General features: G+C 65.2%; 109 protein-coding genes and 2 tRNA genes (1 of these 111 running past the window's edge). 57 read left to right on the top strand and 54 right to left on the bottom strand.

The genetic code is table 11. The annotated features are described in order from the left end of the window. Positions 1–26 precede the first annotated feature (26 nt). Entirely contained in the window at positions 27–965 is a 939-nt protein-coding gene (locus tag C404_RS54770) for a helix-turn-helix domain-containing protein (protein ID WP_021197320.1), read from the top strand. A gap of 90 nt (positions 966–1,055) precedes the next feature. Beyond that, positions 1,056–1,859 carry a PepSY-associated TM helix domain-containing protein gene (locus C404_RS54765; protein WP_031330118.1) on the top strand — a complete coding sequence of 268 codons (804 nt, stop codon included), beginning with the start codon at positions 1,056–1,058 and terminating at the stop codon, positions 1,857–1,859. Between the two features lie 12 nt (positions 1,860–1,871). On the opposite strand, the gene C404_RS54760 is transcribed toward C404_RS54765, so the two are convergent. Next, positions 1,872–2,735: a MurR/RpiR family transcriptional regulator gene (locus tag C404_RS54760; protein ID WP_021197318.1), complete on the bottom strand. Its 864-nt coding sequence runs from the start codon at positions 2,733–2,735 to the stop codon at positions 1,872–1,874. A gap of 285 nt (positions 2,736–3,020) precedes the next feature. Between C404_RS54760 and C404_RS54755 the strand changes: the two genes are divergently transcribed. Beyond that, the gene (locus tag C404_RS54755) at positions 3,021–4,076 is read left to right on the top strand and encodes a porin (RefSeq protein WP_021197317.1); all 1,056 of its coding nucleotides are present in this window, start codon (positions 3,021–3,023) and stop codon (positions 4,074–4,076) included. Between the two features lie 282 nt (positions 4,077–4,358). Here the strand turns inward: C404_RS54755 and C404_RS54750 are convergent, their stop codons facing one another. Then, entirely contained in the window at positions 4,359–6,629 is a 2,271-nt protein-coding gene (locus tag C404_RS54750; RefSeq protein WP_031330117.1) for a mechanosensitive ion channel family protein, read from the bottom strand. Between the two features lie 87 nt (positions 6,630–6,716). Beyond that, positions 6,717–7,982, bottom strand: a complete 1,266-nt coding sequence (locus tag C404_RS54745; RefSeq protein ID WP_021197315.1) for an MFS transporter — start codon at positions 7,980–7,982, stop codon at positions 6,717–6,719. A 108-nt stretch (positions 7,983–8,090) separates the two neighbouring features. Here C404_RS54745 and C404_RS54740 point away from each other — a divergent pair, with 108 nt between their 5' ends. Next, positions 8,091–8,807 carry a glutathione S-transferase gene (locus C404_RS54740; RefSeq protein ID WP_021197314.1) on the top strand — a complete coding sequence of 239 codons (717 nt, stop codon included), beginning with the start codon at positions 8,091–8,093 and terminating at the stop codon, positions 8,805–8,807. 64 nt (positions 8,808–8,871) lie between these two features. Here C404_RS54740 and C404_RS54735 read toward each other — a convergent pair whose 3' ends face one another. From C404_RS54735 to C404_RS54730, 3 genes are all read right to left on the bottom strand, one after another. Further along, positions 8,872–9,099, bottom strand: a complete 228-nt coding sequence (locus C404_RS54735) for a hypothetical protein (RefSeq protein WP_021197313.1) — start codon at positions 9,097–9,099, stop codon at positions 8,872–8,874. A 59-nt stretch (positions 9,100–9,158) separates the two neighbouring features. Beyond that, positions 9,159–9,380 carry a hypothetical protein gene (locus tag C404_RS0130440; protein WP_031330115.1) on the bottom strand — a complete coding sequence of 74 codons (222 nt, stop codon included), beginning with the start codon at positions 9,378–9,380 and terminating at the stop codon, positions 9,159–9,161. Between the two features lie 303 nt (positions 9,381–9,683). Then, positions 9,684–10,829 carry a cation diffusion facilitator family transporter gene (locus C404_RS54730; RefSeq protein WP_021197311.1) on the bottom strand — a complete coding sequence of 382 codons (1,146 nt, stop codon included), beginning with the start codon at positions 10,827–10,829 and terminating at the stop codon, positions 9,684–9,686. A 228-nt stretch (positions 10,830–11,057) separates the two neighbouring features. Between C404_RS54730 and C404_RS54725 the strand changes: the two genes are divergently transcribed. The 6 genes from C404_RS54725 to C404_RS54700 all read left to right on the top strand — a co-directional run bounded on the left by C404_RS54725 (position 11,058) and on the right by C404_RS54700 (position 20,998). Continuing rightward, positions 11,058–11,726, top strand: coding sequence for a response regulator transcription factor (locus C404_RS54725; protein ID WP_021197310.1), 669 nt, complete (start codon positions 11,058–11,060; stop codon positions 11,724–11,726). A 15-nt stretch (positions 11,727–11,741) separates the two neighbouring features. Beyond that, positions 11,742–16,097 (top strand): ATP-binding protein, encoded by a 4,356-nt coding sequence (locus C404_RS54720; protein WP_232317424.1) that lies wholly within the window; start codon positions 11,742–11,744, stop codon positions 16,095–16,097. A gap of 153 nt (positions 16,098–16,250) precedes the next feature. Next, a complete protein-coding gene (locus C404_RS54715; protein ID WP_021197308.1) occupies positions 16,251–17,876 on the top strand; it encodes a flavin-containing monooxygenase in 1,626 nt (541 codons plus the stop codon). 299 nt (positions 17,877–18,175) lie between these two features. After that, a complete protein-coding gene (locus C404_RS54710) occupies positions 18,176–19,066 on the top strand; it encodes an SDR family NAD(P)-dependent oxidoreductase (protein WP_021197307.1) in 891 nt (296 codons plus the stop codon). A 10-nt stretch (positions 19,067–19,076) separates the two neighbouring features. Beyond that, positions 19,077–20,105, top strand: coding sequence for an alpha/beta fold hydrolase (locus C404_RS54705; protein WP_021197306.1), 1,029 nt, complete (start codon positions 19,077–19,079; stop codon positions 20,103–20,105). Then, positions 20,102–20,998, top strand: coding sequence for a metal-dependent hydrolase (locus C404_RS54700; RefSeq protein WP_021197305.1), 897 nt, complete (start codon positions 20,102–20,104; stop codon positions 20,996–20,998). Before C404_RS54705 ends, C404_RS54700 begins: the two co-directional genes overlap by 4 nt. Positions 20,999–21,089: 91 nt before the next feature. Here the strand turns inward: C404_RS54700 and C404_RS54695 are convergent, their stop codons facing one another. Continuing rightward, entirely contained in the window at positions 21,090–21,911 is an 822-nt protein-coding gene (locus C404_RS54695) for a MerR family transcriptional regulator (RefSeq protein WP_021197304.1), read from the bottom strand. Between the two features lie 423 nt (positions 21,912–22,334). On the opposite strand from C404_RS54695, the gene C404_RS54690 reads away from it, so the two are divergent. Next, the gene (locus tag C404_RS54690; RefSeq protein ID WP_021197303.1) at positions 22,335–23,453 is read left to right on the top strand and encodes a hypothetical protein; all 1,119 of its coding nucleotides are present in this window, start codon (positions 22,335–22,337) and stop codon (positions 23,451–23,453) included. Next, positions 23,450–24,523 (top strand): hypothetical protein, encoded by a 1,074-nt coding sequence (locus C404_RS54685; RefSeq protein ID WP_021197302.1) that lies wholly within the window; start codon positions 23,450–23,452, stop codon positions 24,521–24,523. Before C404_RS54690 ends, C404_RS54685 begins: the two co-directional genes overlap by 4 nt. Positions 24,524–24,533: 10 nt before the next feature. Here the strand turns inward: C404_RS54685 and C404_RS54680 are convergent, their stop codons facing one another. Continuing rightward, the gene (locus C404_RS54680; RefSeq protein WP_031330112.1) at positions 24,534–24,956 is read right to left on the bottom strand and encodes a surface-adhesin E family protein; all 423 of its coding nucleotides are present in this window, start codon (positions 24,954–24,956) and stop codon (positions 24,534–24,536) included. 172 nt (positions 24,957–25,128) lie between these two features. After that, a complete protein-coding gene (locus C404_RS54675) occupies positions 25,129–26,019 on the bottom strand; it encodes a c-type cytochrome (RefSeq protein WP_021197300.1) in 891 nt (296 codons plus the stop codon). A 365-nt stretch (positions 26,020–26,384) separates the two neighbouring features. Between C404_RS54675 and C404_RS54670 the strand changes: the two genes are divergently transcribed. The 4 genes from C404_RS54670 to kdpE all read left to right on the top strand — a co-directional run bounded on the left by C404_RS54670 (position 26,385) and on the right by kdpE (position 29,158). Further along, positions 26,385–26,460: transfer RNA gene (locus tag C404_RS54670), tRNA-Arg, on the top strand. A 192-nt stretch (positions 26,461–26,652) separates the two neighbouring features. Next, positions 26,653–27,720, top strand: coding sequence for a histidinol-phosphate transaminase (gene hisC / locus C404_RS54665; protein ID WP_021197299.1), 1,068 nt, complete (start codon positions 26,653–26,655; stop codon positions 27,718–27,720). A 346-nt stretch (positions 27,721–28,066) separates the two neighbouring features. Continuing rightward, positions 28,067–28,378 carry a high-potential iron-sulfur protein gene (locus tag C404_RS54660; RefSeq protein ID WP_021197298.1) on the top strand — a complete coding sequence of 104 codons (312 nt, stop codon included), beginning with the start codon at positions 28,067–28,069 and terminating at the stop codon, positions 28,376–28,378. 75 nt (positions 28,379–28,453) lie between these two features. Further along, positions 28,454–29,158, top strand: coding sequence for a two-component system response regulator KdpE (kdpE, locus tag C404_RS54655; RefSeq protein WP_021197297.1), 705 nt, complete (start codon positions 28,454–28,456; stop codon positions 29,156–29,158). A 3-nt stretch (positions 29,159–29,161) separates the two neighbouring features. On the opposite strand, the gene C404_RS54650 is transcribed toward kdpE, so the two are convergent. Together C404_RS54650 and C404_RS54645 are read right to left on the bottom strand one after the other, a co-directional pair. Beyond that, entirely contained in the window at positions 29,162–30,160 is a 999-nt protein-coding gene (locus C404_RS54650) for a Bug family tripartite tricarboxylate transporter substrate binding protein (protein WP_021197296.1), read from the bottom strand. Positions 30,161–30,298: 138 nt separating this feature from the next. Then, on the bottom strand, positions 30,299–31,429 hold the full coding sequence (locus C404_RS54645) for a porin (RefSeq protein ID WP_021197295.1): 1,131 nt from the start codon (positions 31,427–31,429) through the stop codon (positions 30,299–30,301). Between the two features lie 499 nt (positions 31,430–31,928). On the opposite strand from C404_RS54645, the gene C404_RS54640 reads away from it, so the two are divergent. Then, entirely contained in the window at positions 31,929–32,213 is a 285-nt protein-coding gene (locus C404_RS54640) for a hypothetical protein (RefSeq protein ID WP_031330111.1), read from the top strand. Between the two features lie 198 nt (positions 32,214–32,411). On the opposite strand, the gene C404_RS54635 is transcribed toward C404_RS54640, so the two are convergent. After that, positions 32,412–33,722, bottom strand: a complete 1,311-nt coding sequence (locus tag C404_RS54635; RefSeq protein WP_031330110.1) for a M20/M25/M40 family metallo-hydrolase — start codon at positions 33,720–33,722, stop codon at positions 32,412–32,414. A gap of 198 nt (positions 33,723–33,920) precedes the next feature. Between C404_RS54635 and C404_RS54630 the strand changes: the two genes are divergently transcribed. Next, positions 33,921–34,715, top strand: coding sequence for a DUF1835 domain-containing protein (locus tag C404_RS54630; RefSeq protein WP_021197292.1), 795 nt, complete (start codon positions 33,921–33,923; stop codon positions 34,713–34,715). A 155-nt stretch (positions 34,716–34,870) separates the two neighbouring features. Then, a complete protein-coding gene (locus C404_RS54625; protein ID WP_021197291.1) occupies positions 34,871–35,617 on the top strand; it encodes a hypothetical protein in 747 nt (248 codons plus the stop codon). 26 nt (positions 35,618–35,643) lie between these two features. Here C404_RS54625 and kefC read toward each other — a convergent pair whose 3' ends face one another. Both kefC and kefF read right to left on the bottom strand, forming a co-directional pair. Beyond that, a complete protein-coding gene (gene kefC, locus C404_RS54620) occupies positions 35,644–37,584 on the bottom strand; it encodes a glutathione-regulated potassium-efflux system protein KefC (RefSeq protein WP_021197290.1) in 1,941 nt (646 codons plus the stop codon). Between the two features lie 30 nt (positions 37,585–37,614). Next, positions 37,615–38,181: a glutathione-regulated potassium-efflux system oxidoreductase KefF gene (kefF, locus tag C404_RS54615; RefSeq protein ID WP_021197289.1), complete on the bottom strand. Its 567-nt coding sequence runs from the start codon at positions 38,179–38,181 to the stop codon at positions 37,615–37,617. A gap of 24 nt (positions 38,182–38,205) precedes the next feature. Here kefF and C404_RS60145 point away from each other — a divergent pair, with 24 nt between their 5' ends. The 6 genes from C404_RS60145 to C404_RS59635 all read left to right on the top strand — a co-directional run bounded on the left by C404_RS60145 (position 38,206) and on the right by C404_RS59635 (position 41,269). Continuing rightward, on the top strand, positions 38,206–38,421 hold the full coding sequence (locus C404_RS60145; RefSeq protein ID WP_152524492.1) for a hypothetical protein: 216 nt from the start codon (positions 38,206–38,208) through the stop codon (positions 38,419–38,421). A gap of 162 nt (positions 38,422–38,583) precedes the next feature. Next, positions 38,584–39,279 carry a GNAT family N-acetyltransferase gene (locus C404_RS54610; protein ID WP_021197288.1) on the top strand — a complete coding sequence of 232 codons (696 nt, stop codon included), beginning with the start codon at positions 38,584–38,586 and terminating at the stop codon, positions 39,277–39,279. Positions 39,280–39,480: 201 nt separating this feature from the next. Next, positions 39,481–39,972: a cupin domain-containing protein gene (locus C404_RS54605; protein WP_021197287.1), complete on the top strand. Its 492-nt coding sequence runs from the start codon at positions 39,481–39,483 to the stop codon at positions 39,970–39,972. Between the two features lie 168 nt (positions 39,973–40,140). Further along, complete coding sequence (locus C404_RS54600; RefSeq protein ID WP_021197286.1) at positions 40,141–40,578, top strand: hypothetical protein; 438 nt, start codon at positions 40,141–40,143, stop codon at positions 40,576–40,578. Positions 40,579–40,612: 34 nt separating this feature from the next. Further along, a complete protein-coding gene (locus C404_RS54595) occupies positions 40,613–41,002 on the top strand; it encodes an SgcJ/EcaC family oxidoreductase (protein WP_031330106.1) in 390 nt (129 codons plus the stop codon). A 6-nt stretch (positions 41,003–41,008) separates the two neighbouring features. Beyond that, positions 41,009–41,269, top strand: a complete 261-nt coding sequence (locus C404_RS59635; protein ID WP_080981256.1) for a hypothetical protein — start codon at positions 41,009–41,011, stop codon at positions 41,267–41,269. A 38-nt stretch (positions 41,270–41,307) separates the two neighbouring features. Here the strand turns inward: C404_RS59635 and C404_RS54585 are convergent, their stop codons facing one another. After that, positions 41,308–42,246: a 5'-nucleotidase gene (locus C404_RS54585; protein WP_031330105.1), complete on the bottom strand. Its 939-nt coding sequence runs from the start codon at positions 42,244–42,246 to the stop codon at positions 41,308–41,310. 23 nt (positions 42,247–42,269) lie between these two features. Further along, positions 42,270–42,758: an Lrp/AsnC family transcriptional regulator gene (locus C404_RS54580; RefSeq protein WP_021197282.1), complete on the bottom strand. Its 489-nt coding sequence runs from the start codon at positions 42,756–42,758 to the stop codon at positions 42,270–42,272. 171 nt (positions 42,759–42,929) lie between these two features. On the opposite strand from C404_RS54580, the gene hppD reads away from it, so the two are divergent. Continuing rightward, positions 42,930–44,036, top strand: a complete 1,107-nt coding sequence (gene hppD / locus C404_RS54575) for a 4-hydroxyphenylpyruvate dioxygenase (RefSeq protein ID WP_021197281.1) — start codon at positions 42,930–42,932, stop codon at positions 44,034–44,036. 216 nt (positions 44,037–44,252) lie between these two features. Here the strand turns inward: hppD and C404_RS54570 are convergent, their stop codons facing one another. Further along, positions 44,253–44,840 (bottom strand): EF-hand domain-containing protein, encoded by a 588-nt coding sequence (locus tag C404_RS54570; protein WP_021197280.1) that lies wholly within the window; start codon positions 44,838–44,840, stop codon positions 44,253–44,255. 138 nt (positions 44,841–44,978) lie between these two features. Further along, positions 44,979–45,677, bottom strand: a complete 699-nt coding sequence (locus tag C404_RS54565) for a type II secretion system protein N (protein ID WP_021197279.1) — start codon at positions 45,675–45,677, stop codon at positions 44,979–44,981. A 175-nt stretch (positions 45,678–45,852) separates the two neighbouring features. On the opposite strand from C404_RS54565, the gene gspG reads away from it, so the two are divergent. The 11 genes from gspG (at position 45,853) to gspF (ending at position 57,335) form a co-directional block, all read left to right on the top strand. Next, positions 45,853–46,332 (top strand): type II secretion system major pseudopilin GspG, encoded by a 480-nt coding sequence (gspG, locus tag C404_RS54560; protein ID WP_021197278.1) that lies wholly within the window; start codon positions 45,853–45,855, stop codon positions 46,330–46,332. A gap of 24 nt (positions 46,333–46,356) precedes the next feature. Further along, the gene (locus C404_RS54555) at positions 46,357–46,845 is read left to right on the top strand and encodes a GspH/FimT family pseudopilin (RefSeq protein WP_021197277.1); all 489 of its coding nucleotides are present in this window, start codon (positions 46,357–46,359) and stop codon (positions 46,843–46,845) included. Next, entirely contained in the window at positions 46,842–47,261 is a 420-nt protein-coding gene (gene gspI, locus C404_RS54550) for a type II secretion system minor pseudopilin GspI (protein WP_021197276.1), read from the top strand. Before C404_RS54555 ends, gspI begins: the two co-directional genes overlap by 4 nt. After that, entirely contained in the window at positions 47,242–47,970 is a 729-nt protein-coding gene (locus tag C404_RS54545; RefSeq protein WP_031330104.1) for a PulJ/GspJ family protein, read from the top strand. Before gspI ends, C404_RS54545 begins: the two co-directional genes overlap by 20 nt. Before the next feature lies 1 nt (position 47,971). Beyond that, entirely contained in the window at positions 47,972–49,045 is a 1,074-nt protein-coding gene (gene gspK / locus C404_RS54540) for a type II secretion system minor pseudopilin GspK (protein ID WP_021197274.1), read from the top strand. Between the two features lie 164 nt (positions 49,046–49,209). Continuing rightward, complete coding sequence (gene gspL / locus C404_RS54535) at positions 49,210–50,637, top strand: type II secretion system protein GspL (RefSeq protein ID WP_021197273.1); 1,428 nt, start codon at positions 49,210–49,212, stop codon at positions 50,635–50,637. A gap of 10 nt (positions 50,638–50,647) precedes the next feature. Next, entirely contained in the window at positions 50,648–51,217 is a 570-nt protein-coding gene (gene gspM, locus C404_RS54530) for a type II secretion system protein GspM (protein WP_031330103.1), read from the top strand. A gap of 10 nt (positions 51,218–51,227) precedes the next feature. Further along, positions 51,228–52,079: a type II secretion system protein N gene (locus tag C404_RS54525; protein WP_021197271.1), complete on the top strand. Its 852-nt coding sequence runs from the start codon at positions 51,228–51,230 to the stop codon at positions 52,077–52,079. A gap of 37 nt (positions 52,080–52,116) precedes the next feature. Continuing rightward, positions 52,117–54,531 carry a type II secretion system secretin GspD gene (gene gspD, locus C404_RS54520; RefSeq protein WP_021197270.1) on the top strand — a complete coding sequence of 805 codons (2,415 nt, stop codon included), beginning with the start codon at positions 52,117–52,119 and terminating at the stop codon, positions 54,529–54,531. 21 nt (positions 54,532–54,552) lie between these two features. Further along, entirely contained in the window at positions 54,553–56,112 is a 1,560-nt protein-coding gene (gene gspE, locus C404_RS54515; protein WP_021197269.1) for a type II secretion system ATPase GspE, read from the top strand. An 11-nt stretch (positions 56,113–56,123) separates the two neighbouring features. Then, on the top strand, positions 56,124–57,335 hold the full coding sequence (gene gspF / locus C404_RS54510) for a type II secretion system inner membrane protein GspF (protein WP_021197268.1): 1,212 nt from the start codon (positions 56,124–56,126) through the stop codon (positions 57,333–57,335). Between the two features lie 150 nt (positions 57,336–57,485). Here the strand turns inward: gspF and C404_RS54505 are convergent, their stop codons facing one another. Both C404_RS54505 and C404_RS54500 read right to left on the bottom strand, forming a co-directional pair. Beyond that, positions 57,486–58,397 (bottom strand): DMT family transporter, encoded by a 912-nt coding sequence (locus C404_RS54505; protein ID WP_031330102.1) that lies wholly within the window; start codon positions 58,395–58,397, stop codon positions 57,486–57,488. Then, positions 58,394–59,074: a pyridoxamine 5'-phosphate oxidase family protein gene (locus C404_RS54500; RefSeq protein ID WP_021197266.1), complete on the bottom strand. Its 681-nt coding sequence runs from the start codon at positions 59,072–59,074 to the stop codon at positions 58,394–58,396. Before C404_RS54500 ends, C404_RS54505 begins: the two co-directional genes overlap by 4 nt. Before the next feature lie 93 nt (positions 59,075–59,167). On the opposite strand from C404_RS54500, the gene pdxR reads away from it, so the two are divergent. Then, positions 59,168–60,643, top strand: a complete 1,476-nt coding sequence (pdxR, locus tag C404_RS54495) for a MocR-like pyridoxine biosynthesis transcription factor PdxR (RefSeq protein ID WP_021197265.1) — start codon at positions 59,168–59,170, stop codon at positions 60,641–60,643. A 25-nt stretch (positions 60,644–60,668) separates the two neighbouring features. Here the strand turns inward: pdxR and C404_RS54490 are convergent, their stop codons facing one another. Both C404_RS54490 and C404_RS54485 read right to left on the bottom strand, forming a co-directional pair. Next, the gene (locus C404_RS54490) at positions 60,669–61,337 is read right to left on the bottom strand and encodes a hypothetical protein (RefSeq protein ID WP_021197264.1); all 669 of its coding nucleotides are present in this window, start codon (positions 61,335–61,337) and stop codon (positions 60,669–60,671) included. Continuing rightward, positions 61,334–62,200, bottom strand: a complete 867-nt coding sequence (locus tag C404_RS54485) for a hypothetical protein (RefSeq protein WP_021197263.1) — start codon at positions 62,198–62,200, stop codon at positions 61,334–61,336. Before C404_RS54485 ends, C404_RS54490 begins: the two co-directional genes overlap by 4 nt. 679 nt (positions 62,201–62,879) lie before the next feature. On the opposite strand from C404_RS54485, the gene C404_RS54480 reads away from it, so the two are divergent. Next, positions 62,880–66,440, top strand: a complete 3,561-nt coding sequence (locus tag C404_RS54480; RefSeq protein WP_021197262.1) for an indolepyruvate ferredoxin oxidoreductase family protein — start codon at positions 62,880–62,882, stop codon at positions 66,438–66,440. A 330-nt stretch (positions 66,441–66,770) separates the two neighbouring features. Here the strand turns inward: C404_RS54480 and sbcB are convergent, their stop codons facing one another. Beyond that, the gene (sbcB, locus tag C404_RS54475; protein WP_021197261.1) at positions 66,771–68,210 is read right to left on the bottom strand and encodes an exodeoxyribonuclease I; all 1,440 of its coding nucleotides are present in this window, start codon (positions 68,208–68,210) and stop codon (positions 66,771–66,773) included. A 132-nt stretch (positions 68,211–68,342) separates the two neighbouring features. On the opposite strand from sbcB, the gene C404_RS54470 reads away from it, so the two are divergent. Beyond that, positions 68,343–69,338, top strand: coding sequence for a 2-hydroxyacid dehydrogenase (locus tag C404_RS54470; protein WP_021197260.1), 996 nt, complete (start codon positions 68,343–68,345; stop codon positions 69,336–69,338). On the opposite strand, the gene C404_RS54465 is transcribed toward C404_RS54470, so the two are convergent. After that, on the bottom strand, positions 69,339–69,962 hold the full coding sequence (locus C404_RS54465) for an HD domain-containing protein (protein WP_021197259.1): 624 nt from the start codon (positions 69,960–69,962) through the stop codon (positions 69,339–69,341). A 196-nt stretch (positions 69,963–70,158) separates the two neighbouring features. On the opposite strand from C404_RS54465, the gene C404_RS54460 reads away from it, so the two are divergent. The 3 genes from C404_RS54460 (at position 70,159) to C404_RS54450 (ending at position 73,197) form a co-directional block, all read left to right on the top strand. After that, positions 70,159–70,851, top strand: a complete 693-nt coding sequence (locus tag C404_RS54460; RefSeq protein ID WP_021197258.1) for a Crp/Fnr family transcriptional regulator — start codon at positions 70,159–70,161, stop codon at positions 70,849–70,851. A 110-nt stretch (positions 70,852–70,961) separates the two neighbouring features. Continuing rightward, positions 70,962–72,188: an MFS transporter gene (locus C404_RS54455; RefSeq protein ID WP_021197257.1), complete on the top strand. Its 1,227-nt coding sequence runs from the start codon at positions 70,962–70,964 to the stop codon at positions 72,186–72,188. Between the two features lie 106 nt (positions 72,189–72,294). Further along, positions 72,295–73,197 carry a ferritin-like domain-containing protein gene (locus C404_RS54450; protein ID WP_232317423.1) on the top strand — a complete coding sequence of 301 codons (903 nt, stop codon included), beginning with the start codon at positions 72,295–72,297 and terminating at the stop codon, positions 73,195–73,197. Positions 73,198–73,276: 79 nt separating this feature from the next. Here C404_RS54450 and C404_RS54445 read toward each other — a convergent pair whose 3' ends face one another. The 3 genes from C404_RS54445 to C404_RS54435 form a co-directional block, all read right to left on the bottom strand. After that, complete coding sequence (locus C404_RS54445; protein WP_021197255.1) at positions 73,277–74,371, bottom strand: porin; 1,095 nt, start codon at positions 74,369–74,371, stop codon at positions 73,277–73,279. Between the two features lie 500 nt (positions 74,372–74,871). Continuing rightward, positions 74,872–75,456 (bottom strand): response regulator transcription factor, encoded by a 585-nt coding sequence (locus C404_RS54440; protein WP_021197254.1) that lies wholly within the window; start codon positions 75,454–75,456, stop codon positions 74,872–74,874. Between the two features lie 181 nt (positions 75,457–75,637). Beyond that, positions 75,638–77,623 (bottom strand): methyl-accepting chemotaxis protein, encoded by a 1,986-nt coding sequence (locus C404_RS54435; protein ID WP_021197253.1) that lies wholly within the window; start codon positions 77,621–77,623, stop codon positions 75,638–75,640. 186 nt (positions 77,624–77,809) lie between these two features. Here C404_RS54435 and C404_RS54430 point away from each other — a divergent pair, with 186 nt between their 5' ends. Next, positions 77,810–78,769, top strand: a complete 960-nt coding sequence (locus C404_RS54430; protein WP_021197252.1) for an alginate lyase family protein — start codon at positions 77,810–77,812, stop codon at positions 78,767–78,769. A gap of 7 nt (positions 78,770–78,776) precedes the next feature. Here the strand turns inward: C404_RS54430 and C404_RS54425 are convergent, their stop codons facing one another. Both C404_RS54425 and C404_RS54420 read right to left on the bottom strand, forming a co-directional pair. After that, positions 78,777–81,521, bottom strand: coding sequence for a bifunctional glycoside hydrolase 114/ polysaccharide deacetylase family protein (locus C404_RS54425; RefSeq protein WP_021197251.1), 2,745 nt, complete (start codon positions 81,519–81,521; stop codon positions 78,777–78,779). 119 nt (positions 81,522–81,640) lie between these two features. Continuing rightward, entirely contained in the window at positions 81,641–82,429 is a 789-nt protein-coding gene (locus C404_RS54420) for an SDR family NAD(P)-dependent oxidoreductase (RefSeq protein ID WP_021197250.1), read from the bottom strand. Between the two features lie 284 nt (positions 82,430–82,713). On the opposite strand from C404_RS54420, the gene C404_RS54415 reads away from it, so the two are divergent. Continuing rightward, positions 82,714–83,211: a MarR family winged helix-turn-helix transcriptional regulator gene (locus C404_RS54415; protein ID WP_031330097.1), complete on the top strand. Its 498-nt coding sequence runs from the start codon at positions 82,714–82,716 to the stop codon at positions 83,209–83,211. Between the two features lie 31 nt (positions 83,212–83,242). Here the strand turns inward: C404_RS54415 and C404_RS54410 are convergent, their stop codons facing one another. The 5 genes from C404_RS54410 to C404_RS54390 all read right to left on the bottom strand — a co-directional run bounded on the left by C404_RS54410 (position 83,243) and on the right by C404_RS54390 (position 88,968). Further along, entirely contained in the window at positions 83,243–85,741 is a 2,499-nt protein-coding gene (locus C404_RS54410) for an ATP-binding protein (RefSeq protein ID WP_021197248.1), read from the bottom strand. After that, a complete protein-coding gene (locus C404_RS54405) occupies positions 85,738–86,442 on the bottom strand; it encodes a response regulator transcription factor (RefSeq protein WP_021197247.1) in 705 nt (234 codons plus the stop codon). Before C404_RS54405 ends, C404_RS54410 begins: the two co-directional genes overlap by 4 nt. A 220-nt stretch (positions 86,443–86,662) precedes the next feature. Next, positions 86,663–87,610, bottom strand: a complete 948-nt coding sequence (locus C404_RS54400) for a S1C family serine protease (RefSeq protein ID WP_021197246.1) — start codon at positions 87,608–87,610, stop codon at positions 86,663–86,665. Continuing rightward, positions 87,607–88,188 (bottom strand): hypothetical protein, encoded by a 582-nt coding sequence (locus C404_RS54395; RefSeq protein WP_031330094.1) that lies wholly within the window; start codon positions 88,186–88,188, stop codon positions 87,607–87,609. The genes C404_RS54400 and C404_RS54395 overlap by 4 nt, the downstream gene beginning before the upstream one ends. Before the next feature lie 171 nt (positions 88,189–88,359). Continuing rightward, positions 88,360–88,968 (bottom strand): TetR/AcrR family transcriptional regulator, encoded by a 609-nt coding sequence (locus tag C404_RS54390; RefSeq protein ID WP_021197244.1) that lies wholly within the window; start codon positions 88,966–88,968, stop codon positions 88,360–88,362. A 122-nt stretch (positions 88,969–89,090) separates the two neighbouring features. Here C404_RS54390 and C404_RS54385 point away from each other — a divergent pair, with 122 nt between their 5' ends. Further along, positions 89,091–90,545, top strand: a complete 1,455-nt coding sequence (locus C404_RS54385) for an MFS transporter (RefSeq protein ID WP_021197243.1) — start codon at positions 89,091–89,093, stop codon at positions 90,543–90,545. Positions 90,546–90,558: 13 nt separating this feature from the next. Here C404_RS54385 and C404_RS54380 read toward each other — a convergent pair whose 3' ends face one another. Next, positions 90,559–91,158 (bottom strand): undecaprenyl-diphosphatase, encoded by a 600-nt coding sequence (locus tag C404_RS54380; protein ID WP_021197242.1) that lies wholly within the window; start codon positions 91,156–91,158, stop codon positions 90,559–90,561. A gap of 294 nt (positions 91,159–91,452) precedes the next feature. Here C404_RS54380 and C404_RS54375 point away from each other — a divergent pair, with 294 nt between their 5' ends. From C404_RS54375 to C404_RS54360, 4 genes are all read left to right on the top strand, one after another. Next, complete coding sequence (locus C404_RS54375; RefSeq protein WP_021197241.1) at positions 91,453–92,832, top strand: sensor domain-containing diguanylate cyclase; 1,380 nt, start codon at positions 91,453–91,455, stop codon at positions 92,830–92,832. Positions 92,833–93,430: 598 nt separating this feature from the next. Further along, positions 93,431–94,102: a HEAT repeat domain-containing protein gene (locus C404_RS54370; protein ID WP_021197240.1), complete on the top strand. Its 672-nt coding sequence runs from the start codon at positions 93,431–93,433 to the stop codon at positions 94,100–94,102. Between the two features lie 84 nt (positions 94,103–94,186). Further along, positions 94,187–95,194 (top strand): MerR family transcriptional regulator, encoded by a 1,008-nt coding sequence (locus C404_RS54365; RefSeq protein ID WP_021197239.1) that lies wholly within the window; start codon positions 94,187–94,189, stop codon positions 95,192–95,194. 196 nt (positions 95,195–95,390) lie between these two features. Continuing rightward, positions 95,391–96,155 carry an SDR family oxidoreductase gene (locus tag C404_RS54360; protein WP_021197238.1) on the top strand — a complete coding sequence of 255 codons (765 nt, stop codon included), beginning with the start codon at positions 95,391–95,393 and terminating at the stop codon, positions 96,153–96,155. 510 nt (positions 96,156–96,665) lie between these two features. Here C404_RS54360 and C404_RS0130435 read toward each other — a convergent pair. Continuing rightward, positions 96,666–96,920 carry a hypothetical protein gene (locus C404_RS0130435; RefSeq protein WP_031330092.1) on the bottom strand — a complete coding sequence of 85 codons (255 nt, stop codon included), beginning with the start codon at positions 96,918–96,920 and terminating at the stop codon, positions 96,666–96,668. A gap of 81 nt (positions 96,921–97,001) precedes the next feature. After that, a complete protein-coding gene (locus C404_RS59625; protein ID WP_080981257.1) occupies positions 97,002–97,232 on the bottom strand; it encodes an isochorismatase in 231 nt (76 codons plus the stop codon). A 651-nt stretch (positions 97,233–97,883) separates the two neighbouring features. Here C404_RS59625 and C404_RS54355 point away from each other — a divergent pair. The 4 genes from C404_RS54355 to C404_RS0130430 all read left to right on the top strand — a co-directional run bounded on the left by C404_RS54355 (position 97,884) and on the right by C404_RS0130430 (position 100,022). Next, on the top strand, positions 97,884–98,087 hold the full coding sequence (locus tag C404_RS54355) for a cold-shock protein (RefSeq protein WP_021197235.1): 204 nt from the start codon (positions 97,884–97,886) through the stop codon (positions 98,085–98,087). 415 nt (positions 98,088–98,502) lie between these two features. Then, complete coding sequence (locus C404_RS54350) at positions 98,503–98,829, top strand: hypothetical protein (protein ID WP_021197234.1); 327 nt, start codon at positions 98,503–98,505, stop codon at positions 98,827–98,829. A 92-nt stretch (positions 98,830–98,921) separates the two neighbouring features. After that, complete coding sequence (locus tag C404_RS54345) at positions 98,922–99,206, top strand: hypothetical protein (RefSeq protein WP_021197233.1); 285 nt, start codon at positions 98,922–98,924, stop codon at positions 99,204–99,206. Between the two features lie 531 nt (positions 99,207–99,737). Further along, positions 99,738–100,022, top strand: coding sequence for a hypothetical protein (locus C404_RS0130430; RefSeq protein ID WP_031330091.1), 285 nt, complete (start codon positions 99,738–99,740; stop codon positions 100,020–100,022). Positions 100,023–100,108: 86 nt separating this feature from the next. Here the strand turns inward: C404_RS0130430 and C404_RS54340 are convergent, their stop codons facing one another. The 16 genes from C404_RS54340 to C404_RS54265 form a co-directional block, all read right to left on the bottom strand. Continuing rightward, positions 100,109–100,432, bottom strand: coding sequence for a hypothetical protein (locus tag C404_RS54340; RefSeq protein ID WP_232317422.1), 324 nt, complete (start codon positions 100,430–100,432; stop codon positions 100,109–100,111). Between the two features lie 264 nt (positions 100,433–100,696). Beyond that, entirely contained in the window at positions 100,697–101,911 is a 1,215-nt protein-coding gene (locus tag C404_RS54335) for a tyrosine-type recombinase/integrase (RefSeq protein WP_021197230.1), read from the bottom strand. 174 nt (positions 101,912–102,085) lie between these two features. Further along, positions 102,086–102,161: transfer RNA gene (locus C404_RS54330), tRNA-Ala, on the bottom strand. A 47-nt stretch (positions 102,162–102,208) separates the two neighbouring features. After that, complete coding sequence (gene soxB / locus C404_RS54325; protein ID WP_021197229.1) at positions 102,209–103,924, bottom strand: thiosulfohydrolase SoxB; 1,716 nt, start codon at positions 103,922–103,924, stop codon at positions 102,209–102,211. After that, positions 103,921–104,433, bottom strand: coding sequence for a TlpA disulfide reductase family protein (locus C404_RS54320; RefSeq protein ID WP_021197228.1), 513 nt, complete (start codon positions 104,431–104,433; stop codon positions 103,921–103,923). The genes soxB and C404_RS54320 overlap by 4 nt, the downstream gene beginning before the upstream one ends. A gap of 4 nt (positions 104,434–104,437) precedes the next feature. Beyond that, on the bottom strand, positions 104,438–105,082 hold the full coding sequence (gene soxX / locus C404_RS54315; protein ID WP_021197227.1) for a sulfur oxidation c-type cytochrome SoxX: 645 nt from the start codon (positions 105,080–105,082) through the stop codon (positions 104,438–104,440). Positions 105,083–105,090: 8 nt separating this feature from the next. Further along, positions 105,091–105,930: a sulfur oxidation c-type cytochrome SoxA gene (gene soxA / locus C404_RS54310; protein ID WP_021197226.1), complete on the bottom strand. Its 840-nt coding sequence runs from the start codon at positions 105,928–105,930 to the stop codon at positions 105,091–105,093. A gap of 37 nt (positions 105,931–105,967) precedes the next feature. Then, entirely contained in the window at positions 105,968–106,423 is a 456-nt protein-coding gene (locus C404_RS54305; protein WP_021197225.1) for a DsrE family protein, read from the bottom strand. 19 nt (positions 106,424–106,442) lie between these two features. Further along, the gene (gene soxZ / locus C404_RS54300) at positions 106,443–106,754 is read right to left on the bottom strand and encodes a thiosulfate oxidation carrier complex protein SoxZ (RefSeq protein ID WP_021197224.1); all 312 of its coding nucleotides are present in this window, start codon (positions 106,752–106,754) and stop codon (positions 106,443–106,445) included. A gap of 22 nt (positions 106,755–106,776) precedes the next feature. Further along, complete coding sequence (gene soxY, locus C404_RS54295) at positions 106,777–107,247, bottom strand: thiosulfate oxidation carrier protein SoxY (protein ID WP_021197223.1); 471 nt, start codon at positions 107,245–107,247, stop codon at positions 106,777–106,779. 14 nt (positions 107,248–107,261) lie between these two features. Next, positions 107,262–107,609 (bottom strand): c-type cytochrome, encoded by a 348-nt coding sequence (locus C404_RS54290; RefSeq protein ID WP_021197222.1) that lies wholly within the window; start codon positions 107,607–107,609, stop codon positions 107,262–107,264. Between the two features lie 168 nt (positions 107,610–107,777). Continuing rightward, a complete protein-coding gene (locus tag C404_RS54285; RefSeq protein ID WP_021197221.1) occupies positions 107,778–108,665 on the bottom strand; it encodes an EamA family transporter in 888 nt (295 codons plus the stop codon). Positions 108,666–108,771: 106 nt separating this feature from the next. Beyond that, positions 108,772–110,064 (bottom strand): NAD(P)/FAD-dependent oxidoreductase, encoded by a 1,293-nt coding sequence (locus C404_RS54280; RefSeq protein WP_021197220.1) that lies wholly within the window; start codon positions 110,062–110,064, stop codon positions 108,772–108,774. Continuing rightward, the gene (locus C404_RS54275; RefSeq protein ID WP_031330088.1) at positions 110,061–110,408 is read right to left on the bottom strand and encodes a c-type cytochrome; all 348 of its coding nucleotides are present in this window, start codon (positions 110,406–110,408) and stop codon (positions 110,061–110,063) included. Before C404_RS54275 ends, C404_RS54280 begins: the two co-directional genes overlap by 4 nt. Before the next feature lie 122 nt (positions 110,409–110,530). Further along, positions 110,531–111,328, bottom strand: coding sequence for a BON domain-containing protein (locus C404_RS54270; protein ID WP_021197218.1), 798 nt, complete (start codon positions 111,326–111,328; stop codon positions 110,531–110,533). A 40-nt stretch (positions 111,329–111,368) separates the two neighbouring features. Continuing rightward, a complete protein-coding gene (locus C404_RS54265; protein WP_021197217.1) occupies positions 111,369–111,746 on the bottom strand; it encodes a YraN family protein in 378 nt (125 codons plus the stop codon). Between the two features lie 19 nt (positions 111,747–111,765). On the opposite strand from C404_RS54265, the gene rsmI reads away from it, so the two are divergent. Then, positions 111,766–112,668, top strand: a complete 903-nt coding sequence (rsmI, locus tag C404_RS54260; protein WP_021197216.1) for a 16S rRNA (cytidine(1402)-2'-O)-methyltransferase — start codon at positions 111,766–111,768, stop codon at positions 112,666–112,668. Here the strand turns inward: rsmI and C404_RS54255 are convergent. Continuing rightward, a complete protein-coding gene (locus tag C404_RS54255) occupies positions 112,665–113,399 on the bottom strand; it encodes a septal ring lytic transglycosylase RlpA family protein (protein ID WP_021197215.1) in 735 nt (244 codons plus the stop codon). The genes rsmI and C404_RS54255 overlap by 4 nt on opposite strands. 201 nt (positions 113,400–113,600) lie before the next feature. Here C404_RS54255 and C404_RS54250 point away from each other — a divergent pair, with 201 nt between their 5' ends. Continuing rightward, a complete protein-coding gene (locus tag C404_RS54250; RefSeq protein WP_021197214.1) occupies positions 113,601–114,257 on the top strand; it encodes an MBL fold metallo-hydrolase in 657 nt (218 codons plus the stop codon). Beyond that, positions 114,254–114,391: the 5' end (the start) of an exonuclease gene (locus C404_RS54245; protein ID WP_021197213.1), read on the top strand. Its footprint extends 570 nt past the window's final position; the window shows 138 of its 708 coding nt (coding positions 1–138); its start codon is at positions 114,254–114,256; the stop codon falls past the right edge of the window. Before C404_RS54250 ends, C404_RS54245 begins: the two co-directional genes overlap by 4 nt.

The following is a 114,391-nucleotide window of genomic DNA, read 5'->3' as shown; positions in this document are numbered from 1 at the left end:
TACCCGACTCTGCTTCAATAGGTGACATGAAACCCGCCCAGACCGCCCCCGCCGACAGTACCGCCGTGCTGGATGACGCCGACGCTGCCCAGACCGGCGCCGAGCCGCCCGAAGCCGCGCTGACCCGCTTCCCGCAGCTGCTGCGCTTCTGGCGCACCCGGCGCGGCTACAGCCAGCTGGCCCTGGCGCTGGCAGCAGGGGTGTCGCAACGGCACGTGAGTTTTCTGGAATCGGCGCGTGCGGCGCCCAGCCGCAACATGATCCTGCAACTGGCCGAAGAGCTGAATGTGCCGCTGCGCCATCGCAACCAGATGCTGCTGGCCGCCGGCTTTGCGCCCGCGTATCCGGAGCAAGGGCTGACGACGCCGCCTGACGAAAGCTCGCCGATGATGCAGGCGGTGCGCCACGCGGTGAAGCTGATCCTCGACAAGCAGGCGCCCTACCCGGCCATCGTGCTCGACCGTTTCTGGCACCTGCTCGACGCCAACGCCGCGCACCGGCGCCTGATGCGCTGGGCCATCGGCGACGACCGCTCGGAGGGCGGGACCGAACGCAACTCGGGCGCCGTCAACATGATGAAGCTGGTATTCGACCCGACCGGGCTGTGGCCGGCGATCGTGAACCGCGAAGAGGTCGGCCGCTACCTCGCCCGGCGCGTAAGGCAGGAACTGGCCCTGCACGCCATCGACCCGGCCACGCAGCGCCTGCTGCACGACATTCGTGCGCTGCAGCCCGCCCTGTTTGATGCAGCGGAAACACCGCCATCGCCCACGGCAACTGGCACCGGCGATCCGCTGCCCTTCCTGCCCGTGACCCTGCAGCGCGACGGCGTGACGCTCTCGCTGTTCACCACGCTCACCACGCTGGGCACACCGCGCGATGCGGGGCTGCAGGAAATGCGCATCGAGTGTTTCTATCCGGCGGATGAGGCATCACGCCGGGCGTTGGAGCGTATTACGTTGTAAACGCATACGCGTTGCAACGAGAATCATTCTCATTTATATTGACCGGTCGATTTGTCCCCCACCGGCAGCCACTGCGCTGCCATGTGCCTCATGACCGACCTGTCGCATCCCCCCCTTTCGGCCGAACCCGGCGTCAAGCCGGCGGCAAACGCCCGGCCGGCCAAAGCCCGCGCCGAACACCCCGCCAACCACCGCGCCACCCTGGTGCGCTGGCTGCGCAAGACACACGGCTGGTTCGGGCTGTGGGGGGCGGTGATCGGGCTGATCTTCGGCGTCTCCGGCATCTGGCTGAACCACCGCGCGGTGCTGAAACTGCCGGTGGCGCAACAGCGCACCAACACGCAGATCGCCTTGCCCGACCCGATGCCCGCCACGCCCGAGGCGATGGGAGCGTGGCTGCAACAAACACTGAACATTCAGGAACCCGCCAACCGCATCCGCGTGGAGAAGGCCAAGCCCGTGGCCTGGGCCGAGCGCCCGGCCAAGGGGGAGGGCCGCAAGGAAGGCAAGGAAGGTTCAGGGGACAGCGCTGCCAAGACCGAAGGCGACGCCTCGCGCGACACCGCCAAGCCGTTGATGCAGCCGGAGCAGTGGACCTTCAGCTTCGGCAATGCCACCACGCAAGTTCAGGCCGAGTACTGGGCCGGCAACCGCTCGGTATCGATCCGCCAGACCGACAACGGCTTCCTTGCCACGCTCAACAATCTGCACAAGGGCGTCGGCATGACGGTGCCGTGGATTCTGCTGGTCGATACGCTGGCCGGCTGCCTGATCTTCCTGTCGATCTCGGGCCTGTGGCTGTGGGTGCTGACCACCAAGCGGCGCACTGTCGGCTGGACGATCTTTGGGCTGGGCAGCCTGCTGACGCTTGGACTGGTGATCGCCCGGCTGTAACCCTCGCCCGCCTTACGGGCGGTCCACGCTCCGTTCTGTGAGCAACCGCTGGATCGCCCGCATGCGCGCCCGCACCATCTCGTCGCGGCGCTGCGCCACACAGGTCATCAGGATCTCGATGACCGTCAGATGCACGAGGTACGCCTCGGTGCCCACCCGCATCACCGCATCTTCCGGCACATCCACCGTCAGCGCGATCTGCGCGCACTCGGCCAGCGGCGTACCCGCCTGGGTAATGGCGATCACACAGGCGCCCTGCTCCGCCGCGTAGGCAATCGACTCCAGCAGGTACGGCATGCGCCCCACGTGCGAGAACGCCACCACCACATCCGACGCCCCTAGCGTTGCCGCCGACACCAACTGCAAGTGCGCATCAAAGTAAGCGTTGGACGCCAGCCCCAGCCGCATCAACCGTGACTGCATGTCGTTGGCCATGAATGACGAGGCTGCACCGGCGGCATAGCAATCGACGCGGCGCGCACGGGCGATGCGTTCTGCAGCAGCGTCGATGTGGGTGGCGGAGAGCGTGTCGCGCAGCCTTGCCAACGCCCGCGTGGCACCGTCGATGACCTTGCTGGCCACCAGCGCCGGCGGATCCGCCCGGCCGACGTGGCCCGGCAGCGTCGGCTGCGCGTGCGCCAGCTCGGCAGCCAGCGTGGCCTTGAACTCGCGCAGGCCCTCGAAGCCAAGCGCCTGGCACATCCGCACGATGGTCGGCATCGACACGCCCGCGCGCACGGCCAGTGTCTCCACCGATTGCTCCAGCGACAGCTCCGGCGCCTCCAGAATCAGCCGCGCCACCCCCTGCTGCGCCGGCGAGAGCGCGGGCAACTGGTCACGCAAAGCGTTGAGTACGGGCACGGAGAGCGAAGGCATGGCGGCGAGCGGTCACAGTCGGACAAGAGCGTCGCCAGTGTAGCGGCAGCCCCGTGCCGCACCGCTTGCCCGAGGGAAAACCCCCAAGAATCTGTAAATGCGCGGTTTACGCACGCTGCACAAAGACCGTGCGGGGCCCCAACCAGCGCGGCGTGCGCGGCGCTTTGCCGGTGCGCGCGTAACTTCAACCCTTACAGACACGACTTGCCCGAGAGTCGGCCCCCGAGCCAATCCGGAAACCCATTCCGGCCAACACAACAGTCGTTACGACAATAAGGGAGCCACATGACCACTTCGATCCGTTCCATTCCGCTGTCCGCGATCAGACTGACGGCACTGGCGGGCCTGCTTGCCTGCAGTACTGCGCACGCGCAATCCAACGTCACGCTATACGGCGTGATGGAAACCGGCCTGCGCTACAGCACCAACAACGACGCCGCCGGCCACGGCAAGGCAGAAGAGGTGGGCGGCTACTACAGCGGCAGCCGCTTCGGCATTCGCGGCTCGGAAGACCTGGGCAACGGTCTGAAGGCGGTGTTCCACCTGGTCAGCGGTTTCGCACCGGACACGGGCGTGGGCTCGACCAACGACATGGGCCTGGGCGGCTACAAACCCGTCACGCCGGCCACATCGCGCCTGTTCGGGCGTCAGGCCTACGTGGGCTTGGAGGGCGGTTTCGGCTCCCTCACGTTCGGTCGTCAGGAAAACCTGGTCTTCAACACGGCCGGCCAGTACGACGCGCTCTCCATCGGCAACCTGGGCGCGACCGCATGGCACGTCACCGCTACCGGCGTGCGCATCGACAACGCGGTCAAGTACGTGGGCGATTTCAACGGCTTGCGCCCGGGCGTGATGGTCGGCATGGGCGAACAGGCGGGTGCGTTCTCCGCCGGCAACTACAGCGCGCTGTCGCTCAACTACGCCAGCGGCCCGGTCACCGTGGGCGGCGCTTGGGAACAGCAGAAGGACCTGCTGTCCGTCGCCACCCGCACGTGGACGACGGGCGGCAGCGTGCAAGTCGGCCCCGCCAAGCTCATGCTCGGCTACATCAACTACCGCGACGGCACACCCACCAAGAACGACCTGATCCTGGGCGGCGTGAAGTACGACTTCAGCGGGCAATACAACCTGGTAGTGGGCGGCATGGCCACGCGCCAGCGTGACCCCGACGGCCTGCGCTACACCGCCTACGCGATCATGAATTACGTGGCCAGCAAGCGAACCTGGCTGTACGTCGGCCTGGACTACACCCACCAGAAAGATGCCGGCACCGTACTGGCCGCAGCGCTGCCGAAAGCGTCGCAGACCGGCGTCATGGTCGGCATGCGCCACGGGTTCTAAAACCAGGCAACGGCCACGCAAACCACCTCGGCGCCAACACCCGCGCCCAGACGGTGTGGCCGTACCCTGCCCTAGATGGCGCCTTGAATTTCTGTAAGCGGGCGGAAAAAAGACGGGGAACTGTCTGAGCGAAGCGAGTTTTCCCCGTCTCCGCCCGGTTACAGAAATTCAAGGGGAAGTCGCCATCTCGGGCGCGCCTCTCTTTGCTTACTTTCTCTGGCAAGACAGAGAAAGTAAGTCGGCCCCAGCAGGGGACGAAACAGCAGCAAACCACCAACGCCGTTAAGCAGGCGCCTCCGCAGGCGGCTCATTGGAAGCAGGCGCCACCTTCTCCCCACCCACCTGCGTCATCCACTGCTCAAACGCCGGCGACGTCCGCAACACCGTAGCCGGCGTCGCCAACGGCATCTTCGCCGCATCAAACGCATCCTTGAGCACAACGTTGAACGCGCGCAGCACCTCGGCCTGCTTCTGCGGCAGCGTCTTGAAGCGCCCCTTGACGACCATCGCACCGCCATTGCTGCTGTCAAAGCGGTCCAGCCCAAACACCTCGGCCCCACCCAGCAGCGTGTAGGCAAAGCGCGGCTCGCCGGCAATCTGGTCGGCGGCCGTGCGCACGAGGTCGATAGCCTTCTGCGGGTCGGCATCCATGGCAACACGCACCTCAAAGTCTGCAAACGAATAGTCACGCGAGAGGTTGCGCACGGTCTTGATCTGGCTGAACGGAATCGAATGGATCGCCCCCGTGCCATCGCGCAGTCGCACCGTGCGGATGGTCAGGCTGATGACCGTGCCGGTGGCCACACCCACATCCACCGTATCGCCCACGCTGATGGTGTCTTCCATCAGGATGAAGATGCCGGTAATCAGGTCCTGCGCCAGTGACTGCGCACCAAAGCCCACCGCCAGACCGATTACCCCGGCACCCGCCACCAGCGGCGTCACGTTCACGCCCAGGTTGGCCAGCACACCAATGGCGGCCGTCACGATCAGCGCGACTTTCAGGCCGTTGCGCAGCAGCGGCAGAATGGTGCGCGCACGTGTGCTGGGCTGCGCGCGCGACGTGGCCGGCGACAGCGCCCGCAGGATCGCCGTATCGAGCAGGATCCACGCAAGCCATGTGGCGAACACGGTGCTGATCAGCCCCGCCATCGCGTCAGCAATGCGCCGTCCGTTGACCGAGCTGTGCGTCACCTCCACCAGCGTGTGGCCCCACACACGCAGCACCAGTTCTGCAAAGACGATCCAGATGCCGAGCTGCACCAGCGCCGCGAAGAAATGCTTGAGCCGCTCCACATACGGCGACGTGCGCGTGAGCCGCAGGTGCGAGCGCCAACTCGCGCGCGGGCGCACCACCGCCGTCAGGAAGAACGCCGCCACCAGCAACAGCGAGGTCATCACCGCACGGCGCGAGATGGCATCCACGTTGTCGGGCATGGTGAGCGTGGCCGCCACCGTCACGCCCGCCAGCACCACCACCGGCACCGGCCACAGCGCGGCAATCAACCGACGGAGCTCATTGCCGGTGTGCTCGCCCTGACGCTGTTCCAGCGGCCGGTTGGTGATCAACTGACCGATCGGGCGCCGCACCCAAAGCGCGCCCACCGCCAGCATGATCGACGACACCGCATTGCAGACGGTCGACAGCAGCAGGCTGAGCGCACCGCCCAGCATCAGCGCCACGCGCGGGTCCAGCAGCGCATCGCCGCAGGCGCCCAGGCTGGCCGTCAGGAAGATCGGCCACATGCCGTGCTTGAGCAGGTACTCCACGGCCACACGCCGGTGCGCACTGCCGGCAAACAGCGAGAACAACATCGCCACGCCCGCCATGATGATCGCGCCCCACACGATGGCGTACGCCAGCACCACCGCCAGCACAAAGCCCGGCGTGGCCTCGTGCTCCCATCGCATCAGCACGGCAAACGACACGGCCCACGGGCCGATCTTGCGTAGCGCATCGACGAACAGTGCACGCGTGGTGGGGTGAGCGCCAAGCCCGGCCTTGATGCCGAGCAGGCGACGCAGCAACCAGCCCAAGCCGAGCAGTCCACCGGCAATGCCTGCCCACACTGCAACCGTGCCGGCAAAGTCAGTCACCACGCTCATGCGCCGCTCCGGTGCGGCGAGCAGGCTGGCGTTGCCGCTGGCGGCCTCGATACGGCGTAGCCAGTAGCGCGGCGCACCGGCTTCCACGTCGGCCTCAACCGAGCCGTTTTCGATAAGCGAGGCCACCGCGCCGAGCAGCCCCGGCGCCTGCTCGGCCTGCGCCTTCTGTTGCGCGGTCACACCGTCACGCAACTGCTTGAGTTCCCCCACCAGCGCGGCGCGCTGCTGATCGTTGTCGAGCAGCGTGATGACGGCATCGAGCGATTCGCGCGTCTGTGCAGGGGTGGCCGCCGGCGCGGAGGCGCTGCTCTCAGCAGCAGATAGCTTGGTCAGCTTGGAGAACGACACCGGCGCGGCATGCACCACATTTGGCGCAGCGCCCAGCGTCAGGAGAAACAGCCCGAGCAGCGGCAGCCGCCGCATCAACAACAGGAATTGGGTGCGCATGATGAGGAAAGCGATCGTGCAGACACAGAACACTGCACCATACCCGAATTCCCTCGCGCCTCACCCGTTGGCGCGGCGCGCGCCACCTCAGCGCTTGGCGCCGGGCGGCAGGGGCGCACGCCGCCACAGCCAGGTGGCCGTACCCAGCGCGCAGAGCATCAGCGCCGTCACCAGCGCCACCACACCGGGCCAACCCCACGGCGCATACAGCTTGCCGCCCTCCGTGCCGATCAAGCTGGACCCAAGGTAGTACGCCAGCAGATACAGCGCCGCCGCCTGCCCCTTGGCCCGCTGCGCACGGCGCCCCACCCAGCCGCTGGCCACCGCGTGCGCACCAAAGAAGCCGAAGGTCAGCAGCGCAATCCCGCCAATCACCAGCACCAGCGGTGCAGCCAGCGTCAGCAGAACGCCCGTTGACATCAACGCCGTGCCTGTCAGCAGCATGCGGCCGCGGCCGTGCCGATCGGCCATGCGCCCGAACCATGCAGACGCCACGATGCCCAGCAGGTACACCATGAAGATGCCCCCAAGCGCCGTCTGGCTCAGGGAATACGGCGCGTCGAGCAGGTGGAAGCTCGCGTAGTTGTAGATCGTGACGAAGCCGCCCATCAGCAGAAAGCCCATGGCGAACAGCGCGCGCAGGCCAGGTTCGCGCAAATGCGCGGCGAGCGTATCGAACAAGTCGCCAAGCGCCACGCCCTTGCGCGGCACAAAACGGCGCGACGGCGGCAGCAGCCAGATGAAGACCAGCGCCGCCACCAGGCACAGCGCGCCGGTCACACCCATGGCGATGCGCCAGCCCGTGTGGTCCGCCACCACGCCGGTCAACACGCGCCCGGCCATCCCGCCGAAAGCCGTGCCGCCCACATACAGGCCCATCGCCATGCCCAGGCCTTGCGGGTGCACCTCTTCGGCCAGGTACGCCATCGCCACGGCCGGCACACCGCCCAGCACGATACCCAGCAACGCACGCGTGACCAGCAGGTCATGCCAGCCTGGCAGCACCGCCGCCAACAAGGTGAGCCCGGAAGACAGCACCAGCGACCCGCCCATCAGCGTCTTGCGGTGGATCGACTCCGACAGCAGCCCCGCAAACAGAATCGCAAACGCCAGCAACAGCGTCGACACCGACAGCACGAGACTCGTCTGCGCGGGTGTGAGGCCAAAATCATGGGCCAGCAACGGCATCAGCGGCTGCACGCAATACAGCAGCGAGAAGGTCGAGAAGCCCGCGGCAAACAGCGCGAGATTGGCGCGCAGATAGCCGGGATGCCCCCGGACCAGCCAGCGGGATGGATCGGCGGGTTCGATGGCGGGCACCGCGGCGGGCGCGCTGGAAGACGGGGCGGTCACAGCAGGGGAATGGGGAACACGCGCAAAAGCAACCACCTATTATCGTTTGCAGCGACCTTTTCTGCTGCGATGCGTCACGCAGCGCCGCCTGCTCTCTTCTGCCCAACCATGGAAACCACGCTCTACTACTGGCCCGAGATCCAGGGCCGCGGTGAATTCATACGCCTCGCGCTCGAACAGGCGGCCGTGCCCTACACCGACCTCGGCCGCGAAGACGAAGCCGCTATCGAAACCTTCCTCGACGATGCCGGGATTACCACGCCACCGTTCGCGCCACCGTTTCTGGTGGTCGGCCCGCTGGTGATTCCGCAGACGGCCAACATCCTGCTCTACCTTGGCCAGCACTACGGCCTGGCCCCGCAGGACGAGGCCGGCGGCCTATGGACGCACAGCCTGCAACTCACCCTTGCCGACTTCGTGGTGGAGATTCACGACACGCACCACCCGATTGCCTCCTGCGAGTACTACGAAGACCAGCAGACCGAAGCGCTGCGCCGCGCACAGGATTTCCTGACCCACCGCGCGCCCAAGTTCCTGCATTACTTCGAGCGCGTGCTCGCTCGCAACCCCGCCGGCCCGACGTGGGCGGTGCGTGATGCGCTCACCTATGTGGATTTGTCGCTGTTCCAGATCGTGGCAGGGCTGCGCTATGCGTTTCCGCGTCACATGCAGCGCTATGAACGCACGCTACCGCATCTCGTGGCGCTGCATGATCGCGTGGCCGCGCAGCCGAACATCGCGGCCTATCTGCAATCGCCGCGGCGCATTCCCTTCAACACGATGGGCATCTTCCGCCACTACCCGGAACTCGATGCGCTGAAATGACAAACCCGGCGCCAGGCCGGGTTCTATCCAACACATGGTGCGCATCTGCGCACTCGCGCAGCACTTACACCCCGATGGGCTGATCCACGTGGCCGAGGCAGAAGCCGCGATGGTCGTGATGCGTACACATCGGCATGACCTCGTAGCCGGCGGCGCGCAGCAGCACCGCGCGAGCAGCCACCTCGACCGGGGGCAGGGGCTGCCCGGTTTCGGTGTCGCGCACCAGCCGGCCGAGTTGGGCAAACGGCTGGCGCAGCAGATGGTCCAGATCCAGCGAACCGCAGTACCGCATCACATCACCTACTAGAAAACGCCTGCGCAGGCCGGCACGACAAGGCCGGTGCGCACAGGTCACATCGATTCGTCCGCCAACTCGGTTTGCACGACCAGCGTCTCGCGCATGCGCGCATAGGCAGCGCGTTGCGCCCAGATGGCATCCGTCAACGCGGCGATCAATGCCTCGCGCGGCAAACTCTCGGGCGACACACCAAACTCCTGCCGTACGGTAGATAGCGCCTCCGTCACTTCACTGCGCCATCGGCGGCTCGACTCACTGCTGACTTGCTGGGTCATGTTGTTCTCGTTGGTCGGTTGTAGCGCGGAGGGCGGCGGGCTTAAGCCCACTCTGACCGTGCTGGAGAAGGGATTGGCGGAATGGGTTCCGCTCTTGCCCATGAGAACGGCAGGTGGGACTGAAACTTGATTGCCACGGCGAGGGGTTAGCACTCACCCTCCCCCGAGCGGGCTCCCCTATTCACGCAGCAACTTCGCCACCTTTGACCCCGTGAGCGGACGCGTGATCACAGAGAAAGGGCTGGCGCAGTTGCGCTTCGATCCAACCAAGGCGCAGCCGGCCAACGCGACCGACCCGTGCCTTTAGTCAGCGCTCAGCACACGCAGGCGTACGAGGCCATCCCAGCGGGCCTGCAGCGCCGCGGCGATGCGAGCGTGCTCTGCGGCCAGCGCGGGCGGCAGGATCAGGTCCATCTCGACCGCGCCATCCACGTAATGCAGCACGCAGTGGCGTGCATCGAGCAGCGTGCCGGCCGGCAGCAGTTGTGCCAGCGCGGCTTGCAGCGCGTCGCGGTCAGGCAACGGCAGTGGATCGGTGGAAACACGCTCACGCGGGTCAACGTGGATCTGCACGTCGAGCACAGCCATGGCGGTGTGTGCGGCCAGCACGCTGGCGCGGGCACGCACGGCGATGGCATGGCCTTCGCTGACCGACACACGCGGGTCCACTTCGATGTGCGCATCCACCAGAGCCTGGTCCCCCGTCACGCGCGTGCGCAGGTCGTGCACGCTGAGCACACCCGGCGTAGCTGCCAGGCTTGCGCGGATGTCCTGTACTTCTGAGGGCGGCAGCGCGCGGTCCATCAGATCGTTGAGCGCCTCCCACGCGAAGCGCAGGCCGACGCGGCCGATCATCAGCCCCACCACGACGGCGGCCAACGGATCCAACCAGTGGTAACCCATCAGGTTGCCCGCCACGCCCACCGCCGCCACCAGTGACGACACCGCATCGGAGCGCGCATGCCACGCATTGGCAATCAGCATGCGCGAGCCAATGCGCTTGGCCACGGCCAGCATGTAGCGAAACAGCCCTTCCTTGGCGGCCAGCGCAATCAGCGCCACCACCAGCGCCAAGCCGTGCACCGGCGCCGGCCCCTGCGGCGAGCGCAGGCTGTCCACGGCCGCCCAGATCATGCCCGCGCCGGCCGCCACCAAGAGCAGGCCCAACCCGAGCGACGCCGCGTTTTCGTAGCGCGCGTGACCGTACTGGTGGTCTTCGTCCGGCCCCTTGTGGCTGTTGCGGTTGGCGATGAAGACGATGCCGTCGGCAATCAGGTCGGACAGCGTGTGCAGACCGTCCGCCACCAGCCCCTGCGAGTGCGACCACAGCCCAGCCGCAATCTGCCCCGCCGAGAGCAGGCAATTGACCCCCGCGCTCACGAGTGTGGAACGTTCAGCGCTCTGCTGGCGCGTGGCAGCCGATGGAGTGGTGGGCAGGTTGGGCGTCATGGCAATCGACAGATTTGGAGCGCGTGCATTGTGCCATGTACAGCGGTACGTCTTCGAGTCAGACGCGCAACCACGTTTGTGACATGTCTTAACGAATTTGCACCAGAAGTGAGCAGATAGCGGCGCATTAATAAGACTTTTCCGATTTTCCCTCGTAGCTGCTTCAGCGATTCTCAGCAATGCGGCAAACAGGTTGCCGCACGTTACGCGCCCTGGAGACTTGTTGATATGCAGCCCCCCATCCAACTCGTGATTGCAGATGACCACCCTGGCGTGGTGGCTGCGGTGCGGCACCTCGTTTCGCGGGTCGACGGCTTCGAGGTGGTGGGAGAAGCCGGCAGCGCGGACGAACTGCTCGCGGTGCTCGGTCGCGTGCGCTGCGACATCGCCATCACCGACTACGCCATGCCTGGCAGCCGCTACGGCGACGGCATCGTCCTGCTCGAATTCCTCGCGCGCCGGCATCCGGACCTGCGCATCATGGTGCTGACCATGCTGGAGACGCGCGCCCTGATGAGCAACATCCTGCGCGCCGGCATCAAGGTCATCGTCAGCAAGGCTGACGAGCCGCGCCACATTCTCGAAGGCGTGCGCGCCGCACTGAGCGACCGCATCTATCTCTCGCCGCAACTCGACGCCCAGCTCATCCGCCGCACGGTCGCACCGGAGCCGGCCGAGAACGACCCAATCAACCTGCTCGGCAAGCGTGAGCTGGAAGTGCTGCGCATGTACGTGACCGGCATGACGGTCAGCGAGATTGCTGTGCGGCTGAACCGCAGCGTCAAGACCATCAGCGCGCAGAAGCAGGCCGGCATGCGCAAGCTCGCGCTGACCACCGAAGCCGCGCTGTTCGACTTTGCCGTGCGGCACGGCTTGCTTGGCACCGCCGAGGGTTAAGTCATGAGCTGGCGCGTGAGGTTCTCCCCCTTGTCGCCCCTGGCGCGGCTGCGCTTGGGCATCGGTGCAGGCCTGCTGGCCTGTGCGGTAGCGCTTGCCTGGCTGAGCAGCGCGGACGAAGCCCATGCGGAGGATGCAGCCCAGGCTGTCCAGCTCTTCCATCAGATGCCGTCCAAGCTCACCGTGGGTGTCATCGGTGAATCGATGATGCCGCTTGAAGGCGTGGCGGGTGACAAGCTCACCGGCTTTTCGGGCGACCTGCTGAGGCAACTGCTGCCGCACGACCGCGTGCGGATCGTGCCACGCGTGTTCAGCCGTCGCGACGAGCTGCTCAACGCCGCGTGCCGAGGCGAGGTCGACATCATCATGAGCGTGGTACCACGCTCGCAGTACGACCGCTGCCTGGAATATTCCGCCCCCTATCTGGAGCGCGCGACCGCCGTGGTTGCCCGCAACGACAGCACTCGGGTTGCACAGGACCCCTTCTTCACAGATGCACGGATCGCGGTCGAACAGGGGTCGCCTCTTGTGGAAGAACTGCCGCGTCAGTACCCGAAAATCCGCGTGCAGACCACGCCCACGGCCACCGATGCGCTCGACGCCGTGCTGCGTGGTGCGGCGGATGCTTACGTCGGCATCACCTACCCAACGCGTGAGTTGATGCTGCAACCGCGCTACCGGCCGTTGTCGATCGTGCAACTCGTCAATCAGCAAGTTGATGCGCTGCACTTTGCGGCACCTCGCGAGCGTGCTGTGCTCGTCCGCTACCTCGACCGCCACCTCGCGCAGTTGCCGGACGCGGCCATGAGTGACCTGCGCGCACGCTGGATCACGCAGGGCGGCGTTTCAACGACGACCCTGCCGCAGTCGGCCAAAGAACGCGCCATGCTGGCATCACTGCCACCGCTGCGCTACGCCGCCGATCCCGACTACATGCCCTACAGCTTCAACGATGCGCGCGGCGAGTTGCAGGGCATCCTGCCCGAGTACCTGAGCTTTCTGTCGCGTACGCTTGGCCTGCGCTTCGAGCGTGTACCGGTGCAGGATTGGTCCGACGCGCTCGCCAAGGCGCGCGCTGGCGAGGTCGATATTCTGCTCGGCCTGTCCGACCAGGATAGCCGCCCACCCGGCTTCATCCTCAGCCAGGCCATTGATGCAACACCCATGGTCGTCGTCGGGCGCAGCGACGCGCTGACGGTGGCCGCGTTGCCCGAGCTCGCAGGCAAGACGGTCGCCCTGCCGCGCAGCGATACGCTGGCCGAAGTGCTGCGCCAGAACATACCGAGAATCCGCGTCGTCACCGCCGCCTCGCCCAGCGACGCGCTCTCTCAGGTCGCCACGGGTCAGGCCGACTTCACCATCGCCAATCTGCCGGTGGTGGACGCGCTGATCCGTCACCACTTTCCGGGCGAGCTGAAGGTCACCGGCTCGGCCAACCTGACGGAGAGCATCGGCGTGGGTGTGTCGGCGCGCTATGCGGCACTCGCACCCCTCTTCAACCGTGCGCTGTTTGCCATGCCCGAGGGGGAGCAGGTCAGCATTCGCAACAAGTGGCTGTCCGTCAGCTATCAGCTGGGTCCATCAGCTTCCGCTGTGTTGTCCAAGTTCGGGCCGGCGGCGACGCTTGTGCTGCTCGCTGTGGTGGCGCTGGTCATCAAGCAATGGCAGTTGCGCCGGGAGAACCGGCAACGTCGATTGGCCGAAGAAACACTCGCCCGCCAGTTGAATTTCCAGCGGGCGCTGATGGAGTCCGTGCCCTTTCCACTGGCTGCCAAGGACGCTCAACATCACTACGTGGCCGTCAATGCCGCCTTCTGCAGCATGTTCGGCCACCCGCGCGAAGCGCTACTGGGGCGCACGCCCGGCGAACTCGGCATGTATTCGGCCAAGAATATGGCCCACCTGTCCGACATCAACCGGCGCGCCCTGGAGACAGACGAAAGCACGCGCGAAGAGATCATCATCACCACGCCCGACGGGCAATCGCGCAACGTGCTGTACTGGGTCGAGCCCTTCCATCTGCGCGAAGGCCAACCCGGCGGCATCATCACCTCGGTGGTCGACATCAGCGAGATTCGCGAGGCTCAGGCGCGCGCCGAGCGCCTGGAACGGCGCCTGCGCGAGGTAACGGAATCGCTGCCGGCGCTGGTCTATCAATTCGAACTGCAACCTGGGGAATCCCAGGGCCGCGGCACCTATGTGGCCGGCAAAGCGTACGAAACCCTGGGTGTGCGCACGGACAACGTGTTGGAGTACCTGTCCACGCCCGAACTTCTGATCCACGAGGATGACCGGGAACGCATGCTGGAGGCGGTACGCATTTCCGCGCAGCAGTTGACGCCGTTCGATCAGCAGTTCCGCCATGTCTGCGACGACGGCTCGATCCGTTGGCTGCATGCGCGCTCGAACCCGCGCCAGGAAGCGGACGGCCGCACAGTCTGGAATGGCTACATGAGCGATGTCACCGTCGAGCGCGAACAGGCCGATGCACTGCAAGCCGCCAAGAACGCGGCCGAATCTGCGTTGCTGGCCAAGGACCGTTTCCTGGCGATGATGAGCCACGAGATCCGCACGCCCATGAACGGCGTGCTGGGGCTGGTCGAGCTGTTGCAGCAGACCAAGCTGGAGGGCGAACAGAAGCAGATGGTGTCGCTGGTGCAGGATTCCGGCCGCGCGCTGCTGCATATCCTGGACGACATCCTCGATTACGCCAAGATCGAGGCCGGGCGCCTGGACATCCTGCCTGTGGACACGGATCTGCGCGAGCTGTTCGACGGTACGGTCGGCTTGCTGGCCAGCCGCGCGCATGAGAAATCGCTGGCGGTGCACGTGGACGTGGCGACCAACGTGCCGGCCACGGTGTCGGTCGACAGCGTGCGCGTGCGGCAGGTGCTGTTCAACCTGCTCTCCAACGCCATCAAGTTCACGGATCGGGGCAGCATCAGCCTCAGGGCCGAATGCACCCGCGTTGACGACGGTGCCGCGCAGATCGCCATCCACGTCACCGACACGGGCATCGGCATCACGCCCGAGGTGCAGGCCACGCTGTTCGCACCGTTCGTACAGGCCGAGCGCTCGACCACGCGCAACTACGGCGGCACCGGCCTGGGCCTGGCGATCTCGCGCCAGCTTGCCGGGCTGATGGGTGGCACGCTCGACATGAGCAGCGCCCCTGGGCGCGGCACGACCATCACGCTGCGGTTGCCGGTGCCGGTCGTGGCGGCCCGCTATGCGCTGCCGCAACTGGCAGGCCGCAGCGTCGCCATTGACGTGGACTCGACCATCGATCAACGCTGCCTCGCGCAATTTGCCGAGGCGGCTGGACTGCGCATCACGTCGGGTGCCCGTGCGGACATTGTCTTCACCACATCGCAGCAGGCACAGCCGGGGGCCATCCGCGTGACGCGCGAGGTGCGCTACGCCAAGCGCGGTGCCGTCCTGAGCGTCAATCCGTTGAGCTGGCTCGCGTTCCTGCACGCCTGCGAACGTGCCCTGCCCCAACCGGAGGCAGCCAAACCGGCCAGTACGCCAGCGGTACCCGCACCGCTCGCGATGCCCAACCAAGCGCTGGGCGCACACATCCTGGTGGCCGAAGACCACCCGATCAACCGCGAGCTGATCGCCAAGCAATTGCGGCTGCTGGGATACCGCGTCACGCTGGCTGAAGACGGCATCGCTGCACTCGAACGCCTGCGCGAAGGCCATTTCGACGCGCTGGTGACCGACTGCCACATGCCGCGCATGGACGGATTCGACTTGGCCGCGCACATCCGCAAGGCGGAACAGGAACGCGCGGATGGATCGCGCCTGCCCATCATCGCCATCACCGCCACCACACTGGCCGAAGAACATGCACGCTGCCGCGTCGTTGGCATGGATGGCAGCCTGCTCAAACCGACCACACTGGCCACCTTGCAGGAAGCGCTATCGGCACTCTGGCCGGCCGCGCCAGGCCCCGAGGACGCGCCCGACGCGGGCGCTGCAGCAGACGACGACGCCTTCGCCGTGTCGCTCGACGATTTGCAGCGCTCGCTGGGCGCAGGGCCGGCCACAGACGGGTTGGTCGAGATCTTCCTGACGTCGCTGGATGACGATGCGCAGCAGTTGCGTCCATTGCTGAAAACCGCCAACCGTAACGCCCTACGCCAATGGGTACACCGCACAGGAGGCGCCCTGGCCTTGCTGCGCAGCCCCTTCGTCGATGCCGAAATGCAGGCCTTTCGCCATGCCATCCACAGCGCAGCCGACGCCGACTTGCGCACGGCAGGCGAGCGTGTGAGGCGATTGCTTGCGCACCTTCAGCGGTTGATGGCAACACTCGAAACCGCCAACCAAGGCGTTGTGCACCGCACGCAAGTGACGGATTCATAAGGAAAATCCGTTTCAAGCGCCTGATGATCCACTTCTAGACGTTCCTTTCCAATCGGTCGATTGACTCGACCGGGGCCGCCTCCTACGATGACATCGATCAATGTCACATTAAGAGGCGCCCATGATGTCATGTGGTGCCCACGGAGACACCACGTGAACGCACGGTCCGATTTTCCTCGCGCCGATTCCTCTGCTACGGCCGCGCACCGCAGCGATGCCCCCGCGCTGGTCGACGTTGCCATCATCGGCACCGGCTTTGCCGGGCTGGGCATGGCGATCCAGCTCAAGCAGCATGGCATCGACAATTTCCTGGTCTTCGAGAAGGCCGGTTCGGTGGGGGGCACGTGGCGCGACAACCACTACCCGGGGTGCGCGTGCGATGTGCAATCGCACCTGTACTCGTTTTCGTTCGCGCCCAATCCGGACTGGTCGCGCATGTATTCGCCGCAGCCAGAAATCCGCGCCTACCTGGAGCGCTGCACCGACGAGTTTGGGGTGCGCCCGCATGTGCGCTTCCACCATGAACTGGCCCGCGCGGCCTTCAACGAAGCGGCCGGCGCGTGGGATCTGGACATGGCCGACGGCCGCCGCTACCGCGCCCGCGTGCTCATCTCGGGCATGGGTGGCCTGAGCCGCCCGTCGTGGCCGAATATTCCCGGCATCGAAACCTTCCAGGGCAAGGCCTTCCACTCGCAGTTGTGGGAACACGACTACGACCTGCGCGGCAAACGCGTCGCCGTGATCGGCACCGGCGCATCCGCCATCCAGTTCGTCCCGCAGATCGCCCCCAAGGCCGGCCGCGTCGATCTGTACCAGCGCACCCCGCCGTGGATCCTGCCCAAGCCCGATCGCAAGGTCTCGCGCGCCGAGCACTGGCTGTTCCGCCACCTGCCCTTCACGCAAAAGCTCATGCGCACCAGCATCTACTGGATGCTCGAATCGCGCGTACTCGGCTTTGTGGTGCACCCCAAGCTGATGAAGGCGGTCGAGCGCATGGCACGCGGCCACATCAAGCGCCGCATTGCGGACCCGGTGCTGCGCAAGAAGGTCACGCCCGACTACACCATCGGCTGCAAGCGCATCCTGATCTCGAACGACTACTACCCGGCACTCACGCGCAAGAACGTCGACGTGATCACCACCGGCATCGCGCGTGTCGAACCCAACGCCATCGTCACCACCGACGGCACGCGGCGCGAAGTCGATTGCCTGATCTTCGGCACGGGTTTCCACGCGACGGACCCGTTCCCGCGCGGCGTGCTGCTCGGCGCCCAAGGCGCGGACATCGTCGACGTGTGGGACAAGCAAGGTGCCGAGGCCTACCTGGGCACGGCGGTGGCGGGCTTCCCGAATTTCTTCATGGTGGTGGGCCCGAACACGGGGCTCGGCCACTCGTCGATGGTGTTCATGATCGAGTCGCAGGTGGCGTACATCGTCGACGCGCTCAAGTCGATGCGCGCACATAACGTCGCCACCATCGACGTGCGCCTCGACGTGCAGCGCCGCTTCAACGACAGCATCCAGAAGCGGCTGTCGAATGCGATCTGGTCGGCCGGCGGCTGCGTGAGCTGGTACCTCGATCCGAAAACCGGCAAGAACACCACGCTATGGCCGGGATTCACATGGCAGTTCCGCCGTGCGACCGCACATTTCCGCCTGGCCGATTACCGCACGCGCCCGATGGCGGTGCCCAAGGGCGTGCCGCTGCGCGTGCCTGCTCGCACGGTGCCCACGGCCGCCGAGAACACCGCCAATGAAGAAGCGCTCGACCGTGTTTAAGACTCCACGCCAACGCAGGCGCCCAGACGGTTTGGCCTTTGACGTTCCTGCCCTATGCGGCGCCTTGAATTTTTGTGAGCGGGCGGAAAAAGGAAGGAGGCTTGTCTGAGCGAAGCGAGTTTGCCTCCTTCCCCGCACGGTCACACAAATTCAAGGAGTGTTTCGCCGCATCGGGCGCGCCTTTCTTTGCTTACTTTCTTTGGCAAGACAAAGAAAGTGAGTCAGCCCCGGCAGGGGATGAAACAAGGGATGCACCACCAGCACGTCCAAGACAAGCAGAAAAAACAGGAGACCCCGTCATGAAGTCATTCAACAACAAGGTTGCCGCCATCACCGGCGCCGCATCGGGCATGGGCCGCACGCTGGCACTGCAGTTGGCACGCGAAGGCTGCCACCTCGCCCTGGCCGATCGCAACGAAGCCGCCCTCGCGCAGACGCTGCAACTGGTGCGCGCACATGAAGGCGACCGCATCCGCGTCACCACCCACGCCGTCGACGTGGCCGACCGCGCCGCCGTCTACCGCTGGGCCGAAGAAGCGGCCGCTGCGCACGGCAAGGTCAACCTGATCTTCAACAACGCGGGCGTGGCGCTGTCCAGCACGATCGAAGGCATGGACGACGACGAGCTGGCCTGGATCATGAACATCAACTTCTGGGGCGTCGTGCACGGTACCAAGGCGTTCCTGCCGCTGATCAAGGCGACGGGCGATGGGCACATCATCAATACGTCGAGCATCTTCGGCATCTTCGCGCAGCCGGGCATGGGCGCGTACAACGCCAGCAAGTACGCCGTGCGCGGCTACACCGAGGCGCTGCGCCAGGAACTGGACCTGATGAACTGCGGCGTCTCTGCCACGTGCGTGCACCCCGGTGGCATCAAGACCAACATCGCCAAGTCGAGCCGCGTGTCACCGAGCATGAACGGCTTCCTCGTCCGCGATGAGCAGCAAGGCAAGGAAGAGTTCGAGAAGTTCTTCATCACCAGCGCCGAAAAGGCTGCCGAAGTGATCCTCGATGGCGTGCGCAAGAACAAGCGCCGTGTGCTGATTGGCCCCGACGCCCACGCTGCTGATGTGATGGCCCGCGTACTGCCCGCCGCGTATCAGGCGCTGGTCGTTCGCGAAGCGCGCCGCACGCGCAAGAAAGCATTGAGCGAAGGCACCGCGCCTGCCACCGCACGCGCCAAGTAGGAGGCTGCCCATGAACACAGCCACCACCGTTGAACGTGAACAATTCGCCAGCCCGCCGCGCGCGAATCTGCTCAACGTTGCACGCGCGATGCTGCGCCCGGGCCGCATCGGCCTGCGCAGCATCGGGCGCGACGTGCTGATCGCTCGCTACGCCAAGCCGCAATCGCGCTACCTGCCGCTGATGGGCACGCGCGTGCATTACACCGATGAAGGCGCCGCCAACGCGGAAGGCACGCTGCTGCTGATCCACGGTTTCGGTGCATCGCTGCATACGTGGGATGGCGTACTGCCGCAACTCACGCGGCGCTATCGCGTGATCCGGCTGGACCTGCCGCCATTCGGCATCACCGGCCCGCTGCGCGACGCGCAAGGCCGCCCGCGTGCGATGGAGCTGCCGCTGTACCGCGACTTCATCGATGCGTTTGTCGACACGCTGGGCCTGTCGAAACTCACACTGATCGGCAACTCGCTCGGCGGCATGGTGTCGTGGGACTTTGCCGTGCGGCATCCAGGCCGCGTGGAGAAACTCGTGCTGATCGACTCAGCCGGCTTCCCGATGAAGCTGCCGATCTACATCGACCTGTTCAACCACCTCGGCGTGCGGCTGACGTCTCCGTGGATGCTGCCCGAGGGCATCATCCGCGCCGCCACGCGCGATGTGTATGGCGACCCGTCGCGCGTGTCCGAACCCACGCTGCGCCGCTATGCCGATTTCTTCTACGCCGAAGGCGCCCGCCAGGCCATCGGCAAGATGGTGCCGAAGTTCCGCTTTGACGATGTCGATACCAGCGGGCTGGCCTCGATCCGAGTGCCCACGCTCATTTTGTGGGGCCAGCGCGACCGGTGGATCCCGCCCGCGCATGCCGGTGAATTTGCCCGCCGCATTCCCGGCGCCACGCTGCGCATGTATCCGGCGCTCGGCCATATCCCGATGGAGGAAGACCCCGTGCGCGTGGGGACCGACCTCTGTGCATTTCTAGACCAAGGCAGAGCGGCAAGCCGCCTCGCAGAAACCACATTCCAGGAGAACCGCCCATGATGCCAGTCCGCCGCGACGTGCATCCTCACCTGCCCGCTGATCGCATCAGCAACTGGCACGAGCGAGGCACGCACGTCACCCACTTCCTGAACGCGCTGTCGATCTTCTTCCCGACCGGCGAGCGCTTCTTCATGGACAGCGTGCGCAACTACCGCCATCTGGTGACCGACCCCGAGCTCAAGCAGGCCGTGGCCGGCTTCATCGGCCAGGAAGCCATGCACACGCGCGAGCACGTGCTGTACAACGACCTGCTCGACCGCGCCGGCCTGCCCGCCAACCGCATCGACCGCTTTGTCGGCAAGTTCCTGAACGTGCTGCGCAAGTTCACGCCCAAGTCGCACCAACTGGCCGTGACGGTGGCGCTGGAACACTACACCGCCATGCTGGCCAACCAGGTGCTGAGCCATGAAGACGGCCTGGGCCGTAACTCCGAGCCCGGCTACCGCCAGGTCTGGTTGTGGCATGCCATGGAAGAGACCGAACACAAGGCCGTGAGCTACGACGTGTGGAACCTCGCCATCAAGCCGGGCCTGCGCCGCTACATCCTGCGCACCTCGGTCATGCTGACCACCACGGTGCTGTTCTGGTCGATGGTGTTCTACGTGCACCTGCGGCTGATCTTTGCGGATCGCACCTGCAAGAACAAGTTCTTCGGCCTGGGCAAAGCGTTCCACTTCCTGTGGATTCACCCCGCGCCGCTGCGCAAGATCATTCCGGAGTTCTTCGATTTCTTCCGGCCGTCCTTCCACCCGTGGGATGAAGACAATCGCGCAGCACTTGAGCGCCTGCCCAAGCTGATCTCGGAGATTGAAGCGTACGCCGCCGCCAATGGCGAGGCGCCGTCACCGTCGATCCGGCGCAAGCTGTCGACGGCGGGTGCAGCCGGGTCCTGAGCAGGCATTCAAAACACCTGCGGTACCAGCTGCATCGGGATCAAACTAGAAACAGAGAAAGCGCGCCCCACGCATGGGCGCGCCGGAGACACTAACCCTTGTCCGACGCGGGCGGCTGGCCCGGCGGCTCGTGCAGATGCTCGATGACCTGCGCCACGCGGTCGCCCAGGTACTTGTTGGCGGCGATCTCGAGCGCACGCATCAGCTCGGCCTCGACTGCCACCAGCGCCAGCGGGCGGATGCGCCAGATCACGTCAACCAGGCGCGGCACGTCCTCGACCGGCGGCAGTTGGCCTTCGCCGTACCGGTCGAGCTCGCGCACGACCATGGAGACGAGATCGTCGGCCACGGCCTGCGTATGCGGACGGGCCCGCTCGAGAATGTCGAGCACTTCAACCAACGGGAAACCGGCTTTCGCCATTTGCGCGCCGGCCAGCAATGCTTTGGGGCTGCGGGCCAGATAGCCCAGGCCATCGGGCTGCAGCATGCCAAGCGAGATGGCACGGGCCAGCGCCTGGCGCGACATGGAGCGGCCGAACAGCTTGGCCAGCGCCAGCAGCGAGAAATGCTTGGGCTGCTCATCCGACCACGGGCTACTGATGGCGGATTCGAGCCCAAGGATGGAGCGCAGGTCGTGGCCCTCGACGATGGCCTTGAGCAGTTCCTGGATGTTGGCGAGCGTGTAGCCGCGTGCCAGCAGGTGGTTGATGAGCTTGAGCCGCCCGAGATGCGCCTGCGTGTAGATGCCCACGCGCCCGCGCCGCTCAGGCGGATCGATCAGCCCACGGTCCTGGTACGAGCGGACGTTGCGGACAGTGGTCTCGGCCGCGCGCGCGAGTTCATCGATGGTGAATTCGCGGACGGGCGGAGTGGCGGGCGGACCGGCATCGCCGGTTGGTTTGCGGGCAGGCATGCAAAAAATTCTACACGAGCGCGGCAACATAGCCGCGCCAGGTTGCCGGACGGTTCCGGTGCTTTTCTCACGACGAGGAGACCGTCGATGTGGGACTTGATCTTGTATTGCGTGCGCGTCTGGCAGTCCGTTAGTGCTGAGGGTGCATCCCCCGTTTCGTCCCCTGCCGGGGCCGACTCCCTTTCTTTGTCTTGCCAAAGAAAGGAAGCAAAGAAAGGCGCGCCCGAGATGGCGACCCCTCCCTTGAATTTCTGTCGCAGGGAGGGGAAGGGAAAAACTCGCTTCGCTCAGACAGTTCCCCTTCCTTTTTCCTCCCTGCAACAGAAATTCAAGGCGCCATCTAGGGCAGGGTACGGCCAAACCCACTCAACGCACGCGTGGGCGCAAGCGCGAACATCCTGGGAACGTAAGCGGGCTCCATGGATGCTCCGGGCTGCGGGCATCGCTTGTACGGCACTGCTGTTACAAAGCTGCGCCAGCGCCGGTGACGGCCACGGCGGTATCGAAGCGGCCAAGGCCAAGCAACTGGAAGACGCCCGCCAGCAGGCGCGTGCCCCATTCCAGGCCGGCAATCTCGCCACGCGCGAAGTCCGCCCGACCACGCTGCGCGACTCCGGCCAGCCTGATGCCATCTCGTACCTGCGCCACGTGGATTTCCGCTTCGACGGCGGCGTCGGTTTCCTGGTTGACCAGCTCGCGCTGCGCATGGTGCCGCGCCAGCCGGGCGATCCGGTTTGGCTCGACGATGTGTCGTCGTACACGCTGCAGCCTGTGAGCGGCACGGTGCGCGTGAGCGCCGACAGCATGGCGGCGCTGTTCAACACGGTGGTGTTCGCGCGCGGGCAAGGCAGCGACCCACCGCTGCGGCGCTTCAGCTTCACCCTGGACGACGGCACGCTCGACATGCGCGCCGAGATGCGCCGCCGCGGCGCCTGGGTGCCGATCGAGCTGCGCGGCCCGCTCGTGCTGCGCGATCCGCAAACCATCGTGTTCCGCCCCAACGTGGTCAAGGTGCAGGGCCAGGATGCCGGCGCGCTGATGGGCGCCGCGCATATCGAACTGGCCGACCTGCTGCCGGTGTCCACGCCGGCCGTGCAGCTCACGGGCAGCGAGATCGTCATGCAGGTGCCCAAGCTGTTCCCGCCGCCCGCGCTGGACCTGAAGGTCTCCGCCATCCGCGTCACGCGCGATGGGCTCGTCATGCAGATCGGCGATGGCAACCCGCAGATGCCGCCACTGGCCAACGCAGCCGATGCGCAGCGTCCGTACATCCTCTTCCGCGGCGGCGACATCCGCTTCCTGCGCTCGATGCCGATGAACGCGCGCATCGACATCGTCGTTGCCGATCCGGCCAAACCCTTCGTGTTCAACCTGTACCGCTATCGGGATCAGCTCGTTGCCGGTTCGCTGCGCTTTTCGCCGGATGGCAGCATTCGCGTGCTGATGCCGTCATTCGACACGCTCGCCGTGGCCCGCGCAGGCAAACCGCCCGCCGGCTCCGCCAAACCCGTTATGCAACTCGCCAAGAGGACCGCGCCATGATCGCCCCCGCCATCGCTCTTGCCGTCCTCACGTTGCGCCTGGCGTTGCTGGCGCTGGGGCTCGCAGGTCTGCTGGCCAGCACGCTTGCGCGCGCGGCCGAGCCCCCCATGGCGAGCGCCCAGCGCAAGGAACTCAGCACGGTCCGCCAGCAGTGGGCCCAGCGCTGCCAGCCGACCTCTGGTGCAGCCAACGCCAACGGCGCCATTGCGGTGCGCGACTCCCGCTCCGCGCCCCCCGTCGTGCAGATGCGCGACGTCGATTTCCGCATCACCGGCGACATCGGCTTCCACGTGCATCAACTCACCGCGCAGCTCGTGCCGCACACGCCCGGCCAGCCCGTCGACATGGACGATCCGAGCCAGTTCGACATCCGCATCCTCGGCGGCGAGGTGACGGTGCCCAAGGCGTCGCTCGATGCGCTGTTCAACACGTACCTGCTGGACTACGCGCCGCGCTCGCTCAACGCGCTGTCGCTCACACCGGGCGACGGCGTGCTCGACGTGTCGGGTGGGCTCAAGTTGCGCAACCACTTTCCGGGCGTGTGGATGCCGTTTGGCATGCGTGGCACCCTCCAGCTCAAGGAATCGCGCTACCTCGTCTACACACCAAGCGAAGCGCGTGTCATGGGCGTCCAGACGCTGGCGATGCTCAAGGGGATGGGGCTAGAGTTGTCGCAGTTGGCACCGCTCGATCGTGGTGGCGCCAAGCTGGACGGCAACGCGATGGTGCTGGACCAGACCACGGTGTTCCCGCCGCCGCGCCTGCTCGGCCAGATGCAGACCGCACGCGTCACACCCGATGGCCTGGTGCTCGGCTTCGGCCCGGCGCCGTCCATGTGCGCGCCGGCCCCAACCGACGCCGGCAGCCGCATCTGGATCCAGTCGGGTGACCTGAAGATGTACAATGTGCTGGTGACCAACAGCCGCGTGCTCGTCACCGACACCTCAACGCGCGGGCCGCTGCGCTTTGACCTGTACCACTACCGCGAGGCCGCCGCGCGCGGCACCACCCGCATGGATGCGGACGGCACGCTGCGCGTCGACCTGGCGCCGGCAGCAACCGTGCAGTAACGCAACGCGCCTACTTCAGCAGGCAGACCGCGCGCAGCACGGCCTCACCTTCCGTGCTCGGTGCGACGGGCTCCCAGCGGGGGTTGTCGATGTTCTTGGAGAGGATGGTGCCGTGCTGGCTGTCCTGGATCAGTGCGCTGACCGGCAGGACGCGCTCGTTCGTGCAGTCGTAGACCGACGTGCGTGAATCGTATTGGTACGGTTCGCCATCGGCGAGTTTGCGCGGCGTGTCATAGGCATCGCGCGAAGTGGCACGCACGGTGCCGTCGTTGTTGCGCTCGATGGAATCTTTGTCGAGGTAGAGCGTGCCGGCGTTGTCGGCCAGCGGGGTCAGCTTGACCCAGTTGTCGGCCGCCATGGCAGTCGCGCTACAGAGCAACAGGGCGAACGCCGCCCAGTAGCAATCGGCCAATACCCTTCGATCCCTTCGCATGGCAACCTCCGTTTGCGTCAACCTGGGCGCGCGCGAAGCGATACCGCCTGGCGGCACCAGGCCCCGCACTTCCAGCATAGGTGAGCAATCGGCACGCCACGGGGCGCCTGCTTTGGCAGGCAACAAAAAAGCCCGCGTGTGGCGGGCTTCTTCGTGAAACGAGAGTGACGACTTACTTGGCTGCAGCGGCCATGTAGTCGACGGCGGCCTTCACGTCGTCGTCGGAGCCGGCGTAGGTGCCCTTGGGCGGCATCGCGCCCTTGCCGTGCAGCGCGATGTCGTACATCTTGGCCTTGCCTTCGGCAATGCGCGGGGCCCAGGCAGCCTTGTCGCCAAACTTGGGGGCGCCGGCCACACCTGCTGCGTGGCACATCTGGCAGGTCGAGTCGTAGACCTTCTTGCCGACGTCGCCCGTCGAAGCCTGCGGTGCAGCGGCGGCAGCCGGAGCGGCCGGCGCAGCAGCCGGTGCCGGTGCTGCTGCGGCAGCGGGTGTTGCTGCCGGTGCCGCGGCTTCCGGTGCCGGGGCAGCCGCCGTTGCAGCGGCGCCACCTGCCGGTGCAGCCGGCTCCTGCAGCTTGCCGCCGCCGGAGTTGGCCATGTAGACGATGGCGCGTTCGATTTCGTAGTCGCTCACGTCGTCAGGCGACGTGCCGCCGCGCGCGGGCATCCCGCCCTTGCCGGCTAGCGCAACCTTGGTCAGGCCGTCCAGGCCTTGCGACAGGCGCGGGCCCCAACTGGCCGCATCCCCAAATTTGGGTGCACCAGCCACGCCAGCGGCATGGCAGGTCGCGCAGACGTCCTTGTAGAGCTGCTCGCCCGTCTTGAAGACGCGCGGCGCGTTCGGGTCTTTCAGGTCGAGCTGCGCAACGGGCTTGATGCGGTCGTTGACGGCCTCTTCGGACATGCCCGAGCTGCCAGCGCCTTCCTTGACGCCCATGCCAACGTAATTGGCCAGCAGGATGATGATGAGGATGGGAACGGCAAAGGCGGCGATCACCGCGATGATCAACTGCTTGGGGGTCTTGATCAGGGGCTCGTGTTCGTCGTGCTGCGCGTCGCTCATGCTCAACTCTCAGGATGGTGGAACCGCTCTTGAAGCCTCAGAGCGCCACCGGCACGAGTCGTAAGCATCGCCGGCAGTGCGTGAGGCCCCGTGGGGCCGCAATGAGGGCAGGAAGACCTTGGGTCGTGCCCCATTGGCCCGAACAGACCTGTCCCCGCTTGTTTTTCTGGCAAATGACGGGCGATTATATCCGCAATGCCAAGCCGTTTGACACGCGGGAGAGCCCTAGGCAGCGCTTTTCGACCTGCGTCAAAAACCGCTGGAAACGGTATTGCGCGGGGCGTCGCGACCTGGCTGCGATGGACGCCTGAACGCAAATACGTTATCCTGCGGGGCTTATCTTTCGGCGCGTTCTGTGCCGATATGCGCCCGTAGCTCAATGGATAGAGTACTGCCCTCCGAAGGCAGGGGTTGCTGGTTCGATCCCAGCCGGGCGCGCCAAACACTCACCGAATTGCGCAAAATGTTGGGGCGGTCCTGCGCCCGAGTCACGTTTCTGCCGCAATCCATGGCGTCGCCGCCAAATACGGTGCAAGACAGGATCAAGCCCCGCCCCGCGCGCTTTCGCGATCCCCAATTCCGTCGATCGCAGATCAGGCACGCTGGGGAACATCACCCGTCAGGAGTCGAGCAGTGAGCCGTTACTGGAGCGATGTGGTTCAGCAACTTGTGCCGTATGTCCCGGGTGAACAACCCGCGCTGGCGCACCCGGTCAAGCTGAACACCAACGAGAACCCCTACCCACCGTCGCCGCGCGTGGTTGAGGCCATCGCCCGTGAACTGGGCGACACGGGCAACAGCCTGCGCCGCTATCCCGATCCGCTGTCGCGCCGGCTGCGCGAGACGGTCGCCGCGCATCACGGCTTGCAGCCCGAGCAGGTGTTTGCAGGCAACGGCTCGGACGAAGTGCTGGCGCACGTATTCCAAGCGCTGCTCAAGCACGACAAGCCGCTGCGTTTTCCCGACATCTCGTACAGCTTCTACCCGACCTACGCGCGGCTGTACGGCGTGCAGTGCAAGGTGATTCCGCTGGCCGACGATTTTTCGATCGATGCCGACGACTATCTGGGCGACGCGGGCGGTGTGCTGTTCCCGAACCCGAACGCGCCGACCGGCCATGCGTTGCCGCTGGCAGAGATCGAGCGGATCGTCGCGGCCAACCCGTCGTCGGTGGTGGTGATTGACGAAGCGTATGTGGATTTCGGTGCCCAGTCGGCGGTCTCGCTCGTCGACCGCTATCCGAATCTGCTGGTCGTGCATACGACGTCCAAGTCCCGCTCGCTCGCCGGCATGCGGGTCGGCTTTGCATTTGGCCATGCAACGCTCATCGAAGCGCTCAACCGCGTGAAGGACAGCTTCAACTCGTACCCACTGGACCGCCTCGCCCAAGTGGCAGCCCAGGCGGCTTACGAAGACGACGCCTACTTCCGCACCACCTGCGCGCGCGTGATCGCCAGCCGCGATCGGCTGACACAAGCCCTGCACGCCCTGGGGTTCGAGGTCGTGCCGTCGGCCGCGAACTTCGTCTTCGCACGGCATCCGGCACACGATGCCGCCACGCTGGCGGCGCACCTGAAAGCGCAGGAAATCTTTGTGCGTCATTTCAAGCTGCCGCGCATCGACCAGCATCTGCGCATCACCGTCGGCAGCGATAGCGAATGCGACACATTCATCGAGGCGCTGCGCGACCTGCTGGCCTGACCCCTGCGACAAATTGCCATCCCCGGCGGGCAAGCGTCGGCAGCCTCGATGGGACAGTCCGCCAGATGGGGGATAGCAAGCCCCATTGCCGCGCAATTCCTCAGCCACACGGCCTATCTGCACACTTTCGCTGACTGCATTACCAACCAGCGAAGTCAGTGATTACTGCACGCAGGTATGGGGAACATTGACCAGACGCAGGTGCCTCCCGCCGATTGCTGTGCCAGAATGCACGAGCGGGAAAATGGCGCGCCGACGCCGTCCGCTGTCCCCTAGGGCGAGCCGGTGCGTGAGCACCAGCGCGGCACGGGACGCCACACAACACACTCCCACAAAAGGAATCAGCATGTCCAATCGTCGTCAATTCCTGAAGAGCATCCCGATCGTGGCCGCCGCTGGCGCCGTCATGTCGATGTCGGATCTGGCTCTGGCAGCACCGATGGTGGCGGAGACCGACCCGCAAGCCGCCGCCCTCGGCTACAAGGCCGACACCACCAAGGTCGATAAGGCCAAGTTCCCGAAGCACGCAGCAGATCAACACTGCGGCAACTGCGCCCTGTACCAAGGCGGCACCGCAGCACAAGGCGGCTGCCCGCTGTTCGCCGGCAAGGACGTTGCCAACAAGGGCTGGTGCAGCGCCTGGGCGAAGAAGGCCTAAGCTACACAGGCTGGCCACTCGCCAACGCAACGGACCCCGCGGGGTCCGTTTTTGTTTTGCCGATGCCGCTCTACAATGCGTGCCATGCCGTTCACATTCACGCCCACCGTCCTCGTCATCGACGACGAACCCCACATCCGCCGCTTCGTCCGCGCTGCGCTGGAGGAAGAAGGCTGCGAAGTCCATGAAGCCGACCGCGTCGAACGCGGGCTGATCGAGGCCGGCACACGCCAGCCGGACGCCGTGATCCTCGACCTTGGCCTGCCCGATGGCGACGGTATGCAGTTGATCCGAGAGTTGCGCACCTGGACGGAGGTGCCGGTGCTGGTGCTCTCGGCCCGCGTAGATGAGCGCGACAAGATCGAGGCGCTCGATGCCGGTGCGGATGACTACCTCACCAAACCCTTTGGCGTGGGCGAGCTGATCGCCCGCCTGCGCGTGCTGCTGCGCCGACACGCCAAGCGTGGCGAAGACGGCGGCAGCGTCATCCGCTTCGGCGAGGTGGAGGTCGACCTGGCGCGCCGCCTGGTCACCCGCAACGGCGAGGCCGTGCACCTCACACCGATCGAATATCGTCTGCTGGCGGTGCTGCTCGGCCGGCGCGGCACCGTGATGACCCACCGCGAGCTGCTGCGCGAAGTCTGGGGCCCAGCGCACTCTGACAGCAGCCACTACCTGCGCATCTACATGGGCCACCTGCGCCACAAGCTTGAGCGCGATCCCGCGCGGCCCGAGTACCTGCTGACCGAGGTCGGCGTCGGGTACCGCTTTACGGCCTGAGCCTTACTGTTCCTTGATGCCCGCGGCGCGCACGATGCGGCCGTTGCTGTCGTATTCCGCGCGGATGGCGGCGGCAAACTGCTCGGGCGTACCACCTGCCGGTACCACGGCGGCCTGCGTAAGCCGATCGCGCAGGTCAGGCGCGGCCAGCGCCTTGTTGATCTCCGCATTCAACCGCGTGATGACGGCTGCAGGCGTCTTGGCCGGCGCAAACACACCGAACGTTGACGCCATGTTGGCCTTGGCATAACCAAGTTCGGCAAAGGTCGGCACGTTCGGCAGCGCATCGAGCCGGTGCGGCGCGCCCACCGCAAGGGGGCGCAGTTTGCCGCTGCCGATATGCTGCATCAGCGTTGGGCCGACGTTGGTCGACATCACTTCCACCTGCCCGCCCAGCGCGTCCGTCAGTTGCTGGCCACCGCCTTTGTACGGAATCAGCGTGATATCGACACGCGCCTGCGTCTTGATCTGCTCCAGCGCCAGATGCCCCACCGTGCCCAGGCCCGACGTCGACCAGCGGATCGAACCCGGCTTGGCACGCGACTGGCCCAGCATGTCGGCAAAGCTCTTGCCCGTGAACGACGGCGTGCCCAGCAGGATCATCGGCGCGTACATGACGTTGGCCACGGGGGCGATGTCCTTCTGCGGGTCATACGGCAGCTTGCCGAAATGCGGGTTGAGCGTCAGTGGGCTCACCGACGAAAAGCCCAGCGTATAGCCATCGGGCGCAGCCTTGGCCACCGCATCCATGCCGATACTGCCGCCCGCACCGGCGCGATTCTCCACCACCACCGGCTGACCAAGTTGTGCCGAGAGCTTCTCCCCCAGGGCACGGGCCACGTTGTCGGAAATCCCACCGGTCGGGTACGCCACGATGATGCGGATCGGCTTGGCCGGATAGTCCTGCGCCTGCACGGGCACCGTTGCGAGCAGCGAAACACCAGCACACAGCAGCGCAGCAGAAGCAATCAGACGACGACGGGCAGAACGTTCAGCAGTCATGGCGCGCAGGAGGGGCAATCAGAAAATGCCATTGTAGGCGGATGCCCCGGCAGTCTTGCCCCGCCATATCAAGACAACAAGGCAAAAGAAAAGGCGCCCGAAGGCGCCTTTCCGTTCCCAATCGAGTGACAGCGTCGATTAGAAGATGTGGCGGATACCCACGCCAGCGCTGGTCTGGTTCGACTTGCCAATGCCGGTTGCGTTGCCGCCACCCGACAGTTGCGGCAGTGCTGCGTCCTTGACCTTGTTGTAGTCGATCGTGCCGTAGACTTGCGTGCGCTTGGACAGAGCGTATTCGGCCAGCAGAACGCCGGTGTAGCGCTTGCCGTCGTTGCCGGCGGTCAGCTGTGCGTTGCTGATGCTGTCGTAGTAGAACGCGCCCGTCAGAGCCAGTGCCGGGGTGACGTTGTACGTCACGCCCAGGATGCCGACGTGGTCACGACGCTTCGTCGCGCCCGGGGTCAGGCCAGCGCCCGTGGTGGCGTTGCCGTAGATGTTCAGGCCGAAGGCGCTGCCACCAACGCAGTTCGACGAGCTGTTCACGCAACCGGTGGCATCGCTGCTGTCGATGTAGCCCACGTACAGCTTGGCCGGCCCAACGGTGTAGTTACCGCCGATACCCCACACGGTTTGCTTGTTGCCAGCGATGTCCTTGTGCTGCTGTGCGAAGCCGCCGATGTAGGCCGGGCCGAATTCATAGGCCACCGTGCCGCCAACGTACGAGTTCTGGCTAGCAGCGCCAGCCACTTCACCAAAGCCGTAGGCCAGGCCGACCGACAGGCCGTTCCACTTGCCTTCGTACTTCAGCATGTTCGACTCGCGCAGACCGGTCAGGCCGTAGTACATCCACGAGTTGCCGTCGTAGTTACCCACGCCCAGCGGGTCAAAGTTGCCGCCAGTCGTAAAGCCGAAGTTGTATTGACGGCCCAGCGTGATGGTGCCCAGGTCCTTGTTCTGCAGACCCACGAACGATTGACGGTTGAACAGCGTACCCTTGCTGCTCATCGTGCCCGAATCGGAATTGAAGCCGCTTTCCAGCACGAACAGTGCCTTGTTGCCACCACCCAGGTCTTCCGAGCCCTTCAGGCCCCAGCGGCTGTTGGACACAGCACCGCTTTCCATCTGGGTCACGCTGTTGCCAGCTTGGTTAGCGTTGTTGATGTAGTGAATGCTGGTATCGACAATACCGTACAGCGTCACGCTCGATTGGGCGTAGGCAGAACCTGCGAACAGGGCGCCAACTGCAACCAGAATGGCAGACTTTTTCATGTGGGCTCGTAATAAAAGAGTTGTCTCAAACCGCCCGCCCCCGTGTGCATGAGGTTGGGCTCCTCCGTTCCTTTGCTTCCGTGTCGGAAGTGCCGCGCAAATTTAACAAAAGCCCTTATGCGCGGCAAAGCAATTCACAGAATCGCGCCACCAAGTGTGGTAAGCACGCATCGCTCTTAATGCGCTGCACCAAAACAGCCTCCGACAAGGCTTGCCGGCTCGTCGCGCCCTGCTGTGGTGCACCAAGATTGGCTCGCGGGCTTCCAATACTCCCTGTTTAGGCAAAAAGGTGGTCCCCGCCCCCCCGACACTCCCGCCTTTGGTGGGTTTTGCGGCGCCATTCACGCTGACTCGCATCATTTCGGCGCTCACAACAAACCGTTCGTCGCACCACCGTGGATACGGCCATCCCTCTGACCTACGCTTCAGGCCGTGGCAGGACAGTCAAAAGACCACGCCTTAAAACAGCATCGAAAATCAGTTGAAGAAGGAGTTCGCCATGCGACTCAAGCAAATTGGAATGGCCGCGCTGTTGGCGGCAGGTGCCCTGGCGGCGGGCAGCGCTTGGGCGCAGGCCAGCCGCGTGGAGGTGTTCGGGCAGGCCGCCCGCGCCGAACGTTTTGACGTCTATAGCGATGGTGCCCGCACCGGGCGCTTCGACACCTACACAGAAGGCGCGCGCAGCGGCCGCTTTGACCCGTATTCGGACGGCATGCGCAGTGACCCGGCCGGCCGCACCCGCGACGGTGGCGGCTCAGTCTATGGTTATCCGGTACCGAGTTGATACGGAAAGCGCACGTTGTTCACGCGCTTTCTTCAGTTAAGGGCCGGTCTCCAGGCACCCTCCGTTTTCCGCCTTTGGCCCAATCCGGCCCCGTTGGTGTTGCATCAGCGGGGCTTTTTCGTGACAGCCGCGTGCTCAACAAAAAACGGGACGGCGCCGATTGGCAACCGTCCCGTCTTATATGGATGGCGAAGATCGTTACTTGGTCACGCCCACGCGGTCACGCGACACATCCATCACCATGCGCGTGAGCAGGTACAGGCGCGGCACGATGGAGTTCAGGTCGACGTACTCGGCGTCATTCGAGTGCGCCCCGAAGCTGGCCAGGCCGAAGCGCTCGATCACCGGCGCCTTGGTCTTGGAGGCGGCGAAGGCCGCATCCGTACCGCCACCCTCTGCCTTGTCATCAATCTCCAGCGTCTTGCCAAGCTCGCCGTAGATCTTCTGGGCATGCTCGGCCAGCGCGCGCGAAGCCGGCGTGGCCTCCAGAGGCGGGCGGCGGCGCTCGAACTTGGCCGTCACCTGCGTATCGGGGATCAGCTTGTTCTTGATGCGCTCGTTGACGGTCTCTTCCAGCTTGTCGGCATCGGCCGCGCGCAGCAGGCGCACGTCTGCCTGGGCACTGGCGACGGCCGGAATCACGTTGCGGTTGGTGCCGGCCTGCGACACCGTCCAGTTGACCTTGAGGCCGGTCTCGGGCTTGGACAGATCGCGCATCTGCAGCAGCTGGTGCGACAGTTCATACAGCGCATTGCGGCCCTGCTCCGGTGCACCGCCGGCATGCGAGGCCTTGCCCTTCACATCCAGCAGGATGGCGCCGATGCCGCTGGTGGCCAGCGACAGCTTGTCGGACGTCACACGCGTGCCCTCGCACGAGAACACGGCGTCTTGTTCAGCGCCCAGCTTGGCCTGCATGGCGCGCGCGCCCGGCGAGCTGATCTCTTCATCGCCGTTGATGAGCACGGTGAGCGTGCCGTATTTCTTGAAGCCAACCGCCTGCAGGATCGACACGGTGTGCAGGATGACGGCCACGCCGTTCTTGTCGTCGGCGATACCCAGGCCGTAGGCGCGGTCGCCGTCGATGCGGAACGGCTGCTGCGCGAGCATGCCCTTGAGGTACACGGTATCCATGTGCGCGATCAGCATGATGTTGCGCGTGCCCTCGCCCTTGAAGCGCGCGAGCACCATCTTGCCGATCTTCTCGGGCGTGTCGGCCATGCGGTACGCGTGGTCGCTCGGGTCGATCAACTTGACGTCGCCACCCAGCAGCCGCAGGCGGTCGGCAATCACGCCGGCAATCTTGTCCAGGCCTTCGATGTCCTTGCTGCCGGATTCAATCGACACCAGCGTCTTCATGGTGTCGATCAGTGCAGGCTTTTCCTGCTGGGCGCGCTTATAGATCTCGGCGGGTGGCACGGCGGCGGCCTGACCCGCCACCAATGCACCGCCCATCGCCAGCGCTGCCAGCATGACCGACCGCATTCCCCTCACCATCGACTTGGCTCTCATGGACGTTCCTCACCTATGTAGTTATGGTCTGCAACAAAATCAGACTGCGATTTTCGCACGCCCGCCTGATGGTTGCCTGGAGCCCTCCCCCTCGCTGAATAGGGCTTCTGACGCAACGCAATGGAATATCGGCAGTGCTGCCTAAAATCGCACCTGAAACGACAGCACACCGCTGACACTGTCGCTACAATTGCTGCCATGCAATACATCCATGTCGTCAACGGCGATGTTGCCGGCGCCACGCTCAAGCAGGCGCTCGCACAGGCAGGCCGCCCCGATTCCGTCGTAGTGCTGCGCGACGACCTCGCCGTCGGGCCGCTGGCCGACGTCGATAGTGTGGCCATGGCGCGCTCGGGCTTCTGGCAGCGCGTGGCGCCCACCAGCAGCATCGATTTCGCCACTGAAATGCGCGACGCACTTGCGTCACTGGCAGACCTGCGCGATGCCACCACGGAGGTGGCGATCTGGCACGGCCAGAGTGCGTCGGACCAACTCATGCTGCGCCGGGTGGCGTTCCATCTGCATCAATCGCCGCAGCGGATCAACGAAATCGGCATGGATGCGCGCGAACTGGAAACGCCCAACGGCCAGGGGCCACTCACGACCATCGGCATGTATTCCGGGGCGCGACTGGCGCGGCGGTTCTCGACCATCGCGCCGGTATCCGTGCTGCGCATCGGTCGCCTGGCGTACGAGTGGCAGCAGACCGTTCGCGAGAACGCCGACGTGCGCCTGTGGAAGGGCAACACGCTGGTACCGGTGTCATACGCCACGGTCGACGAAGTGATTCTGGAGCACGTGCCGACCGACTGGGCCAGCGCGCGCGACGTGGTCGGCAGCATCATGGGCGCCATCGATGGGTTGCTCGCCAGCGACTGGTTCGTTTTCTGGCGTTGCCGCGAACTGGTCGGCAACGGCCAGTTGCTGCTGCGTGGTGAAGCCGACTCGCTCTCCACATGCGAGCTACGCCGCAATGTGAGCGTGGCGATTTAAGTTCACCGCAGTCGGGCCGTTGATAGGCCTATCCAAAAGGAGCGCCGAGAGCGCTCCTTTTTTGTTCACCCCGTCTTCTCAGTGTGTGCCTACAGGCTGGCAGGCTTCGGTCGTCAATCCAGAAGCAGACCAACCATCCCATTCCGGGGGCACACGTGGACATCTCTTCCCTCAGCAGCAATGCATCGCTGTATGCGACGAGCAGCCTCTCGTCGACCAGCGCAACAACCGCAACAACGGCCACTTCCACCAGCGACACGTCCGGCACCACCGGCACGACGCCGGTACGCCACCATCGTCATCATGGCGGCGGCGGTGGCGGCGGTGATTTCATGCAAGCAATCGAGCAGGCACTCGCCCAAGCCGCCGTGTCGGATCCCTCGGCAATCTCGTCGACGTCATCGACATCATCGACTAGCGCAACCAGTGGCGTCAGCAGCACCGGCAGCACGGCCGCCGCCAACGCGACCGACGGCTCGACTCCACCACCTCCGCCCGCCATTGGCGACGACGCGTCGGTGGGCAAAGACATCCACAAGCTCAAGCACGACTTGTTTGCTGCGCTGAAGAGCGCGAGCGGCAGCGACAGCACGTCCAGTACAAGCGGCGCTTCGGGCAGCTACGGGTCGGACCTGTCGTCGGGCCTGCAGAACCTGATCTCGCAGCTCAACAGCGGGGATACCTCATCGAACAGCGCGTTGTCGGCACTGCAATCGGATTTCCAGCAGCTCGTGGGCAACGTGCAAGGCGGTTCGAGCAGCAGCTCCAGCGGCACGGGCGGCTCGTCGTCGTCCGGGAGCTCGGCATCGCTGCAAGATTTCCTGCAGCAACTGGCGCAGAACCTGGGCGGTCAGTCGACGGCGTCCGTGGCCGTGGGCAGCAGCATCAGCGTCTATAGCTGATCGACCGAGGCGTCAGGCGCGAGGCATCAATCCTCGCGCCGAATGCCGGCGCGTGCCGGGCAATCGATGGGCGTAGCGGGTTCACTGTCGTCGATCTCGTTGACGAGGTCGGCGTCGGGTTGGGACTCCGTCACATCGTCGTGTTCGTTGCCCTCGCCCCACGGCATGCCCGATTCACGCAGGCGTTTGCGCTGCATGCGGTCACGCTGGAACATCTCAGCCAGTTCATCGCGGCCCTGCTGGGCGAGCGACACGAGCTTCTTCTGATCGCGATAGACCGGGTAGACCTGATCCATGGAATTGAGCGTGTGACGGCGGAACGTCTGGGCAATGCGGTGCGCCTCGTACGGCTCCTTGCCCAGGCCCTCCAGCACGCGGCGACCGAGCATCAACGAGCCCTCAAACATCTCCCGCTCGATCACCTCCACACCGCGGTCACGCAACTGGTACACGTGCGACACGTTGCGCGCCCGGACGTACAGCGTCAGGTGCGGGAATCGCTCGCGCACGCGATCGACCACCTCCAGGCTGGTCTCCATGTCGTCGATGGCGACCACCATCATGCGGGCGCGGTCGGCACCGGCGGTTTCCAGCAAGTCCATGCGCGTGGCATCGCCGTAGAACACCTTGAAGCCGAAGCGACGCAGCATGTCGATCTGGTCCGGATCGTGGTCGAGCACCGTGGCGCTGTAGCCCTGGCTGTAGAGCAGGCGCCCGACGATCTGCCCGAAGCGCCCAAAGCCGGCGATGATGACTTGGTTGTCCTGCGGTTCGATGGCCTCCGGCACGCGCTTCTTTCCGCTGGTCAGGCGCGGCACGAGAATCTTGTCGTGGAAGAGCAGCAGCAGCGGCGTGGCCGCCATCGACAGGGCCACCACCAGATTCAGCGTGGCCGCCGTCTCTGCGCCCAGCACCTCGCCCGCCACACTGGGGCCGAACACCACAAAGGCAAATTCACCGCCCTGCGAGAGCAGGAACGCAAACAGCCACGCCTGCCCGCGCGCAATGCCGAAGCGCGTGGCCAGCAGGCGCAGTGCACCAATCTTCACCACCAGGAAGACCACCACCAGCACCACCACCGCCAGCGGCTGGCGCATCAGCACGCCAAAGTCGATCGACATGCCGACGGCCAGGAAGAACAGCCCGAGCAGCAGGCCCTTGAACGGCTCGATATCGGTTTCCAGCGCGTGGCGGTATTCGGAATCGGCCAGCAGCACACCGGCAATGAAGGCACCCAGCGCCATCGACAAGCCCACGCTGTGCATCAGCAGCGCAATGCCCACCACCAGCAGCAGCGAGAACGAGGTGAACATCTCGCGCATGTTGGTGCGGGCAATCGCACGCAGCACCGGCCGCAGCAGGGTGCGCCCGCCAAAGATGACCGCCGCCACCACGCCCACCGCCTTGGCCGCCGCCATCCAGTGGTGGCCCTCGCCCGACCCTGCTGAATCCACCGCCAGCAGCGGCAACAAGGCGATCATCGGGATGGCCGCAATGTCTTGGAACAGCAGAATGCCGAAGCTGGCCGTGCCAGCCGGCGTGCGCATCAAGTTGCGCTCGGAGAGCGTAGCCAGCGCGATGGCGGTGGACGACAACGCCAGCCCCAGCCCCGCCACCACCGCCGCGCGCCACGGGTGGCCGACCGCCATGACTGCCAGCCCGACCATCAGCGCGCACACCGCCAACTGCAGCCCGCCGTAACCGAAGATGCTGCGCCGGAGCGACCACAGCCGCGCCGGCTCCAGCTCCAGCCCGATCACGAACATCATCAGCACGACGCCGAACTCAGAGAAATCCAGGATCGACTGCACGTTGGTGATGAGCCGCAGCCCCCACGGCCCCACGATCACGCCGGCCAGTAGATAACCGAGCACCGAGCCCAGGCCCAGCCGCCGCGCCAGCGGCACCGCTGCCACGGCCGCAGCCAGGTAAATGACGAAGTTGACGAGCAGGTCGTGCGATTGCATGGGCTGGCAGGAAACGGAGAATCGGGAACGTCAGACCGGAAAGTCGCTATCGTCTGTGCTGTCCGGCAGCCACGGCTGCAGTGCGGCGCGCACCTGGGCGATATGGGCGTCAATAGCCTCTGGCGACGCGTCGTCGGCGTCGTGCAGCACATGTGGCGGCTCCCACTGCATGCCGCACAGCGCGGCAGTCCGCTGCAGCGGCAGCAGGAACATGTCGAACGTATACCCGTGGGTGCCGGTCTGGCTATAAGCGTGGGCGCGGCCGCCGGTGGTGGCCAGCACCATCAGATGCTTGCCGCGCAAGGCAGTGCCGCCCGGCCCATAGGCCCAGCCCATCTCCAGCACCACGTCCAGCCACTCCTTGAGCAGTGACGGCGTGGCGTACCACTGCACCGGAAACTGGAAGACGACCAGCTCAGCAGCTTCCACGGCTGCCTGCTCGATGCGCACATCGATGTCGAAATCGGGGTAGTGCCAGTAGAGATCGTGCATGGCCACGCCGGGCAGGCTGGCCAGTGCACGCGCAAGCGGCTTGTTGGCGCGTGAGCGGCGCGGCGCAGGATGCGCGTAGATCACAAGAATGCGCGACGGGGTCATGGAAAATCAGGAGGCGGGGGCGTCTTGAACGTGCATCTTCGCACGGCTATTGTTGAGCGGCGTTACAGCGTGCCCTCGCACGTCGCGGAAGCTGCGGGGCAAATTTGCGCAAATCAGGCGATTCCGGCGGCGCTTTTTGTGCATCACAACAATGCCCGTTGTGGATGCACCACACCCCCGGAAGCCGCGCTCGCCTGCGATAAATCAATGATTTGGCGGGAAATTCTGGCGAAAGCCTGACACGAGTCTTACGGGAAATCCCTGATTGCCCTACAATAGCATGGTGCGTTGCACAACACCCAGTTGCACCCGACTGCGTGCTCCGGAAGCGCCATTCGCGCCTCCAAACCATCACCCCGTTGCCCTTCCAATAAGGGCGTACACAGAATAGGAAACGTTGTCGTGAACCCGCTCGAACTGAGCAAGGCCATCGGCGTCGTCACCCAAGACGACATCGACAAGACGGAAGCCGCGCAAGGTGCGCCGCGTTCCACCGTGCTGGTACGCGAGCTTGCCGCGCACCATCGCTCGCGCCTGCTCAAACACCTGCTCGCCCTGGGCGAGGAAGACCGCCTGCTGCGTTTCGGCCAGGTGGTGCGGGATCACGTCATCGAAGCGTACGTCGACAGCATCGACTTCGACCACGACAAGGTCTTTGGCGTCTATAACGAGCGCCTGGAGCTGGTCGGCGTTGGCCACCTCGCCTACCTGCGCGACAACCCGCAAGGGCGCGTGGCGGAGTTTGGCGTGTCGGTGTCGGAATCTGCACGCGGCAAGGGCGTGGGCAGTGCGCTGTTCCAGCGCGCCGCCATGCACGGCCAGAACACCAAGGTACGCACGTTGTACATGCACTGCCTGTCGCGCAACGCGGCCATGATGCACATCGCCAAGAAGGCCGGCATGCGCGTGCAGTATGCGTACGGTGAAGCCGACGCCTACCTGGAATTGCCGCCCGCCGACACGATGAGCCTGCTGACCGAGGCCATCGACGAACAAGTGGCCGACCTGGACTACCTGCTCAAGCGCAACCTGCGCGATGCACGCCGCTTCGGCCAGCGCTTCTGGCGCTCGCTGGTGCCGCAAAAGCGCACGGTCTGATCGCACCGCCTACACAAAACGCCCGGCTCTGACCGGGCGTTTTTTCGTTCTGCTCCACAAGGGCCGCAGCCTAGAGCGATTGCGTGCTTGTCAGCCGCACGGGTGCCTCCCCTACGATGACTGCGAGGCACCACTCGCCCTTCAGGGGCGGCCCATCCCTCGTCGCCCGCGAGCCGATGCCGAGGCAAGAAGGAGACGAAGATGAACAAGCCACTTGCGCACTGGCCGCTGTTGAGCGCGATCGTGCTGCTGTGCCTGGGCGCCCTGCCCACCCACGCCCAGGACACCGCCGACAGCGAAATGATGATGATGAATCCTGCCGGCATGAAGTGGGTTGACGGCCCCCCGAGCATGCCCAAGGGCCTCAAGCTGGCCGTGCTCTACGGCGACCCAGGCAAGGATGGCCCGTACGTCATCCGCATTAAGGCACCGGGCGGCTACAAGGTGCCGCCGCACTGGCACACTCAAACCGAGAACATCACGGTGATCTCGGGCACGCTCTATCTGGGCGGCGGCGACACCATTGACATGGGCGCCGCGCACGCGCTCAAGGCGGGCGGCTTCCACAACCTGCCGGGCGGCGTGCACCACTACGCCTTCACCAAGACGGCAACGGTGGTGCAGATCCATGGCACGGGGCCGCTGGACATCAAGTACGTCAACCCGCAGGATGATCCGTCGCCCAAGCAATGACGCCCGCTGCGCCGATGGCTGCGTTATCGCGGCCACCGGCAACCGACATCAGCGGCCCTTAACACGCAGCCGCTCCGCGCTGGCTACCATGCTGGCTCCGCCTATGCCCGAAAGCCGGACTCCGTATTCGCGCTCACCTCAAGAAACGGAGCCACTGCCCGCGCCGCCATGCAACCGCTCCAACGCTTCGCTCTGGAAAAACACAGCGGCCCGTATGAGAAGTGGCCCGCGCGCACGCGCGTGATCGTTGACGGCGTACCGCACCCCACGCTCGCCATTCCCGGCTACGACTTGCTGCGGCAGTACGAAACCGATCTCGGCTTAGTGCTCATCACCGAGTACGACTGCCCGTTTGAAGAAGCCGTCTCCGTCACGCTCGTCGCGCACGACCTGTCACGCGTGATCGACACCGCCACCATCGGCGCACCCTACGCCACGTTCTGGCTGGCCGATGTGCAGTGGATCGATGCGGAGCACTTTCGCCTCACCTGCGAAGGTGCCGTCGGCGACTGGCTGGTCACGCTGCGTGCGCGGCACATTCCGGTGCTATCACCGGCCGTCTTCATCAAGCGCCGTGTGGCGCCACCGGTCGAACCCGCGGTGTAGAGTGAACGGCTCGCTCACCAACGCCCGCCCCGCCATGACCGACGACGAACGCGCCATCCGCAACGTGGTGGAGACTTGGCTCGCTGCCAGCAAAGCCGGCGATCTGCCCACCGTGCTCAGCCTGATGACCGACGACGTGCTGTTCCTCACGCCTGGTCAGGCGCCCTTCGGCAAAGAAGCCTTCGCGGCCATGTCGAACGGCATGAAGGATGTGCAGGTGGACGGCACGAGCGACATTCAGGAAGTGCAGGTGTTTGGCGATATCGCTTACCTGCGCAATGCGCTGCGCATTGTCATTACGATGCCGGATGGCAAGGTGGTGCTGCGCTCGGGGCAGACGCTCACTATCTTGTGCAAGGAGGCGGATGGGAAGTGGCGGTTGGTGCGGGATGCGAATTTGGTGGTGGCTGAGGCGGCCAACTGACGCGACATGGTCTTCTTAGCTATTACCCCTGAAGGTTTGCAGCGCGCGCTGCAACTCGCAAGCGATGCGAATTTGCCGATCTGGTGCGGATCGGATGCTGTGTCCGATGCCGAATACAGCAAGCTTGCTGGACGCAATGTCTCGCGGTTTGTCTATCCGCTGCACGGAGCATCTGCAGAGGTTTTGCAAGGCGCTGTCGATACGATTGCGGAGCACCATCCTGGTGAGCAGGTGTGGGTCGAACATGCCCCTCGGCCTAGCCATTGATCAACGCCGCGACATCGCCACACGGCGCTGTGCAAGAGCTATTGCGAGACCTTGCGATTAGCGATCCCGAAAGGAATGTGCACCATTGGGATATTCGCCACTGAGGACTTCAAATGACTTAGCTGATCATCGAAATACATGTGGGGTTTCAGAATGGAAAGTATTCTCGCTTTATCCATGCCACCAAGAAAGAAGGATTCATCGGGCGATACTCCCCATGATTTCAAAGTGGTGACCACACGCTCGTGTGCCGGCGCATTGCGTGCGGTCACGATGGCTGTACGCACCAGTTTCTGATAGCCCGGCTCTTCCTTCACTCGCTTTTCTTCGAGTTTCTGCAAGAAAGCAAGCTTCATAAAGAGGTCGGCCAGCAACCCCGGCTGATGGGGTGTCTCCCGATGAGCTGACTCGTGAGCCTGGAATTCGTCTAAGTCGTTATTGCGCTTATATACGGACTCCGCTTCATCGTCGGCGATGACCCCGTCAAAGTCGAAAGCAACCCTCAGTTCAGTGTCGAGTGCATCGTCATAGACCGTCGAAGGCAAGACCAAACCCGCCGGATAGTTCGCGTCGATCGACTGCTGAACGTCTGCCTCGTTCGCAGTCAGGAACAAGGATGCATTGAACGCGGGGACATACTCGTATGGAGAGCGCCCCGCCATGAACGCGGCGCGCGTGATATCAAGGCCGTAGTGCTTGATGGAGCGAAATACGCGTAACCCAGTCTCCGGCGAGTTGCGGGACAACAGCACAACTTCTACCGGAGATTGCCTGGGGAAAACCCGATTGATGTGAAGGAATCGCCTGATAAACGGAAAAGCCACCCCCTTCGGAAAGGGTACATCCAGGGTTTTTTCTTGGTGTAGCCGATATTGTTCGACGCCCTCAGTCCTATAAATCTCATCCGACTCTGCGAGATCAAACAACGCGCTGGACGCCACCCCAATCACTAGTTTTCGTTCTATTGGATAAGCCACTGTGTTGCCCCGCTAACCGCCCCTCAAACCACCACCGGCAACGCCGTCGTATCCTTAATCCGCTCCAGCGCAAAGCTGCTCTTCACATCAATCACCGCCGGGTGGGCGAGCAGTTGGTCGCGGATGAACCGCGCAAAGTGGTCCATGTCTTCCACGAACACCTTGAGCAGGTAGTCCATCTCGCCAGTCATGGCGTAGCACGTGACCACCTCAGGCCAGGTGGCAACAGCGGCGCGGAAGATATCGCCCGGCGCCTTGCCCTTGGGCGCCCCGCCCTGCTTCTCCAGCCGCACATTGATGTACGCCGACAGCCCCAGGCCGATCTTGCCCGGATCGAGCAGCGCGGCGTACTGCCGGATCACGCCGCTCTCCTCCAGGCGGCGGATGCGTCGCAAACACGGGCTGGGTGACAGGTTCACCCGCTCGGCGACTTCCAGATTGGTGAGGCGGCCGTTGTTCTGGAGGACCTCCAGGATCTTGCGGTCAATCTTGTCGAGTTCCACCTTGCTCATTTTGTTGCTCCGCACCAATTTATTCGGCAATTTTCTTGCGCAAATTTAGCAAGCCGGGCACAACTTCGCAATTTTTGCGTAGATGGACACTTCTACACTGCGAGGATCGTCAAAGCCCTGAGCGCCCTCCTCACCGCAGTGAGTGCGCCGCCCCCTGCAGGAGACATCGCCATGCAATTCACGCCTTGGGAAAACCCGATGGGCACCGCCGGTTTCGAGTTCATCGAATACGCCGCGCCGGACCCCGTTGCCATGGGCAAGCTGTTCGAGAACATGGGCTTTACCGCCATTGCGAAGCACCGCCACAAGAACGTGACGCTGTATCGCCAAGGCGACATCAACTTCATCATCAACGCCGAGCCGGATTCGTTCGCGCAGCGCTTTGCGCGCCTGCACGGCCCGTCGATCTGCGCGATTGCATTCCGCGTGCAAGACGCGGCCTTCGCTTACAAGCGCGCGCTGGAACTGGGCGCCTGGGGTTTCGACACCCATAGCGGCCCGATGGAACTGAACATTCCGGCCATCAAGGGCATCGGCGATTCGCTGATCTACCTGGTGGACCGCTGGACCGGCAAGAATGAAGCCAAGCCGGGCGACATCGGCAACATCAGCATCTACGACGTCGATTTCGTGCCCATTGCTGGCGCCAACCCGAACCCCACCGGGCACGGCCTGACCTACATCGACCACCTGACGCACAACGTCTACCGTGGCCGCATGAAGGAATGGGCCGAGTTTTACGAACGCTTCTTCAACTTCCGTGAAGTGCGCTACTTCGACATCGAAGGCCAGGTCACGGGTGTGAAGAGCAAGGCGATGACGAGCCCGTGCGGCAACATCCGCATCCCCATCAACGAGGAAGGGACGGAGAAGGCCGGTCAGATCCAAGAGTACCTGGACATGTACCACGGCGAGGGCATCCAACACATCGCACTGGGTTCGACCAACCTGTCGGCCACGGTGGACGCACTGCGCGGCAACGGCATCAAGCTGCTGGACACCATCGACACATACTACGAACTGGTCGACAAGCGCATCCCCGGCCATGGCGAAGACGTGGCGGAACTGAAGAAGCGCAAGATCCTGATCGACGGTGCCCCGGGCGACCTGCTGCTGCAGATTTTCTCGGAAAACCAGCTCGGCCCGATCTTCTTCGAGTTCATCCAGCGCAAGGGCAACCAAGGTTTTGGCGAGGGCAACTTCAAGGCGCTGTTCGAGTCGATTGAGCTCGACCAGATGCGCCGCGGCGTGCTCAAGGCCGACGATCAGCCAGCCTGAACATCCTCACGTCAGGCTTGCTTCCTCCACACCCCGCTGGTTCGCCACCGGGGTGTTTTTTCATGCGCGCAGCGTGGCGAAAGCGCATGCGCTGCTGACACCGCGCTGTCGCCAAGCCGCCTCCATTCAGTCGCGTGTCGATGGGATGATGTGAGTTCGCGCAGCCATGAAAAACGGCGCCCGAAGGCGCCGCCATTGGCTGCATCGAACGATGCGTTATTGCGTTTGCGTGGTAGCTGGCGTCGTTGCCGAGGCGGCCTTCTGCGCCTTGCGGGCATCGTGACGCGCCTGCATGTACGCGCGGATCTCGTCTTCCGTGACCTTGCCGTCGTGGTTGGCGTCGATCTGGTCGAAGTTCTTGGCCAGGCGCGGCATGCCGGCCTGCACTTCGTCCTTGGTCAGGGCGCCGTCGCCGTTCTTGTCGGCGGCCTTGAACTTGGCGTCGAAGCGCTCTTCCATCTTGGCGCGTGCTTCGCCCTTGTGGGCCTTGCGCCAGGCGGCCAGCTCTTCCTTGCTGAGTTGGCCGTCGTGGTTGGTGTCGATCTGGTCGAAGTTCTTTTCCAGCCAGGCGTGACCCTTGGCCTCGTCGCGCGAGATCTGGCCGTCGCCGTTGGTGTCGATGGCCTTGAAGCCGCCGTGGTGGGCCGGCTTGGCGGCGCGGGCGGTGGTGCTCGGCGCCTGGGCGGCTGCGGGTGCCTGCGCGGCGGGCGCGCTGGCGTCCTGGGCGCGGGCGTTCATGCCCGACATGGCCAGGAACAGGGCCGAAGTTGCGAGGAAGGCGTGGACAGCACGTTTGTTGGTCATGGTCAGCTCCTTTTCACATGGACTGTGTAACGGATTAGAACCCGACAATGCCATCACGTTGCCGGGTTTTACACGCTGTTACCCCGATCACACGCGCTGTAATATGCGCGCCCGGTCACGCCGGGCGTTGTTGTGCACTTACTGATCTGCGCCAGGTTGTGGCTGCTGCTGTGACGTATCGCCCTTGCGGGCAGCGGCTGCCGCGCGATGGCGCGGGCCCGTGATACCGCCGCCCTGGTTGGGCACATCCTCGCCCGTATTCATCTGTGCGGGCGCGATGGGCAGCATGGCGCCCGGCAAGGTGGTGTTGGCCGGGTTGTTGGGCACTGTCATTGGCGGCGTGGCGGGCGTGGCGGGCGTTGCCAGCGGAGCCGCGGCACCCGACGGCGGCAGCGGTTGCGCGTTACGGTTGCCCGGCGAGACCCCCGCCACCACGGCGCTGGCCGGCAGCGGAATCTCCTGGCGTGTGCCGTTGCGTTCGATCACCACGGAGCGCGCCTTGATTTCGACCAGCTTGAGGTTGGACGACAGCGACTTGCCGGCACGCACAGCCTGTGGCGGGCCGCCATCCACCGAGACGATGGCCGCGCCGGAGCCGTCGGCCAGATCGGCCACCACGCCGGCCACCTGCACGTCGCGCGGGCCGGTCTGCGGGCCGCCGCCGAAAAGCGTGACCGAGGCGCCGGTCTCCAGCGCGTCGGTCTGCGCCACGCGGGCCTCGCGCGGCACGGACAGCGCGCGCAGCGACGACAGTGTCAGAACCCAGTGCGTCAACAGCGCACACAGGGCAGCAAACAGTACAAGACTGAGCAGGCGGGACGACTGTTGAGCGTTCATGAAACGTGGTGGTGCACCGTGAGAGTTTGCTGATTCTATCCGCCCTTCATGCCGGTTCGATGAACAGCTTGGAGGGCCCGTTCTAAACGTAGGCGCGGCACGACCCCGCCGCACAATCTATGGTCATATCTCACGGATATACTGTGTTCCCACTCTTATTGCCAACTCTCTCGCCATGATGCAAGGCCAACTCCGCTCCTCTTTCCGCCAACGTGCAGGCGCCACCCTGGCCCGTCGTGCGGCGCGTGGCTTCACCCTGATCGAAATCATGGTGGTGGTGGTGATCCTCGGCATCCTTGCCGCGCTGGTGGTGCCGAAGATCATGAGCCGCCCCGACGAGGCACGCATCATTGCCGCCAAGCAGGACATTGCTTCCATCTCGCAGGCGCTCAAGCTCTACCGCCTGGACAACGGCCGCTACCCGACCACCGAGCAGGGGATTGGCGCGCTGGTCGCCAAGCCGACCACCGAGCCCATCCCCAACAACTGGAAGGCCGGCGGCTATCTGGAGCGCCTGCCGAAGGACCCGTGGGGCCACCCGTACCAGTACCTGAACCCGGGCGTGCGCGGCGAAGTGGACATCTTTAGCTTTGGCGCCGACGGCCAGCCAGGCGGCACGGGCAACGACGCCGACATCGGCAACTGGGACAACTGAGCACCCGCCCGCTCCGTCATCACCATGAACGGCCATCCGCTGCCCCGCCATCACGCTCGCGGCTTCACGCTGCTGGAGTTGCTGGTGGTGGTGGTCATCATCGGCATCGTGCTGGGCGTGGTGGCCGTGAATGCCACGCCCAACCCGCGCTCGCAATTGAACGACGACGCGCAGAAGATGGCCCGTCTAATCGAGCTTGGCCAGGAAGAAGCGCAACTGACCTCGCGCCCCGTGGCATGGGAAGGCGATGCGCAAGGCTGGCGTTTCTATGAATCGACGCCCAACGGCTGGCGCGTGCTCACACGTGATGTACTGGCGCCGGGCCACTGGCGCCAAGGCATGGACAGCGTACAGATCGTCAGCGGTGCCGCGACGGTGCCCGGTGCACCGCAGCGGCTGGTGTTCGGCCGCGAGGCGATCGGCCTGCCGTGGCGCGTGGCGCTGACCTCCCAGGGTGCGCGTGTGGACATCGTGTCCGACGGCGGCCCACGCGTACTGACCGAAACACCATGACGCCCGCAGTCAAACCCGCACGCCACCTCGGACGCGCGCGCGCGCGTCGTGGCTTTACCCTGCTGGAAGTGCTGGTGGCGCTGACCATCGTGGCCGTGGCGCTCACCGCCACCATGCGCGCCATGGGCAGCATGACGTCGGCCAGCGAGTCCTTGCAGACCCGCATGATCGCCACCTGGAGCGCCGAGAACGATCTCGCCAACCTCCGTCTGGCGCGCGCCTTCCCTGATCCGGGCTCGCGCGGCTTCTCGTGCCCGCAGGGCGATACCGAACTCTGGTGCGAAGAGACCGTCGCCACCACGCCCAACCCGGTGTTCCGCCGCGTGGAGGTGTCGGTGTATGCCGACGCCGCCAAGTCCGTGCGGCTGGCCTGGCTGGTCACCCTGCTGCCCAACGATGCGCGCAATGTCTTCTGAGCGCCGCGCACGCGGCTTCACCCTGCTTGAGCTGCTGGTGGCGATCACGCTGCTGGCGATCCTGGCCGTGTTGGCCTGGCGCGGGCTGGACAGCATGACGCGCACGCACGAGGCGCTGGCCCAACGCGACGAACGCATCGAAGCCCTCAAGACCGCCTACGCCCAGTTCGATGCCGACTGCACGCAACTGGCCGATCCGAACACCCTGTCGCGCTCACCGATCGAGGTGGATGCCAATCGCGTGCTGCTGGTGCGCGACCGCCGCGACGACAGCCAGCCGCCCGCGTGGCAGGTGGTGCTCTATCGCATCGTCGACAGCCGGCTCGAACGCCTGCAAAGCCAGCCCATCACCAACCGCGGCGACCTGCGCAGCGCGTTCGACAACCTGCGCCAGGGCGGCGGCAATGCGGCGCGCTACCAGCTCGCCAGCAATATCGACGGCATCAGCGCCCGCGCCTGGATCGAACCCGGCGGCTGGCTGGACAGCACCGGCGCGCTGTCGGCGGCGCTGTTTCCGGGCGGCAGCAATACGACCACGCTGACGGGCCTGCCGTCGGCCTCCACGCCCAGCGCATCGGCGCCGTCTGCCAACAACGGCGTGGTGGTGCCGGCGGCCTCCGTGCGCGCGGTGGAGTTGGCGCTGCTCGTGCGCATGACGCCGCAGGGCGCGCCGCAGCGCTTCACGCGCATCTGCATGACGGGGCTTTGACATGGCGCGATGCTCGTCCAGGCCCCTGCACCGTGGTGCGCGCCAGCGCGGCGCGGCTATCGTCACCGCGCTGCTGGTGGTCACGCTGGCCGTGGTGATCGTCTCGGGCATGCTGTGGCGCCAGCAGGTAGAGATTCGCGCGGTGGAAAACCAGCGCCTGAAGGCGCAAGCCACGTGGATCGCGCGGGCGGGCATCGACTGGGCCCGCCTGATCCTGCGCGACGACCTGCGCCGCACCGGCGCCGTCGACCACCTGGGCGAGATCTGGGCCGTGCCCATTCAGGAGACCAAGCTGTCGGACTTCCTCGGCAGCTCGCTGCGCACGGATACGGCGGGCGAGGAGTCATACCTCTCGGGCCGCATCTTCGATGCCCAGGCGCGCTTCAACCTGATGAACCTGCTGACGATGCAGACGCTGGGCACGCGCACCATCGTCACCGGCCGCGACAAGGACGGCATCAAGGCTTACGGCCAGCTGTTGCAGTCGCTGAATCTTGACCCGAGCCTGGCCAACCTCACGGCGACGACCCTGGCGCAGATGCTGGGCGGCTTCCAGTCGGTCGAGGGCGCTACCGGGGGGCAATCTGGTGGCGGTGATGACAGCGGCGGTGGCGGTAGCACTGGCAACGGCCCACGCCCGCTCGATGATGTGGATAGCCTGCTGTCCATCCCCGGCTATACGGCAGATGCGGTGCGCAAGCTGCGCCCGTACGTGATCGTGCTGCCCACGCGCACGCAGATCAACGCCAACACGGCCAGCGCCGAAGTGCTGGCTGCTGTCATCCCCAGCCTGAGCCTGGACCGCGCGCGGGCACTGGTGCAGGCGCGCGACCGCGCCTACTTCCGCAACATCGGCGACGTCACCAACCAGCTGCGCGGCTTGGCGCCTGGCGCGGACACCAGCAATATCAGCAACCTGCTGGACGTGCAGACGCACTACTTCCTGGTCTACGGCATGGCCCGCCACGAGCGCGCGCAGCTTGGCCAGGTGGCGCTTGTTTCACGTGGTGATCCGGTCAACAATAACGCGACCCGTATCGTCTGGGTCCGCCGCATCGACGGAATTCCGTCATGACGGCGCCGCAACACCCCTCTAACTGCGGACATTCCGTCAGTAGACAGACCCTAGCCTTCGCCGTATTGTCATCCGCATCGTTCAGCATCGCGGGTCTTGCGCAGTCCGGGGGCATTCCCGGTGATTCCGGTAGCTCGCATCAACACTCTCAATAGAGGAGCGGTTTGACGACCTCCCTGTACGTGCGCCTGCCGCACCGGCCCATTCAATCGCCCGAACGCTGGCAAGCGGGTGCGCTCGCGTCCGTGCCGTTTGCGCTGGTGCGCGAGGAAGGCACACAAGGCGCCCAGCGCATCCTGCGTGAAGGCACGTCGCGCCCGGACGAGCTGCCCGCGGCCGACCGCCTGATCCTGCTGCTGCCGGCCGCCGACGTCTTGCTGGTGCCCGCCAATGTGCCGCCGCTGGCATTGCCCAAGCTGCGCCTGGCCCTGCCCAACCTGGTAGAAGACCGCCTGGTGCAGGACGCACAGCAATGCCACATCGCCCTCGGCCCGCGCCTCGCCGCTGCCCCCATCCGTGGCTGGCGCGCCCCGCGTGAGCCGCAGTCGCGCACGCTGATGATTGCCGACCGCGCGTGGGTCCGCTTCATCCTCGACAGCTTTGGCGCGCACAAGCACCGCACGTGTCACTTGCTGCCTGCGCAGCTTTGCCTGCCGTTTGAAACGTCTGCGGCCATCGCCGCGCCGGTTGAGGCCGCCAACGACGCCGAGCGCGCCGAGCCGTCGCTCGAAGCCCCGGTTGAGCCCGTCGCCGCGGAAGCAGCAGACGCTGCCGCAGCGGTAGTCGCTCCGGCCACGATTGCACTGGATGCAGCACCGCCCTCCGATCCGGATGCGCCTGCGGCTGTCGACATCACCGTCCGCACCGGCCCCGCCGAGGGCTACGGCCTGCGCCTGCTGCCGGCCAACGTTGCCAACTGGCTGGCCATTGCACCCACGCCGGCCCGGCTGATGGTGTCGCCTGCCCTGCGCGAACTCGCACCTAGCCTGTCTACGGACCCGGCCGCCGCCACGCTGGACTGGGCAGCATGGGCATCGGGCGCGCGCAACGCACTCGCCACGGGCGAGGCCGACCTCTGCCAGTTCGACTTCGCCAACGGCGGCATGGCCGGCGTGGACTGGAGCCTGTGGCGCCTGCCGATCGCGCTGGCCGTGCTGCTCGTGGTTGTGCAGCTCATCGGCATGAACGCACGCTGGCTCACGCTGCGCGCCGAGCAGAAGCGCCTCGATGCCGCCATGCGCACGCAGCTGCAGACGGCCTTCCCGAATACGCCGGTGATCCTCGATCCGCCCGCGCAGATGCGCCGCCAAGTTGAGCAGCTGCGCCTGGCCGCCGGTAAATCCGCACCGGAAGATTTCCTGCCGCTGGCCGATCGCTTTGCCCAGGCTGCCACGGGCCTCGCGCCCGACGCGCTGCTCGCACTGGACTACCACGGCCGCGCGCTGACGGTCACGCTCAAGGACGGCACCGACACCAACGCGCTACGCACCGCCGCCCGCAACGTCGGCCTGAACATGGACACCGCCGAGGCCCCGCGCGGCGCCGAGGCCACCGTGCCGGGCTCGCGCTGGACGGTCTCCATCGCCCAATAACGATTCCTCCATGGCGACTTCCTCCCCTTCCTCCTCCGCTTCTGGCGCCCGCCGCCTGCCACGCATCGGCGTGCCGGACTCGGTGCGCGACACGGTCACCACCTTCTGGATGCAGCGCGAGCCGCGCGAGCGCCGCATCCTCGCTGGTGGTGGTGCGATCCTCGTGCTGGTCATCATCTATCTGGTGCTGTGGGACCCGGCCTTTGAAGGACAACGCCGCATCGAAAAAGCCCTGCCGCAGATGCGCAGCCAGTTGGCCGAGATGGAAACGCTCGGCCAGGAAGCTCGCGGGCTGTCGGCCATTGCCGCCGCACCGGTGCCGCATGGTGCAGAGCTGCAACAGGCACTCAACACCAGCCTCACCAACCATGGCCTGAAGGCCACGCGGATGGCGCTGTCGGGCGAGAGCGTGCAGGTGCAACTGGACAAGGTGCCCTTCGGCGCCGTCGCTGAATGGCTGCAGGAAGTGCGGCAAGCGCAGCGCATGAAGGTGATCGACACGAACATCAAGTACGTGGGCGCCACCGCCCTGGTCAACGTGACGGCAACGCTGCAAGGCCCCGCCGCCACGAGCCGCTGACGCAGCGCCGATGGCTATCGAATCGTTACCGCCGCTGCGCCTGCGCCGCCGCGACGCGTCTGAACGCACCAGCCTGGGCTGGCGCCTGCTGTGGTGCGGGGTTGCGCTGCTGGCTGTAGGGGCGACGGTCGTCTCGCAGTATCCGGCGGCGTGGGCCGCTGAACGGGTGGCATCGGCCACGGGGCAGCGTGTGCTGCTGGCCGATCCACAAGGCAGTATCTGGCATGGCAGCGCCACGCTGGCGCTCACGGCCGGCAACGGCGGCGCCGATGCAACCGTGCTGCCGGGGCGGTTGTCGTGGTCGGTCGACATGCTGCCGCTGCTGACCGGCACGCTGCGGGCGCATGTGGCGCACGACCGCGCGCTGGAGCAGCCCGTGGTGGTGTCGGTCTCGCCAGGTGGCTGGCAAGCCGAAGCCGGGGCGATGACGCTGCCGGCGTCGCTGCTGGAGGGTATTGGCGCACCGTTCAACACGCTCAAGCTGGACGGTCGGCTGCGTGCGAAATGGACGCCGCTGTCGGGCCAATTTGGCCGTGCGTCCGGACGAGAAAAGGGCCAGCCGGACACGGTCCAGGGCGCGCTGACGGTCACGGTTGAGCAGGTATCATCCAGCCTCAGCCGGGTACGGCCGCTGGGCAGCTACCAGGCCGTGCTGTCGTTCGGCGGCGCCGCCGGCGGGCCCATGCAACTGGCCCTGTCGACGCTGGCCGGACCGCTGTCGCTGCAGGGCCAGGGAACGCTCGGACAGGGCGCGCATTTTGACGGTGTGGCCAGTGCCACGCCGGAGTCGGAACCGCAATTGATTGGCTTGTTGAGCCTGCTGGGCCCGCGCGACGGGTCGCACTATCGACTACGCTTTTGATTCTTAAGCCGGCGCGCGAGCCAGTGTGCCGACAACCATGAACGAGACCATGCACAACGCCTCTTCCCGACTCACCGTCCGCGCCATCGTCCTGGCGTGCTGCGCAACGATGGTGGCCGGCTCGATGCCCGTCTTTGCGGCGCCGCCCTCCGGCGCGGCAGCCTCTCAAAATGGCAACACCGGCAATCCCGGTGATGAGGTCTCGCTGAACTTCGTCAACGCCGATCTGGAATCGGTGGTGAAGGCCGTGGGCCAGGCCACCGGCAAGAACTTCATCGTCGACCCGCGCGTGAAGGGCACGGTCAACCTCGTCACCGAAAAACCAGTGACGCGCTCGCAGGCGCTGGAATCGCTGGGCTCGATCCTGCGCATGCAGGGGTACGCGATTGTCGAGGGCAACGGCTTTACCAAGGTCGTGCCGGAAGCGGATGCCAAGCTGCAGGGCTCGCCCACCTCGGTGGGTGCCGCGGGTGCACGCGGCGGCGAGCAGGTCGTCACGCAGGTGTTCCGCCTGCAGCATGAATCGGCCAATAACCTGGTGCCGGTGTTGCGGCCGATGATCGCGCCCAACAACACCATCACCGCGTACCCGGCCAACAACACGCTGGTCATTACCGACTACGCAGATAACCTGCGCCGCATCGGCCGCATCATCGCGTCGATCGACACCCCTGCGGCGGGCGAGACCGAACTGATCCAGCTGAAGAACGCCGTGGCCATCGACGTGGCCGCCACGCTGCAGAAGCTGCTCGACCCGTCGGGCGGTGGTGGCGCCGCGGCCGGTGCCGGCGCATCGTTGTCGGACCCGAGCCTGCGCACCTCGGTGGTGGCCGAGCCGCGCTCGAACAGCGTGATGGTGCGTGCCTCCAGCGCCGCGCGGCTGGCACAGGCCAAACAGCTGATCGCCAAGCTCGACGTGCCCAGTGCACGCCCGGGCAACATCTGGGTGGTGCCGCTCAAGAATGCCAACGCGGTACAGCTGGCCACGACGCTGCGCGCCATTGTGGCGGCCGACTCCACGCTGTCGGCCTCCGCATCCACGGGCCCGGGTGGGCAGAGCGCGGCGCAGGGCGCGACCTCGCAGCCGACCGGCGGCGCCTCGGGCTCACAGTTCAACCAGAACACGCAGAACACCAACTACGGCAGCGGTTCCGGCTCGAGCAGCGGCGGCAGCGGCAATTCGTCGTTCCGTGCCTCGTTCGGGCAGAACAACACGCCGACCACCGGCGGCATCATCCAGGCAGATGCCGCCACCAACGCCCTTATCATCACCGCCAGCGAGCCGGTTTATCGCAACCTGCGCGCCGTGATTGATGACCTGGATGCGCGCCGCGCGCAGGTCTACATCGAATCGATGATCGTGGAAGTGACGGCCACCAAGGCGTCGCAGCTGGGCATTCAGTGGCTGGTTGGCGGCGGCGGGCCGGGCACGTATATCGGGGGCGGCACCAACTTCGGCACCGGCTCCGGTAACCTGCTCAATCTGGCCGGCACGATTGCCGCCATCAGTTCGGGCGGCATCGGCAGCACGGCGGCGCAAGCGGCACTGGGTAGCCTGAACGTCGGACAGCTCAACGGTGGCAACGTGGGGGTATTCAACCGGGGCAGCGGCCTGGGCGCGCTCCTCACCGCGCTGGGTTCGGACGGCTCGGTCAACGTGCTGTCCACGCCCAACCTGATCACGCTAGATAACGAAGAAGCCAAGATCCTGATCGGTCAGAACGTGCCGATCACCACTGGCTCGTACACGCAGCAGTCCGGCACGGCGTCGCAGCCGTTCCAGACCTACGACCGCAAGGACGTGGGTATCACGCTGCGCGTCAAGCCACAGATCACGGATGGCGGGCTGGTGAAGATGCAGATCTTCCAGGAATCGTCGTCGGTGGTGAACGGCACGCAGAACGCGACGCAGGGCCCGACCACCAACGTGCGCTCCATCGAGACCAACGTGCTGGCCAACGACGGCCAGGTCGTCGTGCTCGGTGGCCTGCTGGAAGACAACTATCAAGACGGCGAACAGAAGGTGCCGGGCCTGGGCGACATCCCCATCCTGGGCGCACTGTTCCGCTCCGAGAACAAGACGCGCGTGAAGACCAACCTGCTGGTGTTCCTGCGCCCGATCATTCTGCGCACGGCCGAAGCTACCGGCGCGCTGTCGGACAATCGCTATAACTACATGCGCGGGACGCAGCAAGGCTTTGTCTCGCCCAACATGCTGCCGACCACGTCCGACAAGGACACGCCGGTGCTGCCCACGCCCGAATCGATGCGCCCGGCCGACAATTACGGCGACGTGTCGATCGTGCCGAAGGGCCCCATCGGCACGCAGGTGCCGCCGGGCGCACCGCTGCCGATGCCGCAAGGCACCACGCGCAGCGAGCCGCGCCTGCAGAACTTCGCGGCACCCACCTCGGGCGGCTACGACGGCAACGCGCCGAGGAACGGCGGCTAACGGCGCCGAGGACAACACATCATGGCAACGACGCAAGCCCTGACCACCGACGTCCAGACGCTGGAGCCGCCCTCGCAATCGGCGGTGCGCCTGGTGCCGTACGCGTTCGCACGCGACGCCAAGTTGCTCGTCGCCCGGCAGGACGTCGACACGTTGGAAGTCTGGGTCTGCCCGGAAACCTCACGCACCGCGCTGGCCGAGCTGGCCCGCGTGTTCGGCGCGCTGCATCTGGTCACGCTCGACACCGCTGCACTCTCCACCGCCACGCAGACGGCCTACAACGCGCAAGATGGCAGCGCCGCCCAGGTGGTCGGCGAGGTGGAAGGCGAAGTCGACCTCTCGCGCCTGATGCAGGACATTCCCGCCGTGGAAGACCTGCTCGAATCCGAAGACGACGCGCCAATCATCCGCATGATCAACGCGCTGCTCACGCAGGCCGCGCGGGAAGGCGCATCCGACATCCACATCGAACCGTTCGAGAATGCCTCGGTGGTGCGCTTCCGTGTGGACGGCACGCTGCGTGACGTGGTGCGCCCGAAGAAGGCGCTGCACGGCGCGCTGATCTCGCGCATCAAGATCATGGCGCAGCTCGACATCGCCGAGAAACGCCTGCCGCAAGATGGCCGCATCACGCTGCGTGTGGGCGGTCGCCCGGTGGACGTGCGGGTGAGCACCCTGCCCACCGGCCACGGCGAACGCGCGGTGCTGCGTCTGCTCGACAAGGAAGCCGGGCGCCTGGACCTCGGCAAGCTCGGCATGGGCGCCGGCACGCTGGCGCGCTTCGACCACCTGATCAACCAGCCGCACGGCATCGTGCTCGTCACCGGCCCGACGGGTTCCGGCAAGACGACCACGCTGTACGCGGCGCTGTCCCGGCTCGATGCGGCGTCCACCAACATCATGACGGTGGAAGACCCGATCGAATACGACCTCGACGGCATCGGCCAGACGCAGGTCAACCCGAAGATCGACATGACCTTCGCCAAGGCCCTGCGCGCCATCCTGCGCCAGGACCCGGACGTGGTGATGATCGGGGAAATCCGCGATCTGGAAACCGCGCAGATTGCCGTGCAGGCGTCGCTGACCGGTCACCTGGTGCTGGCGACGCTGCACACGAACGATTCGGCCTCCGCCGTGACGCGCCTGATCGACATGGGGATCGAGCCGTTCCTGCTGTCGTCGTCGCTGCTCGGGGTGCTGGCGCAGCGGCTGGTGCGCCGCCTGTGCGTGCAGTGCCGCCGTGAAGAAGTGCTCGAGCTCACGCCCGCTGAATTGGAAGCCGTGGCCGGTACGCCGGTTGCGGACGGCGTGGCGCCGGCCACGCCCGCGCGCAAATCGGTGTGGCACCACGTCGGCTGCGAGCGCTGCGGCAATTCGGGCTACCAGGGCCGGACCGGTGTGTACGAACTGCTGACCGTTACGCCCGAAATCCAGACCATGATCCACCGCCAGGCCGCCGAATCCGAGATCAAGGCATTCGCGATCGGCCAGGGCCTGCAGACCATGCGCGCCGATGCGCAGCGCTTGATCGACACGGGCGCGACCTCGCTGGAAGAAGTGCTGCGCGTGACACGCGACTGAACGAATAACGCATGCCAGCCTTCCGCTACGAAGCCGCCGACGCCGCCGGCAAAACCGACAAGGGTGTCATCGAAGCCGACAGCGCGCGTCAGGCGCGTACGCTGCTGCGCGCCCGCGGCCTGACGCCGTTGCTGGTCGACGCGCTGGGCGCGCAAGCCACCAAGCGCAGCGGATCCAGCTTCGGCAAGCGGCTCTCCGCGCAGGAAAACGCGCTGGTCACACGCCAGCTCGCCAGTCTGCTGGTAGCCGGTCTGCCGCTGGACGAGGCACTGGCCGCGCTGGCCGATCAGGCGGAACGCGCATACGTAGGCGAATTGCTTGCCGCCATCCGCGCCGAGGTAGTGGGTGGCAGCTCGCTGTCGGTGGCGCTGGCGCAGCACCCAAAGGATTTTCCGGACATCTACCGCGCACTCGTTTCGGCGGGGGAGCACTCGGGCAACCTCGGTCTCGTGCTCACGCGGCTGGCCGACTACATCGAGAGCCGCAACGCGCTCACCTCGAAGATCAAGCTGGCGTTCACCTACCCGGCCATCGTCACGGTGGTGGCGTTTGCGATCGTGATCTTCCTGCTGTCGTACGTGGTGCCGCAGGTGGTGAGTGTGTTTGCCAACACCAAGCAGAAGCTGCCAACGCTCACGATCATCATGCTGTGGCTCTCCGACTTCGTGCGGAACTGGGGGGGGCTGGCGGCGATCGTGCTGGTGGTGCTTGGTCTGCTGATTCGCAACCTGCTCAAGCAACCGGCGCTGCGGTTGTCGTGGCACAAGTGGCTGCTGACAGCGCCGCTGTTCGGCAAGCTCGTGCGGGGCTACAACACGGCGCGGTTTGCCAGCACGTTGGCGATTCTCACCAGTGCGGGTGTGCCGATCTTGCGGGGGCTGCAGGCGGCGGGGGAGACGCTGAACAACGTGGCGCTCAAGACCAATGTGGAGGATGCGTCTACGCGTGTGCGGGAAGGGACATCGCTGGCGCGGGCGTTGGCGGCGCAGAATCAGTTTCCGCCTGTGCTGGTGCATTTGATTCGCTCTGGCGAGGCGACGGGGAACTTGCCTGCGATGTTGGAGCGGGCTGCGCAAGGTGAGGCTCAGGAGCTTGAGCGGCGTACGTTGTTCCTGACTGGGTTGCTGGAGCCTGCGCTGATTTTGACGATGGGCGTGGTTGTGCTGCTGATCGTTTTGGCTGTGTTGATGCCGATTATTGAGATCAACCAGCTGGTGCACTGATTCTTGGTTTGGGCCTGTGTGGTCCATCCCTTGTTTCATCCCCTGCCGGGGCTGACTCACTTTCTTTGTCTTGCCAAAGAAAAGTAAGTCGTGCCCGGCAGGGTACGAAACAGGGATGGACCACCAAGGCCAAAAATAAAGACAAAACCGCTACTTCCCCGGCCCCAAAGCCCCCACCAGTATCCCCCCAAGAATCAACCCCATCGCCCCCAGCAACGCAGCACTGACCACCTCCCCCAGTGCCACAGCAGAACAAACAATCCCAAACACCGGCACCCCCAGCAGCCCCAGCGACGTCGTCGTAGCCGGCAGTATCCGATTGACCGTGGTGACCGCCCAATACGCCAGCGCAATCCCAAACACGCCACCGTAAAGCAACAACCCGATCAGGGAAGGCTGCCAATCAATCGACGGCACACCATCGTGCAAAAGCGCCAGCGGCACCAACAACACGGTCGCCAGCAAGGCCTGCCAGAACACCAACTCAAACGGCGGCGTCACCCACTTGTGCGAGCGGACATACAGAATGCTCGCCGCCCAACACAGCGCCGCCAGCATCACCAGCCCATTGCCGAACACGGCACGCCCCGCATGCCAATCAAACGCCAGCGGATTGAAGATCAGCAGCAACCCCAACAGCCCCAGCCCGACACCGAACAGGCGGCGGCCGGTCAGCGGCTCACCCAGCAATAGCCACACGCCCGGCACCACCCACAGCGGCGTGGTGTACGCCAGCACCACCGAGCGCCCCGCCGGCACGAACTGCAGCCCCAGGCTGACCAGCGCCGAGAACGCCGTCATGTGCAGCACGCCAACACTCAGGATGACCGGGATGTCGCCACGCTTGGGCATCACCAACCGCCCACGCAGCAGACAGATCACCAGCAGCGCAAGCGTGCCGACCGCAGAGCGCAACGCCACCACCCAGATGGGCGGCAAGTAGGCGAGCATCGCCTTGCCGACCGGCCAGTTGATCCCCCAGGCCAGCGCGACCACGCCGAGCAGCAACCAGGCGGTGCGAGCCGCGCTTCCGACCGTTGCGGTGCCGACAGCGGTAGTCACGACGTCACTTCTTCCGCAGGGACACGGGCCGTGGCCTTCCACTCGCGCACATAGTCCGGCGTACCGGCCGGTGCGCCGTCCACCACCGGCGCGAGCGGCAGCAACGCCATGGGCAGCACGCCAGCCCATACGGGCAATGCGAGGTCTTCTGCATCATCCTTCGGGCCGCCCGTGCGGATCTTGCACGCGGCTTCGTCCAGCGGAATGCGCAACACGGTGGTGGCCGCCAATTCCTTGGCATTGCCGGGGCGTGCCTCTTTCGAGCGCCCGGGGGCCAGGGTCTCCATGAAGGCGTCGAGCGTGGCCGGCTTCTGTTCGTCGGGCACGACCTCGAACGCGCCGTAGATGACGGCCGACCGATAGTTCATCGAGTGGTTGAATGCCGAGCGCGCCAACACCAAGCCGTCGATATGCGTGACCGTCACGCACACCTGTGCGCCACTGGCAGCGACCTTGAGCATCCGGCTGCCGTTGGAACCATGCACGTAAAGGTGATTGCCTTCGCGCCAGCACGCGGTGGGGATGCAGTGCACGCCATGCTCATCGGCAAAGGCCATATGACAGACGTAGGCCGCATCCAAGATGGCGTGCAGCGTGGCGGCATCGTAGTGGCCGCGGCGGGCGACACGGTTTACGCGCGTGCGATCGGTGGGCGGGGTGACAGAGGTCATCGTCATGGCAAGGCTCCGGAAAGATCATCAATCCGTCGACGATAGAAAAACCGTGGCACCATGCGTAGACCCACAGAAACGCAGAACCTTGGAGCCAGGATGGACTACGGCGTCTTGCTGTCGAACTACGAAAGGACCGCCGCACGCGGCAAAGCCGAGGGCGGAGCGCGGCCCTCGCAGCAGCATCGGCTGTACGCCTGCCTGCGCACGGCCATCCTGAGTGGGCAGATTGAGGAAGGCACCCGGCTGGCGTCATCCCGCTCGCTGGCCGAAGAGCTGGGCATGGCGCGCAACTCGGTGCTGTATGCGTACGAACAACTGGCAGCGGAGGGCTTTGTGCTCAGCCGCCGACAAGGCACGGTGGTCGCACGCGTGGGCTTGCAGCAGACCCCGACGCAAGCGCCGGAAGCACCACCTGCGTTGTCGCGCCGCGTTGCCGGACTGGAGCGCCCGAGCGGCGAGATGAGCGATCTGCTGCCCTTCCTGCCGGGCACACCCGCGCTGGACGAGTTTCCGCTCGCGCAATGGCGGCGCTGCGTGGAGCGGGCCTGGCGCCGCATCGGTCCAGCGCAGATGGGCTACGGCCAGGTGGAAGGCAATGTGGCGCTGCGTCAGGCCGTGGCGGAGTATCTGCGCGTCTCGCGCGGCGTGCGCTGCGAAGCCGCGCAGGTGTTCATCACCGATGGCACGCAGAACAGCCTGGACCTGTGCGCCCGCGCGCTGGCCGATGCCGGCGACATCGCCTGGATCGAGAACCCCGGCTACTACGGTGCACGCGCCTCCATGCGGGCGGCAGACCTGCGGCTGGTGCCGATCGGCATCGATGCCGATGGCCTCGCCCCGCGCCCGGAAGACTGGCGCGACACGCCGCCCAAGCTGATCTACATCACGCCGTCGCACCAGTACCCGCTGGGCTCGGTGATGAGCCTGGAGCGTCGCCTCGCGCTGATCCAGCACGCACGTGCCGTGGGCGCGTGGATCATCGAAGACGACTACGACAGCGAGTTCCGCCACAGCGGTGCGCCGCTCTCTGCGGTGCAGGGCCTGACCGCCGATGCGCCCGTGGTCTACCTGGGCACCTTCAGCAAGATGCTGTTTCCGGCGCTGCGTCTCGGCTACATGGTCGTGCCGCCGGCATTGGCCACCGTGCTGCGTCCGACAGCCGGCGCGCTGATGCTGCGCGGACGCGTGGCCGATCAGCTGGCGCTGGCGGAGTTCATTGAGGCGGGCCACTTCACGCGGCATCTGCGGCGCATGCGGCGCCTGTACGGCGAGCGTCGCGATGCGTTGCAGGTGGCGCTTGAGCGGCACCTGCATGGCGTAGTAACGGTCTCGGGCGGCGCCGGTGGCATGCACCTGTCGACGCGGCTCGACGCGCCGGTACGCGACGTGGATGTGAGTATTGCCGCCCGCGCGCAGGGCATGGTGCTGCGGCCGCTGTCGCGCTTCTGCCTGCCGGGCACGCTGACTGCGCAGTACAACGGCCTCGTGCTCGGCTACGGCAATGTGCCCGCCGAAGCGATGGACGGGTTGGTCTTGCAGATGCAGCGCGTGATTGAGGCGGTCGCCGCATAGGGTCTGTTGCGCATCGGGCACGCAGTCAGACGACCATCCTTGTGGCAGCGGCGAGTTTGTCCAGGCTCCAACCCGCGCCCAGCAGCACGCGCCGCGTGTGCAAGTCCTCCAGCAGCACGACATCGTCTACCTGCTCACCCAGGTAGCGCAGGCGCTTGTCGCGCACCTCCACATACCCCGATGGGTAGCGCCTGGCGAGCGACTGCCATACCCCATGCACGCCGACGGACTGACGCGCGCCGCTCATCAAACACATCCCACTGTCGAGCGCACGCCGGAAGACGGTCGAGGCCAACCCACGCCGCTGGTACGCCAACGCGTACTTCGAGTGCGGCGCTCGCAGATGGGGATCCGCCCGCTTGTCCAGTTCAATCAAGCGGTTGAAGACCGTGTAGCCGGCCAGGCGCCGCGCCGCCACATCTTCGACATAGACATAGGTCTCGCCATCGGCCTCGCGCGTGTGAATGCGGAAGCCCGGCAACGTGCCGTCATCGAACGTCATGCCATGCAGCGGCGTGCCGGGCGTTTGCATGCGTTCATACAGCGCGTCGAGTTCGCGCTCGATGTCTGCGTTGTTGAAGTCGACGTCGGTGCGCAGGCCGAGGGGCGCAAGCCGCCGGTGCAGCGATTGCACCATGGATGCCAACGTCGGCAAGACCGGTGGCGGCATGGACAGGGTCAGTACGGTGCTCATGCGGCCTCCGCCCAATAGCCGCTGATGAGCCGCGACGGCTGCTGAGCCGCGCGAATGCAGGCACTGGCAGGCCAGTCGTCCATGCGCACGTTCAGGCCCGCGTGAATGCCATAGCCCGGCCCGGCCACGATCACGCCACCGGCCTCGACGCCCTCGCCCGAGCGGATCGCACCGCCCGCTTCGATATCACCCCAGGCCTTGATGCCCCAGCCTGCCTCTAGGTGCGTGCTCGCCCGCAGATCAGCACCCGCGAGAATGCCGTTCGCGCTGACGATGCCGGCCTCGCTGCTCACCTCGCCGCCAGCGCGCACGCCTTTGCCCACACGCACGTTGCCGCGTACGGCCAGCGCCTCGCCGATCAGCAGATCGTCCGCGACGTCGATATCGGCGTCGCAATGCAAGTCACGGTGCACACGCACCACGCCGCGACAGCGCAGCGCACCGGCAGCAGTCAAGCTCCAGCCGACGCGGAGGTCGCCGCCCACGTGCACGGTGCCATCGCAGTAGAGGCCAGCCTTGGCTTCAAGATCGCCGCCCGTGGTGATGGATTCACCGGCGCGCACACCGCCGCCCGCACGGATGGCCTGCCCCGCACGCAACACACCGTCGACGTGGATGCCGCCGCGCACCACGATCGTGCCGGCAAAGATGAGCGCGTCGGCTTCGATGTCGTCGGCTTCGAGCACGGCATCGGTCGGGCCGAAGTTGTCGAGCAACCAGATGGCATCGGCGATGCGGCCTTCGCGCACGAGGTTATCGAGCAGGTGTTGGTAGTCCGTGCCGTTGTGGCGGTTGCGGATGTACCAGCGGTAGCCCGCCGCGCAAGGCTGCTTGGCCTTGATGAAGTTCTGGGTGAGTTCCATGACACGTCCTGCGCCCACCGCGCCGGGTTGTGCCGGGCAATGGCAGGCGAGCCGGTGCCGGCGCGCATCAGCACCGGCACCGCGTTGAAGAGGGAGCGAAAGCGGAGGGGGCCGTGCGGAGCGGGTGCGCCAGCTAGGGCGGCGCCCCGCACGGCTCAGGAAAGCCGGGCGAGCAGGAAGTGCCGAAGGGCAGCGTGCGCGGGCGAGAGATCCTGCGCGGCACCGCAACGCACACGCGCGCAGACAGCCGGCAAAGCTTGCCGGCGCAGCGCGCGAATGGGTTGAGTGCGAGACATGGTCTGAAAAAAGGGAGGTCCGGAACGGAACCGCGCAGGATGGCCGCGGTGCCCTCGAATGTCCAGTGGCAAGGTGACGCACGCATGGCTTCTTGACGGAAGTTTGCCAATACGCCGCGCTTCAGACCGTTCTGCCTGGGCATTTCGCATGCACCGCAGCATCCGTGTCGCCAGCCCGATCCATGCGCCACATCTGTGCCGAAAACGCCGCAACCTCGGGAAAACCCCGCCCCATTCTTGCTGCGTTGCACGGTGTTGGGAATGTCACGCGGTGCTACGATGCCCCGACCCACGGCTGTCTGCCAGTTTCCACAAGAAGCGGCGCAGACGGCACCAAAAGAGACCTGCTGCTGGTGATCCCGGCACACCCACACGGAGCACGCATGAATGCCCCTCTGAACGACGCGCTACGCCGCGCGCTCGAAACCGTTTCCCTGGACGACAAGTACACGCTCGAGCGTGGCCGCATCTACATCAGCGGCACGCAGGCACTGGTGCGTCTGCCGATGCTGCAGCAGGAGCGCGACCGCGCCGCTGGGCTCAATACGGCGGGCTTCATCTCCGGCTACCGCGGCTCGCCGCTGGGCGCGCTGGACCAAGCCCTGTGGAAGGCCAAGAAGCATCTGGCCGGGCACAACATCGTCTTCCAGGCGGGGCTCAATGAAGACCTGGCCGCCACGGCGGTCTGGGGCTCGCAGCAGGTGAATCTGTATCCGAACGCCAAGTTCAGCGGTGTGTTCGGCATGTGGTATGGCAAGGGCCCGGGTGTGGACCGCACCATCGACGTGTTCAAGCACGCCAACTCGGCCGGCTCTTCTGCGCACGGCGGGGTGCTGGTGCTGGCGGGCGATGACCACGCCGCCAAGTCGTCCACGCTGGCGCACCAATCGGAGCACGTCTTCAAGGCGGCCGGCATTCCGGTGCTGTATCCGTCGAACGTGCAGGAATACCTCGACTACGGCCTGCACGGCTGGGCGATGAGCCGCTACTCCGGCCTGTGGGTGTCGATGAAGTGCGTGACGGACGTGGTGGAATCGTCGGCTTCGGTCGACGTCGATCCGCACCGCGCCGAGATCATCCTGCCGGAAGATTTCGCCATGCCGCAGGGCGGCCTGAACATCCGCTGGCCCGATCCGCCGCTGGTGCAGGAAGCGCGTCTGCTCGATTACAAGTGGTACGCCGGTCTGTCGTATGTGCGTGCCAACAAGCTCGACCGCGTGGTGATGGATTCGCCGCAGGCACGCTTCGGCATCATGACCGCCGGCAAGGCGTACCTGGACGTGCGCCAGGCGCTGGTCGATCTCGGCCTCGACGAGGAAACCTGCCGCCGCATCGGTATCCGCCTGTACAAGGTCGGCTGCGTGTGGCCGCTGGAAGCGCATGGTGCGCGCGCGTTTGCCGAAGGGCTGCAAGAGATTCTGGTGGTGGAAGAGAAACGCCAGATCCTCGAATACCAACTGAAGGAAGAGCTGTACAACTACCGCGACGACGTGCGCCCGCGCGTGTACGGCAAGTTCGACGAGCGCGACAACGCTGGCGGCGAATGGTCGGTGCCGATGGCCAACTGGCTGCTGCCGGCGCACTACGAGCTGTCGCCCGCGCTGATCGCCCGCGCCATCGCCACGCGGCTGGAGAAATTCGAGTTGCCGTCCGATGTGCGCGCACGCATCGCCTCGCGCATCGCCATCATCGACGCCAAAGAGAAGGCCCTCGCCAAGCCGCGCATCACCGCCGAGCGCAAGCCGTGGTTCTGCTCGGGCTGCCCGCACAACACGTCGACCAACGTGCCGGAAGGCTCGCGTGCGCTGGCCGGCATCGGCTGCCACTACATGACCGTGTGGATGGACCGCCGCACCGACACCTTCAGCCAGATGGGCGGCGAAGGCGTGGCGTGGATCGGCCAGATGCCGTTCTCGGGCGACCAGCACGTGTTCGCCAACCTGGGCGACGGCACGTACTACCACTCGGGCCTGCTGGCGATTCGCGCGTCCATCGCGGCCAAGGTGAACATCACCTACAAGCTGCTCTACAACGATGCCGTGGCGATGACCGGCGGCCAGCCGGTGGACGGCCCGCTGTCGGTGCCGCAGATTGCCGCACAGGTGCATGCCGAAGGTACGTCGCGCATCGTCATCGTCACGGACGAGCCCGAGAAGTACAACGCGGCCATCAAGCTGCCGGAAGGCGTGACCATCCATCACCGCGATCGCCTCGACGCCATCCAGCGCGAGCTGCGCGAAGTGCAAGGCACCAGCGTGCTGATCTACGACCAGACCTGCGCCACCGAGAAACGCCGCCGCCGCAAACGCGGCACGATGGCCGACCCGGCCCGCCGCGCGTTCATCAACGACGCGGTGTGCGAAGGCTGTGGCGATTGCTCGGTCAAGTCGAACTGCCTGTCGGTCGAGCCGCTGGAAACGGAGCTGGGCACCAAGCGCAAGATCAACCAGTCGTCGTGCAACAAGGATTTCTCGTGCGTGAACGGCTTCTGCCCGAGCTTTGTGACGGCCGAAGGCGCGCAAGTGCGCAAGCCGGAATCGCGTGGCGTGTCGATGGACGGCCTGCCGCTGCTGCCGCACCCTGAGCTGCCCGCCATCCAGCGCGCTTACGGCGTGCTGGTGACCGGCGTGGGCGGTACGGGCGTGGTGACGATCGGCGGCCTGCTCGGCATGGCCGCACACATCGAAGGCAAGGGCGTGACCGTGCTCGACATGGCGGGCCTGGCGCAGAAAGGCGGCGCGGTGCTCTCGCACGTGCAGATCGGTGAGCGTCCGGATTCGATCCACGCCACACGCATCGCCATGGGCGAAGCGGACCTGGTGATCGGCTGCGATGCGATCGTCTCGGCCTCGGACGAAGTGCTGTCGAAGGTGCAACACGGTCAGACGCGTGCCATCGTCAACAGCACTGCATCGCCCACGGCGGATTTCATCAAGAACCCGAACTGGCGCTTTCCGGGCAGCTCGGCGGAAGCCGACATCCGCGCGGCCATCGGCGATGCGTGCGCGTTTGAAGACGCCAGCACGCTGGCCGTGCGCCTGCTGGGCGACGCGATCTTCACCAACCCGCTGGTGCTGGGCTTTGCGTGGCAGAAGGGCTGGATTCCGCTGACGTACGACGCGCTCATCCGCGCGATCGAACTCAACGGCGTGGCGGTCGAGAAGAACAAGACCGCCTTCGAGTGGGGCCGCCATCTGGCGCAGGATCGTGATGCGGTGCTGAAGCTGGCTGACGAAGCTCCGCGTGTCAAAGCAGATGTCATCGCCCTGCCCTCGCTGGACACGCTGATTGCCCGCCGCGTTGATCTGCTGACCGCGTACCAGAACGCTGCCTACGCTGCCGAGTTCCGCTCGGTGGTGGAGCGTGTGCGTGCTGCCGAAACGGCGGTGGTGGGCGCTGGCCAGCCGCTGGCGCTCACCGAAGCCGTGGTACGCAACCTGTCGAAGCTGATGGCGTACAAGGACGAATACGAAGTCGCCCGCCTGTACACCGACCCGGCCTTCCTCGACAAGCTGCGCGCGCAGTTCGAAGGCGAACCCGGCCGCGACTACCAGCTCAACTTCTGGCTCGCGCCGCCCATGACGGCCAAGCACGACGAGAAGGGCCATCTGGTGAAGAAGCGCTTCGGCCCGAACACGATGCGCATCTTCAAGGTGCTCGCCAAGCTCAAGGGCCTGCGCGGCACGGCGTTCGATGTGTTCGGCAAGACCGAAGAGCGCCGCACCGAGCGCGCGCTGATCGGCGAATACCGTGCGCTGGTGGACGAAGTGGTGAAGGGGCTGACCGCACAGAAGCTGGCGCAGGCCGTGGAACTGGCGCGTCTGCCGGAAGACATCCGCGGCTTCGGCCATGTGAAGGAGGCCAATCTGGCGGCCGCACGCATCCGTTGGAACAAGCTGCTCGCGCAGTGGCGTGATCCGGCGGCGGCGCAGCGCGCAGCCTGATCGGCCGACGTATCAAAGAAAGGAACGCAGTACACCGCGTTCCACGAAGGCGGCTCTCGGAGCGTCGGCAGCGGGTCTTTAAGAGCCAACGCCGGGACTCAGAGAGCCGCCTTCGTGTCTTTGAGAGCCAGCGCTGGCTCTCCGCACACCCAGCGACGATGCTTTGAAAGCCAATGCCGGCTCTCCAGGCGCCGGCGCTGGGGCGTTGAGCGTCAGCTCCGGGGCGTTGAGCGTCGATGCCGGCGCTGTGAGAGCCACTGTTGGGACTCCACCCACCCGCCGGCGAGGCTTTCAGCGCCGGGGGCGAGTCTTTGAGAGCCGGCGGCGGGATTAACCCGGCACGATCTGCTGCGCGTAGTCGTACAGGTCTTGCAGGATGCCCTGTGCACGGTTGTCACCCTGCTCTGTAGCGTCGGCGGCCAGTTGCTGGAGCCGCTCACCGAACGCCTCAAACGTCAGATAACCACCGACGCCCTCGAACAGGCGCTCTGCACGCAACTGCTCCCACTGCTCGTACTCCTCTTCACTCAACGTGTCGGGGAAGTTGCGCGCGCGGTAGTGGAACAGCAGTTCGGGCAGACGTTCATCGGCGAAATCGGGGTGCAGCTGCGCGAGCTGTTCGCCGCTGAGCGTGCGCAGCTCGTTGAGCGTACGGCGGTCGTCATTGCTGACGAAGCCGCCGTAGAGGTTCTGGTCCACATCGTCGATCGGTTCCAGCTCGCGGGCGTAGACCTGGCGCCAGGTCTCACGCATGTCGGGCGCGCCCTGGGCGATGGCGGCGTGGCGCTCGATCGTTGCAAAGTCGATGCCCCAACGCTCGGCCTGCGCGGGCTGCAGCGTCTTCATGTTGCTGATGACGATGGGCGACTTGTTGATGTGGATCGACTTGACGGGCAGGCGCGTGGTGCCTTCGGCCAGATCGGCGGTGCGCGTGAACATGCGCTCGCGGATGGTGGCGACATCCATGTGGAGCAGCTCCGACGGATCGAACGCCAAGTCCCATACGATCAGCTCGTTCTTGTTGGTCGGGTGCCAGCCGAGCGGCCACACCACGGCCATGCAGCCGCGCTCCACGCCATACATGCCGGAGATGTGCAGCAGCGGGCGCGATGCGTCACCAATCTCCGCCAGCACGCGGTCCTTCTTGCGCAGCGCCAGGCAAAAGTCGAACAGTCGCGGCTGCGCATTGCGGATCAGGCGCGCCAGCGCAATCGTCGCGCGCACGTCAGACACGGCATCGTGCGCAGCCTCGTGCACCAGGCCGTTGGCCTTGGACAGATGCTCCAGCTTGAAGCTCGGCTTGCCGTCTTCGTGTTTCGGCCACTGGATGCCTTCGGGGCGCAACGCCCAGGTGGTGCGCACCACGTCGAGCAAGTCCCACCGCCCGCATTCGTTCTGCCACTCGCGCGCATACGGGTCGATCAGGTTGCGCCAGAACAGGTGGCGCGTGACCTCGTCGTCAAAGCGGATGGTGTTGTAGCCGACGCCGATGGTGCCGGGCGTGCCCAGTTCGCGTTCGATGGCCTGCGCGAAGCGGTATTCCGGAATGCCCTGCTTGGCGCACTGCTGCGGCGTGATGCCGGTGATGAGGCACGACACCGGGTCCGGCAGCCAGTCATTGGAGGGCTGGCAGAACAGCTCGACCGGCTCGCCGATCTCGTTGAGTTCGGCATCGGTGCGGATGCCCGCGAACTGCGCAGGGCGATCGCGGCGCGGCACGGCGCCGAAGGTTTCGTAGTCGTGCCAGAGGAAGGTCTGGGTGACGGGCAAGGCGGTGGCTCGCTGGAAAAGACAAAAGATGCCGGCATGCTAACAGCGTTGCCAGGTGGGCCACGCAAACCCGACATGGGGCGGGAGTAAGCTAGCGCGGTCGCCCAACTTGCCGAATCGCCGAGCCACGCCATGCGCATCCTCTTCTTCAGCAGCCACCGTTATGACGAAGACAGCTTCCGTGCCGCACAGGCGCGCGGCGGCCACGGCTTCGACCTCGTCTTCCAGCGCGCGCACCTAGACGCGCAGACGGCGCCGCTCGCTGCGGGTTTCGACGTGGTCTGCCCGTTCGTCAACGACTCGCTCGATGCCAACGTGCTGGCCGAACTGGCAGCAGGCGGCACGCGCCTGATCGCACTGCGCTCGGCGGGTTTCAATCATGTCGATCTGGCGGCGGCGCAGCGCCTGGGGCTGACGGTGGTGCGCGTGCCGGCGTATTCACCGCATGCGGTGGCCGAGCATGCGGTCGGCATGATCCTTACGCTCAACCGGCGGCTGCACCGCGCCTGCAATCGCACGCGCGAAGGGGATTTCTCACTGGACGGGCTGCTCGGCTTCGATCTGGCGGGCAAGACGGTGGGCGTGGTCGGCACCGGTCAGATCGGGCAGGTGTTCGCGCGCATCATGGCGGGCTTCGGGTGCCAGTTGCTGGCGTTCGATCCGTTTCCGCAGGCGTCGCTCGCGACAATAGGCGTGCGCTACGTGCCGCTGCCAGATTTGCTGGCGCAGTCCGACATCGTCAGCCTGCATTGCCCGCTCAATGCCGAGACGCACCACCTGATCGACACCAGCGCGCTGGCCAGCATGAAGACGGGCGCCATGCTCATCAACACCAGCCGCGGCGGCCTGGTCGACAGCCCTGCCCTGATCGACGCGCTCAAGACCGGCCAGCTCGGCCACCTCGGCCTGGACGTGTATGAGGAAGAAGCGGACCTCTTCTTCGAAGACCGCTCCGCCGATGTGCTGCAAGACGATGTATTCGCGCGGCTGCTGACGTTTCCCAACGTCATCGTCACCGCGCACCAGGCGTTTTTCACGCGCGAGGCGCTGGCGGGCATTGCCGACACCACACTCGCCAACGTGGCGGCGTGGAAGGCCGGTGCGCCCGTGAACGTGGTGAAGCCCTAGTTACGCCGCCTCGGCCTTCGGCTTGGACAGTTCGCGCTCACCTTCTTTCACGTAGATGGAGTTGCGCGGCTGCGCCAGCACGCGGCGCACCATCGGCTCGAAGAACGACAGCGGCAGGTTGTCGTAGTCAGCCATGAAGGCGGCGCCGTCGTACTTGGCGCAGAACTCGGCGGTGCGCTCGAACAGCTCGGGCTGGCTGCGGTATTGCTCGCGCAGGTTGCGGTCGAGCCCGAGGTGATGGAAGAAGTAGTAGCCCTGGAAGATGCCGTGCTTCTCGACCATCCACAGGTTCTCTGGGCTTACGAAGGGCTTGAGGATGGCGGCGGCGATGTCCGGGTGGTTGAAGCTGCCCAGCGTGTCGCCAATGTCGTGCAGCAGCGCGCAGACCACGTACTCCTCATCACGGCCATCGCGGTGGGCCAGCGTGGCGGTCTGCAGGGAATGCGCGAGGCGGTCGATCGGGAAGCCGCCGCAATCACCGTCCAGCAGCTTCAGGTGCGCGAGCACGCGGTCGGGCAGCGCACGGGCGAATGGCATGAACTCGGCCGAGATGGCGGCCCAGTCCTCGCGGGTGCCGTGCTCCATGTGGGAAAACGTCGCGCGCGGGGCAGTGTCGTGCGTCATGGGGTGTCTCCTTCGTCGCCTGAATCGGTCTGGTGTGCCGCGTCATGGGTGCGCAGCTTGTTGTGGATAACCACTGTGGATATCCGCTGTGGATAACTATTATGGATAACGTTGGGGCATTCTCTGCCCGGGGCTTGCGCGCAGACTGTCAAGCATTTGACAATGGTCCGCGCGCCCTTCGACGCATTCTGCCGACATGCCAGCCGAAGCCTCCCACACGATCCCCGCCCCCACCCCCGCGCAGCTCGCACACGGCTGGTTGCGTGGCGCGCCTGCCGACCTGCTGGCGGAGATCGCGCCCGCCGCACGCCTCATCACCTACCCCGACGGCGAATGCATCCACCCCCACGGCGGCCCCGCGCAGGGCATGTTCCTGATCGTGCGCGGCCGTGTGCGCATCAGCCGTACAACCGATGGCGGCAGCGAACTCGTCTACGGCGTGCTGCGGGCGGGCGAGTGGTTCGGGGAAATCGCCCTCATTGACGGCGGCGGCCGCACACACAGCGCGCATGCCCAGGGGCCGACCACGCTTATCCTGCTCGGCAGCGCGGCCTTTGCGCGCGTGGTGGCGGCCTATCCGGCCGGCATGTGGGCGCTGATGCAACAGCTCTGCCAGCGTATCCGCCTGATCTTCGACGAGTTCGAACACGCCAGCGAGATGCCCGCCGATGCGCGCCTCGCCCAGCGCCTGCTGCAGCTTGCGCGGGCGGGCGATGGCCGTACCGTGGCGGCCAGCAATGAAGAACTGGGCCGCATGCTGGCACGCTCGCGGCAGACCATCTCCAAATACCTGCAGGCGTGGCAGCGCGCGGGGTGGATCCGCTGCCACTATCGGGCGGTGGAGATCGTTGATGCGACAGCGCTGCGTGCACTCGCCGGCAGCCACTAGCTGAGTGCCCCCTTCGACCGGGGCACGCGCACCCAGGCCCGCGCCGCTAGAATGGCCCACACGCTGCACGCAGGCTCACCCGTGGCCTGCCACCCACCGCCTCAGTCTCCATGACACCCATGCTCTCGCCGGCCTCACCCGAAGGCCGGCGCCTTGTGTTGCTGCTTGGCCTCGCGCAAACGGTATCGTGGGGCACGCTCTACTTCACCTTCACCGTCTTCCTTGCGCCGATGCACGACACGCTCGGCTGGGCGCGGCCGTTCCTGGCGGGCGGGTTCTCGCTGGGGCTGCTGGTGTGGGCGCTGTGCTCGTTCTGGGTGGGCCGCGCGCTGGACCGCTGGCCCGCGCGGCGCGTGATGGGCATGGGCACGGTGCTGGCCGCGGGCAGCCTGCTGGGGTGGTCGCTCGTCTCCGGTGAAACCGCTTTCCTGCTGCTCTGGCTTCCGCTGGGCGCGGCGATGGCCACTACGCTCTACGACCCCGCCTTCGTCGTGCTGCGCCAGGCGTTTGGCGATGCCTACCAGCGCCCCATCATCGGCCTCACGCTGATTGCGGGGTTCTCCAGCACCATCTGTATTCCGCTGGCGCAGTGGGGCGTGGAGCACATCGGCTGGCGCCACACGCTGCAGTGCTTCGCGCTGGCGCATCTGCTGATCTGCTTGCCCATCCATGCGCGGCTGCGCGTACGGCCGCCGGTGCACGCGCCGGCAGAGGCCACCGGCCCGACGGCGCCTGCGCAGCCTTCCGTGTGGCGCATGGCGCTGCGCATGCCGGTGTTCTGGGCGGTGGTGCTGGCGTTCGTGGCCGTCGCCCTGACCAACACGGTGCTCGGTGCGCACCTGATTCCGCTGCTTTCCGAGAAAGGAGAGCCGACCAGCCGCCAGTTGCTGATTGCGGCGCTCATCGGCCCGGCCCAGGTGCTCGGCCGGCTGGCGATGATGCGCTTTCGCCTGGCGCACCCGGTGCGCATCGCCCCGGCAACGTATGTGGCGATGGCGCTCGCGCTTGTGGTACTGGCACTCTCCAGCGGCCCACTGCTGATCGTCTTTGCGCTGGTCTACGGCGCGGCCAACGGCATCAACACCATGCTGCGCGCGATCGCCATGCCGGAGCTGGTCTCGCGCAGCCAATACGCCACACTCAACGGCCTGATGATGACGCCCGTGCTGCTGGCCCAGGCCAGTGCGCCGTGGTTGGGCGCACTGCTATGGAAGGCCTCAGGCGGCTACGCGGCGGTCGAATGGGCGATGGTGGCCGCGGCACTGGTCGCGCTCGGCGCCTTCACCTACGGGTTGTGGCACGCCCAGGCCCGCCCGATGCGCAAAACACCCGAGTGACGCAATCGCCATAGCTCTGACACCACTTTGCACGCAGAAGATTGCTTATAGGAACCTTTATTGACGCAAAAGTGTCTTGAAACATGAGACGTGATGTTTCATTCTCATGCTATGGCAGCCGACTTCTTGCGGCACCGCCAACGGAGGACACACCGTGTCACAGGTTCATCTGGAAGCAGGGTCCGTCAGCGAACAACTCCCGTGGACAGTCCACGAGATCGCTTACGGCAGCATCGACGTTGCACGCGTGCGCGAGAACCGCACGCTGTTCTATCTCGTGGTCAGCGCCTCGTTTGTCGAGAGCGGCTCTGATCTCTATGCAGGCAATCTCGCCCAGTACTACGCAGATCGCCCTGAAACCGCCCACTGGCTGATCGCCCACTGGGAGCGCGAAGAGCTGCAGCACGGCCGCGCCCTGCGCTGCTACGTTGAAACCGTCTGGCCCGAGTTTGACTGGGAGCGCGGCTACGCCCGCTTTTTCGACGAGTACTCCCTCACCTGCTCGATCGACCAGTTCGAGCCGACGCAGGCACTGGAAATGGTGGCGCGCTGCGTGGTCGAGATGGGCACAGCCACGTTCTACCGCGCCATCGCCCAGGCCGCCGCCGAGGCCAACGAGCCCGTGCTGCGCGACCTCGCCAGCCGCATCTCGGCAGACGAAGTCCGTCACTACAAGCACTTCCTGCGCTTCTTCAACGAATGCAATGCCCGCGAAGGCGTCGGCCGTGCGCGCGTGCTCAAGGCGCTGGCCTCGCGCCTGCGCGAAATCAAGAACGAAGATTCGATGATCGCCCTGCGCAACGTGCTGCGCATCGAACGCGGTCAGGAAGACGTGCCCGAGGCCGATGTACGCGCGCTCAACTCGCGTGTGAGCGCGCTGGTGCGCTCGCACTTGCCGATCGACATGGCGGCCAAGATGCTGCTCAAACCGCTGCGTTTGCGGCCGGTGATCGAACGCTCGATCCGACCGCCGCTGGTGGCACTGGTGCGGCGCGTGGTCTTGCACTGACCTTCACGCGCTGCGCAGACCCAAAGAAAAACCCGGGCAGATGCCCGGGTTTTTCGTTCAAGCCATCAACGCGAGTCGATTAGAACTTGTGGCGCAGACCAACCATTGCACCCATTTGGTTGCTGCTGTCTGCCGGCGTCGTACCCACTGCAGGCGTGTGGTACACATCACCCATGCCCGCCACACCCAGGATCGAACCGCTGCTGTTCTTGGCATAAGCCAGGTTCAGGTAGGCATCCGTACGCTTGGACAGGGCGTAGTCGCTGCCCACCACGAACAGCCACGGGCTACCGACAGCGCTGCCCTTGTCCTGCTGGTAGTACGCTGCGCCCGTCAGGGACACCGCCGGCGTGGCTTGGTAGCCAGCACCCAGCCAGTACAGGTTCGAGCGCGTATTTGCCGTCGTGGCGACGATGTCGGCGCTCGCGTTGGACCAGCGGTAGCCCGCAAACAGCTTGGCCGGGCCAAACGCATAGGTGCCAGCCACCGTAGCGCGTTGCTGCTTGCTGTTCGCCGTCAGGAGGGTGTTGCTGTTCGTTTGGTCATACACGGCACCAATCGAGAACGGGCCCGCTGCGTAGTTCGCACCCGCGCTCCACTCACGGCCAACCTTGTTGTTGCCAGCGATTTCCTGGCCGTCATTGCGCGTCGAGTACAGCGCCGACGCGGTCAGGCCACCAAACGTACCGATGTACTTCACGGCGTTGTCGGCACGGCCACCCATCGCCGCATCTTGCGACAGGATCGAGTAGCGCGAGGTCAGCGCCATCGGGTCGTACTTGGTCGTGAAGTCGTACAGCAGGTTCGTCTGGCGACCCAGCGTCAGTTGACCCCACTGGCCTTGCAGACCGACATAGGCAGTACGGCCAAACAGACGACCATTGCCGTTCGTATCCAATTGGGCCGACTTGCCGTCGTCGAGCGTGAAGCCGCTTTCCAGGTTGAAGATGCCCTTCAGGCCGCCGCCCAGGTCTTCAACGCCACGCAGGCCCCAACGCGAACCCGTCATTTCGTTGCCCGATTGCAGGGCCGTGCGCGAGCCACCGTTGCCCGGGCCCTTGTTCACCCACTCGACGCCGGCATCAACCGTGCCGTACAGGGAGACGCTCGATTGCGCGAATGCACCAGCCGAAACCAGGGATGCGGCAGCCGCCGCAAACAGCTTGATCTTCATATCGTTTTCCTTGAAAAACACTATCGCGGGGAATTGCGATGCGGTAATTATGTATCCCCAAGGAATGCATTTAACAATTAACGGAATCAAGCTGTGGCGAATATGAAACCTAAGCCAAGAAAGAAAAATATCTTTGTATTTTCAATAGCTTACGCAACACAAACAATCGTTGTAAGCACGGCTTACGCCGGCGAAATCCCACAACTCACAAGTTCCAATCCATCAATTCCGAAAAATAATCCGATAGACGACAAAAAATAAACTATTGCAGATCACGTGTTTTCGATTATGATTCGCCAGAAGCTTGAATTACAGTTTCACAGCTTCATATCGACTTTAAAGGCCGCTTGAAAAAGCGGCCTTTTTTTTGCCCGCACGCATGCCCGTGCACCCGATGGCTTTACGGGTATTGCCGCGTACTGGTGGTATCGAAGAGATTGGGCGCCCGAGCCACCGCAAGAATGCGTGTCTGCCGGCGCGACGTCGTGGGACGCCGGTGGTCAGGCAGCGAGCCCGACCTTCTTGGAGATACGGTGCTTGAAGGTCGAGACCGTCTTCGGCGAGATGCCGAGGCGCTGGGCGATCTCCGTGTTCCCATAGCCTTGCGTGAGCAGTTGATTCACGCGCAGCTCCCGTTTGGTCAGCGTGGCCAGGCCCGCACCTTCCGTGGGGCCCATTGCTGCATGGGGAAACGACAGATACCCGCGCGCGGCCAGCAGCAGCGCCGCCGACAGGACAGCGGTGGCTTCCGATTTTTCGACGTAGGCATTCGCGCCGGCCAGGAAGGCCAGCCGCGCGTTGTCGTCTGCGCTTTCCGATGAGATCGTCACGATGCCGATGTCCTGGCGCTGTGCGCGAACCCGCCGCACCAGTTCAAGGCCGTCCAGACTGGGCAGATTGATGTCGATGATCGCCAGCTTGGGGCGCGCCGAGCGGATCAGTTGCAGCCCCTCCGCCCCATCGGCCGCAGTGGCGACAAGCTGCAGATACGGCGACCCGGCAAGCAGGGCTTGAATGGACTCGAGAACGAGGGGGTGGTCGTCGATCGCGACCACCGAATGAAAAGCTTGACCTACGGCGGACATGGACTGGGGCGCACAAGCTCCGGGAGCATCCCGTCACGTTGCGTTGCAAATGGCTGACAGATTCTGTGGTGCGAGTGCGCGGGCAGGAAGCAAGTTCCTCGCCGTACAGGTTTGCCAGAGATTTGCCGCGCCCCGACTACCAACTGCAACGTTGCGTCAATTTTCTGCGACGGTGCCGCGGTCACGCCAGCCGGAACACATCCACCGCGCCACGCAGTTCCTGGGCCTGTTGACGCAAGCTCTCGGCGGCGGCTGCGGCTTCTTCCACCAGCGCGGCGTTCTGCTGCGTCACCTCGTCCATCGACGTCACCGCCTGGTTGACCTCTTCAATGCCCTGCGATTGCTCGCGCGACGCATGACTGATCTCGCCCATGAAGCCGGCGATACGCTCCACACGCGTGACGATGTCCTGCATGGCGTCCCCCGCACCACGCGCGGCTTCGTTGCCGGCCTGCACCTCTTCCACCGAGCGGTTGATGAGTACCTTGATCTCCTTGGCGGCGGCGGCGCTACGTTGCGCGAGGCTGCGCACCTCGCCCGCCACCACGGCAAAACCACGGCCCTGCTCGCCGGCGCGGGCAGCTTCCACGGCGGCGTTCAGCGCCAGGATGTTGGTCTGGAAGGCGATGCCATCGATGATGCCGGTGATGTCGGCAATCTTCTGCGCCGTGGTGTGGATGCCCGACATCGTGCCGACCAGGCGCTCGACGGTCTGCCCGCCGGCGTTGGCCGCCTGGCTGGCGGACTGCACCATGTCGTGTGCATGCTGCGCGCTGTCAGCGTTCTGGCGCACGGTCGCGGCCAGCTCTTCGATGCTCGATGCAGTGCGCTCCAGACTGCCGGCCTGTGCCTCGGTACGCGCAGAGAGATCTGCATTGCCCGCAGCGATCTGGCCGGTGCTGGAGGCGATGGTGGAGGCGCTGGCGCGCACCTTGTCGACGATGCCCGAGAGACCATCGCCGACACCGTTGATGGCGCGCATCAACTGGCCGATCTCGTCACGGCGGGTGGCGGGCAGGCGGTGCGTCAGGTCACCGGCGGCCACGCGCTCTGCCACCATCACCACTTCGGCCAGCGGCGCGCTCACCGCACGGCGCAGCATCCACCAGAGGCCTGCGGCCAGCAGCGCGCCCAGCGCCAGACCGAGCAGCAGGAACCGGTTGCGGGCAGCGATCAGATCGGCTTCCAGTTCGTCCACATAGGCCGTGCCGGCAATCACCAGCTTCCAGTCCGGATACTGCGAGAAGACGGTGAAGCGCTCACGCGTGGCGCCGCCCTCGGTGTCGGCCAGCGTGTGGCGCAGGATGCCGTCCTTCTGCTCGATCATCTCGCGCACCCAGGCCTGGCCGGCGGCGTCTTTGGCGCCGAGCAGGTTCTTGCCTTCGCGTGCCGTGTTGCGGTCGATCAGCACCTTGCCCTGGTCGGCGCCGGGCTTGCCGTCAAAGACGAAGTAGCCACCCGTCTTGCCGACGGTGTGCGCGCGGATCTTGTCCTTGAGCAGCGCCAGTTCAGTACGCACGTCCACGCCCACGTAGAGCGCGCCGACAACCTTGCCGGAAGCATCGCGCACCGGCTCGTACTTGCTCATGTAGGGCACGCCAAACAGCCACGCCAGGCCGCGGAACGGCTCGCCCGCCATCAGCGCCTTGTAGCTGGGGTGGGCGCGATCGAGCAGCGTGCCGATGGCGCGTTCGCCGTTTTCCTTCTTGAGCGAGGTCGTCACGCGTACGAAGTCGTCGCCGGTGCGGGCAAACACGGTGGCGATGGTGCCGCCGGTGCGGGCGAAGAACTTGTCCGGCACGGTGTAGTTCAGATTCAGCACCATGTCGCCGCTCTTGAAGGTGGGCGTGGGCTTGCCGGCCACTTCCACGGTCTGCGCCGGGTCCACGCTGTAGGGGCCGGGGGCGGCATCGGCAAAGGCGGTGAGAAAGCGGTCCGCCTCGGTGCGCATGGCGCCGTCGAACAGCGCAATCATGTCGCGCATGGCGGCCTCCTGGTCACGCATGGCCGATTGCGCGTTGGCTTCCAGCGTGCGCAGGCTCGCTTGCGAGTTGGCCAGCGCAAAGGCACCGAACACCAGTACGAGGGCAATCAGGCCGATGGCAGCCAGCCGCGTGCCAAGGCTGGTGGCGGGTTCGGAGGCGGAGTGGCGAGGGGGCGTTCGCATGCTTTTTCCTGGTGATCGACAGTCGGGTTAACAACGGATCACCGGTGAAAAGCTTGAGCGCAAACGTTTAACAGTCGTCATTGTCCGGAAAACCAGACACCGTCCGACACACCGGACAACAGACAGCCACCCGCCTAGAATGCTCTGGCCGCCCAGCCTTCCGCCCAACACGAACCAGGACACGACATGCGCAGACTCCAGCCGCTATGCCACGGCATCACCTTCGCATTCACCGCCGCAGCCTTGCTGTGCGCGATGCCACCCGCCCAGGCCGCCTGCGTGGTGCCGCCGGCCGAGCACACCATCGACCCGCCCGGTTTCTACGACGATCCGGCCGGCTACCAACAAGCCGTCAAGCCGATGCGCGCCTACATCGACCGGCTCAACAAGGCCGCGGAGGCCGGCGACTGGGCCTGCACGATCGATCTGCTTGAGGGGTGGGCACGGGCCGACGCCTTGATGGGGCCGATCACCGGCTACCAGGGGTACTACGAGCGCTCGTGGGCAGGGACGGACTTCGCGCTGCTACTCCTGCGCGCGCAAAAGCTTGGGCGCCTTGATGCGCCGCGCGCTGCCACCATCGACAACTGGCTCACCCGCATCGCCATCGCCACCCGCGACGCGCAGGAGATCAACAGCCTGCACAACAACCTGACCTACTGGGCCGGACTTAACCTGGTAGCCATCGGCACGGTGGCGCGTCGGGGGGACCTGGTGGACGACGGCGTCGCCCGCGTGCGGGAAGGCATCCGCGATATCGGCCCGCATGGCGAGCTGCAGCGCGAACTCAAACGCGGGGACCGCGCTTTGCACTACCACACGTTCGCGCTGCTGCCGCTGGTGTTCACGGCTGAACTGGTCAGGCCGCGCAACATTGATCTGTATGCCGAAAACCAGCACGCGATCGGCCGGCTGGCCGATCTCGTCACGCGCGCGGTGCAGGACCCGGACAGCTTCCGCGCCGTGAGCCCCATCAAACAAAACCTGTTTCCGTGGACCTTCCAGGACGAGCTGTCGTGGATGGAGCCCTACTACGCCAGCCAGCACGATTCGCGTCTGCCGGCGCTGATTGCGGCACGGCGTGCCTTCCATGAATGGCGGCTGGGCGGCAACGTCACGCAGGCGTGGGGCGTGACGTTGCCTTAGCGCCGTGCTAAGCGCCGCAGGTCAGCGCTACGCGCTGCGGCACCAGCTTGTCCGGGTTGCCCGCACCCAGGTCGATGCGCCAGTCGGCGCCGTGCGTGCCGGTCACCTCGCGGCCATCCACGGTGGCGCGGCAGCGTGCGGCGTTGGCAAAGCGGATGAACGGGCGCGTATAGCCCGCCACGTCGACAGACAGCGAGCGGCCATCCGCACTGCGCTGCCAGTTCGACAGCCGACCACTGGCATCGCGCACGTAGGGTTGCGTTTGTTGGGCGCTGTCCAGCGTGAAGCGCGCTGAACCGCTGGTCAGGTGGATGTACGTGCCACCCGGGCCGGCCACGTAGCCCGCCACGTCACGTGCATCGGCCAGACGCGGTGCGCCGGTGCCGGCCCAGCGCACGGTGCGCAGATCCCCATTGCCGCGCACGACCCAGGCGTCGCCATCCCGCGCGACGGCAAAGCTGCGGAAATCGAGCACCTTGTGGATGTAGTCCGATGCGTAGATGGGCATGACGGGTTGCGTGAGCGCCCAGTCGTACACCTGCCGCAACGCGCTCAGCGAGGCGAGCTTGGTACCCGAATACATGTGGTAGTAGATGCCAATCGGCTTGAAGCGATAGGGCTTGTCGGTCAGTTCGAACGTTTCGATGGCCCGCGAAAAGCCGTAGTACGGGCCGTGCCAGAGGTTGGTGTAGATGTTCTCGTTCTGCTCGGGCGCGAACACCTGGAACAGGCCATTGCCCTTGTCCACACCCAATGGCGCGATAGCGGTCCAGCTCGGGTTGGAGCGTGTGATGTACGTGTCGCCGCCGTTCATGTTGAGCACGCCGGCCTCCACCGTCTTCTGCACGGCAATCTGCGGCACCTGACCGTTACCGCTCCACAGCAACACCTTCACACGCTTGTCTCGCGGCGCCAGCTTGGTGTTGATGTAGTCGATGGAGCCAGCGATCTCGCGGTCGAAGCTGAAACGGTAGTTGGGGATCTTCAGCCCGAAGGCGTCAGCGCCCTCCTCTTGCGCAGCCTGCGTTGACGTGGGCGCATCGGCCGTGCGCAGCCAGTTGAACGGGTGCGAGAACGTGTGGCTTGCCAGTTCCACATATGGCTGCGCGAAGATGCTGCGCGCGATGGGCTCGAGCTGCGGGGTGAGCTTGGGGTACATGCCGTCGGACGCCACCTCGCCCTCGATGATCGACACGGTGGTCGGCACCTTGTAGCGCTCGAAGATCTCTCGCAGCAGCGCCTGGCCGGAGAACTCGCCCGGCGGGAACTCGGTGCGCGAGGCAAAGCCGTCGCCGTCGATATGCACGGTCATCAGGCGGCGGCCGTTTTCGGTGGTGGTATCGGGCACCGGCATGGGGGGCAACGCCAGCGCGCGGCGCAGAAAATCCAGCGGCTGAATCACCCAGCGTGCCTGGTCCACGTCGGGCATGCGAAACACGCCAAACGGGCGCAGCACGTAGCCGCCCCACGGCGTGATGGCGGCCGCGTCGAACGTGTAGTCACCCGCAGACAGGCGCAGCAGCGACTGCGCACCCGGCGCTAGTGGGTCGACCTGCACACCCACGGCATCGCGCCGCTCAGGGTGCGGTTGCAGCTCGAAGCCGACCATCGGATCGCGCGAGACGATCGACAACGGCCCCGAAGGCGACCCCGGCACGGTCTTCAGGCCCAGCGTCTGCGCCATCGACGCATCCATGTTCAGGCCAAACTGGTTGAACATCGCCACGCGCACACCGGCATCGATGGTGCGCTTGAGCCATGACGCCCAGGCGCCAGGGCGCGGTGAACTGGCATCGAACCACGTGACCACGCCGGCGTAGCGATCGGGTGTGACGGTGGGCAACGGCTTGTACCCATCAGCAAACTCAACGCGATAGCCGAGGTAGTTGATGGGCATGGCCAGATACAGCACGACCGGCAGGGTATTCGTGCTGGTGCCGGGCTCTTGCGGCTCAATCAGCAGCACGCGACGCGGCATGACCTCCAGACGGCCGATGCCGATGAAGTCTGCGCCAGGCGTGGTGGCATAGCTGGTCACGCCCGCCGCACGCGCTACGTTGGCGGTCTCGCGCAGGCAGGTGCGGTTGTAGTTGGCGCAGTAGTCCAGCGCGACGGCGGGCAGGTGGTATTGCGCAGCGATGCTGCGCAGCGCGGCAACGCGGGCCGTGCGATCGGCATCGCTCACGTCTTGCAGGCTTTCGCCGCCAGCGCGCTCACGCACAAGGCCGAGCGTGACCACGCCGGACAGTTGCGGCGCCAGCGTATCGAGCCACGCGGTGCCGCCCGCCAGCAGCTTGGCCTGCGGCGCACGCGCATGCAGCGCCTGCACCAGTGCCGCCACCGCATTGGCGGCACCCGGGGTCTTGGCTGCCAGCGTGTCCAGCCCATCCAGCAGAAACCCCTGATAGCCCTGCGCCAGCAACGGTGCAAACACCGGATCGAGCACGTTGGCCGGCCATGTGCTGTCGCGCATCGCCTCCGCCTGCTGTGTCAGGTCAACACGCGCGAGCCATAACGTGGGCGATGGCTGTTTCGGGTCGAAGGTGCCGGCCGCCGCTGGATCGAGCACCACCCAGTCGAAGGCCTGCAACTCAGGGGCCGGGACATCGCGGCCGTAGTAGAAGGCGATCTGCGGATCAGGGGTGGCGGGCTGCGCATGTGCAGCAGCAGCCCCGCATGCCAACGCAACGGCACCCAGCCATGCTGACCAACGCCATTGCCGATTGCTGCTCACCGCCTGCCTGCCCTGCATCCCGATCCTCGAGAATTGATCCAACTTCCATTGTGTCGGGCTGGCGGCCGATTGCAACGTTCTTGTTTAGGCGATGGCCGCCGCAGTGCGTTGGCAACACACTGCGGGGCGCTTCCCCCTTAGAACGCCGACTTCACCACCCCGCCATCCACACGCAGCGCCGCCCCCGTGGTGGCGGCCGACAGCGGGCTGGCAACGTAGGCCACCAGGTTCGCCACCTCTTGCGGCGTGGCAAAGCGCTTGATGAGCGAAGTGGGCCGCGCGGTCTCGAAGAAAGTCTTCTCGAACGCCTCGAAGCTCTGGCCGCCCGAGAGTTTGCCCACGAATTCATCCACGCCTTCAGAACGCGTGGGCCCGGGCAGCACGGCATTCACGGTGACGGCGGTGCCCGCGGTCACTTCGGCCAGCCCGCGCGAGAGGCCTAGCAACGCCGTCTTGGTCACGCCGTAGTGGATCATCTCGGCCGGAATCTGCACGCCGCTCTCGCTGCTGATGAAGATGATGCGCCCCCAGTTCTGCGCCTTCATGGCACCCAGGTAGGCACGCGAGAGCCGCACGCCGCTCATCACGTTCACGTTGAAGAAGCGCAGCCATTCGGCGTCGTCGATCTCTTCAAACGGCTTGGGGTCGAAGATGCCGAGGTTGTTGACGAGCACATCGACCTTGGGAAAACGGGCGAGCAGCGCCGCGACCTGTTCGGATGCGGACAAATCCCCGGCAAAGGCCTCGACATGGGCGTCGGGCACCTCGGCACGCAGGCGGTTGATGGCATCGGCCACCGAGGCTTCGGTGCGGCCGTTGACGATGACGCGGGCGCCTTCGGCAGCCAGTGCTACAGCAATGGCATGTCCGATGCCCTTGGTGGAGCCGGTCACGAGAGCAAGCTTGTTCTGAAGGTGGAGGTTCATGGCAGTAAAAAATGGAATTTGGAGGAGGACGAGCACGTCGCGCCACTTGGTTCACACCCTTGGCAGTGCCGACGTTTCAACCATGATACGAACCACCCCACCCTTTGCCAGCCGCAATCGTTTTGCAGCGGTATCCAATGTGATTTGACGATCAGCCCTGGTGTCGATCCCGGCTTGACGGCCTGGGCAAGCGACGATTAGTGTGGAATGAAGCACGCTCCGCGTTACGGGAACGCACGGCGCGCAAGACAAGCCGGATCACCGGTAGAACGGGGAGCACCACCATGAGCACAGACGTACAAACTCCACCAGAGGCCACCGCCATGAGCGGCGGCACGGGCGAAGGCGCCTACCAGGTCGACACCATGGATCGCGACACCAACGTCGGCCGACTCGTGCATCGGGTCCGGCATGCGCTGGTGACGCATATCGACAGTGCGCTGGCGTCGATTGACCTGACCGCCGCGCAGTGGATGGTGGTCATCTATCTGGCCGAAGACCTGGCCACCACACCGGCCGAACTCTCGCGCCTGCTGCACTACGATCCGGGTGCAATGACGCGGCTGATCGATCGGCTGGAGAAGAAGAACATCGTGAAGCGCGCCCCGAGCGATGCCGACCGCCGCTCGGTGGTCGTCACGCTCACGGAGCAAGGCCGCGCGCTGTATCCGGAGATCCGGCCCTTAATCATCGATGTGCTGAACCAGTTGCTACGCGGGTTCTCGCAGACCGAGGTCAAGCAACTGGAAAACCTCCTGCTGCGCGTGCTGCACAACGCCTGAGCGCGCGGTGCACGGCAAACGGCAGGGCTAGTCAGCCGACGGTGCTGTCGGCGTGAAGCTGGTCGCGCTGGCTGCGCAGTTCGGCCAGCGCAGCGGGGGCATCGGCCGGGATCGCGCCGGCCTGCGCCAGCGCCGCCTCGAGCACGCGGGCCCGCTCGGCAATCGCGGCCTGCTCCACCGTCAGCGCCGCGCCCTTGATCCGGTGCGCCACGTAGCGCGCCGCGGTCGGGTCGCGCGCATCCAGCGCGTGGGCCAGGCTTTCCAGATCGTCATCCAACGAATCCAGATAGATCGACCAGAGATCGCGGCCTTCCCCGGCCAGGGCGGGTGTGGCCACGCGCGGCGTGTTCTGGCTGTCGTCACCGTAGGCGACATCGCACCACAGTTCGATCATCTCGCGCAGGGCATCCAGGCGGATGGGCTTGGTCAGCATGCCGTCCATGCCGCTTTCCATGACGCGCTGCTGGTGCTCTTCATCCACCGCAGCGGAGATGGCGAGGATGGGCGTATGGGTGCCGGCACCGGCCTCGCGCGCGCGAATGCGCGCCGTAACCGCATAGCCGTCGATATCCGGCAGGTAGCAGTCCATCAGGATCAGGTCGAACGCGTGCGCCGCGGCCTTCTCCAGCGCCTGCGCGCCATCAGCGGCGAGCTCGACATCGCAACCGAGTGTGTGCAGTTGGTCTTCGATCACCATCAGGTTGGTTGGCTGATCGTCGACCACGAGCACGCGCGGGCGCGGCTTGCTGGTTTGCGTAGCCACCGACACCGCCTGGGGCGGCGACGTTTGCAGCCCAGCACCGGGCAAGCCGATGGGCTCAGGCGCAATCGTGAGGGTACGCGCATCCGTGACGGGGCGTGCCGCCGCCTGCGCTTCCTCCACCGTCGCCACCTCGGCAGGCAGCGTGACGGTAAAGACCGTGCCCGCCCCCGGCGTGCTCTGCACCTCAATGTTGCCGCCCATCAGCCGCGCGAGCTCACGTGCGATGGACAACCCCAGCCCCGTACCGCCAAAGCGCCGCGTGGTACTGGAGTCGGCCTGCTGGAATGCCTTGAAGATGGTGCGCTGGTCTTTCTGCGCAATGCCGACCCCCGTATCGGCCACGTCGATGGTGAGCGTACCGGCCGCGCCCCGCTTGGCTGCCGGCACGTAGGACATGCGCACCGTCACCCCGCCGTGCTCGGTGAACTTGACCGCGTTGGACAACAGGTTCAGCAGAATCTGCCGCGTGCGTGTCGGATCGATCCGCAGACACAGCGACGGGTCGACACCGCTCATGAACGTGAGCGCCAGCCCTTTGCGCTCGGCACGCCAACGCACCACGTCCAGCGCATCGTTGATCCACGGCAGGATCGGCGTGGGCAACAGTTCAAGCGCGACGCGCTGGGCCTCCAGCTTGGAGATGTCGAGCACGTCATCCAGCAGCACCAGCAGCGTCTGCGAGGCGGTGGTCGCCACGTCGGTCAGGCGCTTTTGCTTGTCGTCGAGCGGTGTGTGCTGCAGCAGCTCAACCGATGACAGGATGGCGTTCATCGGCGTGCGGATCTCGTGGCTCATCACCGCCAGGAAGCGGGTCTTCTCGCGCTCGCTGCGTTCGGCGCGTTGGCGCTGTGCCCGCGCGCGCCATGCCAGGAAGAGGATGCCGGCAATCGCTGCGGCCACCAGGGCCAGCTCGCGCGCCCGATAGCGCAGGATCGATCCGTACGATGGGGCGCCATAGTCCACCACTTCAAGCCAATGCTGTTCGATGGCATCGGTTTCGGCGGCCGTGAGCGCATGCAATGACTTGTCCAAGATTGAGCGCAGCAGCGGCTGATCCGCATGCACGCCCATGTAGAGCGGCACCGGCAGGTCGCTGATAACGCCCGAGATATGCAGCGCGTCGACAAAACGGCGACGCAGCAGCGGCTCGGCAGCGTAGTTGGTGGCGGCAGCAACCTCCGCCGAGCCATCGGCCACCGCCTGCAGGGCAGCATCCGTCGACTCGAACAGCAACAGATGGCTGTGAGGCAGCCTCTCGCGCATGAGGATCTCGGTGGCGCCACCACCGATGAGCGCGACCGTCATGCCGTCCAGTTCGCTCAGGCGGAAGATCGGGTGCTGCGTGGCACGGCCCACGGCCAACGTGGCGCCCATGAAATAGGGGGCTGTCGGCAGCAACTGCTGCGTCAAATCATCCGATGGGGCGAGCGTGGACAGGCTCGGCAGCAGGTCGACCGCGCCCTTGAAAAACGCTTGACGGCTTTCGCCCCAGTTGTCGATGAATATCGGCTTGAATCGCAGGCCGCTCACACGGCTGATCGCATCCAGATAGCCGGACGCCAGCCCCTTGATCTGGCCTTTCTCGGCGTACTCAAAGGGTTTCCAGTTCTCCCGGTACGCAACCCGCACAACCGGATGCTGCGCAATCCAGGCGCGCTCTTCCGGGGTGAACTGGGGTGCTTGCTGCGCAGCAGCCGAGAGCGGCCAGCCGGCAACCACCAGAAGGCAAGCGATGAGGCAGCGTGCAAGGCGCTGCCGCAGGCTCACTGCCCCTCCAACTCGTGCTTGATCTTGAAGAGTTCGGTATCGGTGCGGATACCCAGCTTGCGATAGGCAGACTGCTTCTGCGAGCTGATGGTCTTGATGCTGCGCGCGAACTTCTCGGCAATATCGGAGACGGACATGCCGTCCAGACAGCAGCGCAGTACTTCGCGCTCACGCGGGCTCAGCTCGGGGCGCTCCACCAGTGCGGAGAGCTGGTTGCCATCACCTGTCGATGTCGGAGCTGGCGCATCGGCGGCCAGGGCATCGCGCTCCATCTCGGCAGCCAGCGTGGCATTCAGCCGCTTGCCGCCCGCCGCCACGGAGCGGATCGCCCGCACCAGTTCCGACAGTTCTTCTTCCTTGCCCACAAACCCGCGTGCACCGGCATGCATGACCAGCCCGACCGTCGCTTTGTTGTGGTGGGCAGACGCCACCAGAATCTTCAACTCCGGATAGCGCACGCGAATCAGGCGGATCAGGTTCAGCCCGTCGATCTCGGCCGGCCCGAGCGAGTAATCCATCAACAGGATGTCCACCTCGACGGTGTTGTCCTTGAGCGCCTGCACGACCTCCCGGCCCGACGCGAACATGCCGCTGACCTCGATATCGGCCTCCTGCTTCAGGCGCGCGGCCAGGCCGTGACGGACGACCGCATGGTCATCGAGCACGACCACGCGGATCGGTCGGGTCGCGGTCCAGTTCATGTTGGCAAATTCCTCTTCAACGTGTTTGGGATGGTTGCGCGGGGGCTGACTTTACTGCGCCGCAGCACTCAACGTTGCAGCACAGATTCCGGCCCCCGTGAACCGGTCTCCGATTGACACAATCCGGAGCCTCCATGCTTACAGACGACACAAACGGTCATAAATTTAATGTCTTATTGTCTGTGATAACCGCCGTGGACACCAGAAACCGCGCCAAGTGTCACTTTCCCTCGACCACGGTGTCGTCCCGGGCGTAGATGGCGCAGTTCTGATAGCGCTCCTTGCACCACGACACCGCGCGGAACTCCGCGTTCTGGCCCCATTGGTAGATGAACTCGCCGCCATCGGCCGCCACGAACACCTTCGGCCAGGGCTTGCGCAAATATTCAGCAAAGCCTGCCTGCGCTTTCGGGCCAAGTTCGCCAGGCTTGCGTGGGGCGGCGTCAGCCGGCATGGTGCCCGATGGGATCGCTGCCGCAGCCGCCTTGGCTGCAGACTGCGCGGCCGCCCGCTCGGCCAGCGCCTTTTGCGCACGCGCCGGCACGTCGTTGATCCAGTCGGCCGGGGCCGCAAAGTTCAGGTTTTGCCCATACGCAGCGGACACCATGCGCGAGGTGATGCCCACCAGCCGCGCATTGCTGTCGAACAGCCCACCGCCGCTCGAACCCTGCGAGATGGCGGCAGACGTCTGGATGGCCCGGAGTTGTCCGTTTTCGTCGTGCCGCAGTGACGAGATCAGCCCTTCGCTGATGGTGAGATCAAACCCCAGCGGGTTGCCGATCGCATAGACCTTCTGCCCGGTCACCAGCATGCTGCTGGGAGCGATGGTGACGGCCGGGTAGTGGAAATCGGCGATGCGCAGCTGGCACAGGTCACGCTCCACATCGGGATACAGCAGGCGGGCACCAAAGGTGGCGTTGCCGCGCTTGACGTTGACCTGCTTGCCGCCGCGCAGCACGTGGCAGTTGGTGATGGCCAGCCCATCGCCGATCACCACTGCGCTACCCAGTGCGGTCGGTCGGCCAGTGGCATCGGCCACGAGCACCTCCCAGATACTGGGCGCGACCTTGGCGAAGACATCGGCCGGCTCCAGCGCAGTGGCAGGCAGCGCGCTCAGCGCCGCAGCAGCGGCAAGGCACGCGCGAAGAATCAGGGCAGTACGGCTCATTGCGGGGTCAGCAGATCGGAAAGGTCGCTCAGCGTGGTGGAGCCGTCTTCGGAGCGGGTCTTGTCGCGCAGAAAGGCGACATCGGCATCGGTCAGGTCGGGGCAGCTTCCAGTACCCCAGGCTTGGTTGATCTGGTACATGCGGTAGCGCACGTTGAAAGCGTGCCACGATTTGCCATCGTCCGATTCCACCACGCCGGCACGGCAGACGTGGGCATTGGTCGGGTAGCTGGCCGTCATCTTGTACTGCTTGCCCGGCTGCGGCACGAACGTCGCCGACACACCGCAGCGATACTGCAGCATGCCCGAGGTACGGATGAACGTGGCCCCCAGCGCAGTCGGCACACCCGCCAGCACGCGGATCGGCCGGGTCACGTCATTGGGCTTGAGCGCGGTGCGCGGGTTGCCGCACGACTTGGCATCGTCAAAGGTGAGGATGGTGGCGTTAGTACTGGACAGTGGTCGAATGAAATCCACTGTTGCGGTCTTGGCGCCGGCTGGCGGCTCGGTGTACGGCATTGCGCAACCGACCAGCCACAGCGCACCCCCTGTTACCGCCACGATCGTTCGGATCGTCATGCGCCCCCCGGGCACTCTTTCGTTGCATTGTTCGATGTGATTGGCGAATGCAGCCCCGTGGGCCTGCAATGCCATGCATCGCTCAAGTGTAACCAAAGGTGGCGACGCGGGAACGGCGCGCCGCGTGGGCGTGGCATCCGCGCGTCGGACCGCGGCTGGGGGGCGCCGTACCTACGCGACAGCCGCGTCGATGCGCGCCCGCGTGCTATGCCGCGCGCGCTCGAACACCGCCATGTCCCCCATCAGGAAGGCGACATTGGCATTGGAGCGGAAGGATTCGATCTCAAAGACGAGCTGCTCGACGTCCAGGTCGGCGCGCAGTTCACCGGCAGCCTGACCGGCGACGATCACCTCGCGAAAGCGCGCGCGCACCGCCTCACGGTGGCCACGCACGTGATCCTGGATGGTGCCGGGGCGGGCGCGGTATTCGTAGCTGGCCGCGCAGACAAAGCACCCGCCAGGTGACTGCCCACCCGCAACGTAGTCGAACCAGCCTTCGGTCAACGCCCGCAGGCGGGCTAGCGGGCTTTCCAGCGCCAGCGCCGGCTCCACCACCCTGTTCCGGTAGTGCACGACGCCCGCATCCAGCGTGGCGAGCTGCAGCGTCTCCTTGTCGCCAAACAGCACCTGGATATTGCCCTTGCCCACGCCTGCATCGGTGGCGACGCGGCCAATGGTCAGACCCTCCAGCCCATCGGTGGAGGCGATGGCGGTGGCGTGCTCCAGCACCTGAGCGCGCGCACGCTCGCCGCGCGCGCGCCGGCCGTCGGTCTCGTTCATGGTGATGCCCTCTGTGTTCTCGAAGCCCTGTCTGTGAGTAAGGTCAACGCAATCAAACCTTGACGCAGGTAAATCGCTATTTAATATACGTACGACCGTATATTAATAACCGAGATCCCCTCATGTCAACGGAATCCCTCGCGGGCAGCCTGTCTGCCGCGCCCACCTCGCCGGCGCGACGCTGGCCCGCGCTGGCGGCGTTGCTGACCGGCAACTTTGTCACCATTCTCGACCTGTTCATCGTCAACGTGGCGATTCCGGACATCCGCACCGGCCTGCACGCCAGCTTTGCCGAGATCCAGCTCGTGATGGTGGGCTACAGCGCCGCCTATGCGGTGTTCCTGCTCAACGGTGCGCGCCTGGGCGACCTGTTCGGGCGCAAGCGCATGTTTCTGGTGGGCATGGCGCTGTTCACACTGGCGTCGGCCCTGTGCGGGCTGGCAACGAGTGCGTGGATGCTGATTGCCATGCGCGTGGCGCAGGGCCTGGGCGCCGCCATCCTGATGCCCCAGGTCATGGCCACTGCACGCGTGTTGTTTGATGGGGATGCGCGCCGGCGCGCGTTCGGGGTGATGGGCGCGGTGCAGGGCGTGGCCGCGTCGGTGTCGCAGATCATCGGTGGCTGGCTGATTGCGCACCCCCTGGCGGCCGACATTGCAGGCTGGCGCGCGGTGTTTCTGGTCAACGTACCGATTGGCATGGTGGCGCTGCTGGCCGCGCGCAGCTTCGTGACGGAATCGCGTGCGCCGGTTGCAGCCCACCTGGATGGGTACGGTGCAACGGTAGGCGCAGTGGCGCTTGCCATGCTGCTGGTGCCCATCATGCAGGGGCGCGAATACGGCTGGCCATGGTGGGCGTGGGCGGTGCCGCTGGCCTCACTCCTGGTGTTTCGGCATTTCGTGCGGTACGAGCAGGCGCTGTCGGCGGCGGGCCGTGTTCCCATCATTGAGATCGCGCTGTTCCGCAATCGGAGCTTTGTGCTGGGCGTGCTGGCGATCTTTCTGTTCTACACGGCCATCAGTTCGTACTTTCTGGCGCTGACCATCCTGCTGCAGTTTGGGCGCGGCCTGTCACCGCTCGCGGCGGGGATGGTCTTCACACCGGCGGCGGTTGCCTTCTTCTGCGGATCCCTCACGGCACCACGCCTGGCCGAACGCATTGGCCACCGCGCACTGCTGCTGGGCACGGCGATCTTTGGCGTCGGCCTCATCCTGTTGAGCACGATGGCGCAGGCTGGCACCGTCATTCCTCTGCTGATCGTGCCGCTGATGCTCAATGGCTTTGGTCAGGGGATGGTGATCCCGCTGTCGCTCAACACCATCCTGAGCAGCGTCGAGACGGCCCAAGCGGGCATGGGCGCGGGCACCGTCACCACCATGCAGGCGGTGGGCAATGCCGTGGGTGTGACGGTGGTGGGGGTGCTGCTGTTCTCGTTGCTTGGCCAGGTGGATGGCGGCAGCACGGCAGCAGATGCCGCACATCATGGTCACGCCTTCGCGCTGGCGATGCTGTACAACGTGGGCGCCACGGCGCTCGCCTTTGTGCTGTTCTGGCGTGCGTGGCGCCGGCACGCCTGAGCGCCCTTCGCCCTTATTTGCGCACCCAGCCGCGCCGCACGGCCGGCGCGAGTACCACGCCATGCACCGCCAACCCGAGGCGGTGCAGCGGCTCCGACAGCGTGTGCGCCACGCGCCCGCTGCACAGCCAGGCGCTCAATGCCGACACGGCAGCAGCGCCCAGCATGTCAAACGGATAGTGCACCCCCAGGTAGATGCGCGCCCAGGCCATCGGCAAGCCCAGCAGCGCCAACCACGTGCCCACACGGCGCAGACGCGCATGCCACATCAGGCTGAATGCGACCGTCCACCACACCGTCAGGTGGTCGCTCGGGAACGATGAATCCGCCACATGCGGCAGCAGATTGGTCCCCAGGCCGATCTCGAACGGCCGCGGGTGATACCAGAGCAGGCTGAACCCCGCGCTGATGAGCAGTGCCAGGGCGGTGGCCAACGCGGTCTGCAGGGCATGGCGGCGCGAGTCCGGTTCGCCCCACAGCCAGCAGGCCACGAGCGTGAGCGGCGCCAGCCAGATCATGTATTCCGCAAAGAACATTGCCAGCCCAAATGTGGTGGGGGCTGGGTCGGCCGGGGCATTGAGCCAGAGAAACAGGGTGTGATTGAGTGATTCCATACCGCATCGGCCCGCGGGCCAGGTTGATTCGACAGCACTGGTTTGTCCCGCGCACGGTACGGGGCGTTCCCTTCAATTCCCTTGGAGCGGGTCTGTCGACAAGGCTACGGCGCCAGACTTAGGCAAATCACAGGAATAGCCCGATCATTGCCCAGGCTTTTCGCCCCGTCGCCCCATGCCTATGATGGAGATTCACAGACCGCGCACACCCATCGCCGATCGCCACCCCGGCACTGCTGGCGCACACAGCGGGCAACGGACCGAACGGACACTGATAACCAAACCGGGGGTTGGATGGAAAGTTTCCTGATCCAGCGGGCCACGCGCCGGCAATCCGCCGTGGCCGGCGTGATCGCCTTGCTGATCCTCCTGACGCTGGCTGTGGCCGCGCCGCGGGCCAACCTGCCGTGGCCTGCCATCAGCCCGTTCATGCCGATGTGCGCATTGACGGTCTTCACCACCGCCTGTATCGCCGCCTTCCTGCTGGGCGCCCAGTTCACCGTGACGCGTCAGCCGATGCTGGGTGCGCTGGGCGGCGCCTACGCCTTCACCGCGCTGGCCGTGGCCCTGCAACTGCTGATGTTTCCGGGCGTGTTCTCCCCCACCGGCCTGTTCGGTGCCCGCCCGACCAGCGCGGTGTGGATGTGGGTGTTCTGGCACGGCGGCTTTCCGATGTTCGTGATCCTGGCGGTGCTCACGCGTGACCGGTTCTCCCGCGATGCGGTCTCCAAGCGGCACGTCGGCCTGTGGACGTGGTTACTGATCGGCGGGCCCGTGGTGGTGGGCGCGCTGCTGTGCGCCATCGCCCTGATGGCGGATCTGCCGCCGCCGTTGGTGTCGTCCACCGGAGGGGCCATTGCCAGCAACCCCGTCGCGGTGGTCCTGTGGGCCATCAACGCGATTGCCCTGCTGGCGGTGCTCGCAAGCGGCCGCCTGCGCGCCGTGCTGGACGTGTGGCTGGCAATTGCCGCGCTGGCGTGCTTTACGGATACGAGCCTGAACCTGCTGAGCTCCGACCGCTTTACCGTGGGCTGGTACGTGGCGCGGCTGTTCAGCATGTTCGCGCCCGGCGTGCTGGTGTGCGTGCTGGTGTGGGAAGTGACGGCGCTGTACCGGCGCCTGTTCGAGGCGCACGTGTCGTTGCGGCAGGCCTCCATGCATGACGCGCTCACCGGCTTGTACAACCGCAGCTACTTCAACGAGCAGATCGGCGTGCGCGTGGCCGCTGCCAAGCGCAACGGGCAACCCCTGTCGCTCATCATGGTGGATGTGGACCACTTCAAGCGCTACAACGACGCCTTCGGCCACCTCAAAGGCGATGCCTGCCTGGCGGCCGTGGCTGGAGCGCTCTCGGGCGTCGTGCGCCGCCCCGGAGACTTCATCGCGCGCTATGGCGGCGAAGAGTTTGTCATCGTGTTGCCCGACACCGGCCCGAACGATGCGCAGGCATTGGCCGAGCACGCGCGTGACGCGGTGATGCGCCTGCGTATCGAGGCCGCAGCGCCTTCACGCTACGTCACGGTCAGCGCCGGCTGCGCCACCGCCACGCCCAGCAGCCAGGCCTTCTCCATCGACATGCTGGTCGAGACGGCCGATGCCGCGCTGTACCAGGCCAAGGCTGCGGGACGCAATCTCGTCATCAGTGCGCAGGCCATGGCCGCTGCGGTGATGTGACACCAAAACTGCAAGCCACCAACGACACAGAACACCGCCTGTTCGATTTCCCCGATCACGCATTGCAGGTCAAACGTCCTTGCGTCAGTTGCCTGCAATCAAGGCACACACGCACCCGCATGCTTTCTGTTTCTGTTTACTTCTTTCTTTATATAAAGATAGTAGTAGTAGATAACGGTGGATAAGTCCTGTGGATAGCTGCAAAAAGCGCTTTGGCATCAATGCCTTGCGAAATGCACAACCGTTCGGACAGCGTGTGCCTTGGCGTGGATGAGTGCGGTAGATCGCATCGCACCCCATCCACACGCGCAGAAGTTATGCCCGCACTGTGGACAACCTAACCCCGGAGAGCCAACACGCTTTTCCCTTAAGTTTTCCACAGCGGGAGGGGGGAGTTATCCACATTGCAGTCCGACGGAAGGCCCTGCGTCGACCATGCACGACCCACAGCCTGTCGCTGACGTCATCCGCGCGGGCAATGCCTTAACGAGCGCATCGACGGCGACACGTTCCATGGTGTGCCGCGCTCTCTACTTGCCTGAAAACAATTGACCTTGTCATGGTGACAAGGCGTCCACTGTCGGGCGAGGAGGCGTTCATGACCCATCACACATTGACCAAAGCGCTGGAGCACCCGGACGCCTCGCTGCGCCTGACGGCGGCGCTGGGTGCCGGCATGGCGCCCCATCCGGGCAAGATTGCGCCGCTGGTGCAGCGCTGCCGCATCGAGCCGGATTTCTTTGTCCGCGACATGCTCACCTGGGCACTCACCCGGCACGCGCAGGACCTGACGGTGCCGTTGCTGCTGGACGAACTGCACTCGCCGTTGGCGCAAGCGCGTAGCCAGGCGCTGCATACGCTCTCAAAGATTGGCGACCCTGCAACGTGGCCGGCGATCACCAGCGGGCACCTGCATGACCCCAATCCGGAAGTCGCGCGTACGGCGTGGCGTACCGCGGCGGGGCTGGTGCCGACCGAGCAACGTGCCGCGCTGGCACACGAGCTGATTCACGAGCTGGGCCGCGGCGACAAGCACCTCCAGCGGAGTCTGAGCCGGGCGCTGCTCATGCTCGGGGACGATGCCGTGGCCCAGCTCGAAGCAGCAGCGGCCCGCCATACGGACCCAGCGGCTCGCATTCACGCCTGCGCAAGCCTCAGGCTGATCGCCGACCCGGAGGGGGCGTTTGTGCTGGATCCAACTGATGCGGAGCGCGCAGGTGCAACGTTGCCAGAAGCCGATGCATCAGCAAGTTGCCAACAATCGCTTTGATAGAATTTTTTCGACCCGATCAAAGCCCCCCCCCTGAGGCCGAGAAACGAGGCCACATACCCCAGACGACACCGGAGACCAGTGATGCGCATCAGCGAGTTGGCCAATCGCTCCGGCGTCAGCGCGCGCATGCTGCGGCACTACGACAGGATCGGGCTGATCAGCCCATCCGCACGGACTGAAGCGGGATACCGCGAGTACTCGCAAGCCGATGCCTGGCGCCTGTTCCAAGTGGAAAGCCTGCGCTCGCTGGGTCTTGGGCTTGCCGAGGTGCGCGAGGCGCTCAGCCAACAAGCCCCCCGCCCCGATGCGCTCATTGACACGCTGATGGCGCGCAGTCGCGAGCGGCTGGCCGCAGAACAAGCGCTGCTCTCCCGGCTGGCTGCCGTGTCCGCCGCCGCCCCCGAAGATTGGTCAGCCGTGCTCGAAGTCGTGCAGTTGCTGAAAGGACTGGACTCGACGCATGCGCCAGAGCGACAGCGTGCTGCGTTTGACGCCGCCTCCAGCGATGCCCCGCTGGCAGAACTCATCGCCCAGGCGCTGCTCCAGGAGCAAGAGCCGAATGTTGCGGGTGCACTGTCCTGGGCGTTGGAAAGAGCCGAAGGCAGCGGCGCCAGCGTACTCAGTGCGGCGCTTCAACAGGCGGACCCGGCGGTGCGCGAACGGGCCGTGCTCGCACTGGCGAAACTCGGCGGCGCCGATGCCGTGGAAGCGTTGCGCGTCGCGCTGCTCGACCCCGCGGAGCACGTGCGGTACCGCGCTGCACGGGTGCTTGGCGAATGGGGCGTACGCGAGGCGATTCCCCTGCTGATCGAGCAGGTTGTCGTCGGGGCGCACGATGTCGAGGCGGCCGACGCGTTAGCCGATCTGGCGGAAGACCCTGCGATCGCGAAGCACGTTGTGGAGCGATTTGAAGCAGCGATTTCGGATGGGTCGGCCGATGTACAGGCGCGTGTACGTATTTGTCAGGCGCTTGCGGAAATCAACGACGCGGCGTCAGCGCTGCTTGCGCGGCTGGCGGCTGATGCAGATCCGGCGGTGGTGCGCACTGCGGGTTATGTGATTGGCATGCGTAGCGGCGCGCTGACGTAGCTGCGTTTGGCTGTAGGGTTGCGGCCCCAAAGCACCCCGCTTCCTCCAACGTCATTGGCCGCAGTCGAGCCAAGCACGGCTTGATCTTTTCGGGACCGCCATCAACGCATCGCTTGGATTTGCGCCGCAAGAATCGGAGTGCTGCGCAGCACCCAGACGCCTACTCTGCCGCTCCGATCATCAAGATGGAGTGAACATGGCTCTTCTCGCTAACAAGACTGCAATCGTGACGGGCGCCAGCTCGGGTATCGGTCGTGAGGTGGCAAAGATGTTTGCGAAGGAAGGCGCGAGCGTCGTTCTGGTTGCGCGCCGCGCGGCGTTGCTCGACACGCTGGTTGACGAGATTGCCGACGTCGGTGGCAAGGCGGTGGCACTGGCGGGCGACGTGAGGGACGAGCGTTGCGCGAAGCAGGCTGTTGAGTTGGCCGTCGGCCGTTTCGGCGGGCTTGATGTGGCATTCAACAACGCCGCGACGATGGGAGCGCTCGGCAGCGTCACCGACATCACGCTGGACGGCTGGCGCGACACGCTCGAGACCAACCTGACAAGCGCGTTCCTCGGCGCGAAATATCAGATTCCAGCGCTGCTCGCGCGCCCGCATGGCTCGCTGATCTTCACGTCATCGTTCGTCGGCTATACGGTCGGCTTTCCAGGAATGGCTGCGTATTCCGCGAGCAAGGCTGCGCTCGTGGGCCTGACGCGCACGCTCGCCGCCGAGTACGGTCCGTCTGGCTTGCGCGTCAATGTGCTGATGCCGGGCGGCACCGACACCGAGATGGGGCGGGAGGCAGCCAGCACGCCGGAGCAGAAAGCGTTTGTCGAAAGCATCCACGCGCTCAAACGGATGGCCCATCCAGAAGAGATCGCCAAGTCGGCGCTGTATCTTGCGTCCGATCTGTCGAGCTTCGTGACGGGTACAACGTTGCTCGTCGAGGGCGGTGTCTCAATCACTCGCACTTGATGTGACACGATTCTTTGAGGGGGGCTTACGCCGAGGGCAACGTTAAACCTGGGCAATCCTGGCAATAAGAAACCCGCGAGGCTTTGCAGCTCACCGGTTTTTGGGCATGGCTTGAGACAGGGACGATCTCTTTGCCTCACCCTGAACCCCTATCTTTGCGCCTTGGCATGGTGGCACGAGGGCCTATGAGCACGAGATCAGCCGGCTCCTCGCTGACGAGGTACTGGCGCTACTGATCAAGCGACCAACCTGGGTTGGGCACGTTTTTCCCTTCGCGATAGGTCCAACTCGCGCCGCACGTGCCGCACGTGAACGTGCTCACCGTGACAGCCGCCGCCTTGGATACTTTGATGCGTTGTGTGTCGGTGATTCTTAGGAAAGCATGGCCTGATGCACCAAGTCGATGGACTTCAATGGCAAGGCAAGCGTGGCAGAGTGTCATGCCAATTCCTCTCTCGAATAACGTGGGCCCGATGTAGCGCACGGGCATTCGTCCGTTTCGTCTCTGGGTTAGACGCCAAAGACGGGAGCGCCATATTTCAACAGCAATTGCTCGATCTGGCTCATGTCATCGGTGCGCGGTGTTCTGTCTTCTGTCACGCGTGACGGGCCGCCATACACGGCAGCCACATGCCTGCGCACCGTCAGTACATCATTGGCCGGTGGCGCGACGATGACGGCATCGCCAGGCTCGTGCCGGTAGCTGCCATCTTTCCAGCCGTCGGGCGTGAGATGCAATTCTTCCCATTCATCGCTAACAGACATGGTGATTCTCTTCTCGTTGACTGTGGGTGGGTGCATGCCGTTGCAGCAAGCGGAAAAGCCGCCCGAGGCGGCTTGCATGGTTCAGTTCTTGTCGCGAGGCGCCAGACGTGCGATGGCTGCTCTTCCTGCAAGCCGGGCCGCATGTCTTGCGAGTGCCTCCGTACCATGTACGTTGTGGCGCATCGAGACGTTGGCGAGGATGCGTTCCACACCATCGCTGTACTCACTGATGAGATAGGTGGCAAACCAGATGCCGGGTTCTTGTTCAATTGGGTACACGGACACCGTGTAGGGGGAAAGGACTTGGTTCAATACACTGCTAGGTTTCGGGCGAAGGCAGATGGCAGGCATGGAGCGCCTGAGCAAGCCGCTTCCTGCAGATGAGCTACGCCACGATGGGTGGGGCCAATGCCTTTGGATCATGCACACAAATGCATGGCGCAAGCGATTGGCAACGAGTGACCGTACTTGCGTAGGCTGGCGCGCCTAGTACATGCGTGCCGCATACGGAGCGGATAAACCGCCGGTCAGGTAGGTGATGGGCTGCGTGGCCCAAGATGATCCGGGTGTACGCCCGAGGGTGGCCGGCGCTATGTTGTGTCGTATGGCCGGTATCCGAGCCCGATCGATTCGAAAAGCGGGCAGAGGTTGCGCATGGTAACAGCTTCCCGCAACCGCTGCCTCCATGCGAGCCTTCCTTGATTTACAACGGCTGCGGTGCATGAGCAACGTGGTGCGGCGGCAGAGCGCGGTCGCAACCACATTCATGCGCTATTTCGAGATTGATGGCTTTTTTGTTGACAATGACTTGCGATGCTGGTAGAACTTGCGCCGCAGGCTTTTCAAGCAGTTACTCCGATGTTTTGGGTTGTCACGCCAAGCGACACCTTTTTCTCTTTGTTCCTTCCTTGATCGTCATGCCTGGTAAGCATGGGCTTATCCAGAACGTTTAAGGAATCCAACATGGAAACCGGTATCGTAAAGTGGTTCAACGACTCCAAGGGCTTCGGCTTCATCACCCCTGACGCAGGCGGCAACGATCTGTTTGCTCATTTCTCTGAGGTTCAGGGTAATGGGTTCAAGTCGCTTCAAGAAGGTCAGAAAGTGAGCTTTGTGTCCGGTGCTGGCCAAAAAGGCCCGGCTGCGACCAAGATTCAAGTGATCTGAGCGATCTCGCCCGCCAAGAAAAAACCCCGCCACGCGGGGTTTTTTTTCGCCCTCCGCACATCACCGTGTTCACGTTCGACATACGGCACACGCTGACTGTCGGGTTGAAGCAGACTGCACCTTTGCCTGTTGCTTTGACTTGCGCCACGACTGCGCTCGAACGACACGTCGTGAGGTACTCCAAAAGATGATGACGCCGCAGTGCACATATGGGAGTACAGTGGAACACCGACCCACGGTGCGCCGGATCACGCATCCGTTGGTACGAAAGCATTTTTACCCGCACTTGTGATCACCGCGCGCGGTCGCGCCTCTCTCGCTGATCGCGCCCTGCCCCCTGTCATCCTCGCCAGTTCCGCACACGGAAGTTGCCTGCTAGTGCTCCTACTCGCGATGTAAGTCGTGGAGATCCGTGATGCTCGATCTTGTCGCATTTACCAAGCCGGTGTTGGATGAAATTACCGGGCAGGATGTGCGGACCTGGAACACCGATCCCAGTGTGCTCACGGCAAACTGGCAGGTACCTGAGTTCGACAGCCGCATCTGGCGTGTGAGAACGCTGACGATCGCATTCACGCACGATGTCATGCATCAGTTGATGCACGCAGATCGGCAAGACCTTTGTGAGCTGCAGCGCATGCTTGACCGTTTTCTGCGGGCGCACCTTGGCGTGCATGCTCAGGTAGACCCGGGAGATCGGGCGCTCGTGATCACCGTCGACCATCTGGGAATGGATGCATAGCCGCCCGGGCCAATCAACGGGATTGCCATTCAAAACCACTGCCGGCGCCCTGCCGGGGTGTCAGTCATGCCCACCATCGGCCGGAGTCATTCATGAATGCAAACCCGTCAGCCACGTACAAAGGTTTTGACCTGTATCCATTGGTGTACAGGACCGAGACGGTCCAGTCATGGCCGCGAAAGCGCCCCGATCGCACGTTCAACGCGTCTGTGATGATCTGCCGAGAGGGTCATCGACCTGGAACCGAGCACTCGCGCGTTTTTCGCGTGACGCTTGCCGTTTGGGAAAACGTTGGCACCGCGCGGCGGGGAGCGCTGAAGTTTGGCGAAGACGTCATCAATGGCCTGGTGGCGGGCGAGTCTGTAGCGCTGCTGTAAAGGGCGCAATGCATTTCCCCCGTTCGTGGCCACGCCGATTCTGATATTGCGTTAGAGAGGAGTATTGAGTGCATGACCCGTCCGGAAACAAGATGACGCACGCGTCTGACAAGACGAGCTTTCTCTGCACACTACCTGGAGGGGCAAAAGGCGTGGCGTATTCCATCACGGTTGGCTTTTGCACCGATGGACACCCGAACTGTGTGCAATTCACCAGTTTCGTGGGTGAAGGAAGACGGTCCTTCAGGCTGTTGGCAAGCACGCCCGATGTGCCACCCACAGTTGCGCACAGCGTTGAAGCCTTTTGCCGCCTGGCCATCGGGCAAGTCGTCCGAGAAAGTCTCCACGCAAAAACTGCGCAAGGTGACCATACCCTCGACATGCACGCACAGCCTTGGGAAGGAGATCTCAGACCGGCGGGATCACGTAGCGCACAAAGGCCGCTTCGTCCGCACTCGCTTGTTCGAGGATAGTTCAATCGAGCAAGCGGAAAGAGCGTACAGTGGGGCACGCCTTTCAACGGAGATTGCTGTGGACGCCTATCCGACTTGCAGCTACAAGGGGTTCGATGTTTATCCCCTGATCTACCTGTTTGATACGCCTCGTGAATGGCATGAGCGGCGCCCGGATCGGGCTTACAGCGCCTCCGTGTTGATCTGCCAGGAAGGTGAGCCACCAGATACCGAGCGTTCCCGAATCTTCCCGCTGCTGACGACCCAATGGGAGAGCATCGGGACGGCAAAACGTGCGGCTGCGAAGATGGCCGAAGGCATCATCGATGGATTTGTGCCTGGCCAATTCATGCGTTCCGCATAGGTGCATCAAGCAGGCTCAAAAGGTCAGTTCCTTCACGACAACATCAAGAATCCTGCCCATACGCTATCTTTTCGCTGTGCGGCGCCTCAGCAGTGCAACTCATTCATCCGCTTGCGGATGTAATTCAAGTTGTCCCGCCACGGAGACATCTGCTGCGTCGTAACAGACAGCCGCAAAATACCGTCTCGATCTGCCTTAAGGCGCGCGCACTCCGCATTGACGGCACTGACCTGCTGCTGAAGAGCGATCTGCTCGGCCGCTAGGTCTCGATCTCGCTGCGCCATGCGTTGATCCCACTGACGCGCAAGCTGCTCTTCGGTCCGCTTCGCTGCTGCCGCAGCCTCTTCCATCTCACGCTGGCGGGCATTGCCGATAGGTTGAGCAGGAGTGTTACCGGCAAGCGCACGCATTGCCTGTCCGCACGGCGCCTCCGTATAGACCGTCTGTCCGTTGACTACGCATTTGTTGACGCCAGCCGGGGGCGCGGCTGGTGGTGCCGTGGGCTGCTGCACCATGGGAACGGGTTGGCGCTGTGCCGGTGCTGCAAGGGGAGCTGACTGCGTTGAGACGGCCTGCTGGGCCGGCACCGCTGCGCCATTACAGGCAATGCGAATGACCACACTACATAGCGTTCCCGCCGCTCTTGGCTGATGCCGCAAAGGAGGCGGCCACGCCTACGCGGCAGAATCCTTGAATGGCAACACCTTAGCCCCCGCCTTCAGCTCATCCAGGTAGTCCGCCCAGCGCTGCATCATTTCCCGCCGTTCCTTAATGAACCGGGTGCGGTTGTAGGCCGTACCCAACGCGTCGGGCACCTTGTGGGCAAGCTGGTGCTCGATGACTTCGGGCTTGATGTGCAACTCTTCATGCAGGATCGTCCTTGCCATCGCGCGGAAGCCATGGCCGGTCATCTCGGTTTTGGTGTCGTAGCCCATGCGCCGTAGCGCGGCGTTGACTGCGGCTTCGCTCATCGACTTTTTCGGATCACGCCCGGGAAATACATAGCGGCCGCCTCCCGTTAGGTCGGCCAATTCCCGCAGAACGGCGACCGCTTGCGAAGCCAACGGGACAGCGTGCTCGGTCTTGGTTTTGGTAACGAAATAGCGCCACTCGGCCCGGTCCAGGTCAAACCCATCCCATTCCGCTTTCCGCAGTTCTCCCGGCCGCACAAACAACAATGGTGCCAACAGGAGAGCGCAGCGAACAACGAACGTGCCCTTGAACGCGTCGATGGCTCGCAGCAACTCACCCACCTTAGCCGGATCGGTAATGGCGGCGAAGTTCTCGTGTTTGGAAGGTTGCAACGCGCCGCGCAGATCGCCGGAGGGGTCGCGCTCAGCCCGCCCGGTCGCTACGGCGTAGCGGAAAATTTGCCCGCAATTCTGGTGCGCCCGATGTGCGGTGTCTAATGCCCCGCGCCCCTCGATCCGACGGAGCACCGTCAGCAGTTCGGGTGCAGTAATCTCGGCAATCGGGCGTCCGCCCAGCCAGGGGAAGACGTTCTTTTCGAGCCGCTGCATGATCTTGTCTGCATGACTCGCCGCCCAGGCCGGCGCCTGCTTGCAGAACCATTCACGGGCAACGGTTTCGAAACTGTTTGACGCACGTTCGACCGTTGCAGCCTTCTGAACCTTACGATGCGCGCTCGGGTCGATGCCGTCTGCCAGCAGCTTGCGGGCGGCGTCCCGGCGCACGCGCGCCTCTTTCAACCCAACCGCCGGATAGACGCCCAGGGCCAAGCGTTTCTCTTTGCCGCCGAACCGATACTTGAAACGCCAGTATTTCCCGCCAGCAGGTGAAACTTCCAAGTAGAGACCAGCGCTATCTGCAAGCCGGTATGGCTTGTCGCGCGGGACAGCATTCCGTACTGCGGCGTCGGTCAGCGGCATTTGTGCCTCCTGGGGGCATCAGGTCATCGGCGAACCCGATATGCCCCCAAAGATGCCCCCTTGTGCCCCCGGAAGTCAATGGGCTTCCCTGGAATCAATCGGCAACAAAAAACCCCGCAGACATTGAATCTACGGGGTTCGCCGGACTTCCTAAGGCTGCTTTGGAATTGTTCTTGGTGGACCGAAGGAGGATCGAACTCCCGACCTCCGCATTGCGAACGCGGCGCTCTCCCAGCTGAGCTATCGGCCCGTGAAAAATAAGTCTACCCGAAGTCCCGGCGCGCCTTCAATCGCGGGTCAACCCGGCCCTGCTTCCATGCCGGGGTTGTCCGCCATGCCGACAATGCGCGGCGTATTCAGCGGCCGCGCGGTCACTTCGCGCTGGTCGCGCAGCCAGTCGGCCAGCACGTCCCACACCGGGCGGCCGCCGGCCTTGCGGGCTTCGGGCGACACTGCGGCCCAGCCGGCCACCTTGTAGCGGCGGTCGGCGTCGAGTGGTTTGTCTCCCAGGCGCATGTCGGTGATGCGCTGGCCCATCGGCTTCATCGGGTCGATGGTGTAGCGCAGGCCGCCGGTGCGCACCATGTCGCCGCCCTGCTGGTAGTACGGGTCGGGGTTGAAGAGGTTGTCGGCCACGTCTTCGAGCACGGTCTTGATGGTGGTGCCCGTCATCTCGGTGAGCGTGGTGGCGGGGTACGTGATGGCGGTCTGGGCCATCAGCGCCTCCATCGTCAGCGCTTCGCCGGGCAGCAGCGTGGTGCCCCAGCGGAAGCCGGGCGAGAAGGCGATCTCCGCGCCCTGCGCGTGCATCAGGCCATCGACGATGAGCTGGTCGAACGTGCCGTTGAAGTTGCCGCGCCGGTACAACAGGCCACGGTTGACGGCCAGCGTTTCGCCGAGCTTGTCTTGGTAAGGCGCACGCACGCGCTCGATGAGCGCGGTCATGGCCGGGTCGGGCGGCAGCAGATCGGCGAACACGGGCAGCAGCGTGTAGCGGATGTCCTGCACCGTACCGCCGCGCACGTCCATATCGAGCACACCGACGAACTTGCCGTTGGCGCCTGCGTTGGTGACGAGCGTCACGCCGCCCGGGTTGCTGACCTTGACCGGCGCCGGCACCGCATCGTGCGTGTGGCCGCCGAGGATGGCATCCAACCCGCGCACGCGCGAGGCGAGCTTCAGGTCGACATCCATGCCGTTGTGCGACAGCAGGACGACCACCTTGGCGCCCTTGCCGCGCGCCTCGTCGATCATCTTCTGCAGCCGTTCCTCCTGGATGCCGAAGGTCCAGTCCGGCGTGAAATCGGCCGGATGCGCGATCGGCGTGTAGGGGAACGCCTGGCCGATGATGGCGACCGGTACGCCGTTCAGCTCGCGCAGCACGTACGGATCGAACACCGGGTCGCCAAAGTCGGCGGTCTGGATGTTCTGCGCGACGAAGGCGACCTTGTTCTTGAAATCGTGGTCGACGACATGGCGCACGCGGTCGGCGCCGTAGGTCATCTCCCAGTGCGGGGTCATGACGTCGACACCGAGTGCGAGGGCCGCGTCGACCATGTCCTGGCCATTCGTCCACAGCGCGGTAGCCGAGCCCTGCCACGTGTCGCCGCCATCGAGCAGCAGCGCGTTCGGGCGCGTGGCACGCAGGCGCTTGATGAGCGTGGCCAAATGCGCGAAGCCGCCCATGCGGCCGTAGCGGCGCGCAGCTTCGTTGAAATTAAGCGAAGTAAAGGCATGCGCGGCACGTGTACCGGGCGCGATGCCGTAACGCTTGAGCAGCGCGTGCCCAACCAGATGCGGCGGTTGCCCGGCCCATTGCGCTACGCCCAGGTTCATGTTGGGCTCGCGGTATTCGATGGGCAGCAACTGCGCGTGGCAGTCGGTGAAGTGCAGCAGGTGAACGTTGCCGAAGCGTGGTACGTCGTAGCTCAACGTATCGGCATGGGCATCGGTCAGGCGCAGGCCGGCGGCTGCGGCAATCGCCAGGGCTTGAACGAATTCGCGACGGTTCATTGCTTGTTGTTGTGCGCGTAGCGTGCGAGGTCGGCCACATCGTCTTCGAGCATCTCGCCGACTTCCTTGCGCACCACGCGCCCCTTGGCGTCGAGCACGAGCAGTTCCGGCAAACCCTTGCGCGGGCCGGTGGCGGCGCACAGCGCGTCAGTTTCCATCGTCACCGGGAAGGTGAAGCCGCGCTTGGCGACGTAATCCTTCGCGAGTTGCGGGTTGGCGTCGATGCTGATGGTGAGGATGCGCAGGTCGGTACCGCGCGTGGCGTCATACAGCTTCTGCAGACGCGGGTTCTGCAGCGCGCAGAACGGGCACCACGATGCCCACGTGGCGATGATGACCGGATGCCCGCGCCATGCATTGCCCGGCACGCGCGTGCCGTCGAGCAATTGCAGTTCGGGCATCGTCACCACGTCGCCCACTTCGACGGCCTGTGCATGATTAGCAAACTGCACGGCAGCAAACACCATCGCCGCTGCCGCCCACATCACGAACCGTCGAATGGCGTGCATGGCGTTATTGATTCACGGGCGAGGCCGGGTCAAACAACAGCGCCATCACATCGCGGATCTGCTGCTCAGTGAGGATGCCCTTGTGCCCGAAGCGCGGCATGTTGGAGCACGCGGCATACGCGTTGGAGTTGTAGATCTTGCCCCACGTGTAGCGCAGGATCGCCTCCGAATCTCCACGCAGCTTGCCGTACTGGTACAGCGACGGGCCGATGGTGCCGTACGACACCTCGTCTTTCGACAGGCGATGGCACGCATAGCAATTGGCACCGTTGGCCCCGCCAGCGGGGTCGGAGAACTGCATGCCGCGGCCGCTCTGCGCGGTCTTCTCGCCTTCCTTCCAGTCACCCAGCCACTTGTTGTCAGCGGGGTAGTGGATGGTCTTCGTCTGCGCGTCTTCGAGTTTCTTGGCGACGGCGGCGGGCACTGTGTTGCGATCGGCGTACTGGCTGCAGATTTTCTGCACGTCGTCGCGTTCGGTCACGCCTTCCACGGTGGCTGGGCCCTTGGAGACAAAGCTCTCGTGGATGATCTTGGTGAGCGCGGCGTCAGCCTTCGCGTCGGGCTTGGGCGGCGTGATGGCATCCGCCGCGTGCGCGGTGCCGGCAGCGAGTGCCAGCGCGGTCAGAACGATGGGGGTCAGTCGGAACATGCGTGGCCTCATCGTTTGATCGACGGCGCGTCCATCTTGCCGCCGTTGGCGTTGCGGGCGAGGAACAGCTCCAGCGCGGTGATCACCTCGCTGCCATAGAGCGGCTCCGGAAAGCGCTGCTGGCGCAGGCAGTCGTACAGGCGGTGCTGCATCGTGCGCACCTCGCCTTGCGAGACGCGGTAGCCGGGCCATGTCGAATACGCAAAGCGCGCGCCATCGGCGGTCAGCAAGTCGGGCAATTCCTGCAGGCGGATGCGCTGACCCGGCTGGGCATGGCACGTGGCGCAGGCAAAGTCATATGCGCCGCCGCGATAGAAGAACATGCGGCGGCCGAGTTCGTACGTGCGCTTTTCTTCGGGATGCGCGAGCGGAATATCAATGGCCGCGCCGCGCGATTCCGAGGTGATATATGCCATCAACCGTTCAATGTCCGACGGCTTGCCCGGCGACGAGAACGGGTTGGCCGACGCCTCTTCCTTCGTCAGCCCCTGCAGCGTCATGCGGCAATACATGAGGCGCTGTTCGGCGTCCATCACGCGGCCGGTGTCCTTGAAGAAGCGCGGCAGCTTGGCGTACGCGCCCTTCACGACGCCGGGGCCCAGGCCCAGGTCGCACGCTTCGAGCGAGGCCTGCTTCGGGCCGGCGGGCTTCTTCCAGAGTTCTTCGCCAGCGGCTTCCCAGAGTTCGGCCGGGTTGCCGTCGGCCAGCATCTCGCGGTACTGCGCGATGCCTGCGGCGACGCTGTCCTTCTGGTCTTTCTGGTCCTTGGCGTCCTGCGCATTGGCCACCAGGGCAATGCCGGCCGCCAGCGCCGCGGCCAGCGCGACGATTCGTTTGGTGCGTTTCATGGTCCCCTCCGTGGGTCGCCTACAGTCCATGGAGCGCCTACGGCTTGAGATAGGCGAAGCCTTCTTCCTGCTGCAAGCGGGTGATTTCCACCACGCCGGCGGGCACCACCTTGGCTTCGAGCAGCAGCTTGTCTTCCGGCACCTTGAAGGCCATCAGCGAGTTGTGGCACACGCGAAACTCCACGCCCATGCTGGCCAGCGCGGCGACGGGTGCATCGAACGGGCGGCCCTGTGCGTCCTTGGCCCCTTCGACCAGGAATTCGATGCCGTGCCCCAGCGCCACCACCACGATCTTCGTGCCGGGTGCGCCGTTGAGGTGGTTACGAAGGTTGCCGATCGCGCGCACGGCCTGGTCGATGCCTTCGCTCAGTTGGTACACCACCTTGTAGCGGGCACCAGCGCCGCCGGCACGGGGTGCGGTCTGCGCGGCGGCCTTGCCTGCCACGCCCAACGCTGCCAGCGCAGCGGTCACACGGAAGAAACTGCGTCGCATGGCAGCCTCCTGAAAAGCGTTATTGGATTGCAGTCTCGTCGGTGCGCTTGTCGCCGTGGTTGTCGACCCACGTGACCGTCACCTTGTCGCCCTTGGCGCCGCCCTTGAACTTGAAATTGAGGAACGGATCCTTCGACACGGCGGGGCCGAACTGCCCGTCCAGCACCGTCTTGCCGTTGTGCTGCACAGTCACGTTGGTGATGTGCCAGGCCGGCACGATCTTGCCGGATGCGTCCTTGCGCTGACCGGTTTCCATGTCGTGCTTCATCAGGATCTTCACGTCGGTCGTGCCGCCGTTTTCCATTGCGCGAATGCGCATCGGGTCTGCCATGGTGTGCTCCTTGTCCTGATTCTTAACCGCCGCAGCCACCAAGGGTGACCTTCACTTCCTTGCTCGCCAGCACCCACTTGCCGTTGGCACGCACGGCGGCGTAGACCATCGAGGTCTCCCCCATCTTCACACGCGTGCTCACGAACGGATCGGTGCCGGCCGGAATGGCAAACGTGGCGGCCAGCGTGTTCGGGTTCTTTTCCACCAGGATGGCGATCAGGTCCGTGCCTGGCAGCGTGCTGGTCACCACCAGCGGCACCACGGCGCCGTTTTCGGCGATGTCCGGCGCGGTGAGCTGGATACCAGCGCCGCCCTTGTCGACAGCGCCGCCGCCCAGTTGCTTGAGCACGTCGTTCACGCCCTTGATGGCGAAGGCAGTCTTGTTCCACTCGGCGGCCTGTGCCGGGGTGGCGAGGCCGGCGGACACCAGCAGCGCCATCATGGCACCTGCGCGCAGCACGTCTCGGCGGGAGAGGTTCACGGAATCGGTCATTACCCTGTCCTCGCTCACTTGGCTGGGGCGCCCGCGAGCACCCAGTCGATCACGGTCTTCAGATCCGCATCGGCGATCTTCGGGTTGGCCGGCATCGGAATCTGGCCCCAGTTGCCCATGCCGCCTTCGCGCACCTTCTTGATGAGCTTGGCTTCGGCCCCTGCATCGCCTTTGTACTTGGCGGCGACATCCTTGTAGGCCGGGCCGACGAGCTTGCGGTCCACTGCATGGCAGCCCATGCAGGCGTTCTGGTTGGCGATGGTCTGGGCGCGGGCAGCGTCGACGGCGGCCAGCGCAGGCGTGGCGGACAGCGCCAGGCCGGCCAGCACCGCAGCCGCGGCGAGCGTGGGGGCGAACTTCATGTGGTCTCCAGAGGATGGGCCTGCCCGCATGCGTGTGCGGGCCAATGGTCGCAATGATCGAAATCGGACCCGATATTGTGCCCGAAGTGGGCCAAATCCCGCGTCGCCCCAAAAGCAAAGCGCCCGGAACCTTACGGCCCGGGCGCCTGTTCGGCAGGGCGTCGACGCTCAGGCCATCGCCCGCCGTGCTGCCAGCCGGCCGCCGAATACGTTGAGCAGCAGGCCGGCCATCACCACCGCGCCGCCCAGCCACTGCGCCGGCACCAGCCGCTCGCCCAGCAGCACGGCGGCCGAGATCAGCCCGACCACCGGCACCAGCAGCGTGAGCGGCGCGACCTGGCTGGCCGCGTATCGGCCCAGCAGGCGGCTCCACAGGCTGTAGCCGAAGATGGTGGCGCCAAAGGCCAGGTAGACGATCGCGCCAATGCTGGACCAGCCGATGTTCGTCAGGCTATGGACAATCTGCTCCGGCCCCTCCATCCAGTACGACAGCAGCAGGAACGGAATGGGCGGAATCACCGCGCCCCAGATCACCAGGCTCACCACGTTCACTTTGCCGATCCGCTTGGTGACGATATTGCCGCTGGCCCACGAGAACGCTGCACACAGCGTCAGCAGGAAGCCGGCCGTGGTCATGCCGGTCGTCACGGCACCGCCGGCCATGCCGATGATCGCCAGCCCGCACGCGGCAACGGCCATGCCGGCCAGGTGGAACCAGCGGATCGGCTCGCGCAGCACCAGCGCGGCGATCGTCAGCGTAAAGAACGCCTGCGACTGCAGCACCAGCGAGGCCAGCCCCGCCGGCATGCCCACATACATGGCCGAGAACAGAAAGGCGAACTGCCCAAGGCTGATAGTGGCGCCATAGGCGAGCAGCCATTTGAGCGGAATCTTCGGGCGCGGCACGAACAGCACCGCCGGGAAGGCGACCAGCGCAAAGCGCAGCGCACCCAGCAGCATGGGCGGCACGCCGTGCAGGCCCACCTTGATGACGACGAAGTTGACGCCCCACACCAGCACAACGGTCAGGGCCAGCAGCAGATCCTTGGGAGACATGATGATCGGAATGCTCAGACGGTCAGCGGCCGCCCGCGCGGCCCTATGACGCACTGTAGGCGCGGGCCGCCTACGCGACTTGCACAATCTTGCGCATTGTTTGCGCCTAGCCGAGCATGTCCGACCAGATCGCCCGGCTCCAGCCCTGCGCCAGTTTGCCCTCCGCCACGGAGGGGCCATCCGACAGCCCGCCCGCGCCTTGCACCGTCACCATGGTGCGCTCGGCCGGGTCGTAGCGGTGCACGGTGGCCACGTGCATCGCTTCGTCGGGGGCGATGAAGCTGTAGCAGGTGTTGGCGTACAGCGGCGACGTGTCGGGCGCGTGGCCGGCCAGCATGGCCACCACGGCGGCGGCGGCCACCTTGCCGTGCTGGTTGGCCATGTGGCCGGATTTGGGCATCAGCGGCGCGGTCTGGATGGCATCGCCGATCACGTGTACGCCCGGCGCCACCTTTGACTCGAATGACAGGAAATCGACTTCGCACCAGCGCCCGTTGGCGGTCGCCAGCCCGGCATGCACGGCAATGGCCCCGGCGCGCTGCGGCGGGATGAGGTTGACCACATCCGCCTGCACATCGTCCTGTACATCGAACTTGAGCACACGGCCGGTGGCGTCGATGTCGACCGCGTTGTATTGCGGTCGATATTCGATGTGCTGTGGATAACGCTCCGCCCACACGCGCTTGAACAGCGCGCCCTTGGAGGTCACATCGTCGTTGGCATCAAGAATGAGTACACGCGAGTCCGGCTTGGCGCGCTGCAGCCAGTTGGCGATCAGGCAGGCGCGCTCGTACGGCGCGGGCGGGCAGCGGTACGGCGCCAGCGGAATGCTGATGGCCACCGTGCCGCCGTTGGGCATGGCTTCGAGCAGGTGGCGCAGCGCGAGCGTCTGTGTGCCGGCCTTCCACGCGTGCGGTGCCTGCGCAGCAGTGGCCGCGTTGGCCAGACCAGGAATCGCCCCCGGCACGAAATCGATGCCGGGCGAGAGGATCAGCCGGTCGTAGTCCAGCGTGCCGCCGCCGGCCAGGCGCACCTGCTTCGCGTCGATGTCGATGGCCGCGGCACGGTCGCGCACCCAGCGCACGCCATGGCGCTCGACCAGCGCGTCGTACGGTACGGTGATCGAGGCCAGATCACGGTCACCCGACAGCACGAGGTTCGACAACGGGCACGACACGAATGCGGCATTGGGCTCGACCAGCGTCACGTCGACATGGTTGCCGGAGAACACACGCACATACTTCGCTGCTGTCGCACCGCCGTAGCCGCCGCCAACCACGACGACGCGCGCATTGCGCGTGCCCGAGAGCGAAGCGCATGCGGCCAGCGGCCCGGCCAAGGCAGTCGCCCCAAGTGCGCGCAGTACGGTGCGCCGGTCTTTGCGCAGGGTCGGGTTCATGGCGCCTCCTGCGGTTGGCGCGACAGCCAGCCGGCAATCGCGGCGATCTGCGCGTCGTCATAACCACGCGCAAGCTGGCCCATGACCGTGGACGGGCGCGTGCCGTTGCGGAACGCCTGCAGCGTGTCGATCAATTCAGCCTGCGAGCGGCCGGCCAGCGAGGGCAGCGTCTGCGCAGCCGACTTGGTGCCGGGTGCCGTATCCGCGTGATGGCAGCTCGCGCACGATGCAGCCCAGGTACGGGCCTGCGCGTTGGTGGGCGGGCGATCGGCCGCTTGGACGGCGTGAGCCGAAGACAGCGCCGCAAGCAAAGCGGCGACAGCAAGTCGGTGAGCGACGGGCATGGGGGGCAGCGAAGTCACGGAAGCGTCATACGCTAACACGCCCGCCTTGCCATGTGCCGTGCGCGCGGACAACAAAAAAACGCAGCGCGGTGGCTGCGTTTTTTGTGATGCGCCGATGGGCCTCAGGGCAGTTGCTTGCCCGGCGGCAGTGCCGGCGAGGTGGTGGGCGACACCGTCACGCCCGGCGAGGCCGAGGTGACCGGTGCCGGTGCCTGCGTTGCCGTCGGCGTGCCCTGCTGCACCGGGGCCGGCGTACCCGGCGCGACCTGCGGATTGCTCGACGATGCGTTCGTATCCAGGCGTTTGCGCTCTTCCTCGGTCACGTAGTCGAACACCTTCACGACTTTTTTGACGCCGCCCACGGTGCGCACGGCTTCGGTGGCTTTGTTGCCCTCGGCCTCGGTCACCACGCCCAGCAGGAAGACGGTCTGGGCTTCGGTGGTCACCTTGATGGAATTCCAGGGCACACCTTCCGTGCCAGCCAGCACGCTCTTCACCTTGGTGGTGATGTACGTGTCGTTGGTGCGCGAGCCGAACGTGCTCGACTCCGGCGTCACCACGAGCTCGTTGACGACCTCACGCGCGTTCTCCAGCTTCTGCGCGTACTGGCCGATCTCCTGCTTGGTCGCCTCGGTACCGGCTTCACCGGTCAGCAGCACCTTGCGGTTGTAGACCGTCACGTTCACGTGGGCACGGCCGTCGTAGCGCGAGATCAGCGTGTTCTCGGCTTCCAACTGCAGGCCGCGGTCGATGGTCTGGGTAGCGGTCGGGCGACGGTCGGTGGCCATTGCAACGCCGCCGGCCACGGCACCGGCAAACAGCGGGAAGCAGGCGGTCAACTGCGTGGCGGTGATACCCGCCAGGGCGGCCAGCACGACGATGCGCTTGGCACGGGCAGACGTAGGCGACGAGAGTTTCATGCTGTCCTTGAATGAAGTCCGGAAAGAGGAAGAGCAAAGTTCATGCTTCAGCGCCAAAGGCATCGCGCATCCATTCGATACGCGCGCCGTCGATGGCGATGACGTCAAAACGGCAGGCGGGCACATCAGCCTGTCGCGCGAGAAAATCTTCGGCCGCGGCAATCAGGCGACGCTGTTTGGCGGGCGTGACACTCGCGGCCGCACCACCAAAGCGCTGCGTGGACCGCGCCACGCGGGCGCGCACCTCCACGAAGATCAACGCGCCAGCTGCATCGCGCATCACCAGATCAATCTCGCCGCCCTTGCAGCGATAATTGCGGGTGACCACCGACAAACCGCGCGCCTGCAAGTAACGCAGCGCGCGGTCTTCGCCGGCTTCGCCGGTGACTGCGGTGATGGGCTTTGCGGTTTGAACCAAGTGACTGAGAGAAGTTCTTGTGAGTGATCCTGACTGGACCCTGCTGGCGCACGACCAGCACTATCCCGCCGGCGCATTATATGTGGTGGCCACCCCCATCGGGAACGCCGCCGACGTGTCGCTGCGGGCGCGGTATGTGCTCGGCATGGTCGATGCGGTGGCCTGCGAGGACACGCGCAACACCGGGCAACTGCTCAATCGCCTGGGGCTGTCGCGGCCGATGCTGGCAGCCCACGAGCACAACGAGCGCGAGGCTGCAGCACGCATCGTCGCGCGTCTGGCGCAGGGCGAGCGCATCGCCTACGTGTCGGATGCGGGCACGCCGGGCGTCTCCGACCCCGGCTCACGCATCGTCGAGGCCGTGCGCGCAGCCGGGCAGCGCGTGATTCCGCTGCCGGGCGCGAGCGCGGTGGTGACGGCGCTGTCCGCCGCCGGCGAATTGCTCGACACGTCGGGCGGGCAATTCACCTTCGTTGGTTTCCTGCCGCCCAAGGCCGGGCAGCGCGATGCGGCCATCCGCCAATGGGCAGCGCACGAGCCGGCGTGGGTGCTGTATGAGGCGCCGCATCGCATTGACGCCACGCTCGCCGCGCTGGCCGAACATCTGCCGGCGCGGCGCCTGCTCATCGGTCGCGAGTTAACGAAGCTGTTCGAGCAGATCGTCGTGTTGCCTGCGGCCGAAGCACCGGCCTGGCTGGCTGCCGATGCCTCGCACAGCAAGGGCGAATTCGTTCTGGTGGTGGAAGGTGCAGGCGCGCAGGTCGCGGCCCCGACGGCCATGGCCGCAGATCAGGTGCTGCGCCTGCTGCTGGCCGAACTGCCCGCCAAGCGCGCTGCCAAGCTGGCGGGGGCGATCACGGGTGCGCCGGTCGACGCGCTGTATCAAAGCGCGCTGGCGTTGAAAAACGACGGGAAGGATTAACGACGCGCTTTCGCGCGGCGCTTGGTCGCCTTTTTCTTCGGCGGTGCCGGCTCGTCGGCGCCGACGTCGGCGTCGCCATCATTGCTGGCGAGATCGGTCTGCGTGAGTTCCGGGCGCAGTGCTTCGACTTCCGCGCGCGACAGGCGGCGGATCTCCACTTGCGTTGAACCACGCTTGACGAAATCCAGGCGCTTGGCCGCGGCGTACGACACGTCGAGGACGCGCCTGCCACGGTAGGGGCCACGGTCTGTCACCTTGGCCACGACTACGCGGTCGTTGGAGAGGTTGCGCACCAGCACCCAACTCTGCAGCGGCAGCGACGGGTGCGCCACCGTGAAGGCATTCATATCGAAGCGCTCACCACTGGCCGTGCGGCGACCGTGGAACCCGCGGCCATACCAGGATGCGACGCCGCGCTGCTCGAACGTGCCAAGGTCTGCGCGCAGACCCGGTTCGGTATTGGCGTTCTCGTCGAGCTTGAGGCTGCTGGAATCCGGCACGCTGCGGAACGACAACGCACCCCAGGCATCCGGGTTGTCACGCACGTCCGGCACCTTCAGCGCAGGCACTGCTGACTTGTCGGCATTGGCCGCATTGAGCTGATTCTGCGGGGGCTCCCCCGGCACGGCAGCACAACCCGCCAACACCAGCAAAGCGGTGCCGTGCGTCAGCCAGGCACGCAGCGTGCGGCCGGCCGGAAGGCTGGAGAACATGGGGGAAAGCTTGAGCATGGGCGCGAGTCTAACATGCACGCCCTCCTCGATTATTTACATTTCCTATTAAAACGGTCGCATCATGCAGGCATCTTGCATGAACTTTGTAATATTTTCCGCCGGATGTAACAGAGCGCCCCGCCAGCCCAATGCTGGCGCGGGCTTGGGCCGTTACAATTGCCTTGTTCCGTCTTCGCACGAAAGTGCGCAAAAAACCACATGAAAGTCGTTGTCGTCCCCGTTACGCCGTTTGAACAGAACTGCACGCTGCTGATTGGCGACGATGGTGCTGCTGCCGTCACCGACCCGGGCGGCGACATCGAACGCATCCTGGCCGCCGCCCAGCAGCACGGCGCGCGCATCGAAAAGATCCTGCTCACGCACGGTCACGTCGACCACTGCGCCGCTGCCGATGCCCTGCGCACGCAACTCGGCGTGCCCATCGAAGGCCCGCACAAGGACGAAGCCTTCTGGATCGACCAGCTCCCGATGCAGAGCCAGCGCTTCGGCTTTCCGCCGGCCAAGGCGTTCGTGCCGGACCGCTGGCTTGACGATGGCGACACCGTGGAAGCTGCCGGCCGCACGCTGCAGGTCTTCCATTGCCCGGGGCACACGCCCGGCCACGTGGTGTTCTTCAGCGCGGAAGACCGCATCGCCATCGTCGGCGATGTGCTGTTCGCGGGCTCGATCGGCCGCACGGATTTCCCGCGCGGCAACCATGCAGACCTGATCCACGCGATCCGCACCAAGCTCTGGCCGCTGGGCGATGACGTCACCTTTGTGCCGGGCCACGGGCCGGTCTCTACCTTTGGCGATGAGCGGGCAACCAACCCGTACGTTGCCGATCGCCTGTTTGCCAACGAAGGCACGTCATGAGCGACGACACCAGCGATACCAACGACACGTTCGCAGATACCGCGCCTGCGGCCCCAGCAGACAAACCCCGCCGCAAGCGCGGCAACCAGCCGCCTGACACACGGCCCGAGATCTACGTCAGCACCGACATCGAA

Origin of the sequence: Ralstonia sp. AU12-08 (assembly GCF_000442475.1) — a bacterium.
Classification (GTDB): domain Bacteria; phylum Pseudomonadota; class Gammaproteobacteria; order Burkholderiales; family Burkholderiaceae; genus Ralstonia; species Ralstonia insidiosa.
Note: the sequence above shows the minus strand (reverse complement) of the source record. Positions and strands in the feature narration are given on the sequence as shown.

Bases quoted from the DNA above. Each gene is read 5' to 3' on its own strand.
- C404_RS54425 (WP_021197251.1), bottom strand. From the start codon at position 81,521: ATGCAGGGCAGGCAGGCGGTGAGCAGCAATCGGCAATGGCGTTGGTCA.
- C404_RS54480 (WP_021197262.1), top strand. From the start codon at position 62,880: ATGAATGCCCCTCTGAACGACGCGCTACGCCGCGCGCTCGAAACCGTT.
- gspD (WP_021197270.1), top strand. From the start codon at position 52,117: ATGAACGAGACCATGCACAACGCCTCTTCCCGACTCACCGTCCGCGCC.
- C404_RS54460 (WP_021197258.1), top strand. From the start codon at position 70,159: ATGCCAGCCGAAGCCTCCCACACGATCCCCGCCCCCACCCCCGCGCAG.
- C404_RS54755 (WP_021197317.1), top strand. From the start codon at position 3,021: ATGACCACTTCGATCCGTTCCATTCCGCTGTCCGCGATCAGACTGACG.
- C404_RS59635 (WP_080981256.1), top strand. From the start codon at position 41,009: ATGGTCTTCTTAGCTATTACCCCTGAAGGTTTGCAGCGCGCGCTGCAA.
- C404_RS54275 (WP_031330088.1), bottom strand. From the start codon at position 110,408: ATGCCCGTCGCTCACCGACTTGCTGTCGCCGCTTTGCTTGCGGCGCTG.
- soxB (WP_021197229.1), bottom strand. From the start codon at position 103,924: ATGAACCGTCGCGAATTCGTTCAAGCCCTGGCGATTGCCGCAGCCGCC.
- C404_RS54565 (WP_021197279.1), bottom strand. From the start codon at position 45,677: ATGAACGCTCAACAGTCGTCCCGCCTGCTCAGTCTTGTACTGTTTGCT.
- C404_RS54595 (WP_031330106.1), top strand. From the start codon at position 40,613: ATGACCGACGACGAACGCGCCATCCGCAACGTGGTGGAGACTTGGCTC.
- C404_RS0130440 (WP_031330115.1), bottom strand. From the start codon at position 9,380: ATGACCCAGCAAGTCAGCAGTGAGTCGAGCCGCCGATGGCGCAGTGAA.
- C404_RS54490 (WP_021197264.1), bottom strand. From the start codon at position 61,337: ATGAGCACCGTACTGACCCTGTCCATGCCGCCACCGGTCTTGCCGACG.
- C404_RS54675 (WP_021197300.1), bottom strand. From the start codon at position 26,019: ATGAGCGACGCGCAGCACGACGAACACGAGCCCCTGATCAAGACCCCC.
- gspG (WP_021197278.1), top strand. From the start codon at position 45,853: ATGATGCAAGGCCAACTCCGCTCCTCTTTCCGCCAACGTGCAGGCGCC.
- C404_RS54725 (WP_021197310.1), top strand. From the start codon at position 11,058: ATGCAGCCCCCCATCCAACTCGTGATTGCAGATGACCACCCTGGCGTG.
- soxZ (WP_021197224.1), bottom strand. From the start codon at position 106,754: ATGGCAGACCCGATGCGCATTCGCGCAATGGAAAACGGCGGCACGACC.
- C404_RS54430 (WP_021197252.1), top strand. From the start codon at position 77,810: ATGCGCAGACTCCAGCCGCTATGCCACGGCATCACCTTCGCATTCACC.
- soxY (WP_021197223.1), bottom strand. From the start codon at position 107,247: ATGACCGATTCCGTGAACCTCTCCCGCCGAGACGTGCTGCGCGCAGGT.
- gspF (WP_021197268.1), top strand. From the start codon at position 56,124: ATGCCAGCCTTCCGCTACGAAGCCGCCGACGCCGCCGGCAAAACCGAC.
- C404_RS54630 (WP_021197292.1), top strand. From the start codon at position 33,921: ATGCAATACATCCATGTCGTCAACGGCGATGTTGCCGGCGCCACGCTC.
- C404_RS54605 (WP_021197287.1), top strand. From the start codon at position 39,481: ATGAACAAGCCACTTGCGCACTGGCCGCTGTTGAGCGCGATCGTGCTG.
- kefC (WP_021197290.1), bottom strand. From the start codon at position 37,584: ATGCAATCGCACGACCTGCTCGTCAACTTCGTCATTTACCTGGCTGCG.
- C404_RS54645 (WP_021197295.1), bottom strand. From the start codon at position 31,429: ATGAAAAAGTCTGCCATTCTGGTTGCAGTTGGCGCCCTGTTCGCAGGT.
- C404_RS54770 (WP_021197320.1), top strand. From the start codon at position 27: ATGAAACCCGCCCAGACCGCCCCCGCCGACAGTACCGCCGTGCTGGAT.
- gspK (WP_021197274.1), top strand. From the start codon at position 47,972: ATGGCGCGATGCTCGTCCAGGCCCCTGCACCGTGGTGCGCGCCAGCGC.
- C404_RS54320 (WP_021197228.1), bottom strand. From the start codon at position 104,433: ATGCACGCCATTCGACGGTTCGTGATGTGGGCGGCAGCGGCGATGGTG.
- C404_RS54255 (WP_021197215.1), bottom strand. From the start codon at position 113,399: ATGCTCAAGCTTTCCCCCATGTTCTCCAGCCTTCCGGCCGGCCGCACG.
- C404_RS54435 (WP_021197253.1), bottom strand. From the start codon at position 77,623: ATGCGAACGCCCCCTCGCCACTCCGCCTCCGAACCCGCCACCAGCCTT.
- C404_RS54280 (WP_021197220.1), bottom strand. From the start codon at position 110,064: ATGAACCCGACCCTGCGCAAAGACCGGCGCACCGTACTGCGCGCACTT.
- gspE (WP_021197269.1), top strand. From the start codon at position 54,553: ATGGCAACGACGCAAGCCCTGACCACCGACGTCCAGACGCTGGAGCCG.
- C404_RS54465 (WP_021197259.1), bottom strand. From the start codon at position 69,962: ATGACGCACGACACTGCCCCGCGCGCGACGTTTTCCCACATGGAGCAC.
- C404_RS54270 (WP_021197218.1), bottom strand. From the start codon at position 111,328: ATGAAACTCTCGTCGCCTACGTCTGCCCGTGCCAAGCGCATCGTCGTG.
- C404_RS54285 (WP_021197221.1), bottom strand. From the start codon at position 108,665: ATGTCTCCCAAGGATCTGCTGCTGGCCCTGACCGTTGTGCTGGTGTGG.
- C404_RS54470 (WP_021197260.1), top strand. From the start codon at position 68,343: ATGCGCATCCTCTTCTTCAGCAGCCACCGTTATGACGAAGACAGCTTC.
- C404_RS54650 (WP_021197296.1), bottom strand. From the start codon at position 30,160: ATGACTGCTGAACGTTCTGCCCGTCGTCGTCTGATTGCTTCTGCTGCG.
- hppD (WP_021197281.1), top strand. From the start codon at position 42,930: ATGCAATTCACGCCTTGGGAAAACCCGATGGGCACCGCCGGTTTCGAG.
- gspM (WP_031330103.1), top strand. From the start codon at position 50,648: ATGGCGACTTCCTCCCCTTCCTCCTCCGCTTCTGGCGCCCGCCGCCTG.
- kdpE (WP_021197297.1), top strand. From the start codon at position 28,454: ATGCGTGCCATGCCGTTCACATTCACGCCCACCGTCCTCGTCATCGAC.
- C404_RS54350 (WP_021197234.1), top strand. From the start codon at position 98,503: ATGCTCGATCTTGTCGCATTTACCAAGCCGGTGTTGGATGAAATTACC.
- C404_RS54765 (WP_031330118.1), top strand. From the start codon at position 1,056: ATGACCGACCTGTCGCATCCCCCCCTTTCGGCCGAACCCGGCGTCAAG.
- C404_RS54760 (WP_021197318.1), bottom strand. From the start codon at position 2,735: ATGCCTTCGCTCTCCGTGCCCGTACTCAACGCTTTGCGTGACCAGTTG.
- C404_RS54545 (WP_031330104.1), top strand. From the start codon at position 47,242: ATGCGCGCAATGTCTTCTGAGCGCCGCGCACGCGGCTTCACCCTGCTT.
- C404_RS54580 (WP_021197282.1), bottom strand. From the start codon at position 42,758: ATGAGCAAGGTGGAACTCGACAAGATTGACCGCAAGATCCTGGAGGTC.
- soxX (WP_021197227.1), bottom strand. From the start codon at position 105,082: ATGTTCCGACTGACCCCCATCGTTCTGACCGCGCTGGCACTCGCTGCC.
- kefF (WP_021197289.1), bottom strand. From the start codon at position 38,181: ATGACCCCGTCGCGCATTCTTGTGATCTACGCGCATCCTGCGCCGCGC.
- C404_RS0130435 (WP_031330092.1), bottom strand. From the start codon at position 96,920: ATGTCTGTTAGCGATGAATGGGAAGAATTGCATCTCACGCCCGACGGC.
- C404_RS54735 (WP_021197313.1), bottom strand. From the start codon at position 9,099: ATGCGGTACTGCGGTTCGCTGGATCTGGACCATCTGCTGCGCCAGCCG.
- C404_RS54445 (WP_021197255.1), bottom strand. From the start codon at position 74,371: ATGAAGATCAAGCTGTTTGCGGCGGCTGCCGCATCCCTGGTTTCGGCT.
- C404_RS54555 (WP_021197277.1), top strand. From the start codon at position 46,357: ATGAACGGCCATCCGCTGCCCCGCCATCACGCTCGCGGCTTCACGCTG.
- C404_RS54370 (WP_021197240.1), top strand. From the start codon at position 93,431: ATGACCCATCACACATTGACCAAAGCGCTGGAGCACCCGGACGCCTCG.
- C404_RS54375 (WP_021197241.1), top strand. From the start codon at position 91,453: ATGGAAAGTTTCCTGATCCAGCGGGCCACGCGCCGGCAATCCGCCGTG.
- C404_RS54420 (WP_021197250.1), bottom strand. From the start codon at position 82,429: ATGAACCTCCACCTTCAGAACAAGCTTGCTCTCGTGACCGGCTCCACC.
- C404_RS54485 (WP_021197263.1), bottom strand. From the start codon at position 62,200: ATGGAACTCACCCAGAACTTCATCAAGGCCAAGCAGCCTTGCGCGGCG.
- C404_RS54710 (WP_021197307.1), top strand. From the start codon at position 18,176: ATGAAGTCATTCAACAACAAGGTTGCCGCCATCACCGGCGCCGCATCG.
- C404_RS54415 (WP_031330097.1), top strand. From the start codon at position 82,714: ATGAGCACAGACGTACAAACTCCACCAGAGGCCACCGCCATGAGCGGC.
- C404_RS54685 (WP_021197302.1), top strand. From the start codon at position 23,450: ATGATCGCCCCCGCCATCGCTCTTGCCGTCCTCACGTTGCGCCTGGCG.
- C404_RS54750 (WP_031330117.1), bottom strand. From the start codon at position 6,629: ATGCGCACCCAATTCCTGTTGTTGATGCGGCGGCTGCCGCTGCTCGGG.
- C404_RS54455 (WP_021197257.1), top strand. From the start codon at position 70,962: ATGACACCCATGCTCTCGCCGGCCTCACCCGAAGGCCGGCGCCTTGTG.
- C404_RS54340 (WP_232317422.1), bottom strand. From the start codon at position 100,432: ATGCGTGCGCTTGCCGGTAACACTCCTGCTCAACCTATCGGCAATGCC.
- C404_RS54380 (WP_021197242.1), bottom strand. From the start codon at position 91,158: ATGGAATCACTCAATCACACCCTGTTTCTCTGGCTCAATGCCCCGGCC.
- C404_RS54250 (WP_021197214.1), top strand. From the start codon at position 113,601: ATGAAAGTCGTTGTCGTCCCCGTTACGCCGTTTGAACAGAACTGCACG.
- C404_RS54690 (WP_021197303.1), top strand. From the start codon at position 22,335: ATGCTCCGGGCTGCGGGCATCGCTTGTACGGCACTGCTGTTACAAAGC.
- C404_RS54355 (WP_021197235.1), top strand. From the start codon at position 97,884: ATGGAAACCGGTATCGTAAAGTGGTTCAACGACTCCAAGGGCTTCGGC.
- C404_RS54385 (WP_021197243.1), top strand. From the start codon at position 89,091: ATGTCAACGGAATCCCTCGCGGGCAGCCTGTCTGCCGCGCCCACCTCG.
- soxA (WP_021197226.1), bottom strand. From the start codon at position 105,930: ATGAAACGCACCAAACGAATCGTCGCGCTGGCCGCGGCGCTGGCGGCC.
- C404_RS54400 (WP_021197246.1), bottom strand. From the start codon at position 87,610: ATGAGCCGTACTGCCCTGATTCTTCGCGCGTGCCTTGCCGCTGCTGCG.
- C404_RS54740 (WP_021197314.1), top strand. From the start codon at position 8,091: ATGGAAACCACGCTCTACTACTGGCCCGAGATCCAGGGCCGCGGTGAA.
- C404_RS54290 (WP_021197222.1), bottom strand. From the start codon at position 107,609: ATGAAGTTCGCCCCCACGCTCGCCGCGGCTGCGGTGCTGGCCGGCCTG.
- C404_RS54335 (WP_021197230.1), bottom strand. From the start codon at position 101,911: ATGCCGCTGACCGACGCCGCAGTACGGAATGCTGTCCCGCGCGACAAG.
- C404_RS54440 (WP_021197254.1), bottom strand. From the start codon at position 75,456: ATGTCCGCCGTAGGTCAAGCTTTTCATTCGGTGGTCGCGATCGACGAC.
- C404_RS54525 (WP_021197271.1), top strand. From the start codon at position 51,228: ATGGCTATCGAATCGTTACCGCCGCTGCGCCTGCGCCGCCGCGACGCG.
- pdxR (WP_021197265.1), top strand. From the start codon at position 59,168: ATGGACTACGGCGTCTTGCTGTCGAACTACGAAAGGACCGCCGCACGC.
- C404_RS54680 (WP_031330112.1), bottom strand. From the start codon at position 24,956: ATGCGAAGGGATCGAAGGGTATTGGCCGATTGCTACTGGGCGGCGTTC.
- C404_RS54705 (WP_021197306.1), top strand. From the start codon at position 19,077: ATGAACACAGCCACCACCGTTGAACGTGAACAATTCGCCAGCCCGCCG.
- C404_RS54450 (WP_232317423.1), top strand. From the start codon at position 72,295: ATGCTATGGCAGCCGACTTCTTGCGGCACCGCCAACGGAGGACACACC.
- C404_RS54500 (WP_021197266.1), bottom strand. From the start codon at position 59,074: ATGACGATGACCTCTGTCACCCCGCCCACCGATCGCACGCGCGTAAAC.
- C404_RS54600 (WP_021197286.1), top strand. From the start codon at position 40,141: ATGCAACCGCTCCAACGCTTCGCTCTGGAAAAACACAGCGGCCCGTAT.
- gspI (WP_021197276.1), top strand. From the start codon at position 46,842: ATGACGCCCGCAGTCAAACCCGCACGCCACCTCGGACGCGCGCGCGCG.
- C404_RS54405 (WP_021197247.1), bottom strand. From the start codon at position 86,442: ATGAACTGGACCGCGACCCGACCGATCCGCGTGGTCGTGCTCGATGAC.
- C404_RS54365 (WP_021197239.1), top strand. From the start codon at position 94,187: ATGCGCATCAGCGAGTTGGCCAATCGCTCCGGCGTCAGCGCGCGCATG.
- C404_RS54660 (WP_021197298.1), top strand. From the start codon at position 28,067: ATGTCCAATCGTCGTCAATTCCTGAAGAGCATCCCGATCGTGGCCGCC.
- C404_RS54700 (WP_021197305.1), top strand. From the start codon at position 20,102: ATGATGCCAGTCCGCCGCGACGTGCATCCTCACCTGCCCGCTGATCGC.
- C404_RS54360 (WP_021197238.1), top strand. From the start codon at position 95,391: ATGGCTCTTCTCGCTAACAAGACTGCAATCGTGACGGGCGCCAGCTCG.
- C404_RS54695 (WP_021197304.1), bottom strand. From the start codon at position 21,911: ATGCCTGCCCGCAAACCAACCGGCGATGCCGGTCCGCCCGCCACTCCG.
- C404_RS54635 (WP_031330110.1), bottom strand. From the start codon at position 33,722: ATGAGAGCCAAGTCGATGGTGAGGGGAATGCGGTCGGTCATGCTGGCA.
- C404_RS54395 (WP_031330094.1), bottom strand. From the start codon at position 88,188: ATGACGATCCGAACGATCGTGGCGGTAACAGGGGGTGCGCTGTGGCTG.
- C404_RS54570 (WP_021197280.1), bottom strand. From the start codon at position 44,840: ATGACCAACAAACGTGCTGTCCACGCCTTCCTCGCAACTTCGGCCCTG.
- C404_RS54730 (WP_021197311.1), bottom strand. From the start codon at position 10,829: ATGACGCCCAACCTGCCCACCACTCCATCGGCTGCCACGCGCCAGCAG.
- C404_RS54345 (WP_021197233.1), top strand. From the start codon at position 98,922: ATGAATGCAAACCCGTCAGCCACGTACAAAGGTTTTGACCTGTATCCA.
- C404_RS54305 (WP_021197225.1), bottom strand. From the start codon at position 106,423: ATGCGACGCAGTTTCTTCCGTGTGACCGCTGCGCTGGCAGCGTTGGGC.
- C404_RS54390 (WP_021197244.1), bottom strand. From the start codon at position 88,968: ATGAACGAGACCGACGGCCGGCGCGCGCGCGGCGAGCGTGCGCGCGCT.
- C404_RS54640 (WP_031330111.1), top strand. From the start codon at position 31,929: ATGCGACTCAAGCAAATTGGAATGGCCGCGCTGTTGGCGGCAGGTGCC.